We start from the raw sequence: 115,343 nt of genomic DNA, 5'->3' as shown, positions 1-115,343 counted from the left end.
GGCGGATCCTTACAGCACGAACCGGGTCAATATCGAAGGGACTTTAAATGTCTTTCTGGCAGCCCGGGATAAGGGTGTAAAAAGGGTGATTTACGCCTCGTCTTCTTCCGTTTACGGCAGTAATGAAAACCTGCCTAAAGAAGAAAAAATGCTGTTAAAGCCGATGTCTCCGTATGCGGCCTCGAAAATGGCCAACGAAGTTTACGGGAGTCTGTTTTATGAGCTGTACGGTTTGGAAACAGTGGGGTTAAGATATTTTAACGTTTTCGGCCCGCGGCAAAACCCCAATTCCCAGTATGCCGCTGTGATCCCCAAATTTATTATGGCCTTGCTGCAAGGTGATCCTCCTGTGATATATGGGGATGGAAAACAGTCACGCGATTTTACTTTTATTTCTGATGTGGTTAAAGGCAATATTTTGGCTGCCAAAGCTGAGGGAGCGGCCGGCGAAGTATTTAATATAGCTCGTGGTCAAATGATTAACCTAAATGAGTTGCTGGGCTTGCTTAAAAAGATTACGGGCAAAAGCGTTGAGGCATTATATACCGATTCCCGCCCCGGTGACGTAAAACACTCCCTGGCGTCAATTAAAAAGGCCGAAGCGCTGCTCCAATATTGCCCACGGGTAAATCTGGAAACCGGCCTTCAACAAACCGTGGCCTGGTTTTCGAATAACGCGCAGGTTGTTTAGGCGCCATGGGGCCGAGCGTGGCCGGGGCTATCGGTACGGCATGGCTGCCGGTACTTTTATGGCGGCAATACTTTGAATTTTTTTCGGTGCGGGGAGCCGGGCAAGCCCCCGCGCCGGTTTTTTATTAGTATCTGGGAAGAATTTCAGCAAACGATCGAAAACATTGTAGACAGCAACAAATCGGTATAAAAGACCACATCCAAAATCCTTGGGATAGGGTCTTTTTTGCGACTAAGAATTGTTTGTTTCAATGGGTATTTGCGGTTTGTTTAGGTTATAAAACTACCTCTCAAATTCCTCATCTTCTTCATCGTCCAAAACATTGATTTCCTTAACTTCGTGATATAAAACACTATTAATTTGCTTGGCAAGTTCCGGTAAACTTTTGGTAACAGTTCCCTAAAGCACTGCTAAATCAATGTTTTCATAATCGTGGACAATTTTGTTTCTCATGCCCCGAATGCTTTTCCAAGGTATATAGTAATGTTTCTCCTGCGTATCCCCGCTGATTTCCTTTGCCAGTTCACCAATTTGGGAAACTGAAAAGGCACAGGCTGAAAGAGTCTTTTTATCCGCCATAAAATCCTCGAAAGAAAACCCGTCAACATACAGCGTCACATCGTCTATATAAGTGCTTATCTTTTGCAAAATAATCCTATCTTTGCCGGTCATATAAAACAATTCCCTCCTGTTCCACTACGGATCGCATGGCCGCATTGTTTTTTAGCTCCGTAATCTCAAAAAGATCAACACGCTTACCCAGCCGGGTTGTAATGTCCTCAAGTACTCCGTAAAAATCCATGTTTAAAAGCTTGCCTTTGCTGTCTATGACAATATCTATATCGCTTTTGTCGGTTGGGCTGCCTTTGGCATACGAACCAAACAGTATGGCGCGATAGACAGGGGCAGTTTCAAATACCGGAAATAGTATTGTTTTTATTTCATTTATACTGAAAATTGATTTATCCATATCTTCACCACTTTGGATTTCTTTTCTTAATTATAACAGTAAAATGGGAAATTTTACAAGGAAAACATTAATCTTTCAGGGATCCTATGGTACCTTTCTATTCGATTTTGCACCCTATCCCGAAAACGGTCCTGATGAGGGGGCCTCCCTTACTTTCATCAAGTTTTTTTCTTAATCTCTGCACATGAATATCAGCGGTCCGTGTATCTCAAATATATTCAAATCCCCAGACTTTGTCGAGCAGATCTCCCCGAGAAAAGACTCTGCTTTTATTTTCGGCAAGAAACAGGTTATTTAATATTCAAGAAATTTAATGCCAGAAATGGTGAAAGACGATTGGAAAGTCCGAGCCTGCCGGGAAGAAATCCCACGGGGTTCGGGTTTTTTCTTTTTCCCGGGGAGAGCGGCCTAGTAACATTATCCGGCAGCAAGCCATATGATAACGTAATGAACGGCGGTAGGGGGATAGCTAATGAAGCTGCTTTCCATGGAAGAACAACCTGTGGGTATTGATTTTACAGAAAAAATTGCCGGTGTTCCCCGGGTAATTCATGTAACCACTATCGGTATTACCTCATATAGGGCTTTATTGGCTCAATGCCGTTTTTTCCGGCAAAAGGGTATGGAGGTGGGGTTTGTTTTCAGTCCTTCTGCAGAAAGAAAATTGCTGCTGGGCCTGGGGTTTCCCGTAAAAGAGATTTACATCGACAGAAAAATTAACCCCCTGGCCGATTCCGCGGCTATTTTCAAGCTGTGGCATTATTTTAGGGCTATAAAACCCGATATTGTACACACCCATACTTCCAAAGCCGGTGTGGTGGGCAGGATAGCAGCCAGATTGGCCGGGATTGCCAATGTTGTGCATACTGTGCACGGATTTCCGTTCCACTCCGGAATGCCCAAGATAAAATACCTCCTTTATCAGGAGATTGAAAAAAAGCTGGCCGGGATAACAGATATGATGCTGTCCCAGAGCCGGGAAGACATAATGACTGCGCAAAGGCTTGGCATTAAACCCCGCCGGGGCAATTTAACGCACATCGGAAATGGCGTTGATCTTGATGAGTTTAATCCCGATCAATATTCCATTAACCGGCAGCGGCAGATCAGGGAAAGTCTGGCCATCAAGGGAACGGAACCGGTGATCACCATGATCGGTCGTGTAAACCGGGAAAAAGGGTATCACAATTTGGTGGAGGCGTTGCATCAGATTGATGATATGCCCTGGCAGGCTCTGCTGATAGGCCCGGATGAGGGGTTTTTAACCGAGCTTAAGCAGCAAATAAACAGTTATAGGCTGCAAAACCGGATTCATTTTCTTGGCCAGCGCAGTGATATTAATGACTTGCTGGCAATTACAGATGTTTATGCCCTTCCTTCCTACCGGGAAGGGTTGCCCCGCTCCCTGATCGAGGCCCAGTCGATGGGCTTACCTTGTGTGGCCACTGACATCAGGGGCTGCCGGGAAGTCGTTGTGGAAGGCAGCACGGGATTCCTCGTGCCGCCGGGAGACAGCAGGGCTCTGGGCGAGGCGCTGCGCCAATTGCTGATGGATTCCCAACTGCGCTTGAATATGGGGAATGCGGGCAGACAACAGATGCAGCTGTATTTTAATGAAGCAGAAGTAGCCCGAAAAGTTATGGCTGTTTATGAGCAGATTTTAGAACCGCTAGATCAACGTTTGAAGAGGTGATCCACATTAATATAAAAGTTTGGTGTATTGCCATTTTATTGGGTTTCCTTCTTGGTGTAATTATTCCCCTAATATATTCGCCCTGGCCTTTATTGGCCAGATCACTGGTCGTTCAGGACCGGCTTACTAAGGTTGATGTTCTGGTAACCCTGGGAGGGGATTTAGATAGGGAACTTTATGCGGCGGAGCTTTACAGGCAAGGCTTGGCGCCCAAAATTATTATGTCCGGCTGCGGCTCATCAGCTGCCAAAATGGCTAAAAAGGCAACCAAGGCAGGGGTTAGGGCCAGGGACATTATTTTAGAGGAACACGCCGTAAGTACTTATGAGAATGCCATTTATTCCAAGGGAATTATGTTGGCCCAAAATTTTAAATCCGCCATTATAGTTTCTTCACCTTATCATATGCGGCGCACCAAGCTGGTATTTGAAAGGGTGTTTAAAAATACCGGCGTGAAATTGCTTTACAGTCCGACCAATAATTCGGATTTTAATGTGGATGGTCAATGCAGCAGCGAGAGAGACAAAGAGATAGTAAGGAGGGAGTATATCAAGCTGATCTATTATTGGTTCAGGTATTGGTAGATATAAAACACTAGGCGGTGTATTGATGTGGATTATGATGTGTTGGGTTTGCGGGATCGGGAACAGTGGCTGCGGGAACTTGATAAATTAAAGGATATCAAGCCCGATTTGCATTACCGGCCTGAATACCTGGGATTGTTTGGCGACATGGGCGAGGCACGGTTATTTATTTATCACGAAGGAACGGAAACAGTAATTTACCCTTTTTTTTTAAGAAAGGTCAATTTAATTCCCGGACTTGCGGATAAGCTGTCGCTGGATCTGTATGACATAACCGGTCCTTACGGCTACGGAGGGCCGTTGGCCACCCCGGCTGCCGGCGATAATGTATTAAGCAGCTTTTACCGGTGTTTTGCCAACTATTGCAACAGTAAAAACATCATCACGGAGTTCATCAGATTTCATCCTATATTGGGCAACCACAGATTAATGCAAAATCATGTAGAAGTTGCCAGAGTATCCTCGGTAGTATGTGTCGATCTCAGGGGTTCGGTTGAGAAAATTTGGTCGGGATATAAGCGCAACAACCGCAAAAACATTAACAAAGCTTATCGGGAAGGGCTAAAAGTGGTTTTGGAAGAAGCGCCGGCGCATCTTGCCGATTTTTTAGGTATCTATCACCAGACCCTGGCCAGGCGCCAAGCTGGAAATTTTTATTACTTCAATACCGAATTTTATAAATACCTGCACAGGGAGTTAAGAGGTAATTTTTTATATGCTCACACACTAATTAACGGGCGGGTAATTTCCACGGAGCTGTTGCTATACAACGAATCTTATATCCATTCTTTTCTGGGGGGGACTTTAGAACAATTTTATGAGTATCGCCCCAATAATATTTTGAAACATGAAGTAATTAAGTGGGCCAAAAACAAAGGAATTAATTATTTTTTACTTGGTGGCGGCTATCGGGATGAAGATGGCATCTTCCGTTATAAATTATCGTTTGCCAGTAACGGGGTATTGGATTTTTACGTAGGGAAAAAGGTACACAACCAGGAGGCTGTAAGCAGGTTGGAACAAATCATGGCTTCGCAAAAACCCCGGGAAAGTGAAAGTTATTTCCCTAGCTACCGGAGGTATTAAATATGGCGGTAACAAAAATTAATCAGACCGTTAAAAGAGCGTTTGACCTGATAGGTACATTGCTGATACTGTTGCTTCTCAGCCCTTTATTGATAATAATTGCGCTGGCTATAAAAATTACTTCGCCGGGCGCCGTCCTTTTTAAGCAACTGCGTTTAGGTTTAAACGGCGAAATTTTTTGGATGTATAAGTTCCGGAGCATGGTTCCCAATGCTGTAAATATGGGGTCAGGCATGTTCGTTGAAAAAGATGACCCGCGGATCACAGCCGTTGGCAAGCTTCTCAGAAAAACCAGCCTTGATGAACTTCCTCAGTTATTAAACATCCTGCGCGGCGAGATGAGTCTGGTTGGCCCCCGGCCCGCTCCATTGCACCACCTTAAAATATACGATGAAAGGCAGATAAAAAGGTTAACTGTTAAACCGGGCATTACCGGATGGGCCCAGGTAAAGGGACGTTTGGCCTTATACTGGCCGCAGCGTATTGAATTGGATCTATGGTATATCGATAATTATTCATTTTGGCTGGATATAAAAATACTGGTAATGACGGTTACAGTGGTGCTGTTTCGCCGTGGTGACACCGCCAAAGCGGATCGAAAAGAGAACGATCCATTTATGAAATTATAATAAGGAGGAGTCAGGAGTCAATTCTGACTCCTGACTCCTTAATTAGTTGAGGGATATAAAATGAGATTAAAAGGACGCAAAGTTCTGGTAACCGGGGCGGCCGGTTTTCTTGGCTCTCACCTGTGCGAGAAATTGCTGATAGAGGGTTCCGGGGTTCGGGGATTCGATATTTTTAATTCCGGCAAAAAAGCCAATCTAAGCGGGGTTTTAAAAAAGATTGATCTGGTGTGTGGTGACGTATCCTCCGAAGATGTTGTGGCCAGGGCCGCAATGGATGTCGATGCAATTGTCCATCTGGCTTTTCCCATGGAATTACGCCGCCGGTCAATGGATAACCGGGCCGTAATAGCTGCTTTGGCCGGGCTGATGAACTTAATTCAAGCCGCCCTGCGCCGTAAAGCCGTGCTGGTCTATATTTCATCCATTGCCGTTTACGGCAATGGCCAATATAATCCCATTGATGAAAGCCATCCCCTGGAACCGGTGCTTATTCATGGTGCGGTTAAACTGGCCGGCGAAAACCTGTGCGCCACGCTGTCAAGAAGTCACGGGCTTAGAGTTGTTATTTTAAGGGTGGCTGATATCTACGGGCCAAGGAATACCAGGGTAAGCGTACCGATCAAGTTTTTACTGCAGGCTTTACGGGATGAACCCATAACCGTCTATGGAGACGGATCTGACAGCCGAACCTATACATTTATTGATGATTTTTCGGAAGCAGTGGTTATGAGTTTGCTTTGTCCCGGAGCTATAGGTGAGATTTTTAATATAGGCGGCGATGAATGTGTCACCATGCACCAATTGGCCCTGGAGGTAAAAAAAGTTACCGGCAGCGGCAGCCCGGTTTGGTTTAAGGATGCTCCGGCGGCAGGCCGCCGGCTTGTTATTAATAATTTAAAATCAAAAAAAATTCTAGGCCTAAAACACTCAGTTAGTTTAACCCGGGGCCTGTCGGAAACGTATAAATGGCTTTTGGATAATCCGGGATACTATTAATGGACGGGACTGCGGCGGGGTTGACGATGTGCACGGGGTCAGATCCCACCCGGTTACCTGGGCGCGATTCCTTGCGGTTGTGTACGGGGCCGCCGCCCCTATACAGTCCCAAGTTTTTACTATATTCCGGGTTAAATACATGGATTCAGCATAAAAGTTTAATAAAATGTTGGCTAATATAAACATATTAAGTATGGTTGCAAGAATAAAGTATATTAAATGAAATTATAATGATCCGGGAGGATGGTGTTTGTTTGAAGATATTGATTATTATTATGGGAATTGCGTTTCTCCTGGGCTGGTTAGTAATATATGTTAAATTTTTTAAAGACCAAGAGGAAAGACAGGAACATGGGACGCCAAAACCGGATAACGGAGAAGATAGAGTATTATCGGTAGCTTCCTGGGGCGATGATAGTAATGACGGCTCCCACACAAGTCCCTGGAAAACATTGCAACATGGTATTGAAAATTTACAACCAGGTGACAGGTTATTGGTGCGTGAGGGCGTATATAGCGAATATATATCATTTGATAAATCCGGCAGCAGTGCAAACCCCATTGTTGTTTGTGTATCACCGGGTGAGGAAGTGGTGCTGGATGGAGGAGGAGTAGGCTGGAAGTACGGCTTTAATTTTGCATATGGCGTTTCTTTTATTAATTTTTCAGGTTTTAGAGTAAAAAATTTCCAGGGGGCGGGAGTTGCTCTGTGGGGTGATAATGAAAGCATTGAGTTGCAAGACCTGGAAATATTGGGCTGCGGTACCGGTGTGCACATTATATCAGCTGTTAATTTATTAATTGAAGACTGTTACTTTCATAATAATAACGGCCCCGGCCTGGTGGTTTCACCGGGTCCTTTAAAAACAGCCAGGATTATCCGCACGCGCTCATCCAATAATGATAACCTTGAGCTGCCGGATGGTTTCTCTTTGGACAGCGGAGAGGATATTGTTATGGAAAAGTGCATGGCTGAATATAATACCGGAAGTGGTTTTAACTGTTCAACTTCCAATACTGCGATTACCTCTTGTATAACCCGGGACAACGGAAGTTATGGGATTAAATGCGCGGGCAATGGATACAGTTTGGTTAACTGTATCATTGACACTAATGGCATGGCCGGCTTGGCTTTAGAAGGCGGAGAAGTATATAAGCTATATAACAACCTTATTGTTAATTGCGGTATCAAGGGCGATTATGGCATGGCGGCTGCTTCCGCAGCGGGCTCTTTGCCTGTCAGAGTAGCGTTAATAAATAATATTTTTGCTTTTAACTACGGCGGCATTCATTTTGGCAGCGCCGCGGCGGTGGAAAAAGAGGACTACAATATTTACTGGAGCCGTCTGGATGCTGAAATTTCCACGACTAACCGCAAATATTCCAGAGAAGAAATAAATGGGCAAGTTTGGTTTAAAGAAACCGGCCAGGGGAAGCATAGTTTCTGCCGGGACCCATTATTTGTCGACTCGGCTTGCCGGGATTTCCGGCCGGCCAAAAACAGCCCGGCTATTGACCGCGGCACCAAAGAGGGTGCGCCTGATACCGACATCAACGGCAGCGCGCGCCCGCAGGGCCAAAATTATGACATCGGTCCGTATGAAGCGATGGAAGGGAGTATTATTCCGCCAACCGCCAAAGTAATTTACAGCCCAACCTATTCCACCGATAATGCCGATTCTTTGCATTTCGCCGTTAAATGGGCCGGATATAATGCAGGCGGCCAGGTTGGGGGATTTAATGTGCAGGTGAAAGAAGGGGCTTGGGGGACCTGGCAAAACTGGCTTACCGAGACCAAAGAAACCGAAAGTAACTTCCTGGGTGTTAACGGTCATACATATTACTTCCGGGTGCGGGCTAAAGACGACCTGGAGAACTGGGGCAAATGGTCCGATACCATGTGTACAATTGTTCCCCAGGACAACCGCAGCCCGTTAATTAAATATGAAGGCAGCTGGGATCTCACAGAGTTCGAAGGAGCTTTTTTGAATACTGTACATTATTCTATAAACCCCGGGGCGGTGGTTTCATTCCGTTTTACAAGCCGGGAAATAGCCTGGATTTCCACCAAAGGGCCGGACCGGGGGCAGGCTTTGGTTTATATCGATGATCATATTTGGGCTACGGTAGATCTTTACCATCAGGAGTATCAGTGCCGCCGGCCGGTGTTCACCGCTTCTCTCGACGCTAACCCGCATACCATACGAATTGAAGTGGCCCAAACCAAGAACGAGCATTCAAAGGGTTACCGGGTGGATATTGACGGACTCGCTGTAAAATTATAAAAACCCGGGGTTTTAATAGCCCCGGGTTTTTATAATTTTCCTTGAAGGCGTAAAATAATTTCATTAGTTGCTATTCAGCATTTATTAGATATGGATTTATATGAACCAGCCCTTCAATAAATCTGAAGTGCCTTGTATTTAAAGTAAATAATACTGCTTCGTTAACATAGGCTGTTGCTGCAATAAGGGCATCCATCGGGTCAAGACCATGTGAAGCGCGATACATTGATAAGAATTTACCCGCGGTAACTGCTATTTTTTTGTTAACAGATACATGTTCAAATATTTCAAGTAGATTTCTAATTGCCTCATAACGTTTTTCGGAAATTTTCGGTGCTGAAAGCAGTTCCATTATTGTAATTGTGGAAACTAATCCTTCAAATACCCCATTTTCAATGTTTTTCAGTTGCTCTCGCGCCTCGGGCAAACCTTTTAAATGATCTATAACTATATTAGTGTCAACAACCACTTTCATGGGTATCCAACCTTCTTCCGGAATCCTTGCGCAGTTCATTGACATACTTTTTTAAATCATAATCCAAATCAGATAGTAAACCGAAAGTCTGATCTACTATTCCTTTTGTAATCCGTGCTTGCTTGGTCTTCAGCACAATTTTTTCGTCTTCGATATAGGCAGACAGTGTATCTCCTTCTTTTAGATTAAGACTATTTCTTGCTTCCGCCGGAATTACTATCTGTCCCCTGGAGGAGATTTTTATAACGTACATTGCTTACACCTTCTTACCTTATCTTATTTATCATAATATAACTTAACTATATGCTTCTGTCAAATATTTCACACAAGATAATCGAAATATGAAGCGTTTTTAGAATGGGCAGAGCAGCTGCAATATCCCTATTGGTCGTTGTCATTGATGATTTGGAGTAGTTTTAGGGCCAGCTTGGGTATGCTGAAATGTTCGAGTGCCAACCTCCGCTCCCGCGCACTCATCAGCGCGCGTTGCTCGGCAGTGAGCGCCGCCAGTGTGCGCACCTGTTCCGCCAGTGCCTTGCCGTTTTCAGGAGGCGAGATTAAACCGCACCCATACCGCTTTACCATTTGGGCCACGTCACCGGGCGCAGTGCATAGAACCGGCAAACCGGCCGCCAGGTAATCAAAAAGTTTATTCGGGCTTACCGCTTCATAAAAAGCCGGGGCATCCTTCAGAGTTATAATTCCCGCATCCGCCGCGTGCAGTAAGTCCGGAATTTTACTCTTGGGAACGGGGTCTAAAAATCTCAGGTTTTTTAGCTCTAATTTACGGGCTTGCGCCTGGAGATCAGGTTTTACGGGTCCATCCCCGATTAAAATGAATTCGCAATCCGGTTCTCCATTTAACTCGCCGGCGGCTTCCATGATTACATTTAGCGCGTTGGCCGGGCCGTGCGCACCGGTATAAACGATGGTAAACCGGTTAAAATTGAATAAATTCCTGGTTTGTTCGCGTGTTGTCCGGGGGGCGCAATGCCCTGGATACACACCATTGGGAATATGAGTGATGCGTTGTTCGGCAACGCCTTTTTCTTTTAGGTAGGGAATAGAGCCCCGGGCCAGTACGATAACCTGATCGGCATGAAGATAGAGCTGCTGCTCCACCCGCCGCATCAGCCATACCAGCGGGTGTTTATCGGCAAGTCCCCGCATATCGATCAGTGCCTGGGGCCACAGATCGCGCACTTCCAGTATAAACCGGCAGCCCAGCCGGCGGGCTAAATAGCACCCTGCCAGCGCGGCAAACGGATGCGGCGACGAGCCAATAATTACATCCGGTGCAACCCCTTGTTTTAACCCGGCCCGGTAAACATTCCAGCTGAAATTGAACATACCCAGGACCCGGCGCCAGTCATTGCGCCGGTGAAGGCTTGTTTTGACCCACTCAAAAAATATACCTTCCACTGGCTGTTCCAACCATAGCCTGTCTGCTAAATCACGCTCATATTTGCGTGTGGCCAAATTAACATTACTGGCGAAAATACGTACGGCCAGCCCGCTTTTAACTAATTCCACGGCAAAATCATAATGACGCGTTCCTCCAGGCAGATCCGGGGTAACGGCATACTGGTTGATAAACCATATTTCTTTCACCAAAACTACCCCCTGTAAGGGCACGGTATGCCGTGCCCCTACCGTTTATCCGTCAATTGATCTCGTTAACCGCCGCTAAGACTCCCACCTCGCATAAGGAAAGGGGACACACCTGCTGAAGCTTGGGTATTTCTCTGGGGACAGGAATGTCCCCAACTAATGGAGTTAAGCGGCGATAAACTCGAAATAAGTGCGACTAAGGTTTATCGGTCAGGGGACACACCTCTGCTTATGGGTCAAACTTTTAGGTCGAGGAATGTCCCCAACGTATGGGTCAAAACCCCACCTGAACCAAGTCTTCTTTATTGGCGCCATGTGCCCCTTGTGTCGATTACAACTTTATTTTTTAACAGCTTATGATCAATGTTTTGGAAGGCGTTATGATTAACCAGCAGAATTACTAAATCTGCCTGCGGCAAAGCTTCTTGTAAGTTAACCAATTGAACGCTGTTTAATTGGGTCAGGCATTCCGGCAGCGTCTTAAGATGCGGCTCGACAATCAAAAATTGCCCCACTGTTTCTTGAATCAATTGTTGAACAATTCTTAGTGCCGGGCTTTCGCGCAAGTCGCCTGTGTTGGCTTTATAGCTGAGCCCCAGGCAGGCAATTACCGGATTTTTAAAACAAGCTGCCTTTTCTTTAACTCTGGCTGCGACGTAATTGGTCCTATTGTCATTTATCTCACGGGCGGCGCGGATAATTTTTGACTCGTCCGGCGCTGCATCAATAATGAACCAGGGATCTTTGGTGATACAGTGTCCGCCTACGCCGGGACCGGGTTGGTGGATGTTTACCCGGGGATGGCGGTTGGCTAATTTTATCAGTTCCCAAACGTTAATGCCAAATTTATCACAAATATAAGACAGCTCGTTGGCCAGGGCGATATTGACATCGCGGAAGGAATTTTCGGCTAATTTGGTTAACTCCGCCGTGCGCGCATCGGTCAACAATAAACCGCCACTGACAAATTTTTGATAAAATGCCCGGGCTTTTTCCCCGGAAAGCTGATTAATACCTCCGATAATACGGTCATTTTCCATTAATTCTTTTAATATTTGGCCCGGCAAAACGCGTTCCGGGCAATGTGCCAGAAAAATTTGCTTTTCGGTGGCACCGGGCAGCGGAGCAGCGGGCGCAGGCAGTTGTGAAAGATAAAGGTCGCGGCGTAATTCACTGATCCAGCCGGCAATTTTTTCGGTTGTGCCGACGGGAACCGTTGTTTCCAGAATAATCAGGTTGCCCGGAGTCAGGTGAGGTGCGATGGAGTGGATAGCCTCCTGAATATGTTTTAGATCAGGTAAATGTTTTTCTGTGATTAAACTGGGCACGGCAATAATAAAGACATCAGCGGGCACAGGCTGCAAAGCGGCCACCAGATGGCCATTTTGAATTGCTGTTTTAACAAGGATATCCAGCCCGGATTCTTGAATATGAGGACCGCCGTTGTTGATGGTTGCTACAATTTTTACGTTATTATCCACACCATGGACATTAAAGCCGTTATTAGCTAAAAGGCCGGCCAGGGGTAATCCTATATAACCCAATCCGATAACACAAATCTTTTCCATAGTATAAATTTATGAAAAGTAAATTAAAGTGCTACAAAATCTACAAAATAATTAAGTCAAAGATAGGCATCTAATGGTAAAAATTGCTGCGCCGGTATCCTGAGCTATGGGCAGTTCCTTAATTAGCGTTTTGGTATTCAGGTCATATTCGGCAACTCTGCTGTAAAGGGGTTTTTTTCCGTGCTTTATCCATAGTCCATATTCCCGGTAGATAGATGATCTTAAGGCGGAAAAACCAACATAGGCTCTACTGCCGATCACTTCTATGCCCCGGCACCATCCCAGCAGCACTTTATAATTGCTGATTTTATTTAAATCTACAACCTCTTCCACTTTATAATTGTGTTTATTAACTATTACGATGTAACCGTCGGTCAGAGTAAAGTAGATAAAATCACCTCGCACCAACCCGTCATGCGGGCCGCCACTGCCTATCTTCAAATCGATTTTGGGGTGAGTAGCAGTTAGACAAACAGCATCCCCTGGGAGAAAACGGGTGCACCATAATTCTTCCTCTAAAAAAAATATAAAATTGGCATGAATTTCGTGGGGCTTGGTGGTGGGGACCAGCCGGTAATCAATATGCCTGCTGAAACGTTCCCAGGTGTTGCTTATCCCCACATTATGTTCTGCCAGCAAATCCTCTTGTAAATTCATTATTTGGATTATCTCCAGCCCGGTATTGCAAATATAAATTAAATCGTTTCGTACAGTGACGTGATGTATGTCGTTAAAAGTGGGATGGCTATAAATTTTTTGCCTATTAAGCTCAGGGAGGCTGTAAACAAGTATCTCGGTGCGGGAAGGTACATAAAAATTTTGTTGATATAGCGAACCGGCCCCGAATTGGATACTGCCGTTGGGAGCTATTCTATCGTCGGGTGATCTATAGGCAGCTTCTTTTACCGTTGCCCCCGTTTCCCAATTAATTATCTGCAGCCCGCACCTATTATATTTATTCCAAGTATGCTGCTTTAAATGATCTCTTTTAGGGTAACCCAGTGTAACAATCAGCAACATCTTTATACCCTTTCCCTTTCGGTAACGAAGTAATTTTGTTTAAAATATGCCGGAACTGCTTATTAGTTGCCGTTGCACAGGGGGTTTTGTTCTCCGGCAGGCGGAAAATAATGTAACTTGCCGGGGTTATGGCAGTGACCGTTTGATTGCAAAGAGCGTAATATAGTGTGAAATAACGTGGATCGCCAGAGACCGTCAGGAGTTGTGGGCATGAAGAGAAGCGTGTATGAATATTGGTTGGGCTTGCTGGCTTTATTGGCACTTTTAGCCGTTCTATGCACGGCTTTAAACTCTACCTTACCTTTAATTGTTGTCGCCGTTTTTTTGCTGGCGGTGTTGATTATCTGGCAGCCTTTACTTGGCCTGTGCATGATGGCCTTTTATATGCCCCTGGAAAACTTAACCATGCTTTCCCCTTCATTTACATTAATTAAACTAATCGGTGGATTGACATTTTTGGGGTGCTTAACTCACTTACTGATCGGCAAAAAAGTATTTAAAATGAACAGATTTTTTATCCTTTTAATGCTTTACCTGGTATGGTGCTTACTGTCAGTTGCCTGGGCCATGCAGCCCGATCAAAGCTGGCCAAGGGTGATTTCTTTAGGCCAGATGCTGCTGATGTTAATTGTCGGCTATAATCTGGTGGATAGCAGGAAGGAATTACAGCTGCTTTTGGGCAGTTACCTCCTGGGGGCGCTTTTTGCTTCAGTCCTGGGTATATACAACGGTTACCTGCATGAATTTATGGTTAGAATAGATTCCGGCAGACTTCTAGACCCCAATTTTTATGCCAGAATAATTGGCCTGGGCGTGTTGTTTGGCGCTTATTTTGTAATTTCCTGCAAAAATGCGGCAATCCGTTGGTTAAGTTTTAGTTGCTGTGTCATTATAACCTTTGCTGTGCTTTTATCAGGGTCAAGAGGCACCTGGCTGGCTTTATTGGCGGCGCTTATAGCCGGTATGGCAGTCATGGGGCCCAGGATTGTCAGGCATTTGAGATTAAAGAGGCACCTTTTAATAAGCTTATTGGTAATTATATTATCCGTTGCTCTGTTCAGCCCCTGGATTTTTAATCATCTTCCCCAGGTTATCGTTCAACGAGCAGAAACTTTAACTCAAATCTCAGATCAAACCAATAGAGCCGCCGGAAGATTTGATATTTGGCTGGTGGGTCTGGAAATTGCCAAAGATAACCTGGTTAAAGGGGTAGGTATTAATAATTTCCCTTACGCTTTTACGGAATATTTCCCCGCTGCCGAGGGAATTGTCCGGCCGGTTGGTTTAAACAGGGACCCGCACAATATTTACCTGGCTAATCTAACCGAGTTGGGCATCCCCGGATTAATTTTGTTTGTGCTTATTTTGGGGGGGTTATGGCGGTTGGGAGATCGTACCGAAACCCGGGCCGATGCTGTTTTATGCAAGCTATTGATTGTTTTTTTAGTTTTTGCCGGGCTGACCAGTACGGATCATTACAGAAAATTTTTTTGGTTAGGTATGCTGATCCCCTGTATTTTAGCCCAATTTGGCATTTTAAAAGGAATGCCCGGGGAAATGAATAAAAAAAAGTTCTGTTCCTGGCGCCCACCTTTCCCAACCGCTACGACCAGAATTATGGAATTTTTGCCTTCCGGTTGGTTCAAAACCTAAAAGCGTTGGGTATAGACATACATGTAGTGGCACCTGTTCCCTATGCTCCTGCGTTATTATGGTTCAAAAAAAAATGGAGAAGGCAGGGGCAGGTTCCGTGGATGGATTGTATTGAAGGAATAAAAATAACCTACCCCCGTTATTTATGTATACCCGGGCAACGATTTATGGTCTGGAATATACTTTTGATGTACTGGGGTGCTTATCCGGTTATAAAAATTTTGCACGGCAGGGCCGGGTTTAATCTGATCCACTCCTACGGTGTGCTGCCGGCGGGTTTTGCCGGGCAATTAACCGCCGGCAGATTAAATCTGCGCTCAACATGCACCGCCATAGGTTTGGATATCAACGTTTTCGCCCAAAAATCAGCTGCAATGAAGGCGATGGCCAAATATGTTCTGGCCAATACCGGGCAAATAATAACGGTGGGCAGGGAACTGGCCTTGGAAATTAATAAACTGCAATTAACTGATTTAAAGATTAAGGTTATCTATAACGGCGTTGACGATAAAACATTCGACACGGCCGGTATAAGCCATACGCAGGCAAAAATGAAATTAGGTTTTAGTCAAGACCAGCGTATGGTTCTTTTCGTGGGCAGAGTCGTTCGGGAAAAGGGTGTATATGAATTAATTGAAGCATTTGCCCGGGTTGCCCGGAAATTTTCCCGGGTAGTTCTGGCTATTGTGGGAGAAGGCAACGAGCAAGCATCTTTAAAGGACCTGTCCATTAAAAGAGGAATATGGAACAAGGTCATATTCGCGGGTAATCTGCCTCAAAAGGAGCTTGCCCGGTGGTATGCGGCCAGCGAGGTGGTTGTTTTATTAAGCTATTATGAAGGCCTCCCCAATGTAATAAAAGAAGCGATGAGTTGCGGCAAAGCAGTTGTAGCTGCCAAAGCGGTGGGAATTTCGGAATTGGTTGTGGACGGTCAAACCGGGTTTTTAGTAGAACCGGGCCAGGTTGACGGGGCTGCGTCGGCACTGGAAAAGCTGCTGGCCGATTCTGAACTGGGGCGGAAAATGGGCAGGCGGGCCAGAAGCTTGATCAAGGCAAAAGATTTTAACTGGAGGCAAACTGCGCAAGCATACCGGGAGGTATACCGGCAATTAACCGAGAAGTCGAAAGTGTAAAACGCGCGCTAAGGTAGATAAGAAGTCTGTGGTACTCACCGGTTATGATCCCTCCTGTGCCGGTTAATTATTTCAATATCATAAGGCGATAGGGTGAAATCCGATATTGTTTGAACAGCTTTCCTCAAATCATTTTCCCCCGGCTGTGTATACCTCCTGGTAGTCTCTAGACTTTCGTGACCTGCCAGGTATGCAATATGTTCTAGCCGGATTCCCTGATCCGCCAGGCCTTTGCAAAACGTGTGCCTTAGCGTATGGGGAGAAACATCCGCAAGTCCCGCCTCCTTGGCATATTTATTAACCATATGCCTAATAGCCCTATCCGACAACCGGGAATTTCGTTCACTTAAAAATAGAGGCTCATTATTAGGATATTCCCGATATTTAAACCAAGCATTAAGGCTTTCAACAGTGTCACTATTCAAAGGCACGATCCTAAATTTACCGTCTTTGCCGCCCCTTACAATAACATTTTCTCTACGTTTTTCAATGCAGACATCAGAGCTATTAAGGTTAGATACTTCCTGGACTCTTAAACCAGCCCCGGTCATCAGTCTGCATATTGCCATATCTCTGCTTTTTCTTTTAATGTTTTTTTCTTGTTCAATAGCATGAAAAAATTTAGCAGCTTCCTGTTGGGTCAGCCATTTAGGAGCCGCATACTGTTTCATCGTTCTTTTCATTTTAATTTTTTGCATAGGGTTATATATAACTAACCCGGTTTCCACGGCAAATTTGTAAAAAGTTTTAAGTGAAGCCAGTATTTTATTTATATAGGCCGGCTCATAATGTTTAACCTGAGCTAAAAAAGAAATGAACTCATGTATGTGGAGAGTAGTAACCAGGTTGGGTTCGAACTTATTACCTTCGGTTTCTTCAAACCATTTTATAAGCTTTTTGAGTATCACAGGATATTCATTTATTGTTTTCTCGCTTTTACCTTCATTTTTAAGCCATGTGATATAATCATCATTCATAATCTATCCCTCATTGTCTTTCCCCAAAGCCTTGATAAAAATGTCCAAGGAATTTTCCACTTCTTCAGCCACCAAAGTAATAATATCGTTGTAATCCTTATCAACACTGGCTTTCTCTAAAGCTTTATAATATTCGTGTCTGGTTGCATTTTTAATTACTGTTGCCGGGTAGCCATTCTGCATTAAAAGCAAGTTCATCAGTAATCTGCCGGTTCTTCCATTACCATCAACAAAGGGGTGAATATTAACAAAATCGTGATGAAATCTAGCTGCTCTTTCGATGGGATGGAGATCACCGGCCTCATCCGAATATAACCAATCAACAAGTTCCCTCATGCGCGGCGGCACCAGGCTATTCATTGGCGGGACATGTTTACTCCCGGTAATAAATACATTAACTTCACGGTATTTCCCAGCATCCCTATCTCTAATATTCTTCAATATCAGGTAATGCAGTTGCTTAATGATATGTTCCGTTAAAGGTTCTTGGTTTGATATTAGTTCCTCCACATATAAAATGGCTTCCTTATGGTTTACAACTTCAAAGTGTTCACGTAAGGATTTACCACCAACAGTAATGCCTTCAAGTACAACTTTAGTCTCAAGCAGCGTTAAGGTATTGCCCTCGATGGCGTTGCTGTTATAAGTCCAGTCTACCAGAAAAAATTCTCTCAGGTTTTCAACCACTTCAGGCGGTAGGGGCCTGTTAGCATTTAAAGTTTTTTTCTTTTGATCAATCCTTATAAATAGCTTTTGCAATTCAATATCCAACTCCATTTCCTCCGGCCAATCGATATAAATACCATCTCTGCATATCGGGCAAGTAAACTCATCATGCCAAATCTGATTTTGGGGTTTGCTTGGAAATAGTAAAGTATCAAGCAATACCAATTCAGCACCGCATTTGGGGCAGTTTGGCTCTATGTAGAACGGTTTATTTTCTGGACGTGGATCTACCGCACTTTCCGGTATTCTTTTTTTATCACCCATAATAAGCACCTTTAATTTAAAGTTAAGCTGGTTAATGCGCTAAACGTATTCTTGGCAATTAATTTAGAGGTAATTTTAACGTATTCTCGGCATAATATCAATGGAAAAACAAAAAAATATTTCCGAGAATAGTATTTCTAGGAAATATTTAAGCGCTACAAATTTTCGTAATGATGCACTTTAAACTTATGTTACTGCGTAGTAGCTAAAAAATGTGCAACAAAGGCATTTGGCAAGAGAAGATAAGCCTCTTTTTAAATATCACAAGCCATTAAGTAAATTCCATTTCTATGATTAATTTTCGCTGCATCTTTAAAGTCTATTTCTTTTATGATTTTAAAGCCGTTGGAATGATATACTTTTTGGGCAGTTACGTTGTCTGATAAAACAAACAGGCTAAGTTTATCGAAATCAAGTGATTTAGCTTTTTTCCTAGCCAGCGAGATAAATGTGTTGCCGATACCTTTACGGCGGAATTTTTGATCAACAAACATTGCGTTGATTAAGAGGCTGTTATCAACCCTGGAATTATAAAACTCTTTTAATTTTTCCAACCTTTCCCCGGGGAGAAAGGATTTCATTTCATCATCTATTCTGTGATGTATGGAAGAGTACGACTGTATCATCCCAACAATTTTCTGGTTATACTCTGCAACGGTAATATCTTTGTATGAGTTATACCTTTTCTCATCCTGCAAACCATGGGTTAACAGTTGCGTGACCGTCATACCGGGTAAAATGCCTTTAAACAGATACTCAAGTACACCGTCAGAGGCATAATAGATGTATTCAGCCAACAGCGGACAATTATTTTTTTGGGCATCCCGGTAATGAATATTCATAGAAACCCTCCTCGTGTTAATGATTTTCATAAATTTTAACAGCAAGAGGATTACCTATCAAGAGAGATACTGTCGCATTTTAACCATTATGTAGCGGAAACAAAAGTTAGAGGAGATATAATAACCTTAAAGGAAATCGGTACATTTATTTGGGTATGGTAATAACTGTCTTAGAGTAAAGAAACCAGCCATGTGGCTGGTAATATATGTCTGTTAGCGTATATTTTCGTTAAAATGTTGGCGATACCCTATATAATAAAGCAAAGGGGGTGGCCACAATGGCGAAACTAACCAAACAAGAGCAAAAAGCATTGGATAAGGTTATCAATCACCTTACCAAGGTTTGCTATGATCAACTGGTTTCTGTGATTTTATATGGCTCAAAGGCGCGAGGCAATATTACCAAGGATTCGGATATTGATCTGCTGGTTTTAGTGCGTGACCGTAATGAGATTGACCGAGATCGGCTTTATGATTTCTTGCTGGATGATGGTATTGATTATAGCCTGAATTTTTCATTAAACATTTATGATGTTAGGGAATTTCAGCGGCTGTCAGCTGTAAAGGCCCCCTTCGCCATGAACGTTATGGAAGAGGGTGAAACTTTGTGGACCAACTAACTTCTAAGGATTTAGCCCTTTATCGGCTAAAGTCGGCCCAGGACCGGCTGTTAGTTGCCCAGCAATTATTTGATTTAGGACATTATATGGACGCAGCCTCCAAATCTTATTATGCCATATTTCAAGCCGCGCGGGCCGTTTTAGCCACTATAGAGCTTGATTCAAGGAAGCACTCGGGGGTAATTAGCCTTTTTAACCTGCACTTTGTTAAAACAGGTATCTTGCCGAAGGAATTTCGCAAGATCATTATCAGCGCCCAAGACTTGCGTTTAGCAAGTGATTATGATGATTTTTATATCGTTAGCAGGAAAGATGCTGAACAGTCTCTGCAAAATGCTAGAACCTTTATTGCCGGGATAGAACAATATTTAAATAGTCAGTATGGCAGCCAAGCCTAACGGGTGAAACCACTTGGCACATTTCCCGGGGCAGAGACTGCATCTGCGTATTGGTACAATAATAAGGAAGCCACAGGCCTTGCTTGCGCAACGCCAGTGGCTTTTTTTTTGTCGCTTCCACCAATATCCTCGGGTGGTTTTATTTACATACATAAATTACCAGGAAGATATGAGAAAAATGTCGAAATTCAGTAGGTCATGCATAATAAAGGAGGTCACATCAATATGCCCAAAAAGTTAAAGAATTGCATTTTCCTGGTTTTTGTTTTGTCTATGTTTTTTAGCTCGGTTCCGCTTGCCTGGGCCGGCACTGTGGATGCAGCCGGTTTAAAGCAAATGTTTGATAAATATGGCGCTCCGTCCAGGTGGAGCTCTTTGAAAAGCGCGGTAGACAGCCCTACCCTGGCCTGGTCGGAAACATACATAATGAGATCGTACCTGGTAATGTATCAGGCTACCAAGGATAAACAATATATTAATAATTTTATTGACCATGCCGACAGCGCTCTGGCGCGCAGGGACAGTGTACGGGGAGTGATCGATTACCGCGGTCTTAGCCTGCCGGTTTGGCGGGATGGGAAATATACGGATTATAAAACTTACTATATTTATGCCGATGAAACGGGATTGATAGCGACACCGCTGGCCCAGTTTGCGGCCCTCGTCAACAAAGATCCCAATCTGGCGTCGTATCGGGCTAAAGCAAATGAGTATGTAAAGGCGGCCAAGGATGCTGTAAATGTGCTTTTCATGAGCCAACTTCGCAATTCCGACGTTAATTTCACCTGGATTGAGGATGGCAATACTCTGCATTTGGACAGGCCCATCAATAAAAATTTAGCTGTAGGCAGCGCTTTGCTGGCTATTTATGAAGCGACGGGGGACAGCTCCTATCTTGATAAGGGTAAAAAGATGGCTAATTTTTTCAAACAAAATTTACTCACCAACAGTTCCTCCGGCGGCTATTATTGGAAGTACTACCCAAGTGATCCCAGGTTCACCAATACTATAGAAGATACCAATCATGCCAACGTTGCACTCCAGTTTATCAACATGGCTTATGATAACGGCATTTTTAGTGCGGCTGATATGCGGAAGTTTGCCAACACGGCTGCCAAAGTGCTGGTTAAAAGCGATGGCACTATTGCCAATTACCTTAACGGCAGCGGCACCATTGAGCAGCAAGGTCAAATCGGCAACTGGCTGGTTTTCGCGCCATGGTCGCCTTCCTTATTCGATGCTGCTTATAATGTGATTAAGAATAAATCGTCTTTAAATCCGCCTGAAATTCAGGGGCTGGCGTATATGAATTATGTGTTGGCGCAAAATGAGGAGACTGATCAACCACCTGGTGAAGTTCCCGACCCCGATCCCAATCCCACTCCCGAACCGGGTGCCGGAGACAATTTAATTAACAACGGCGACTTTGGTGCAGGCAGCACGGGTTGGGTGAATATAAACAATGCCGCGCAAATAAAGACGGAAAGCAATGGCAACAAATACTTGACCAATAGCTATAACTTTTACTTTTACCAGGACCTGCAGTTGAAGCCCGGCACCTATCAAATCAATGCCAGGACCCGCAAAGGGACGGCGGTGAAAGGGGCCCGGGTAGTGGTAAGATTCTACTATCAGGACGGCAGCGACAATTTTAAAACCTTTACCTATGTCAATAAGGGCAGCGGTTGGGAGGATATGCCCGGGATGACCCTGTCGGTGCCTGCCACGGCAGTGACCACCAGGATTTACCTCTCGGGCATGCCCGGCGATAACGGTACCCAGGACTTTGACGATCTGACCCTGGTGGCGGCAGGAGATACTTCCGCGCCGGACGACACTACACCTCCAGCGGAATCGGATACCGAGGCGCCTGCGGTGAGTATCAGCGCGCCGGCAAGCGGCAGTTCCGTAACAGCTGCAACGGCCCTGAAAGCCACGGCGGGTGACAATGAGGGTGTAGTAAAATTAACCTTTGCTTATGCCACCAATCCGCAGGGCAGTTGGACCACCATTGGAGATGCCACCTTAAGCAGCGGTTCGGTAGCACAGGGTGTTTGGAATTTAACCTGGAATGTTGCCGGTCTGGCCAATGCTACTTACTACGTGCGGGCTATGGCCGTTGATGCGGCGGGGAACAATGCCACCTCGGACCCGGTTGCTATTCAAATCAATAACGTTACAAACTTAATTAATAACGGCGACTTTGGTGCAGGCAGCACGGGTTGGGTGAATATAAACAATACCGCGCAAATAAAGACGGAAAGCAATGGCAACAAATATTTGACCAATACCTATAACTTTTACTTTTACCAGGACCTGCAGCTGAAGCCCGGCACCTATCAAATCAATGCCAGGACCCGCAAAGGGACGGCGGTAAAAGGGGCCCGGGTAGTGGTAAGATTCTACTATCAGGACGGCAGCGACAATTTTAAAACCTTTACCTATATTAATAAGGACAGCGGTTGGGAGGACATGCCCGGGATGACCCTTGCGGTGCCTGCCACGGCAGTGACCACCAGGATTTACCTCTCGGGTATGCCCGGCGATAACGGTACCCAGGACTTTGATGATCTGGTTATTACACAGCTTAAATAATCACGGAAAGCAACAAGCAAGGGAGCCGGCTTGAAAATACTTCCCAGCCGGGCAACGGTATTGGCTCAACTGGAGAATAACGTAGGTACCCGGTACCTACGTTATTCCCGGCTGGTTTTTAAAGTCCCAGCGCTGCTAATGTTTTCGGGCCGGCAATACCGTCGACAGCTAAATTTCGGCTGGCCTGGAACAGCATCACTGCGTTCCTTGTTTTAGGACCATAAATCCCGTCAATGCCGCCGGTGTCATAACCGAGACCGACAAGCTTTTGTTGGATATTGATAATCGTAGCTTTTTCACTGCTGGGAGCTACAACCGGCCCGGTGATGGAGTAGGTGTTATATAGGCTTGGAGCGGGGGAGAGGACGGGCTCGGTTATTCTTGTTTCCAGGTTGGCGGCAAGTGCCGTATACGGTCCTGCGAACAGTGCCATCATAAAGATCAACGCTAAAATAAGACTAATCTTTTGTCGTTTAAGGGTTTTAAAATAATTCATTAATAATCCTCCTCTTAATTATTTACTATTAATATATGGGTGGAAATTATTTCCGGTGACAATATTATGGTATATTTTTACATAAAAAGGCTCCTTTATTTATACCAATCATAAAGGAGCCTTTAAAAGCTGTTTTTTGCATGTTGGCGTTTTACCATTCTACCAATTGGTTAATCATGGTGTATTCTCTCTCTGCTTCAGGGCTGGCCCGGCAGGCGCTTTTCTGTAACTCTGCTCCCGTTAAATCACCGGACTTTTGCAGGGCTACTCCCAGCCACAGCTGGGCGACAGCTTTGGCATTCGGATCTTCTGCCTGACAGGCGCGCGTCAGGAAATATCCGGCCCCGGTATAATCCCCCAAGAGCACTGCGGACTGACCCGCGGTAAGGGCCAGAGCCGGAGTAAGCGTCAGATCCGAGTTCCTATCCCACAAGCTTTTTAGCCGGGGCGGTAACCTGTCTTTTTGGGTAACGGCCTCCCGGGTAACCACCAGCACCCGGCGGAGATTATCGCCGGCAGCTTCCGGCTGGCCGCGCAGGAGCTGTTGCACGGCCACATTTATGTAGATACTGTTAAGTTCTTCATAGGTTTTGATAAACCAGGGCTTCAGTTCCCTGGCCCGCTCGGCTTCTGTCAGGGCTTTTTCCAGCTGGCCGTTGGCCAATAACAGCCGGGCGTAGAAAAAGCGATTGTCCGAATTGTATCTGTCCAGTTCCACAGCCCGGGAAGCCAGGTTAAGGCTTTCATTAGCCAAAGCTTCCTTGGCCTGTAAATCCTGGGTATATTCGATGCCGGCCATTAAGAACCGGGCCTGCGCCATTGGGTATTGGGCCGACCAACGATCTAAATAACCGGCTGTTTGAATATATTCCAACGCCCTGTTATTATCGCCTTTTTGAGCGGCCGAGGTACACGCTTGCGCTTTGGCTGCCGCGGCCCGCAGGGTGATAGTAGCGGCTGCCAGGTGCATTGAAGCCAGGCTTAGAAACAGGATTAACAATACGGCTGGCCTGATGGTACCGCTTCCGTTTGTACTACGGTTGTACCGGGATGTTTGAGTAAGCTGTTGGCGTTGAGCTTCCCAGTAGGCAAACAGCGCCAGTAAAAACCAAAGGAGCAAGGCGATACTGCTAAAGGAGAGGTCAAAATCAATCACCGAGTGCATGCCAATGGCTAAAGCAGCCGTGCCAACGGTCCAGGTTTCCGGAGCCGGGGCCCGGGTGGTACGGGCACGGTAGAGATATAAAAGGCCGCGGGATAAAGCCAGGAAAGGTACTATGAACATAATCAAGCCCAACGTACCTGTTTCTACCCAAACCTGTAAAAAGTGGTTGTGTACTGTTGTGGAAATGTAATTATAAGATTGGTAGGCAGGATATCCGCTGTTCCAGCCGCCTCCCCCCCAGCCTAACAGGGGACGGTCCTTGACCATCTTGAGGGCGTCGGCATAATACACCATGCGGGCCTGGAGGTTGCTATCCGCGGCGTTGATATGCATAAGCCTGTTCAGCAGGGGGTTGCCGGATATGACTGCTTCACGGGCACTGCCCGGATGACTATAAATCAAGGCTGCCCCGGCAAAAAGAATTAAACTGGCGCAAATCATAACAGTGACAAGTCCTCGCCGGCATCCGCCCGCTTTCAAAAGGGTAGGTTTAACAACTCCATTGATGGCGGGTATCTTTTGTAGGAGTGGTTTTTTCCCGGCGTTGCTGGCGCCTTTTAACTGAGAAGTTTTTTGAAACCATATGGCACAGCCGCCCCAGACAATACCGGTGGTCAAACAACCTGCCAGGGTATAAAGGAAAGCAACCCAGTTGGGTTGTATCTGCTGCACTTGCGGTGTCACAGTGAGGTTCCCCAGGATTATAGCTAGGCTAAAAATGACTGTGGTAAATAAAACAACCTTTTTCCTGGCCGTTTGCCCCAAAATGAATATAGCCAGGATGAGCGGCAGCATTACCCACACCCCCCGGCTCTGGCTGCCTAAGATGGCCAGGAAGGTTATAAAGCCCATCCCGGCAAAGGCTCCCGCTGTTAAAGGCCGAGCGTTTTGCACCGCCAGGTGGATAACCATTAGCAACGTTGCCATGAGGTAGGCCGCCATGGAGTTGGGATAAAGGAAAGTGGAGGCCAGGCGGTTAAAGATCAGCCCGCCATCAATCAACATAATACCCTGACCTGTCAGAATGCCCCCGGCAGCCACGGCTGTTCCTGTAATCGCAAAAATAGTAAAAGACCAGCGAACAAAACTCACCTGTGGCCGGTCCTTTTCCCATATCCCCGCTGCCAGAAAAACGAGCACAAAAGATAACAGGTAATCAAGATGCCTCAGCCAGGTGAAAAAGCCCTCCCGTAAGTTGATGGCTTGAAAAAAGGATAGTCCGTATAAGGCTGTAAGCGCAGCCAGCGACCAAAAATACGGTGATGCTGCCAGCTGCCGCACCGGCAAATGCTGCCCCTCATTGGCTTTACCACCGTTGCTGCCCGGCTTTTGGCAGCTGCCGTGCGCTGCGCCGGCACCCGCATTGAAGGACTCGAAAATGAGCAGGATCAGCGCCAGTAAAGAAACCATAGCGACCAGATAATGATGGATACTCATTTCCCGCTCAAAAATCAAGCCTCGAAAAAAGGGGGCTAAACCAACAAGGCCGAGAGGAAATACGCTCAAGACCGGTTTGATTATTTTTACCATACAATTTTTAACGTTCATAGTTGTTACCCCGTATTCCTCAGGTCAAATTCAGCTTTATTTTACCATCCAATATATTGCCATTAACCATAGTTGGCGCATTGACTTCGGGCGGTGCAAATATACTGATCACACAAATATCCTTATCTGTGGAACAGTTTACTTGTACTGAGGTTACGGCTTGACGCCTGCCGTAATAACGTGATTCCCAGCCCCGGGGGGAGGGCTCTGCTTCCCCTTTAACAATAGTGCCGTTATCATCTGCGACAGGCTTAAATTCTTTGTCCAGTACAACGATGTTTAAAGTATGGCCGCCGGCCGGAGTAGCTTGATCCACCCGCCACCAGGAATGATATTTGACCATGTTGCAGGGCCACGGTCCCAAAAGCCAATGGATGGCGTAGTCATGTTTTGTTGCTCCGGTTTGCGTTAAATAATCAATAATAACATAGATACCATCTGTCAGTATAACCCTCCGGCGATGAACGACCTTGCCGGGCAGACGGCAATAGCCGTAATGCTCACCGGCCGCTTCCAGTTGGTGCGCTGTTTTATTTAGGCCGACCTTGCCTGCCTTGACCAATTCCAGCCACTTAAAGCGCCTGATCAGCAGCATTTGATTTTGCCCGTCCACTGTTATGGTATTGTGGGAAGCAGTGCCCATAAAATATCGGTGATAGGACAATTCATCATTATATAAATAAGATCCGCCGTCCCGGGCCACGTTCAGACCCCGCCACCAGATGTCCAAATGCAGCTGGTCCGCCTGGCCGAAACGCTCGTGCAGCGACCCGCAGCGCAAAACGGCAAAATCGCCGGGACCTTGCCGGATACAATACAAGCCGCTTTCAGGGAAACAAGCGATATTTTGGTACTGATACTCTCCAACCGGTTGCATTAAGGCCTTTATCCCCCAAAACCAGAGCAATTCTTCGTTCCAGGGGCCGTCGATAAAACACCGCCCGGCGGTGGTTAAATAAGACAGAGCATTTAACACGGGCCGGAAATCGCTGTAGTCACAGGAGGTCCAGGGGCATAATAAGGCTCCGTCATTACAACCCCAATTGGGCAGCCGGCCGTCTTGCTCATTCAGCATGGAGCGTAAATAATTTAGAGATCTATGCAGCGTCCGGTAAATTTCCTCATCGAACGGTTCCCCCAGGCATTCGCCAACTCTGCACGCCCACAGGTAATAATGTAATGCCAAGCGATGATAATTATGTGAGGATTGGCAGTAGCCGCCGTCGCTGTAAAATTGGCGGAGGCAATCTTGTTCTAAAAGTTCCCTGCCTTTTCTTTTCCATTTGTTTGCACCCCGCATCCAGGGGAATAAGGCTCCCAACGCATATAATAACAGCGCTTCACCGATAAGGTGATTATTATGGACGGCCAGCCGGGCATAATTGATATTAGTGTAAATGTGCTCACCATGCAGGTATAACAACCTTAACAAGCGGGTAAAATCTTCTTCCTGCAAGCTTTTATCTTCCATGAAAACATAGAGACCTGCTATCCAGCCCAGGCTTCTCATAGCCAGCTCCTGTCCGCTGTGCCAATTCAGCCCCGACCGGTATGGATTATCCTGTTCCCATGCTTTTAGCTGGCTTACCCAGGCTTTTAACCAGCGGGAGTCGCCTGTACAAGCGTAAGCCCTGATCCAGGTGTAAAGATGAGGAAAGCGATTGATTTCCCAGGTTAACTTACAATCACCGCACTGCTTTTCATAAGTTAATACCTTTGACCAGTGTACATTTAACGGCCAGCTTACCCCCCGGACAGGATTTAAATGCCAGTTGACCGGGTTGCCATAGTCGGCGCGCCAGCGGGAAAAACATTTAATTTGTCCATTCTCGGCCCGGATGGCTTCCTGCAGAATTTTCTCCCGGGAAAGCAACGGTATCCTTTTTAAGCCTGCAGCCAATTCCTCCCGTGGTGGCATAAAAAATGGTTTTTTTTCTCTGCGAAACTGTTGTATGTCCATAGCCGTTTTTCCAAGGTAAGCCGCCCTGGCAACATTATGGCAGGGTTTTATCGGCTGCAGGTAACACCTTGCTCCGGAGCGGTTTAAAATTTCGTAGCCGATTCTAAAGCATGATTTTTTTAAACCCAAGTTGAACAACTCTTTGCCCAAGTTAATGAGTTTAATCATCCAGTTCATTTGGGGCTCCCTGAATATGACCGGAAAACTCCCGGGTCAGCATCTCCCAAAGCCGGGTGTGTTCATTAGTCATAATGTAGATTTTCTGATTCAGATGGCTGATATTGCCCTGCCACCGGTCAAGCTCTTGACTGGTAATACTTAAAATGCGCTCAACTGCTGCTTGATCATCAGCAAGATCAAGGCACAGGCCCAACCCCAAAGCTTCTATAATCCTGCCGTCTTCCGTACCCTCCTGCGCCAACATGGGCTTTTTAAAATAACAGGACTCGTAAAAACGATTTGTTCGCGCCCAGCAATGATTCCCGGTCACATTGCCCAGGTAAGGATAACAAGCCCAAACCAGATCTACCTGACCGTAAAGGTCCGGTAGATCATCGGGGGCTACGTATGCTCCACCGTATGTAACAGCGGGGGATTGCACCACTTTTTCCAGGCTCCCCACTCCCAGCGGGAAGCCCCGTAAATATACCTGCACCCGGCCGCTGCTTTGCAGCGCCGCCTGCTTAAGTATATCTAAGGAGCGCCGGCAGCGGATGACGCCAAAATAGCCGATCTTCAAAATGCTCCCGTTTTGTCGTCGGGGGATCGCCGGTGCTTTTACAGTGGTGGCTGGGTCAATTTTATTTTCAACCACCAAATAACGAAGATCTGTTAGTCCCTGTATCTCTTGATAATAGCCGGAGATATACCTTTCCGAGGTGACAACGATAAATTTGGCGCGCCGCAGTAAAAAACGCTCCAACCGGCGCAGGCAGCGGGACAGCAGTCCCTTTTCCAGGAGCACCTCCCGAATGTCCGCAACCTCGTAAACTGCTGTAAAAGGCCTGGCCGGACCCAGGCACGCCAGCCATCCCAATAAAAGCATATCTAAACCGAAGGCGTAAATTACATCTGTTTTCTTGACCGCGGCGCGTACCTTAAGCAGAGCTTTTAAAAAAGGTATCAGGCGTTTATGGTACCGGGAGTGCTCGATTTGGCCCAAAGTGATATATCCCCCGGGAAGGTCCTTGCCTTTGTAGTACTTTCGCTCAAAAGCAAGGACAGCAGGCTGAGCTCCGAGGGTTTTTAAGCCTGAAATTCGCTTGTGTGCTCTCGCATCCGAAACCACCGGAAGCAGAAAGGCTATTTTCATATATAAACTCCTCGATCCTCCGGATAGCTGCCGCTCTTTCTCAATTTGCCGGGGCAGCTGCGCCGGCTAGCCTGATATTGTCAAAGCAATAATAGCCTTTCTTATCTTTGCATAATAGATAAATTCTTGCCTTGGAAGTGTTTTCGGGTACTGTTATCAACTGGTTTGGAATTTCCTCCCAGCCTGCGCCCTGATTAGTGTAATTTATATCATAATATTTGTTCAATCGTTTGCCATTGACATCGAGAAACGTTATAACGATTCTAGCCGGCCCTGTTGCTGTGCCCCTTTTGATAGAAGCACTGATTTCATAAGTTTTATTAACGAGCAAATTCAGATCCTGTTTAATTAACCAGTTATAATTGTTAATAATGTAGTGATTGCCGTTTGCTTCTTTTTGGATCGCTTTGGGATTACTCCAACCAAGCGCACCCTGTTCAAAATTGCCGTTTACAATCAAAGATGTCAGCAAATCATCACTGGTTGAACTGTCATTGGCCGGAGATTGCGGAGCGGCTGTTGAGGCATTTGATGGAGATTGCTGTTTAATGCTAAAATTGGCATATAGCAGGAAGAGGATGGCAATTCCAAATACAACATTGACCATAATTAATAATGCATACCGGTTGTCTTTAATTTTTTTCACCCCTGTCTTTTAAAAAATTTGACACCGGAGCGCCAGGTATACGTACCGTGAGAATTTTTCTGGGTAATCTATAGTATGCGCGTTTATTAGTTTTTGCTCTAAATTTGTATCCTCCGATAAAAAAAGCCGGCTGATTTCCGGCAGTTTACAGCACTTTAATTTTTTTAAGCAATTTTTATTGATCAAATATTATTTTCTCGGTTATGTCCAGATGGACATCGACATCTGCAGGAATCTCGTACATAATCCGGTTGTTTTCCGAACGAATTAATTCAGGAGATTGATTTAAAGAATTGCCGCTCAACGTGAGATCAATTACTTTATGTTTGGCAGGGGCTTTCGTTACCTGCATTTCCACATCTCCTAATTTAATAATGTCACCTACTTTGGCTCCGGAAATAAACATTTGCTCCAGCGGATCAGGTTGAGGTGACGGCTGTGGGCTGGCGGAATAGTAGGGGGTTGCCGGAGCTGCGGCAGTTTTTTGCGGTTCCGCCACCTCTGCAGCGGATTCGTTGGCAGCAATGCTTTCTTCGCCGTATCCGGTCTCTCCTTTCCATATAAAAGTCCCGCATAAAATCAATACTCCCAAGCAGGCTATGGAAACCATGAAAAAAATGTCCCGTCTGGTCAGTTTAATTGTCTTTCGCCTCCTTTCATATCTCCCGAAGGTAATAGCAGCTATTAATCACATTGTATTCAGGGGTTAAAAAAGTGTGAGTGGGATTATAAAAAAACAGATTCCTTGTCGACCTTCATGCCATTTTTCTGTAGTAGTTCGGGATAACGAAACCAGATTATTCTACATATATTAAAATCAGGAATCAGAAGTCAGGAGTCAGGAGCCGGAATAATTTTTTTCTGTTCTTAGCGGAGGTATGAATGATGAAAAAGGAAGTTCCCTTGTCCAGGCCCGATATTGGCGACCGGGAAAGGAATGCGGTAATGGCTGTGCTCAATAGTCGATGGCTCAGCTTGGGACCGGTGGTGCTTAACTTTGAAAAAAAAATAGCTGAATATGTTGGGATTAAATATGCTGTGGCTGTCAACAGCGGTACATCCGGGTTGCATTTGGTGGTGCGAAGCCTGGGTTTGCCCCCCGGAGATGAAGTAATCACTACGCCGTTCAGCTTTGTGGCTTCAGCGAATTGTCTGTTGTTTGAGCGGGTGCGTCCTGTATTTGTAGATATTGACCCGCTGACATTAAACATGGACTGCAGCAATTTGGAAAACAAAATTAACGGCAAAACAAGGGGTATTTTACCCGTCCATGTTTTTGGCCACCCTGCGGATATGGCTTCTATTATGAAAATTGCTTCAGAGCATGGGCTTACGGTTATAGAAGATGCGTGTGAGGCTTTCGGTTCGGAATATAATGGGAAAAAGGCAGGCAGTGAAAGCGACGTGGCTGTGTTTGCTTTTTACCCCAATAAACAGATCACCACGGGGGAAGGCGGGGTCATACTGACGAACCGCCAAGACCTGGCCGGTTTATGCCGGAGCATGAGGAATCAGGGGCGGGATGCAGGATCAGGGTGGTACGACCATGAACGTTTGGGTTATAACTACCGCTTGGATGAAATGAGCGCGGCGCTGGGCTGCGCGCAGCTTTCCAGAATAACGGAAATACTAGCCAAGCGGGCTGCCATTGCCGCAAAGTATAATTACAAATTAAAACATATAGATGGTGTTATCGTTCCTTATGTGGCACCGGGAATTAAAATGAGCTGGTTTGTATACGTGGTGCGGCTTGCTCCCGGGATCGACCGGGATGTGGTAATGCAGCAGCTTACAGAGAAGGGTATTGGCTGCCGGGCTTATTTCCAACCCATCCACCTGCAGCCGTTTTATCGCCAAATGTTCGGTTACAAACCGGGAGATTTCCCGGTGACGGAATCCGTTGCAGCAACTACGCTTGCTTTGCCATTTCATAATAATTTAAGCGAAGAGGATATTGACTATGTTGTTGATACCCTTGGCCATATTCTTGGTAAGTATTAAGCATTTAAACTGTTTCTTCAGCCGGCTTACCCTGCGATGGGAGCAAGTTAATCTCTATGCTGTTGGCTATATAACCTGATTACGAAAAAATACCCCTGTGCTTTAAACCGGCACGGGGGTTTTAAATTAAGGGTTTAAAGGATTAAATGGAACAATTAATCAATTTTGATTCTGTCGGTGATAAATAATTTAAAAACCATTGGCAAAGATGTCATAAAATAGTAGCAAATGGATAATTATGTCATATCTTATAACGAGAGATGAATTCTCAATAAGATATTTTAAGGAGGGCTTTTTTGTGGAGTACCATGTTGAGGATCTGTTGAAGTGCAAGGAATTTGGGAAACCCATTGTAGTGTTCCCCGACAACATAGCGGGAGGGTCGTATGTGCCTGGAACACTGGTCAAAGTTTTTGACGGAGTGCTGATTCAGGTATCTGTGGGTACGGTAACTATTCAGGACGGGGCCTGGAAACCGGTAAGGCCTTTTGTTGCGGGGGACCAGGTATTTATACCCATCAGATCCATTAAAGCGTTTGTTTAAACACGGGAGGAGGAAATATAATGAAAGATCACTTAACCCGTGGAGTGGATGAAACAAGAAGCGAACAAATCTCGCGGGGGGAACTGGCCCAACGGGGGGGAACCGTTGAGCGCGGAGCAAAAATACATTTCGCTAGGCCGTCATTAACACGCGGTTATAGTGATGATTCTTTTAATGGTAAAAAGGAGGCCGGCCATATGGAAAAGTATCCGTTTATCAATATTTTGATCCTTGCAGGTAAGCGTGTCGGATCACCCGTTGTAGTGTTCCCTGATACTATAGCGGGCGGATCTTTTATCCCTGGCACCATCATCAGATTTATTGGTGACGCCATTGTGCAGATAAGTGTCGGTACCGTAGTTATCCAGGATGGCGCCTGGAAGCCCATAGAACCCTTCGTGGCCGGTGACCAGGTATTTGTGCCAATTAATGCCATTGACACTTTTGTCTAATGGTATAACTAAATATGGTATAAATGATGGTTTAAGTATAATTGAGCAATAACGTGGAAGATAAAAGACCAGTCCATAGAGGCTGGTCTTTTTGAAGATAGCATTGCTATAAAATCCAAGCAGTACAAATTAATTCCATGTATTTCGACTTAGCTTGCTAAATAAATATAAAGAGGTAGCTATAAAAACTGTCTGCATGTTTGACACACAATTTTGTGCCTGGGAATATCTTATACTAGTGGCTGAATTTCCTTGTTAAAAGGAAAAAAAATAAAAGGGAGGAATCAAGTGTGGCCATTCAAAAGAGTGTCAGCGCCTCAAGTTTGGCAGAAGTTGTAGACAGGATTTTAGAAAAAGGCATCGTTATTGATGCTTATGTCAGAGTAGCCCTGGTTGGAATCGAATTGCTTGCTGTAGAGGCCAGAGTAGTTATTGCCAGCGTTGAAACCTGGTTGAAGTACGCTGAAGCAGTTGGTCTGACAGTGCATCACCATCATCATGAACGTGTGCCGCTTACTGCATAAGCCCTAATATGTTGTGGAGTATTTGGGGCATACTCATTTAGTATGCCCCAAAAAAACAGCTTTTAATTTTACTAACTGGGGGTATTAAATCATGGCAGCTGTCAACTATCTCCAATCCGTTGCTGAAAAAATGGTTAGCTCTTGCGAAGCGAGACAAAAGGATATGTATGAAAGAAAAAGATACGTGGCTGGTCTCCTGGGGCAAATATCCAAAGACCGGGCGGAAATGGCGCAGGATATGTGGAAAAGTTTATATGAAACCCGTCATAATCGCCAGGTCAAAGTGAATAAAATGTTAAAAGAATTAACTCAAATCAGAATGGAGTCATGGGAAAGCTGGGCGAAAGCCGTGCACACCATGAACATGATCCGCGCAGGAAAAATTTAAGCCGATGGGGTGAAGTCTGTTTGAATATTATTGAAGTGGTGGCCACTGTAGAAAATTTTTTTAATGATGTCATTAAAAAACCCGGGGTCGTTATTGGTGTCCTGAGGGATACGGATATCTACAAGGTGCAGATAGAAGTTCCCGAAGAAGTTGAATACATGCGCAGGCGGGCTAAAGATGACCTTTTAGCCATATACGAGGTTGTTGTAGATAGTGATTTGGAAATTTTATCCTTTGAGAGAAAGCACCTGCGGGAAAGGACTTCTATCAACATCGGTGACGTTTAAGCAAAGTTGGTCATCATAACTCAGTATGGATCATGCTGAGCATTTTTTTGGAAGAATACTGGCTTCTATGAGGTGCATTTATGAATATAGAACAATTTTTACCGATGGAATTTGGGGAACAGGATTTTGTAAATACACCGTATCTTAATGATCTAACCATGCGCGCGCTGACATACATTAAGGCGGGTTTCCCCGTTAATTTAAGCGGGCCCGCGGGGACAGGAAAAACAACCATGGCCTTATACCTGGCATTAAAAGTCGGTCGCCCGGTAGCACTGCTGCATGGTAGTGATTGGATTTCGTCAACTAATTTGGTCGGGGGCAATTTCGGTTATAAAAAGAAAATGAGAATAGATAACTATATCCACTCAGTACAAGAATTTGAAGAGTCATTACAATATCAGTGGGTGGAGGGGATGCTTGGCATTGCCTGCCGTAATGGTATGACCCTTATTTATGATGAATTCACCAGGTCGAGGCCGGAAATAAACAACCTGCTGCTATCTATCGTGGAAGAAAAAATATTAAGTCTGCCGGGCTGGCAGAAAGAAAAAAACTACATTAAAGTACACCCGGACTTCAGACTTGTTTTTACCAGCAATCCCGAGGAATATGCCGGTGTCCACCGTGCTCAGGTCGCTTTGATTGACCGTATGATTAACCTGGAAATGGACCGGTTTGACCGGGAAACCGAGATTGCTATTGCTTCCCAAAAGTCCGGCTTGCCGGAGGATGAAGCCGCTTCCATAGTTGACTTGGTCCGTAGTTTTAGGGAGCAATGCGGATTTAATAACAACGTTTCGGTACGCAGCTCCATTCGCATTGCTCAAATTTTCCGCTTTACGCGGGAGGATGCTTCTTATGACGAGGAGTTTTTTGGAAAAATTGTAAATGATGTGCTCATGTCCGAAATCAGGTACAGTGAATCCAAGTCATACCTGAAGGCCCGGGAAATAATTAAAAACTTACTTGTAAGCAGAGGATCTAAAGATGAGCAAGAAATTTAATTCAGGCGGTTTGGGCTTTGGCGATATATTCAGAGGCCTGGGTGATTTGCTGGAAGTATTGCAGAAGATGGATGCCCAGGGTGTTAATGAAATTAACAAAACCGGCGAATTTGGCTCGTCTCAACCCAAGGGGTTAAAGGGAGCCTATGGTTTGCGGGTCAGGATTGGTGAACCGGGCAAATCCACCATCCAAACCTTTGGTAATCTGCGAGCGGCTAAAGATTCAGTTGAATTCAAGGAAGTCTGGGAGCCCATACTGGACGTTTTTGATGAAGAAGACCATGTGTTGGTGGTTGCTGAACTGCCGGGCATTGAAGAAAAACAATTGCAGCTGGAAATTGTAGATAACTGTTTGCACCTTGTGGCCTCCGGTATCCGAAATTATAAAAAAAGTGTACCTTTGCCCTGTGCTGTTGAAGACCAAAATATAGTTACAGTCTTTAAAAACGGTATCGTGGAAATTACGCTAAGGAAAAAACAATAGCAACTTGGAACGCATCCAGTGCTTCGCTTACTCCGGGAAACCACCGGATCGCCTTGCCTACGGTATCTATTTTTCATACTCTGCTTGCTGCATGGCGGTTTATTAAGCATCTGTAACTACTCGGAAGACAGGATTCAAAACAGTATAACCGTGGAAAATATTCTGAATTCTGACTACTGAATTCTGAATACTTAGTAATAACTGGCGTTATAAGGCGGTGAAACAGGGGGTAATGGAAAACGGGATCTTATTAAAGGTTACAGAATCATTAACTAAAGATATGGGTAGAGGTATTGCCAGAATCGACCCGGCTGATATGGCAGCGCTTGCTGTTAACGTTGGGGATGTCGTTATAATACGCGGCAAAAGAGAGTCGGCGGCCAGGATACTGCCCATCCATGCGGATCGAAGGGGTGGGCAGTTAATCCAGATTGACGGCATTATCAGGGAAAATGCGGGCGTCGGATTGGGCGAGAGGGTAGTTGTCGCTAAGACTGATGTCCAAACGGCCAGACAGGTTGTTTTACGCCCTCTTTTCAGCCATAGTTTGGTCAATAAGGAACATATTTTATATAGCATACAGGACCTGCCTGTTAAAAAGGGAGACAAGATCAGAATTTCCCTGCTGGGCCTGAAAAGTCAGGAATTGGTGGTTGTCAATACCGTACCGGATGGCATTGTCCTTTCGGGGAAAGATACCGGTGTGACCATTAAGGCCGCCGGAGATAACACGCAGGACAGCAACATTGCGATCCGCTATGAAGATATTGGTGGCTTGCCCAAAGAACTGCAGCGGGTCAGGGAAATGATTGAACTCCCTTTAAAATACCCGGTGCTATTTGACCACCTGGGGATAGACCCCCCGCGGGGGGTACTGCTATGCGGGCCTCCGGGGACCGGTAAAACTTTAATTGCCAGGGCCGTGGCCAATGAAGCCAATGCTTATTTTGTACATGTCAACGGCCCTGAAATTATCAACAAATATTACGGGGAAAGCGAAGCCAAACTGCGTGAGATTTTTGAAAATGCCTCCAAGCATACGCCCAGCATTATTTTTTTGGATGAACTGGATGCCATTGCCCCTAAGCGGCAAAATGTAACCGGTGAGGTTGAAAAACGCGTAGTAGCTCAGTTGTTGGCTTTAATGGACGGGTTGCAGGACCGGGGGCGGATTATTATCATCGGGGCCACCAACATACCGGATGCGCTGGACAGTGCTCTGCGCAGGCCCGGCCGTTTTGACCGGGAAATAACCATAGGCGTTCCCGACCGGGCCGGCCGGCTGGAAATATTACAAATTCATTCACGCGGCATGCCTCTGACCAGGGATATAAACCTGCATAAAATCACGGAGCTCACTAACGGTTTTGTCGGTGCTGATTTAAGAGCCCTCTGCCGGGAGGCGGCAATGCAGTCTTTGCGCAGGGTAATACCTGAATTGGATTACCAGTCAACGAATTTGTCAACTGACATAATAAATAAGATCTACGTAACTATGGAGGATTTTGAGTCAGCTTTAAAGGAAGTTGAACCGTCTGTTACCAGGGAGCTGACTGTTGAAGTCCCCCCCGTTAAGTGGCATGACGTAGGTGGGCTGAAAAAAACCAAGCAGCAGCTGCAGGAAGCGGTTGAAGGACCCATTAAGTTTGAAAAGATCTTTAAGCTGGCCAAAATTGATCTTCCGAGAGGAATACTGCTCCACGGTCCCCCTGGAACAGGGAAAACACTTTTGGCCAAAGCTATGGCCAATGAAATTAACGCTAATTTCATTTCCGTCAAAGGCCCGGCGTTGCTGTCAAAATGGGTTGGTGAATCAGAAAAAGCCCTGCGCGATATTTTCCGAAAGGCCAGGCAGGTTGCTCCCTGTATCATTTTTATCGACGAAATAGACGCACTGGTGCCTCATCGTGGTCAGGGCGACCAGGTAACGGAAAGAATGTTAAGCCAGTTGCTTACGGAAATGGATGGGTTGGAGGAACTGCATCACGTTGTGCTGTTGGCGGCTACCAACCGGATAGATATGATTGATCCTGCCTTACTGCGTCCGGGCAGGTTTGATCTGATATTGCGCATGGATTTGCCCGGTGCGGAGGAAAGATGCGAAATTTTAATCATACACTTGCAAGGACTGCCCCTGGCCAAAGATATTGATAACCATGTTCTGATGAGGGAAACAGAAGGTTTTTCCGGCGCGGAACTGCGGAATTTGTGCCAGCGGGCGGCGATGCAGGCCATTCGGGAATATCTGGGGCGTTCGGAAAAAGGAGCTGCCGATGAAGCTGAGTTTAAAATCGACAGCGGCCACTTCAACCAGGCTTTATTTGAGCTTAAACAACAAAGAGGCGAAATCAGGGGAGGAGGAAGCTAACTATTGACAGTCAAAAAAGGTTATTACCTGTATGCTATTTTTGCCGAAAAAGAGCCGCAGGAGTTTGACTGTACAGGGATAGGGGGACAGGGGAATAAAGTTTATACTCTGCATTATCAAGACCTGGCAGTGGCAGTAAGCCGGGTTCCGGTTAAAGTATACGACCCCGTGCGGAAAAATGCCATGGCCCATCAAAAAGTTATCTCAACAATTTTCCAGAATTATGATGTGCTGCCGGTTAGCTTTGGTACATGCGTAGATAGTTACGAAGAAGTTATGAAATTGCTTGCACTACTGTATGACCAAGCGTTAGCTGCCATGGATAAAATCAAAAATAAAATTGAAGTAGGGTTAAAGATTTTTTGGCAAAAAGATGCATTGGTGAATGAATTGGAGGCATTAGATCCCGGTATAAAAGCGTTTAGGGAAAAAGTTGCCAAAGAAGGCGGCGGAGAGGTGGCGTACAGGCAGTTGCTTGAATTAGGCGAGAAGCTGGAGCTCCTGGCCAACAATAGGCGTAATCATTATAAAAAGCTGCTCATCGATCCGTTGCAAAAGATTGCTGCCGATGTATTGATCAGCGATAACATTAATAACGAAAAAATAGTTGTTAATGCTTCATTCCTGGTGGATAAAGCCAGGGAGGAGGAGTTTGACCGGGCGGTAAATGATATTTATAATCGCTATTCCGATGGCCTGGAGTTTAAATATACCGGACCGTGGCCGCCGTATAGCTTTATAGATATGAAATTCTCTTTGGAAGAGTGATTGTCATGCTGATCATAGATGATCTGCTATTAGCTCCTTTTAGAGGCCTGTTTTTTATCTTTAAAGAAATTCACAAGCGGGTAGAGGAAGAATTTTACGATGAGCAGCATATAATTAATCAAATGCGTTCTTTACAAACGTCGCTGCAACTTGGTGATATTACAGAGGAAGAATATGACCTGGCAGAAGAAGATTTAGTTGAGCGGCTCCAAATAGCCAGGGAGAGGAATATAGAACGGTCCGAGGAGGAATAGCGTGAAACAATTAAACCGGGAAGAAAAAGAGCTATTAAAAACAATATTCTTTGACCGGCTGAACAAAGAAGTCGCGCAAATTGAAAATTCCGCCTGGGAGCGGGCCGCTGCACAGTGCCAGGATTTTTTAACCAATGTGTTTACTGAGCTGTTGCTGGAGCATATTTTTGCAGCCAATAATAAAACTATTAATAAATTAGTTCCTGAAAACAATCAGGATAGCCCGGCGACAGACCAGGAAAAAAAAACTGAGACAGATCACCGGTTAATGGAGTCTAGGCCTGAAAAAGACCGGCAGGCCAAAAGTTTTATCTACCTGTACTGCATTGCACCCTTGGAAGCGGCTCTAATGTTAAAGAATGAAATAGTTCCGGGGCTGCCCGACGGTGGAAGCGTTAGAAGTGTTGAATACGGCAACATTGCAGCAATAGTTAGTTCCGTACCGGTGGAGACATATTCCGAAGATGTCTTGGAAGAGCTGGTAAAAAACCTTGACTGGTTGGAAAGCCGGGTTACCAGGCACGAAGAAATTATCCAGTACGTTGCCGAGCATTTTCCAGTTATTCCTATGAAATTTTGTACCATTTTCCATACCCATGAGCGAGTAAGGCAACTGCTGTCACACAAGGAAAGTGATTTTAACAATATGCTGGCCAGCCTTAAAGGCAAAGAAGAGTGGGGGTTGAAAATTTATTACCAACCAGCGCAGCTTAGCCGGTACGTGGCAAGAAACAGTGCCCTAATACAGGAGACCAAAGGGATGGCCGAAGCTAAAGGGGCCGGGGCTGCATATTTTATCAGAAAGAAAATGGATGATTTGTTGGCTGAAGAAATGGAAAACACTGCCACCCAAATTGCAGGGTATGTAAATACTGAACTTGCGCCATACGTTGCGGAAGGAAAGATAAACCGTCTTTTGGGCAGTGAAATAACGGGCCGGTTGGAGACAATGGCCTTAAATGCCGTATATCTTGTTGGACAGAGCGAAATAAATGATTTTAAACAGAGGGTAGTTGATCTTAGCGAGAAATACCAAAACCTGGGGTTTGATTTTGCCCTCACCGGGCCCTGGCCTCCTTATAATTTTAGTTCTTTTAGCGATCTGGAAGGTGGCGGGGAAAATGAGCAGCTTAACTGAAAAAAATGTAACCTTGCTGGATATTTTAGATCACATTTTAGATAAAGGCGTGGTAATCAAGGGGGAAGTAATCATTTCAATCGCAGATGTGGACCTGATCTACCTTGGATTACAGCTTGTGCTGGCATCGGTGGATAAGGTAATGCCGGTGATACAGGATGATTAATATGTTGTACTTGTACGGTATTATAGATTCAGATCAGCCGTATTCTTTTATCGAGACCACCAGCGGCAGGCAGGTTTATAACCTGCCGGTGAACGGGTTGGGCATGATCGTTTCAGCAGCGGATAGTAAAGATGCGGAGAAACGCACGGGTAATATCCTGGCCCATAACACTGTTATGGAACGCATTTTAGAACATTTTACAGTTCTGCCCGTCAGCTTCGGCACATTAATTAACGGTGCAAGTGGCGTACAGGAGTTGTTTAACCGGTATGACGGTGAGTTTAGGCGGCAATTGCAAAGATTGCGCGGTAAGGTGGAAATGGGGGTTAATGTTATATGGAATGTGCAACAGGCCCGGGTCGAACTCCCGGACTCAGAGACATTGGAGGCATTATTGCGCCAAAAACTACACACCGGTTCCCCCGGTCACAAATACTTGCTCCGCAAGTACCGGGAAAGGGCGCCGGAGATGTACCTGCAGCGGATGGCAGCACAGAATGCGAAACAAATACACAGCCCGCTGTCGGCAATAGCCGAAGAAGCACACAGCTCTATCCTGCGTACGCCCTCCCTTATGTTGTCCGGGGCGTACCTGCTGCTCCGGAGCAACGTAAGCGGGTTCCGGGAAGAATACGTACGCTTAAAGAAAAATTATCCGAATTATAAATTGCTGCTGAGCGGTCCGTGGCCGCCCTATAATTTTGTAAAAATCAACTGCACGGTGGGAAGTGATGATCGTGGTGACGGATTTTGATTACGAACAGGACATGGTTGAAGAATTAGCCGGTGAACTGGAAAAAACGATAAAGAAATACCCCCAAAAAATTAAAGCGGATCCGGAAAATGTAGAGCAGGGATTAGCCAAGCTGGTATTAACTGTTGTGGAGTTACTCAGGCAACTGATGGAAAAACAGGCTTTACGCCGCGTTGAGCGAGGCACCTTAACTGATGAAGAGATTGAAAAAGTGGGGCTAACCTTGATGAAATTGGAAGAAAAATTGGAAGAATTAAAAATTGTATTTGGTTTGGAAGGTGAGGAACTGAATATAGACTTGGGCCCCCTCGGCAATTTAATGTAGACCGGAGGGATAAATTTGGAACATTCAACAAGGAGCACTAACCTGGCGGAAATACTTGAAAGGGTATTGGATAAAGGACTTGTCATAGCAGGCGACATCAAAATATCACTGGCCGACGTTGAATTGCTGAGCATTAAAATCAGGTTGCTGGTGGCTTCTGTGGATAAGGCCAGGGAAATCGGCATCAACTGGTGGGAAGATGACCCGGAATTAAACACCAAAGCCAAGCGCCGGCATGAAAAACAAAAACTGTTGGAGGAACAAACGGTTAAGTAAACGCCCGCAAATTTTACAGGTTATAATTGGAGAAAAGGCTAACTTGACTTTTAATTATAAAATGCTATAATAATTTATGCTTCTTAACATAAGCGGGTGTAGCTCAATGGTAGAGCATCAGCTTCCCAAGCTGAGGGTTGCGAGTTCGATCCTCGTCACCCGCTCCAGTTATAACAAGATTCCGGGGCTTTAATAAGCCCCGGAATCTTTTTTATCCATAATTTTTCATAATTTTACAAGCATGGCTAAAAAGCTGTGAAACTATTGGCAATACTGGTTTGACAGCTTTTTTATTTTGCTGCTGTGGAATGATTTTGGGAGAATTTCGGGAGAATTTTTTGATATATAATAATCAGGCTTTTAAGCAATATTACCCGGTAAGTTTTAGTTTTATATATTTAATTCATTAAAGGATGTGTGTTTATGAAGGTATACATACTGGATGCCGAAGGTGCAACTCTGGATAAAATGCTGCTCTGGTTGTTTGATAATTCTATGGTTAAAGTAATCGCGGTTTTTGAAAAGCCTGACGAATTTTTGGAAGGGATTAAAAAGGAACCCCCCGATCTTGTTTTTGTCCGTCTCGGAAATGATGAAATACCATGGCTTAAAACCGTCAGGATAATGGTTGCTTTAAATCAAAACATCAGAGTTGTTTTTATTTCGGATGAGCCGGATTATGTGCTGGATGCTTGTGAAATAGGTTCTTATGGGTATCTGCTTTGCCCCGTTACAAAAGACAAATTCGACAAGCTGCTATACATGCTATCCAGATAACTCAGACCGGCTTTGGTTTTGAAATATTTTTGTTTGATTGAGTTTACTTGTTCTTTGCCCAGGTCATCTTCAAAGATGTTGACCAGAAAATCAGCCTCTACCAGAATCTGAAAATCTATGTCGTCTATTCTGGTATAGGTATGATGGTTTCCGATCAAATAGCAAACCCGGTCGATAAAATGTTGACCTATATTAAACTCCTGCAATAAATCCCGTGCTACAGGAGGACCTTCGATTTGCTGGTACTTTCCGGCAGATGATGAGTATTTCTTCTCACTCTCTTTGATTCCGATATCATGTAAAATTGAAGCCAATTCAAGGATTTGTAGTTTTTCACCGGAAACGTCCTCTAACTCCCCTATGCTTTTGGCAAACGCATACACCTTAAGGGCATGGTTGATACGCTTAATGTCACCATCAAAATAAAGGATCATTTTTTTTATTACACTGCTTGCCATAGTTGCCACCGACATCACCTCAATAAATCTTTTCTCCTATAAGTTTATTATAAAAAAACTTCAATTAAAATAATTAACTGTTTCAGTTTTTAAAGCTTGCTTGCTCTTTGTTAAAATTTGCCTTTTATTTTAACAAATTTAGGTAATCGGCATAGTTTATATAAAAGATTGGATACGGGGGTTGTTAATAATGATGCTTCACGAGGTGAGTTGGATCCGTTCCAGCAGCAAGCTTTGCCCGGCTTTAAAAAAGGCCGCTTTAGGATGGTACAGTCCGTTAAAATATGTACCTTGCTTTATTCAAAAACCATTAAAATTTATCAAACAGCACTGGCGGAAGGTACCTGTTATTGTCCAAATAGATGAAAAAAAAGTCAGTTTATTATCGGCTGAAGAAATAACAGCTTTTGCCGGGTGCAGCATCCAAAAGCAGCTAAAGGTGATTAATGCTTTTTCAACAAGGGTCAATGCTAAGAGCCTCAGCCTTCTGGAAAACAATCATAATGTTAAAAGGATTTGGCTTGACCGGGAGATTAAAGCTGTTTTAGATGTTGCTTCTCCAACAATTCAGGCACCTCCGGTTTGGGAGCAGCACCTGACTGGCAAGGGTGTTACCGTGGCGGTTTTGGATAGCGGTATATATAATCATCCTGACTTGGCAGGCAGGATAAAAGGGTTTGTTGATTTGGTCAAACAGAAAACCAGTCCGTATGATGATAACGGTCACGGCACACATGTGGCAGGTGATATAGCCTCAAACGGCAGCCAATCCGACTATCTTTACCGGGGGCCGGCTCCTGAGGCGGACCTGGTAGGGGTAAAGGTGCTGAATAAGATGGGGTCGGGATCGTTTTCAACGGTTATTGAAGGCATTCAGTGGTGCATTGATAACAGAGATTATTTCAATATAAAGGTTCTTAATATATCTTTGGGGGCCGCCGCCCACGACTCATACCGTAATGACCCGGTATGCCAGGTGGTGGAAAAAGCCTGGGAGGCGGGAATAGTTGTTTGTGCCGCAGCCGGAAACGAGGGACCGCAGTCTAAAACAATTAATACGCCGGGTATAGATCCTTTGATAATAACAGTCGGAGCGCTGGATGATAAAAATACCCTGATTTTGGAAGATGACTTGGTGAACGATTTTTCCAGCAGGGGCCCGACAATCGACAACCTTACAAAGCCCGATATAGTGTCTCCCGGTACCAATATCATTTCCCTGCGCTCCCCTGGCTCAATGTTGGATAAACAGAATAGAGAAGCCAGGGTTGGGAACTGGTATATTTCGTTTTCCGGGACTTCCATGGCTACTCCGGTTTGTTGCGGGGTTGTGGCGCAAATGCTCCAGGCCGACAATTATTTAACGCCGGAGCAAGTTAAAACCCGATTGATGCAATCTGCTAGAAAGCTTGACGGGTACGACCCCAATGTCCAGGGAATGGGAGTTATCGATGCTCGCAGAGCAGTGGGTTTTACCGCAGCGCTTGAAAATAAATTAGACCGGTATTTTGTTTAAATCATAAAGGAAGAACCATGTTAAGCGGCAAAATAAGTATTGCTATGGAAAAAGCCAAAAACTGCTTTAAATGCAAACACTATTACATAACCTGGGATGCAAGATTTCCCAACGGCTGTAGGATTTATGGCATTAAGACCAAATATAACCTCTCTACGGAAGTTATCAAGGCTACAGGCAAGGAATGCCTTTGTTTTGAAGAGAAACCGGTTAAAAGGAAGCCCCGATAAAAAAATCAGCATTAATTGAAATTGGCTTGCGTATTATTCCTATAATGGCATATAATTTATTAGATATTCAATTAAGGAGGAAGACGATGGGCAAACACATAAAAACATTACGCGGGCGGACGCTGCAGGAAAGTGTGCGCAAGGGCGGCTGCGGCGAATGCCGGACCTCATGCCAGTCAGCTTGCAAAACTTCCTGTACAGTAGGCAATCAGGCTTGCGAAAACAGAAACAAAAAGTAAAGAACCTGATCCCTAACGGGATGAGGTCTTTTTTTTGAAGGGGATGAATGGTATGATCCATGCCTATACATTTGACGGCGCCAATATTGTTTTTGATGTTAACAGCAATCAGGTTCATATTGTGGACGAACCGTCTTTTAATTTAATTAAAGACTATGAAACAATGGGGATAGATGAACTCAAGTCAAAGTACTGCCCGGTTTACGGAACTGCGGTGGTGGAGGAAATATTGGAGGAAATAGCGGAATTAATAGATAAAGGTCTGCTTTTTTCCGCTGACCCGCTGGCGGGGGGATTCAATCTGCCGGAACGTGAACCTGTGGTTAAGGCGCTTTGCCTTCATCTGGCCCATGACTGTAATTTGCGCTGCCGCTACTGCTTTGCCGGGCAGGGTGACTTTGGGGGCGAGCGCGGGCTCATGTCTGCCAGTGTGGGGCGTAAAGCAATAGATTTTTTGCTTACGGCATCCGGCAGCCGCAGACATGTTGAGGTGGATTTTTTTGGCGGAGAGCCGCTCCTCAACCGGCCGGTGATGCTGGAATTGGTTGATTACGGGCAGGTTAAGGCCAGGGAAGCCGGCAAAGAAATAAAATTTACGCTTACTACCAATACTTTGTTGTTTGACCTTGATTTGCAGCGGTTTGCCGGAGAAAATAATCTGGCGGTGGTGCTTTCCATTGACGGCCGCCCAGATGTCCACGACCGCATGCGTCCTACTCCCGCCGGTAAAGGCAGTTATGCCCGGGTGGCGGAAAGGATCGTACAATTTATTAATTCACCGTATTGTGGGGAGCATTACGTCAGGGGAACATTCACCAGGCATAATTTGGATTTCTCCGAGGACGTCCGGCACCTGGCCGAGTTGGGCTGCCGTCAAATTTCGGTGGAGCCGGTTGTGGCGGGAGCAGATACTGACTATGCATTGCGCGAAGAAGATGTTCCCACAATAATGCTGGAATATGATAAGCTGACCCGGTATATTTTAGAATTACACCGCACAGGGAATCCGATTGACTTTTTTCACTATAACGTTGAACTTGAAGAAGGGCCTTGCCTGGCCAAGCGCTTGACCGGCTGCAGTGCTGGTATCGAGTATCTGGCGGTGGCCCCCGGGGGGAACCTGTATCCCTGCCACCAGTTTGTGGGACGAGAGGATTACAATCTGGGGACGGTTTTTGACGACGCTATTAACAAAAATTCGGCATATTCATTCTCAAAGGCACATATCTATAATAAAAGCGCCTGTAAGAATTGCTGGGCTAAATTTAACTGCAGCGGTGGTTGCCATGCCAATGCCCTGGCCTTTAACGGCAGTCTGTTCGAGCCTTACCGGCTTGGCTGCATTCTGGCCCGTAAGCGGCTTGAATGCGCGTTATATCTAAAGGCAAAGTTGTATAACAGCTATATTGAAGAATAGTAAGTCCTAACAGCAGATAAACATGGAAAATGGTAACAGGGGGCGCTTTAGGCCCTCTTTTATCATTTACGGGGGAAAAATTGCGATATATGCGTAACTATGGTACAATTAAACAGTTGTGCTATAAAAATAATGCCAACTTAACACGATGCAAGGAGTGGTCACTATTTCTAAAAGCAATGAACTAAAAAATAGATTAGTTGATTATTTAAAAAAACTATCGACCGGGATGTCTCAGGTAACAGGTTCACGACCGGTTTTAAAAATAACGCTATTGGTGTGTATCCCGGTAATTGCCGTGTTGGTTTTTTTTAGCTCCGCCAGGTGCGCCGTTGTAATGGGAGACGAAGTTATTGCAGTTGCATCAACCCGGGAAGCTGCAGAAACAGCGGTAGAGGAATATTTTAATCACCTGGAGCAGGTAACCGGAATGCCTGTTAAAATAGATAAGGATATTAAATACCGGCCCAGTTGGCGGTTTTCCTCCGTGGTTGACAAGGGAGAAATGCAAAAACTGCTGTCCAGTAAAATAAATGTTCAATACGGTGCCACCGGGATTTTCGCAGACGGTAAAATGGTCGTTGCCGTTAAAGATCAGCAAACCGGCCAAAAGGTGTTTGATCGGCTGTTGGATACCTATAAAGGCAATAGTGATACTACAGTAGCTTTTAAACAGAAAGTTGAACTAAAACATGTTGAAACCAACCCGACGGAGTTGGCAGATGTCGACAAGGCTGTGGAGTATATCAGGTTTGGCGGCAGCGAAGCAAGAAAGTATAAAATCAAAGAGGGGGATACCCTCTGGGATATCGCCTCAGCGGCCCATATGGATGTGGAAGAACTGACGCGCTCCAACCCCGACTTGAAGCCGGAAACCATGCAGATTGACCAGGAAATCGTCATTTCACAGACCTCTCCGCTTATTGATGTTATCGCCACCTGCACCGAAACCCGTCAGGAAGAGATGGCCTTTCGGGTGCAGGAAAAGGTTGACAACAGTTTATATTTGGGTGAAAAAAAATTGGTTCAGCAGGGTAAACCCGGTCAGAGGGAAGTTGTTTATAATGTGACCTCGAAAAATGGCGTAGAGATAAGCAAGAAAGTTGTTCAGGCAAAAGTGCTGCAAGAGCCCGTACCACAAATCGTAGCCAAGGGCGAAAAGAAATTGCTGGCTTTTCGTGGCGGAAATAGCCGTCTGGCCTACCCCACCGTAGGTGCAATTGTTTCTCCCTTCGGCAAACGTTGGGGCAGGATGCATGAGGGTGTTGATATAGCGGCAAGCTACGGAAGCCCTGTGGTGGCGGCCGAGGCCGGTACCGTAATGAGGGTGGGCACTCTTGGCGGTTACGGCCTGCGCATTGATATCAGTCATGGTGGCGGAGTTGTTACCAGGTACGCGCATCTTTCTTCCACAGCCGTAAAGGCGGGGCAGCGGGTTGAACGCGGGCAATTTGTCGGACGATCCGGCTCTTCCGGCAACTCGACAGGGCCACACCTGCATTTTGAAGTAATAGTTAATGGGGTGCATAAAAACCCGTCACTGTTTATTTAATTTTAGTTGGTTAGTAGTTAGTGGTTAGTGGTTTAAAGAGACGGGGCGGGAGCCATGGGGGTGGTTCGAGCGGCCCGAAGTGCAATGAAGGACCGATGGAACCGTCCCCATGGTGTAGCAAAGTAGTTTCAATTTTACTAACCAACTAGCCAGGTGCATCCGCAACTTCCAAGTAAAAACTGTTTTCCTTGTAAGTCGTTTAAGGTATAATTGTTTTATGTGTGTATGGATATAGCAAGGGGGCGGACACATTTGGCGAATAAAAAAACAAGTAACCCGTTTTCTTTTGTTAACATAGCTAAGCGTAAAAAACAGCAAAAAATTGTTTTTGTCATACTTACAATTGTTCTGGGTGTCGGTCTGGTAGGGTCTTCAATGTTCTGGGCCTTTGGCAGCCGGAGTAACATGCCCCAGAATTCCGATACGGCAACCGCCCAGCAGCAACAGCAATCAGAGGAAAGTATAGATAAACAAATAACCGACCTCGAAAAACAAGTTAAGGAAAAGCCTGAAGATTTAGAGCTGCTGGCCCGGCTGGCAGGGTTATACTGGCAAAACGGCAAGGGGCAGCAGGCGGTTGAAACCTACCAAAAAGCTTTGGAAATTAAACCGGGGGATGTAAAATTAGGCAAAGACCTTGCGTCTACGTATTACCTGATGGGACAGTATGATCATGCTATCAGCCAAGCGGAACAAGTAATCAAGCAAGCACCTTCTGACGCCGAGGCGCACTACCTGCTGGGGCAGTTTTACGCTTATCGTGGCGATGACAAGAGAGATGTGCAAAAAGGGCTAACAGAGCTGGAAGAGTTCATTAAGCTGCAAAAGGAAGGCCTTGATGTGGATAAAGCACAGCAAATGATCCAATCATTAAAAGCTGAAAATAAGTAGTTAATTTGAGGGCCAGGGTTTCTCTGGCCTTATTTTTGTCAGATTTTACCTCGACAGTGCGGGACTTTTTAATTATATAATTAGATTATTAATCATTGAAAAGGTGGCATTAATGAATTCTAATCCAACACCCAATGAACAGACTTTGTATCAATCCAATTTTAGAACTGCAAAGCTGGCTTCGGCACTGTTGGCAGTTCTTTTTATCGTTAGCGTCTTTTTATTGATTCGGGTGCCGGATGGAATAAGAGGTTATATCTATTCTATTTTTAGAGATGTGGCCAGAGGACAAATGCTGTTTAAAACCACCGGCTGGCATCAACTTGATGACAGCCAGTTTATTATTCGCTATCGTGGCAATGAACAGGCGGCCCGTTTGGTTCAGGAGAGCTCACGTCTTTTTTATCATCGTATTTGCAGTGATTTTTCCTATACGCCGGAACAAAAAATACCTATTGTTGTTTATTCCTCCAAGGAAGAATTAAATGCCAGTTTCAATTGGCCGGCCAGTGAAAATGCCATGGGCGTTTACTGGGGTGGTGTAATCAGGGTGCTGGCGCCGGAAGTTTGGATTGATGAAAGCGATCCGGGAACCGTAAAGCAAATTTTTCAGCAAGCAGGTCCGATGGCCCATGAAATGACCCACCTGGTTTTAGATTATGTGGCGCGTGGAAATTACCCCCGCTGGTTTACCGAAGGTGTAGCACAGTATGAAGAATTTAAAATTACTGGATTTATCTTAGACGATCAAGCAGGATTTTGGGAACAAGAGTTGTATCCATTAAAAAAGATGGACCGAAATTTCGACTCGTTACCTGATCAATCATTGGCTTACCGGCAATCATTAAATGCAATTGAATTTATTGTTGCGGTCTATGGTGAAGACGGTTTGCATAGGATTATAAATAGTCTGGCCCAGGGCAACAGTTTTAATGGTTCGCTTAAACAAGCCCTGGAACTGGATCAGGAACAGTTTGAAAAAGAATGGCATTACTGGCTGAAATCGGGTAAACAAGCAGCACAATAGCAGCAAGCGGGAGGATATGTCTTAAATGGAGAAGCTCGTTATCTACGGGGGCAAGCCATTAAACGGGAGAATTCGCATTAGTGGGGCCAAAAACGCGGCTCTGGCTATTTTGTGTGCCTCAATAATGGCTGGTGAAGAGGTACTATTGGAAAACATTCCGGACATCAGTGATGTGCGGGTTATGGTGGATATAATCAGATTTATAGGTGCTGAGGCTGCCTGGGTGGATGACTCCTCTTTGAGGATAATTTCCCCGGTTAAAATAGTGGCAGATCCGCCTTGTGAGTTGGTAAAAAAATTAAGGGCCTCTAATTTATTACTGGGGCCGCTGCTGGCAAGGTTTGGGTATGCCAGGGTTTCTCTTCCCGGTGGGTGCAATATCGGTGTCAGGCCAATGGATCTGCATTTTAAGGGGTTATCTTTCCTTGGGGCGGATATTAGTTTTGACGGTGGATTTGCCCTGGGCAAAACCAACGGCCGTCTAAAGGGAGCACGTGTTTACCTTGATTTTCCCAGCGTTGGGGCGACAGAAAATATTATGATGGCAGCCTGCCTGGCTGAAGGACAAACAGTGCTGGAAAACGTGGCCAAAGAACCGGAAATAGTAGACCTGGCCAACTTCCTTAACTGTCTGGGCGCCAAGGTTCGCGGCGCCGGTACAGATATTATTAAAATTGAAGGGGTAAAAGAACTTGGTGGATGTGTCCGTTACGCTGTAATTCCCGACCGGATAGAAGCCGGCACACTCATGGTAGCTGCCGCAGCCACCCGGGGCCATTTGGTGCTGGAAAACATCATCCCGCCCCACGTTGAACCTATCTGTGCCAAGCTGCGTGAAGCCGGAATTTATGTAGCGGAGGAAGGGGACAACCTTGTAGTAAAAGGCAACGGTCAGCTGCATCCCGTTGACATAAAAACATTACCTTATCCCGGTTTTCCCACGGACATGCAGTCGCAAATGATGGCATTCCTTTCAATTGTCGGGGGAACCAGTGTGATTATTGAGAACATTTTTGAAAACCGTTTTCAGATCGCCGATGAACTTAAAAGGATGGGGGCCCGGATAAAGGTAGAGGGCCGCATGGCTGTAATTGAAGGTGTAAAAGGCTTGCAGGGAACCAATGTAAGGGCTACCGACCTGCGGGCCGGTGCATCACTGGTGATAGCGGGCTTAATAGCCCAGGGTAAAACGGTTATATCTAATGCTTGTTTTATTGACCGTGGCTATGATCGTTTGGAAGAAAAGCTAACCAGATTGGGAATCCGGGTTGAAAGAGCATAAACGACGTTGTTAGGTTGTCTAACACCTGTGGAATTGATTAATCTACTCCATGGGTGTTATTTTATTTAGAGGGACAAACACAATTTTTCAGGATAGGTGAAAAATGCTGAAGATAACCGTGCTGGCTGTTGGGAAATTAAAAGAAAAATACTGGCGGGATGCCATCGGGGAATACGCCAAACGCCTGAGGTCATACTGTAACCTGGAATTGAAAGAATCGCCCGACGAGAGCTTTGCGGAGGGTATATCAACAGCGGAGGAGGATAAAGTCAAAGCCAGGGAATGGCAGCGGCTAATCAGGCAGATTCGTGACGGCTCATATGTCATAGCCTTGGATGTGCAGGGCGAACAGATATCTTCCCCAGGGTTGGCTGCCCGAATCGAAAAACTGGCCCTTGACGGGCAAAGCGATATTACATTTCTCATCGGAGGCACCCTGGGTCTGCCGGGTGAGGCGTTACAGCGGGCGGACTGGCGGTTGTCATTCTCCAAAATGACCTTTCCGCACCAGCTTATGCGGGTAATTTTGCTTGAACAGATTTACCGTGCTTTCAAAATATCAAAGAATGAACCGTACCACCGCTAACATGTCTGCCTTAAACTGCATACATATGAAATAACAGTGTTAAGCATTTTGGGGTGTGGGGGTTGCCAAATGAATTTTGGTAAAGAATGGATTGAACAGATGATAGAATTGCAGAGAAAGTCTCAACAAATGCAGCCGGATTGGGTTAACCAGTTTTCTGATATGCTAAAAAATTTTACAGGAGCTTGGACATCCTCAGACAAAACGCCCAAAGCCGAGCTGGAGAACTTGGGAGCCTGGCAGGATTTCTGGAACACCAGGGAGATTGAAAAGGAAAGAGACTCCGGACCATTGCTAACAATAATGGAAGGGCACAGGGACATAACGGTTTCGGGTATTCTACCCGGGGTTGAGCAGGGTAATTTAAATATTAAATTGCGGGGCCATACCCTTCTTATATCAGGGGAAAGCAAAAGAATAAGCATTGCCCAGGGAACGCCCGGAATATTCAGCCGGGTTATCAAGCTGCCGGTTGAAGTTGAGGCTCAGAGCGCCAAGGCGACCTACCGCAATAGTTATCTGGAAATAAGATTTAGAAAGAAGCAACAGAATGACCATATCATTCATGTGGAATTTTTATAATGATAATAGAATAGAAAGGGATGAAAGGCGGGCCATGTTTTTCCAAGGAAATATTGTTTTGCATTGATTCCTCCTGTAGAATAAAGTAGTGAACTCCCAATTGGACAAAATTTAATGGGCCCGGGATTGCCAGTTACAAGTAGCGTGGGAATTTTTCAGGATAGGATAGATTGTGTAAATAAATATTTTACATAGTTTTGGGCAATATATGGAAATATGATCTAATCTTATCGGTCAGGGGACAGACCTTGTCTTTTGGGGAAATAGGGAAGGGGACACACCTCCACTTAGGGTCGAAGCTTTAGGGGTGGAGGAATGTCCTTAATAGAGTTTTGGGTTAAAGGAATGTCCCCAATTATAGATGTGAGAGGGAGCATTGAGTAATGATGACTACAAAATCCAGCAATTTTATCCATAATATTATCGAAGAACATATGCGCAATAATAAATATGAACGGGTTCACACCAGGTTCCCACCTGAGCCGAACGGGTATTTACATATTGGACATGCCAAATCCATCTGCTTAAACTTTGGAACCGCTTTACTTTACGCCGGCCTTTGCAACCTGAGATTCGACGATACAAACCCGAGCAAAGAGGAAGTGGAATACGTAGATTCCATTAAGGAAGACGTAAGATGGCTGGGTTTTGATTGGGGGGACCGGCTGTTTTACGCATCCGATTATTTTGAGCGTCTTTATGAATATGCCATCCAGCTGATTAAAGCCGGCAAAGCTTACGTCTGTGATTTAAGCCCGGAAGAAATCAGGCTGCACCGGGGCACTTTGACTCAGCCCGGGCAAGAAAGCCCGTATCGCAGCCGTTCGGTGGAAGAAAACCTGGACCTGTTTGAAAGAATGCGGGCAGGTGAGTTTGCAGACGGCAGCAAAGTTTTGCGGGCTAAAATTGATATGGCATCGCCCAATTTAAATTTGCGCGATCCGGTTATCTATCGTATCATGCGCGCAGAACATCATCGCACAGGCGACAAGTGGTGCATCTATCCAATGTATGACTACGCCCACCCGCTTTCCGATGCAATTGAGGGAATTACCCATTCCATTTGTACCTGTGAATTTGAGGATCACCGGCCTCTTTATGACTGGGTGCTGGAGGCGGTGGATATAGAGAACCCGCCGCAGCAAATTGAATTTGCCCGGTTAAATTTAAGCCATACCGTCATGAGTAAAAGAAAGTTAAGGCAGCTGGTCGAGAAAGGTTTTGTCAATGGCTGGGACGACCCCAGGATGCCGACCATATCCGGCCTGCGTCGGCGCGGCTATACGCCCGAGGCTATGCGTGATTTTTGCGAGCGCATTGGTGTGGCTAAAGCAAACAGCGTCGTGGATATAGCTTATCTGGAGCATTGCATCAGGGAGGATTTAAACCGGCGGGCCCCGCGGGTTATGGCAGTATTGCGCCCACTTAAACTGGTTATTGACAATTACCCGGAGGACCGGGTGGAAATGCTGGATGCCCAAAATAATCCCGAAAGCCCGGATATGGGGTCGCGCCGGATTCCTTTCTCCCGGGTAATCTATATTGAACGGGATGATTTTATGGAAGATCCCCCGAAAAAGTTTTTCCGCCTTTCTCCCGGCAAGGAAGTCCGCTTAAAACATGCGTATATCATTAAATGCGAGCGGGTGGTCAAGGATGAGCAAACTGGTGAAATTGTTGAACTGCACTGCACTTATGACCCCGAAACACGCAGTGGTGCTTCCTCTGACGCACGCAAAGTAAAGGGGACGCTGCACTGGGTTTCGGCGGAACATGCCATTAAGGCGGAAGTTCGTTTGTACGATCATTTATTCTTGAAGGACAACCCAGAAGAGGATGAGGACTTTACAAGCAATTTAAACCCCAACTCGCTGGAAATTCTAAGTGACTGTTATGTCGAGCCCGCGCTGGCCGGGGTAAATCCCGGAACCCGCTTCCAGTTTCTTAGACAGGGTTATTTCTGTGTTGACAAGGATACTTTGGAAAGTGGGCTGGTTTTTAACCGGGTTGTATCGCTAAAAGATTCATGGGCCAAAATTTCAGCTAAGAAGGGTTCATGATAAACAAATATGCTGGTTTAAACAGTCTGGCCTTTTCGTTGCGAAAGGGCCTTTTTTATATTCACAAACGCTATATTTGCTGTACTGGTATGAAAAGCTTGCATCATGGAGATATATACTTAAAATCGAATCAAACGGTGGTGCTGATAATGGAAAAACTCTTACGGGTTAATATGTCAAATTTAACAGTTAAGGAAGAGAAAGTCCCGGAGGCATATAAAGACCTTGGTGGGCGCGGGCTGACCTCGCGCATTTTGTTGGATGAGATTGATGCAACCTGCCATCCCCTGGGTGAAGGCAGCAAGCTTATTGTCGCTCCCGGAATTCTGTCCGGCACAAAATGTCCCAATTCCGGCAGGCTTTCATTCGGCGGCAAAAGTCCGCTGACCGGTGGCATTAAGGAAGCAAACGCAGGCACACCCCTGGCCCATAAACTGGCCAGTCTGGGCTACAAGGCTATAATTGTGGAAGGACTCCCACAGGGCGAAGGGTATCACCTGCTGCATATTTCCGATGCGGGCGCCAGGTTGGAGCCGGCAGGGGAATTGGCCGGCCTGGGCACATATGAATTTAACAGCAGGGTACGGGGCCGCTATCATGAAAAGATTTATTGTATTTGTGTCGGCCCGGCCGGTGAACGCAAAATGGCAAACGCGGGTATTTCCTGCAACGACCCCGAAGGAGGTCCGGGCAGGTTCGCCGGGCGCGGTGGCCTGGGGGCCGTTATGGGCTCTAAAAAGCTTAAAGCGATCGTGGTTGACACGGGTAAAACCTTTGATGCACCGGTTGTCGATAAAGAAAAATATAGTGAGGCATCCAAAAAGTTTGCTAGAATTCTTCGGGAAAACCCTGTCAGCGGTGAAGGGCTGCCGTTATATGGTACCAACGTACTGATGAATATTATTAACGAGGCCGGTGCCCTGCCTACCAGGAACTTTAGGTATGGGCGTTTTGAAGGCGCCAGCAAGATCAGCGGCGAGGAATTGTCGGCCCGGGCCAAGGCCAGGGGGGGCGTGGGGGCGCCAACCCATAACTGTCACCCCGGCTGCGTCATACGCTGCTCCAATATTTATCCTGATGAAAACGGTGAGGCTCTTTGCTCACCCATTGAGTACGAAACAGCCTGGGCTCTGGGGGCAAACCTGGAAATTGACGACCTTGACGTGGTAGCCAGGCTAAACCGGATCTGCAACGACCTCGGTCTTGACACCATTGACGCGGGGGGCGCGCTGGGAGTCGCCATGGAGGCGGGGATTATTCCCTTCGGTGACGGCCAGGCAGCAATCAATCTGTTGGAGGAAGTGGGCAAAGATACGCCGCTGGGCCATATTATCGGTCAGGGCGCAGATACTGTTGGCAAAACGTACGGCGTGACCAGGGTGGCTACTGTAAAAGGCCAGCACCTCCCGGCATACGACCCCCGTGCGGTTAAAGGTATAGGCGCCACATACGCTATGACCACCATGGGCGCCGATCATACCGCCGGATATGCCGTTACCATGAATGTATTAAAATCAGGCGGCTACGTGGACCCGCTCAAAGCTGAAGGCCAGGTGGCGCTTTCAGTTAACCTGCAGGTTGCCACTGCGGCGCTGGATGCCATGGGCCTCTGCATATTTGTAGCTTTTGCCCTGCTGGACAATCCCGATGGGTGGCCGACGGTGCTTGATATCTGGAATGCCAAAAACGGTGACAATCATTCCATTGATGACATAATGGAGATGGGGCGCCAGGTGCTGCGTGTTGAGAGAGAATTCAACCGGCGCGCCGGCTTTACTCCCGCCCACGACAGGCTGCCTGAATTTTTCCGCAGGGAACCGCTGCCGCCGCATAACACAGTTTTTGATATTCCACCGGAGGAAATGGATCAAATGAACGAACAATTTAATATGATCAAATAGCCAGGGGGTCCGTTGGGGCCCCTTTTAATAATATCGGGGAAATCATAATAATTTTTAGCACAGCTAAAAAGCATGACCAGCTTCTAAGAACCGGATTTGAAGGAATTGGGATAGATGCCGAGAATATTAAAGGGTGTTTTATATGCATGTTAATTTATGGGATATAAGGAAAGGGAATTAGTTAACTCTTCGGGAAAAAAGCTTGGCTTAAAAATATAAACGCAAAGGGAGAGGTAGTATATGGCAGAAGACAAATGCAGTTCATGCAATCAAAAGTCGGAAGATTGCGCCCCTGATAAATGCGGGGTTGAAACACTGTCGGCAAATACCAAAAGCAAAATTAAAAAAGTGATAGCAATTATGAGCGGCAAAGGCGGTGTGGGCAAATCAGCCGTCACCGGCCTTGTGGCGGTTGGTTTAAGCCGTGCAGGCTATAAAGTTGGGATTATGGATGCTGATATAACCGGCCCCAGCATTCCCAAAATGTTTGGCATCAGCGGCAAGCGCCCGGACCAGGATGCGGAAATGCTATACCCCGTTGCCACAGGTGGCGGAATCAAGGTTATGTCAATAAACCTGCTGCTGGAAAGTGAGGATCAGCCCGTTATCTGGCGGGGGCCGATTATTGCCGGTGTGGTGAAACAATTCTGGACCGAAGTTGCCTGGGGTGAACTTGATTATCTGCTGGTGGACATGCCACCCGGGACGGGTGACGTTCCGCTTACTGTGATGCAGTCGCTGCCGTTAAATGGCGTGATAATTGTCACGTCTCCTCAGGAATTGGCCAATATGGTGGTTAGAAAAGCTGTTAACATGGCCGGTAAAATGAATGTGCCAATTTACGGGTTTGTTGAAAATATGAGTTATTTGCGATGTCCTGACTGCGGTAAAGAGATCAATATTTTCGGTGAGAGTCATGCCGGTGCGCTGGCTGCCGACATGGGCCTGCGCCTGTTGGAAAAACTGCCGGTCGACCCCGTGCTGGCCGAATTATGCGATGCCGGGCGGGTGGAGCAATACGAGCTCCCTGTTTTTAAGGGCCTTGATCAATTATTAACACCCGACAGCAAAAGGAATTAAAGCCGCCCTTGGCTGTAATGATTAAGGTAGACATCCATGCCGCTAACGTTAATTAGTCTGTCATCGTAAGGAGCAAAAAACGAAGCAATCTCATTAAGAAGCAAGAGGACACATCTCCTTTTAGGATGTGTCCCCTTGCTTCTTACTTTTAAAATCGTTCACTTTTCACGTCTCTATTTCCCGTTTAGCTCTAATAAAGGCAATAAATAACTTTATTTCTTCATCTGTAAGGGATTGTCCATCTACCTTCAGTTTTTCACTTGTAAACTCTGCTAATTCAAATTTATCATTTAAGGTTGTTTTCTCTTCTGTGGTAGGATGATCAACCCTGCCTACTAAATAATCGACCGAGGTCCCAAAAAGATTGGCCAGCTTTTTCATTGCTTCCAATGACGGTTCCCGGTACCCTGATTCGTACCCCGCATAGGTGCTTTTGGCAATGCCCAGTTGATCGGCAATATATTGTAAAGACCACTTCTTGCTTTTTCTTAACTCTGACAGCCTTTTTAACATATCCCCGTAACCTCCCCACCCCTCTCTATTATAACATCAATCATTAACTAATGAAGACGACCAAGAACGTTCGCGTATTGAATAATAAAGGAGACTTGGTTCAGGTGGGGTGGTTTTGACCCCACCTGAACCTTAGTCGCACTTATTTCGAGTTAACCGCCGCTAAGGCTCCCGCCTGTAGAGGCGGGAGCCTTAGCGGCGGTTAACGAGATAAATCTTGTGTTAAATTGTCGAAATGACTATAATAAACATGTAAGTACGCAATATGCGTATTACGGTTGGATTCATGATTTATAATTTTCTGAATATTATAATTATAACCGGTGCAGTGTATACGCCTAAACCAAGAGGTGGGTAGTATGAAAAAAATACTTTTACTTGCTACTGGAGGAACAATAGCTTCAATACCGGCGGAAGAGGGACTAATTCCTCGAATGACGGCTGAAGAGCTGATAAGTTTCTTGCCGAAAGAGCACCTGCGGAATCAGATTGACAGTAAAGTTTTAATGACTATTGATAGTATCAATATGCAGCCTGAATTTTGGGTGAAAATAGCGCAAGCTGTTTATGAACATTACGACAATTATGATGGGTTTATTATTACTCATGGGACCGATACTATGGCCTATACCTCGGCGGCACTTAGCTATATGCTGCAAAATATAGCTAAACCAGTTGTGCTAACAGGCTCCCAGGTTCCAATTATTCGTAAAAGAACTGATGGCATAAGAAATTTTCTTGATGCTATTTGCTTTGCTTCTGAAGACATCGGCGGGGTCTTCGTTGTTTTTGACGGCAAGGTAATAATTGGAACAAGGGCTATGAAATTAAGGACTAAAAGCTATGATGCTTTTGAAAGCATCAATTTTCCCTATATTGCTTATATCAATGGGCTTGATGTCAAGTATAACAAGCCTGTTCGTCCGGTTAAGCATGGGGGGCTAAAACTAGATATTTCACTTTGTCCCGATGTTTTTTTGTTGAAACTTCATCCCGGTACAAAACCGGAGCTCTTTGACTGTTTTAAGCATCTTTACAAAGGTGTGATTTTTGAAAGTTTCGGAACCGGCGGAGTACCTTTCCAGGAGAGGAATCTTCTTCCTAAAATACATGAGTTGATAGATTCAGGGGTTTCCGTCGTAACCACTACGCAATGTCTTCAAGAAGGAGAAGATCTGGGTCTGTATGAAGCGGGATGGAAAGTGGCTCAAAAGATGATTATTTCTTCCAGGGATATGAACACGGAAGCGATTGTGCCCAAGTTAATGTGGGCATTAGGTCAGACGGATAATCCCAAAGAGGTTAAAAAAATCATGGAAACACCGGTCGCCTATGATATTGCAAATCCAAAAGAAAAAATGAAATAGCGTCCACCATCCTCCATCTTCATTCTTGATGGAGATGGTTATTGCCTCTGTGTTGCCTGGAGTTTACGAAATAATTTTAACTTGCCAAATAATTTAATAATCTATTTCGCTATGTTTATGAAAGGAAGAAACTGCAGGGGGTGGTTTATTGGTGCAGCCCATTTGATGAAAAAAGAAATAGCGTTTAAACAAAAAAGATTGACGCAAGGGGGAATTATTTTGGATGCATTTGTTAACTGGTTGAATGGGGTTATTTGGAGTCCGGCGCTGGTTTATCTTTGCCTGGGAACAGGATTGTTTTATACCGTTGCTACCCGCTTACTCCAGGTCAGACACTTAAAGGAAATGGTAAAGTTAATGTTTCAAGGCAGAAGCTCCGCAGCCGGGGTATCTTCTTTCCAGGCATTAACCATAGCTTTATCCGGCAGGGTGGGGACAGGTAACATTGCCGGTGTGGCTACTGCGATTGCGTTTGGAGGACCGGGAGCTGTCTTCTGGATGTGGCTTATCGCATTCTTGGGAGCCGGCTCTGCATTTGTTGAAGCGGCTCTTGGGCAAGTGTATAAAGTCAAACTGGACGGTCAGTTTCGTGGCGGTCCGGCCTATTACATTGAAAAAGGTTTAAAATTAAAGTGGTATGCCGTATTATTTTCGATTGTTACCGTGCTGGCAACAGGTGTGTTTTTACCGGGCGTGCAGGCGAACAGTATTGCTGCCGGAATCGATAATGCATTTGGGGTAAACCCTGTTGTTACCGGGATTGTACTGGTTGTTTTTCTTGGAGCTATTATTTTCGGTGGGGTAAAGAGAATTGCCGGCGTTGCCCAGATTGTTGTGCCGTTTATGGCCCTGGGTTATATTTTAGTTGCCTTATATATTGTACTTTCCAATATCTCTCAATTGCCCGGTGTGCTTTCCCTGATCTTTTCCAGCGCATTTGGTACCAATGCCGCCTTTGGCGGGATTCTTGGTTCGGCAATCTCTTGGGGCGTTAAGCGGGGCATTTATTCAAACGAAGCTGGGCAAGGCACCGCGCCTCATGCCGCTTCGGCCGCAGAAGTATCGCACCCCGCTAAACAAGGTCTGGTTCAGGCCTTTTCCGTCTATATCGATACCTTATTTGTTTGTTCCGCAACTGCATTTATGATCTTGATCACAGGTATGTATAATGTAACACCGGAGGGAGCAGCACCTATTGTCACCAACCTGGCTAATGTCGATCCCGGTCCGGTTTATACGCAGCAAGCGGTTGAATCGGTGATACCGGGCTTCGGCGCCCCCTTTGTGGCCATTGCTCTCCTATTTTTCGCTTTTACCACAATTATGGCCTACTACTATATGGCTGAAACAAATCTTGCCTATATCAACCAAAAAACAAGACGGGTTTGGTCGGAGTATGCCTTAAAAATTGCGATATTGGGCGTTGTCTACTACGGCACAGTGAAAACAGCGGGATTTGCCTGGACCTTGGGCGACATTGGGGTAGGAAGCATGGCCTGGTTGAACATTATCGCCATTTTGCTGCTCACCAAACCAGCCTTAAAAGTATTAAAAGATTATGAGACTCAGAAAAAAGAAGGAAAAGATCCCGTATTCGACCCGGTGAAGCTGGGCATTGCCGATGCTGATTTCTGGGAGAAAGAATATCAATACCATGAAACTGCCGGACCGGGCCAATCAAAAACTATAACGGGCTAACAAGGAATAAGAGTTATTGGATTATTTCATTTCAAGATCCATGATTAATTTAAGGATCTTCTTTTTTTGTACATTATTGGTTAATAAAGAAGACTTGGTTCAGGTGGGGTTTTGACCCCACCTGAACCTTAGTCGCACTTATTTCGAGTTTATCGCCGCTTAACTTCCGCATATAGAGGCGGGAGTCTTAGCGGCGGTTAACGAGATTAACAATAAAAAAAGTTCACGAATTATGCCATCTATCACCTGTAGACTGTTTCGAACTAATTGGTTAAAATAAATAAGACAGGCTTTGCATTAGTCCTAATTTTTTTGTGCCAAATCCCACAAAAAATAATAATACGGGAAGGAATAATGCGAATTGTAACGAATAGCATACGTATACGGCAAATAGGAAAGGGGAAACATCTCTCCTTGGGGTTATAACCATAGGTCCGGAAACATGCCCCCAACAGGAGAGCGCGATGGTTCTTGGCCCGGGACGTCTCAAAGGCGAGTAACGGCGCTGAGTTTTTCGTGTCCATGTGGTTGGTGCCCTACAGTAGGTATTCACTTAATTAAAATGTAATCTAATTAACTCATAGGTTGGTTACATGATCACTCATGGTATAGCTGTGGGTGCGGAATTACAACGGGGTTAATTGACAATTGACTAACTCCGGTTGTATCAATATGAGTTTTTAAGAACTATTAAATTTCGGAAGGGGGTGGAGTTAGGTAAACTACCCGTTAACGGAAATCTTTGGTCTATAACTTGTACTTAACCAAAGGAGGTATTGCAGTTGGCTTTTGAACCTAAAGACGAACAAAAGGAAATAAAATACGCCGAGATGCGTATTTACTCCGACGCAGAACTAAACAATTATACAGAAGAAGAACTGAAAAACTTTAAAATTAAACATGATATTCCCGATTTGGAAGAACTAGAAAAAGGCCCGTGGCCCAGCTTTGTTTCTGACGCCAAACAAGGTGCCCTGCATAGGCGGAAACTTGCCGATGACAGGATGTTAATTGACCGTGACGGTATTGAAGATATGCTTGGCCAGCTCCAGGTATCTTTTGACGAAGGTGAAACCCACTGGAAACACGGCGGTATCGTAGGTGTGTTTGGTTATGGCGGCGGCGTTATCGGACGTTATTCCGACCTGCCGGAAAAATATCCTTCTATTGCTCACTTCCATACCATTCGTGTTAACCAGCCAGCCAGTAAATTTTATGATTCAAATTTCCTGAGGTCCGTATGCGATATGTGGGAATACAGGGGCAGCGGCATGATGAACCTGCACGGCTCCACCGGTGACCTGGTTCTGCTGGGAACAACCACCGAACAATTAGAGCCGGTCTTCTTCGAGCTGACTCACGAGATGGGTGTGGATATCGGCGGTTCCGGCTCCAACCTGCGTACACCCTCCTGCTGTATCGGCAAGGCTCGTTGCGAATTCGCCTGCTTTGATACTCAGGCTCTGAGCTATGAATTGACCCAATACTATCAGGATGAACTGCACCGCCCGGCTTTCCCCTACAAGTTCAAGTTTAAATTCGATGGTTGCCCTAACGGCTGCGTTGCTTCCATCGCCCGTTCCGATATGTCCTTCATCGGCACCTGGAAAGACGATATCCGTATCGACCAGGATGCGGTAAAAGGTTACATTGCCGGAGACTTTATCCCCAACGCCGGCGCTCATGCCGGAAGAGACTGGGGTAAATTTGACATTCAAAAAGAAGTTATCGATCTGTGCCCTTCCAAATGCATGAAGTATGAAGACGATGTACTGACAATCGATAACGCCGAGTGTGTTCGCTGCATGCACTGCATCAACACCATGCCCAGGGCTTTAAAGCCGGGTACAGACACCGGCGTAAGCATTCTGTTGGGAGCAAAAGCACCCATTCTGGATGGCGCCCAAATGGCTACTTTGATGATACCTTTTATGAAAACCGAAGCCCCGTACGACAACATTAAAGAATTCATTGAAAAAGTATGGGAATTCTGGATGGAAGAAGGCAGAAACCGCGAGCGTCTGGGCGAACTGATGCAGCGCGTTGGCATGCCTAAGTTCTTGGAAGCAGTCGAACTGCCGGCTGCACCGTATATGGTCAAGGCCCCGCGTGAAAACCCGTACGTATTATGGAAGGAAGAAGACGTACCCGGCGGTTGGCAGCGTGATATTAAAGAATATCGGACCAGACATAAGAGATAAGGGATAGGAGGTTTGTGTAATGGCTTTATCTTTAGAAAGACTCGGTAAATACGATCCCAAGGACCCGCAAAAAAACAGGCTCACAGACCTGGGCCCCAGACATTTCTGGCAGTATTTCCCTCCTGTCATCCAAAATAACTATGGCAAATGGGCTTATCATGATGTCTTGGAGCCGGGTGTATTAGCACACGTTTCTGAAACAGGAGAAAAAGTATTTACAGTAAGGTGCGGCGCTGCCCGTTTCATGACCGTGCAGCACGTTCGTGAAATTTGTGATATCGCCGACAAGTACTGTGACGGCTTTGTTCGATTCACCACCCGGAACAACATTGAGTTTCTGGTTGACAGTGAAGCCAAACTGGATGCCCTGAAAAAAGACCTGCAAGGCCGTACTTTCGCCGGCGGCAGCTATAAGTTCCCCATCGGCGGGACAGGCGCTGGTTTAACCAATATCGTGCACACCCAGGGTTATATCCACTGCCATACTCCGGCAACCGACGCCTCTTCAATGGTTAAGGCCGTTTCGGACGCGCTGTTTGAAGAATTCCAGGGCATGAACCTGCCCGCCAAGGTTAGAATTTCCATGGCTTGCTGCCTGAACATGTGCGGTGCCGTGCACTGCTCGGACATCGCCCTGCTGGGCTACCACCGCAAGCCCCCCATTATTGACCACGAGGTTATTGACAAGGTCTGTGAAATTCCGCTGGCTATCGCTGCCTGCCCGCTGGGCGCCATTTCTCCGGACAAGACACCGGAAGGCGGAAAGACGGTTAAGATCAAGCAGGAACGCTGCATGTTCTGCGGTAACTGCTACACCATGTGCCAGGCGCTGCCTCTTTCCGATAAAGAGGGTGACGGCGTAACCATCCTGGCCGGTGGTAAGATTTCCAACCGGATCAGTATGCCCAAGTTCTCCAAAGTTGTTGTGCCCTGGCTGCCGAACAACTTCCCGAGGTTCCCGGAAGTGGTCGAAAACGTTAAGAAGATCTTCAACGCTTACGCGCAGGATGCCAATAAATACGAACGTCTGGGCGACTGGGCCGAGCGTATCGGCTGGGAAAAATTCTTCGAAAAAACCGGCCTGGAATTCACTGAGCACCTTATTGACGACTACCGCCTGGCCTACGACACCTGGCGCACCAGCACTCAGTTTAAATATACCGATGCAGCGTGGAATGTATCAAAATTAGTTGGCGGGATAGAATAATCTTATCTGAGAATTAAAATATGGGGACAGACCTGCCAGTAATTACCGCAGGGCTGTCCCTGTATTTAAAAGGAGATGCTAATATGGACGAAATGAAAAAGATTATCGTTGAATTTGCCGAGTCCAGCAAAAAAACCAAGTTTTACTTTAAAGATATAGAAAAAGCCGTCCAAAAAGTTATGCCCGACGCCAAAATGAGAGAAATTAAAAAAGCCTGCACAGCTTTAATCAACGACGGAACAATGATCTACTTCTCCACCGGCAGCAGCACGATGTACGGATTAAAGGGAAGAGGCATGACCGAAGATCCGGAATAAACCGTGTGACTATGGAGAGGTTGCTGCCCTAAGGACGGCAGCCTCTCTTTGTTTAGGAGTCAGTAGTCAGGAGAAAAGATAAGAGATTGGGTTGTTGTCTTTTAATATTCTGAATTCTGACTCCTGACTCCTGAATACTACAATACGAAAGGCAGATGCTATGAAAACCCCGCAGGAATCCACTAAATTTATCAAGGAACAAATAGACATGCTCAATGAGAACCCCGAGTGCGCCAATGCCCAATACAACCTGGGAGTGGCTTTGATGCAGCAGGGTAAATTTAATGAGGCCATCGGGCTTTTTGAAGAGGCGATCAACAACAGCGGCAGAATGTTTGAAGCCTGCGTAAACTTGGGCTATATTTACTTTAAGCTGGGGGATATGGAAAAAGTAATCGAGGCCAATCAAAAAGCGGTGGAAATAGAACCAAGATATGCCCGAGGCTACGCCAACCTGGGGTTTGCTTATCTGCAGCTGGCCAAAACAGACGAGGCGATTACAGCGCTGGAAAAATCCATCGAATTAAACCCCGAAATTGCCCAGGCCTGGAGCAATCTGTTAAACGCCTACTTGCAAAAGGGCGACCTGGACAAAGCCATAGCAACCGGACATAAGCTGGTTGAATTAGCGCCCGATTTCGCGTTGGCGTATAATAATCTTGCTTATGCCTATTATCTAAAAGAAGATTTGTCAAAGGCTCTGACACATCTCGACAAGGCTGTTGAATTGGGTTTTAAACCTCATCCCGAATTTATCAAAGAACTGGAGCAATATCGTAAAAATGGATAAACTAAAAGATATTTTCGAGAAATACGAACAGCTGGCGGCTCAGGCGGAACAATCTTTTAATGAAATGCAGCAGAGCTACGGTGACTGCGTGAAATGTGCAGTTCAGTGCTCCGACTGCTGTAATGCGGTTTTCGGGCTGTTTCCCATTGAATCTGCCTACCTGAACTACCGGTTCCATGAGCTCGATGAACCTGCTCAAAAGGAAATAACCGCAAGGTTGGCGGACTTTGAAAAATCACTGACGGCAATGCAGGAAAAAATCCGTGATTGCGGTGACGATACGGAAAAAATAAATGAAATCATGGCTACGCAGCGGATTAAATGTCCATTGCTGAATGATCACCACAAGTGTTCTATTTATGCCCACCGGCCTGTTACCTGCCGGGTATACGGCATCCCGACAATTATTAACGGCAAGATTCACGCTTGCTGGAAGGCCGGCTTTGAAAAAGGTAAATCCTACCCGGCTTTTGATTTGGATAAAATTTACAAAGAGCTGTTTGAGCTGTCCAAAGAGCTTCTGGAAAGGGCGGGAGAGTCGGATTTGGATAAGGCCGGGCTATTGGTTAGCATGGCCAGGTCCATTGCAACTCCCCGGAAGGAAATTTTAAAATAGATAAAGGCACTCTTATTTTCCCGTTTTGCTTTCAGGAGAAAAAAGAGTGCCTTGGTTATTGTGTAGGAGTCAGGAGTCAGAATTCAGGAGTCAGAATAAGATGAGCCGATTAGTTTTTTCTTATGCTAAATTCTGTGTAGTAGTTACTTTTCTGAATATTGTTCAAGTGCTACTGTTGCCAGCTCACCGATAGTTCTTACATGGGTATTTCCATCCTGGTAAATGAGTACTGGATTATCATCTTCAGTCATACGCTTTAGTGCCTCTCTTGCTTCTTTTGTTCCAGGCACTGATTTTGATGTCAGCAATTTACCCGTCAGCCAGGCGGCGTAACCTCTTGTTTCAGGTTCGGCTGCCTGAAGGAAACCGGTAAAATAACCCAGGGATTTTTGAATCAGGTCCGGTTTTGCTTCTGCAATTCTAGCCATGGACCACAGTACCCTTGGCCGCAGTTCCGGGTCATTCATAAACTGGTACAGGGTGGGGACATACCCGGCAAATAATTCAGGTGAATTACCAATTATCTCACCGATAGCATCAATAGCCCCCCAGTTGGAGGAGCCATAATCGGCACCCGAAACAGAAGTAAAAATTTTTTGCAGCAGGTCGGATACAGCTCCCGGGTCTTTTTCGACAACCACTCTTGATGCCTTGCCTAGAGCGCTGGCTGCCTTGAGCCTGGTTAATTCGTCCACCGAGTAAAGCAAACGCTGCAAATCCCGCAGAATTCGTTTATCCCGGTTCGCTATCTCAATAATGGTTTCCAGCTGGTAATCTGCCACCCACTTTTCAACATCCTTCTTGGTAAAACTTTTTTTAGTATAACCCCTGGCGACAGGCTCCGGCTTGGCCTCCACCTGCCTGGCTTTGTCCACTCTTCTTTGTACCGCTTCACCTGTTGCTTCCCTGATATCGTTATGAAGTCTGATAAAATAAAGCGCCCCGGAAATGCGTCTGCCTTCGAACGAGCCTACGGGAATAATGTAGTTGCTTTCAAGATCATAATTTTCTACCAGGGCTTCCAGGTAATCCTCTTCGGGCAGCAGGTTCCAGGCCAGATCCCAGTCCATGTTGCAAGCGAAAACAAGTGCTTCGGAGAAGGCCGCCCCCAGGTTATGGCCCGTGGCGTCATAGGCATATACCGCGCCGCAGGAGCAGGAGCCTATCGGCATTTCAACCGGTCTGTGCACCTCCTGCTCCTGCGGCCTGTCAATGGGGAGTCCGCAGAAAGGACAACGGGGCTTAACCCTGCTATCCCTGCCAACAAATTGCTGTCCTGTGCTGGAATTAAAAATTTGCATTGGTTTTACGCGCCCTTCAAATTAGGATAGCTCTTCTTTATTCCGGTTTATTCCGGGCCCGGAATTTCAAATGAGGTGCAGCTGTTGCCGGAACCGCAGGATTTGGTGGTTACCTTGGGCTTGCCGCCGCCCCCCTGCCCCATAGCGTAATTGGTTTTGCTGAGTACGCGTTCAGAAGATTCCGAGCCGCACTCGGGACACTTAATATCAACCTCTTCACGGGACCCAATAATAAAGAGTTTTTCGTAAATCTTACCGCATTTAAGACAACGGAATTCAAAAATAGGCATGTCCTTCACTTCCTCATGTATTTATATAGACATTGGGAACATTCATACGTTGGAGACATTTCTCTAAGGGAGTGTATTCCCTTTCATACGCAGGGGACATACCTCCGACCCCAAAGCATTACCCTAAAGAGGAGGTGTGTCCCCTTTCCTTATTATATCAGTACGCCAACAGGTGCGTCAAACCGTACTGAAGTAATTTAAAGGTGTGTCCCCGTTTCACTTTGGCATATTGTGATCGTTGACAGGTTAATAAATGACATGCTAATCTACAAATAACGGCCCCATTTCCGGACTACCGGAACGGTGGTCTTTTTGTCTAGAATATTAAAAATTGCTTTAAAAACAACGACTTTTAGCGTAATTCTGAAAAAAAACAGTGTTTGTTATGCTTTTCCTGAAGGAATAATTTCGCAGATAACGAATATGGTATAGGGGATTTATACGGTTTAACCGTATTTTATCAGCCGTGCAATCCTGTCCGGGGAGGAGATATCTTGTGCGACGGGTTGCCTGCTGGAAGAAGTAAAGCCAATTGTATTAAGGAGGTGAACATAATGTACGTGGTGACCATTAACCAGGACACCTGTGAAGGTTGCGGCGAATGCGCCGACAACTGTCCGGCTTCCATTTTAGAAATGGTGGACGGCAAGGCTCAGGTGACCGGCGAACTGGATGACTGCCTGGGTTGCGAAACTTGCATGTCCGTATGCCCCAGCGGCGCAGTGAAAGTTGAAGAGTCTTAATAGTTAACTAACTTGTTGGCTCAGGGCTTATGCTCCGAGGGAGGTGTGCGAGTGAAATTATTAATTGGACAAATACTTCCGTACATTACCGTTACGCTGTTTACCCTGGGAATACTTTACCGTTTAGGCCGCTGGGCCGGGGCGCGCATAATCCATAATATCACCCTGTCGCCCTGGTTGCAGAACAATGGTCAAGTTGCCGTTAGAATAGGTTCGGAAGCTTTCTTATTCCGTAACCTGTTCCGGTTTGACAAGGCCTTGTGGGTCGGAGCCATCTTGATGCACTTGGCCCTGCTGAATATTCTTGGCGGGCACATTGTTGGTTTCGGTTTTTTAGGTGAACAGTTTGCACTGATCCCGGGCCTGGGTATTAGCCCGGAATTGAGTAGAGAAATGTCGGACCTGCTTGGTACCGTCTTTGGCATTTTACTTTTTGTTGCTTTACTTTACTTGCTTTACAGGCGTTACGCTATTCAGGCGGTCAGACTGGTAACCAAACCCAGCGACAACTTGTGGCTGATTTACCTGCTGGTCTTGGTGGGCGTGGGTAATATCATGCGCTTGTTTCATGAATTCCATGTTGAATACGAAGTGGTGCGCGATTATATCGTGGCGCTGGCGCTGTTCCAGCCCGTGGTAAACATGGAGATCATGGAAAGTACGTTTTTCCTGATCCACTTCCTGCTGGTGCAGATTTTGTTGATTGTGTTCCCGTTCAGCAAGCTGATGCACCTGTTCGGCATGTTTGCCGAACGGTATATTGTCAACCGGGTCTACAAAGATCCCGCCCCCGGTTTACCCAACATCGACGTGGCGGCGGCCCGTACGGCCGGTCTTGGAGTGCCTTCGGATGCCGCAGAAGAGGGGGTGTAAGTTATGCCAGAATATAATGGTATGGTGCAGCCTGTCCGGGCATCGGTGGAAGAAATGCGGAAAATCCACATTGAGCCCGTGGCGGATGAACTTAAACCGGAAAAAGCGATTGAATTTTTGGATCAGATCCGGAAAAAATTCCGTTCCTTTGTGATGGCGATGGAGTCCTGTACCAAGTGCGGGCAGTGTGCAGAAAACTGCCACACCTATCTTGGCACCAGGGACCCCAACAACATACCAACCAACAGGGCTGAACTGATCCGTAAAATCTACAAGCGGTATTTTACCCTTGAGGGACGCTGGTTCGGCAAACTAGTGGGAGCCGAGGATATCAGCCTTGATATTATCGAACAGTGGTATTCATACTTTTACCAGTGCAGCCAGTGCCGCCGGTGCGCACACGTCTGTCCGTTCGGTATCGATACCTGTGAGGTAACCTTTATCGGCCGCCAGCTATTGCACTGGCTGGGTATTACACCCAAGCTGCATGCCAGTGTGGGCGCCGCCATGGAGAGGGTTGGCAACCACACCAATCTGCCCAAACCCGGTATTGTGGACACCCTGGAATTCATGTCCGAGGAAATTATGGACGAATTCGGCGTGGAAGTGGAGTTCCCCGTTGACAAGCCCGATTCCGACATTATGTATATTCCCTCCTCGGCCGACTTCCTGCTGAACCCGTATACCCTGATGGGCGCGGGAATGTACTTTACCTATATCGGAGCGAACTGGACCATTCCCAGTACCGTTACCGAGGCCGGCAACTTCGGACTGCTGTTTGACCAGTACTGGACTCAGCGCGGCAACGTAATGCGCTTGCTCAATGCGGCCCAGGACCTGGGCATCAAAAAGATTGTATGGGGCGAGTGCGGTCACGGCTGGCGGGCGGCCAAGATGTATATACCGTCTCTGGCTGACAGGCCGATTCGCTGGCCCATTACCCATATTCATGATGAAGTTGCGGACATGATTCGTAAGAACGAACTGAAACTCGATCCCTCTAAAAACTCCAAGCCGGTTACACTGCATGATCCCTGTAACTACGTTCGGGCCTGCGGCTTGAACGAAAATATGCGCGTTTTGATGCGTGCGTCGGTATCAGATTTCAGGGAAATGTACCCCAACGGCATGGATAACTTCTGCTGCGGCGGCGGCTCGGCAATTCTGTTCGACGATCCGGAAATGTACCAGCGCCGTATTCAGCTCAGCCAGAAGAAGGCGGATCAGGTACGCGCCACCGGAGTGGGCAAAAACGGTGACGGCATCCTTTGCGCTCCGTGCTCCATCTGCAAGGCCCAGCTGTACCCGATGGTGGAAGAGCATGAGCTGGGTGTGGAAGTTAAAGGCTTGATCGACCTGGTCGGCAAGGCGCTGGTTTGGAAGTAATGGTTTTTTGTTAGCCGGTGGATGGAGGTGGAGTTAAGCATGCCCGGTATAATTATCAATGGCGTAGAAATAGAATTTGATGAAGACGGCTTCATGATCGTTCCCGACCTTTGGAACGAGGATGTTGCCAGGGCGCTTGCAGCCTCCGAAGGCATTATCGAACTAACTGACGACCACTGGAAGATAATTAACTACCTGCGGGATTATTTCAAGCAGTATCACATTGCGCCTATGGTTCGTAAATTGTGCAAGGAAACGGGCTGTAGTTTGAAATATATCTATGATCTTTTCCCTTCCGGGCCGGCCAAGGGAGCTTGTAAACTTGCCGGTTTGCCCAAGCCTACCGGTTGTGTGTAACGCTGCCGGTAACTGATTCCTTACTGGATGAGGGATGAGTTGCAAGTAGTTGAATAAATCTGTTAAAATTCAGGCACAGGGAATGCCCGGCGCTTGCAATGCGCCGGGACCACCGTGCCTGTTATTTTTATGGCATACAAGTAACGAAAAGAAAGGCGGTGAATGAAGATGCATATATGCAATATACCCCGGCTGGTGGTGGCGGCCCCGCACGGGCGGTCGGGCAAGACAACCGCTACGATAGGGCTGCTGTCAGCTTTGAAAGCAGCCGGCTACTGCGTACAACCATATAAAAAAGGTCCTGACTTTATTGACCCCAGCTGGATGACCAGGATTACCGGACGCCCCTGCCGGAACCTGGACAGTTTTCTGATGGATCGCCAAGCCATCCGCGCCTCCTTCGCCCGCAGCGCCCTGGATGCCGATATAGCTGTAGTGGAGGGAGCTATGGGCCTTTACGACGGCGTAGATCTTGAAGGCAGTGGCAGCACGGCGGAAATCGCCAAGGCTATCGGAGCGCCGGTGCTGCTGGTGGTTGACACCACCAGAATGACCCGCAGCGTGGCGGCCATGGTTTCCGGCTACATGCATTTTGACCCTGAAATTAACGTTGCAGGAGTCATTTTAAACAAAGTAGCCCGCCGCCCGCGCCATGAGCAAATGCTTCGCGCGGCCATAGAACGATACTGTGGGATACCCGTGCTGGGGGTTATCCCCAAGGGTAAACAGTTTAACATTCCCGATCGTCACCTGGGCCTGATTCCAGCCGCAGAGAGTGATGATCTGGCAGCTGCTGTGGAAGACGCCGGGGGAACAGCGGGGGAATACCTGGATCTGCATTCCATCATCAATATTGCCCGAAAAGCCGAATCATTTGAGGTAAACCAACCACTGCTTAGCGCCCCCGTATTGAACAGACAGGGATTGGCTGCATTAAAGCCGGAACGTCCCAGTGCCAGGGTGGCGGTTTTTTTAGACCGGGCGTTTACCTTTTATTATCCGGAAAACCTTGAAGCTTTGGCTGCCGCGGGGGCGGAGCTTGTGCCGGTAAACGCTATCCGGGACGAATGCATGCCCGAGGTTGACGCGGCTTACATCGGAGGTGGTTTCCCCGAAATGTTTGCTTCAGATTTGGCTGCCAACGTAAGTTTAAAAAAGGATTTGCGGGAGATGGTCGAAAACGGTCTGCCTGTCTATGCAGAGTGCGGCGGGCTGATGTACCTGGGCAGGAAATTGAAATGGAACGGTAAAGAGCACGAAATGACAGGAATACTACCCTTTGACGTCAGCGTGACGGACAAGCCTCAGGGACACGGGTATATTTCCCTGGATGTGGAAAACAGCAATCTATATTTTAATGAAGGGGAGCATTTAAGGGGACACGAATTTCACCATTCAAAGGTGGAAAACCTGGAACGGGACAAGGTGCAATTTGCCTTTAAGGTTACCAGAGGTTTTGGCTTGGACGGAAAACACGATGGTCTGATATATAAAAATGTACTTGCCTGTTATACCCACCTGCATTCGATTGCCACTCCGGGGTGGGCGGAAAAACTGGTGGCAGCCGGAGCGGAGCGCAACTCCGGATGGGTTTAGCAATTGCCGGTGCGGAGATTACCGGCGATTTTTTTTGCGGTACTCGTAAAAGGCCCCGTACATAAAGGCTGCCGCTCCACCAACCGCTAGAAATGCCAAAAATGCCAAGGTTTTGATATTCACCCAATTCACTCCTATTTAATGGCCTACCCTGTTGTTGCCAGTGCCGGCCTGCTTAAAATCAATCATTTCCGCCACAAGGCGCAGTGTGGATACAGTATTAGTTACAAGCACCTCGTAAAGCAGTAACGGAAGCACATCCTGAATTGTCGCTTCCACCTCGCCGGAAGAAACTTTTTCTTTGACGATATCACCGGCCCGGTTTAAAGCCGAATTAACAAGCTGCATGATTTCATCCTGTCTCTCTCTGACAAAGCCATCCACGTCAATATTGTTGATCAAAGGAATACAAGCCTCCCTTAAAGAAGTAGTCAGAATTCAGGAGTCAGAAGTCAGGAGAAAAAATCTAAAATACTACGAGGCGATAAACCGTCTCCTATTCTGACTTTTGAATCAGTCAGGTTGCCAGAATTCAGTAATAGGTATTCAGTAGTAAGCTCACCAATACCCCAAGTTTAATAGGCTTTTTGCCGTTCTCTTATTCTGACTCCTGACTACTGTCTCCTGAATATATTCTTGCTCCACGTTGTAAATCCTTGCCTCTATACAAAATGTTTTCCTTGGCACATAGGTTTTGTTTTTTTATGAGAAACTATTAAAAAAAATTCTGGGGGTGCCGATGCTTGTATAAACGGAAAATCATCACCAGGATGTTGCCTTTGCTATTAATGGCGCTACTGGTTCTAACAACATTCATGGTCACGCTTAACGATGGTAAGGCTTACGCCCAAAAGAAAACGCTCTTTTGGGGCAGCAGCGGCAATGACGTCTACGCGCTGCAGCAAAAACTAAGGCAATGGGGCTACTATAAGGGCTTGGCAGATGGAACCTACGGCTCTTCAACCTACAAGGCCGTTACTGATTTCCAAAGGAAAAACGGCCTACGGGCCGACGGGGTGGTTGGCCCCTCAACATGGTCGGCATTGGGTTATAGTGATACCGCCGACAAACTTGCCACTAAGTCTGACAGCACAGTTGCCGACAGGGGGTTTGTTGAAGAATCGCGGGATATAGCGCTTTTAGCCAGGGTAATTGAAGGCGAAGCGTCAGATGAAGCTTATTTCGGTAAAGTTGCAGTAGGAGCGGTAATCCTAAACAGGGTGAGAAGCTCCGCCTTTCCTGATACCATTGCCGGAGTAATCTTTCAGCCCAGGGCTTTTGAGTCGGTTGCCAACGGCCAGGTAAACCGTCCATTAACTAAGGATTCTCTTAGGGCGGCCAGAGAGGCTATGGCGGGGTCGGACCCCTCCGGAGGGGCTACGTTTTTCTGGAATCCTTCAAAGGATGTGAGTCCATGGATCTGGAGCCGGCGGGTTATTACCACAATTGGCCGGCATGTCTTTGCCAGATAAATGGATGATAACTTTTTATGGTACTTTTACGGTATAGTTTAAGGGGGCGGCTTCGGGATGATTAAAAAGTGGACGGCAATACTTGGTATTGCAGCTATTGCAGCGTTTGGTCTGGGATACTGGGGCTTCCAGCAAAACCAATCCAGAAAAATACTGCAAACTGCGCTGGCTAACAATTACCAAAGGGCTTTTTACAATGCGGCCTACCATGTCCAAAATACAGAAGTTCTGCTGGGCAAAAGCCTTGTTTCGGCCGGGGTGGGCAATAACCAGCAATTGTTTGACCAAATCTGGGCGGAAAGCAATCAGGCTATGGATAATCTGACCCAGCTACCCGTTGGTGATGAACTTCTGGGGCGTACGGTAAAATTTATTACCCAGCTTGGTGATTACTCCCACATGCTTTCTCAGCAAGTGGCCGGGGGTAAGTCCGTCACCGCCGACCAAATAGGAACGCTGAATAACCTGTATAACCAGGCATCCAGCCTAAACAAAGAACTAGGGACAATTCACGCCGGCATCATGGACGGCAAATATACCTTTAGTGAACTGGCTATTAACGGTTCCCGCAGCCTGGCCCGGGAAGGAGCCAAGCTTGCCGGCCCTAACTTTCAAACCATTGACCAACAAATGTATGGATATCCGACTCTAATTTATGACGGGCCTTTTTCAGACCATATGGAACTGGCCGGCGCCAGGGGAGTTACAGGGCAAGAGGTCAAGCAGGAGCGGGCCAGGTCAATAGCTCTTAATCATTATGACAATAAAGGCGGCGCAAATCTTGTTGCCCAGGTCACAGGGACCGTGGAGAGTAATATACCCGCGTATCGAGTGGAAATAGCACGGCGCAATAATGGTAAGGTTGTCGGCGAACCGGTGGTCGCGGATGTCTCCAAAAAGGGAGGCCATCTGATCTGGATGCTAAACCCGCGAAACATTAATAATTCCACCTGGACTATCGACAAGGCCAGATCAAGGGCTCTGGCTTATCTGCAAAGCCACGGCTATAACAACCTTAAACCTAGCTATTACCAGATTAATGATAATACGGCAACCTTTAATTTTGCACTAAACCAGGAGGGAGTTATTATCTATCCCGACCTGATAAAAGTAACCGTGGCCCTTGATAACGGCCAAATTGTGGGCATGGATGCAAGAGGGTATCTCATGTCGCACCATAAACGGCAGCTGCCCCGGTCCAAGTTAACCGAAGCCCAGGCGCGAAAACTTGTCAGTGACAGTCTAAAAGTGCAGGGCAGCGGGCGTCTGGCGCTGATCCCACTGGATGTAGACAAGGAAAAGCTTACCTGGGAGTTTAAAGGCACACTCGGGGAAGATACCTACCTGGTATATATCAATGCCGTTGACGGCCAAGAAGAAAAGGTGTTACGGCTTCTCGATACAAATAACGGCATACTGACAATGTAGGGGTGGATAACCGGGGTCAGACCGTCCAATCTTACAAAGTCCATTGGGGACATACTTCCGGGGAGGTGTGTCCCCTTGCCTGTAAGGGAACTGATTGAGCGTGCTTTTTTTATTAGCAAAGGGGTGTTAAATGACGTATAATTAAAAAAAGTCAAAAAACAATTAAGGGAAATAGTCATGCTCAGTTTATCTTTTGCTTATTACGCAGGATTGGTTGTAACATTAATTATAGTCAGCATAGTCGGGGTACTATCTTTTGCCAAAGTTAAAACATCGGAAGATTTCAACCTTGGCGGCAGGAGGCTTATATTGCCCGGAATTACCGGGGCTATCGTAGGCTCGTTTGCCGGTGGAACGGTTACCATCGGAACTGCGCAAATGGCGTACCAGTACGGAATTGGCGCCATCTGGTTTACTTTCGGGGCAGGTATTTCCTGTTTGGTTTTATCGCTGTTTCTGGCGCGCCCGCTTCGAGAGAAAGAGGTATCCACCGTAACTGAATATTTAGTTGGTGAATTTGGCACACCGGTGCGTGCCTGGGTTGCCCTGTTTAGCGTTGTTGGAATGTTGATTCAGGTAGCGGTTCAGGTTATGGCGGCTGTGCCTGTTTTAAGAGGTATAATTCCGGTAGCCCCTTCAATGGCAGCTTTGTTGACGGTGCTATTAATCACTCTTTACATAATCGGCGGGGGAGTATGGAGTACCAGTATGGTTGGCCTGGTCAAGCTGATGCTGCTTTCTGCTTCTTTATTTACGGGAGGGTTTGTCAGTTTTCTTGCGCTGGGCGGTCTTCCCGGGGTTTCCCAGTTGGTATCGGCTTCTCCGGAATATTTTTCACTTTTTCCACGGGGGGCGGCAGTGGATCTGGGAGGCTTTTTTTCAGTAATTGTCGGCTTTATCTCCACCCAGGCATTCTTGCAGCCGCTGTTTTCAAGCCGGGATGTCCGGTCCGCCAGGCTTGGCGCGCTGGGTGCTTCCGCAATCATTCCATTATACGGGCTGGCCGGAGTCGCCATAGGGCTGATGATGAAGAAGGTTCATCCAGGCATTAACTCCTCTGACGCGCTGCCTTATTTTTTCAGTACGCACCTGAATCCATGGTTGGGCGGCATGGCCAATGCCACCCTGCTGATCTCCCTGGTTCTTACGGGTGGCGCGCTAACATTGGGGATAAGTACTGTTTTAACCAGAGATATTTATTTAACCTGTAAAAAGGATGCACCCGACCGGACCCTGCTCTGGCTCAACAGGATCTGTGTGGCGGGAGTCGGCGTGGTTGTGCTGGCTTTAGTGTTTTTATCAAAAGATTCTCTAATTCTGGACTGGTCTTATATGTCCAACGCCCTTAGGGGGGCGTCCGTTTTTTTGCCATTACTGGGTGCCGTGTTGTTAACGGGCAGGATCAACCGGGTCTGGGTGAGCAGGGCGGTTTGCCTGGCACCGCTGGCAACATTGCTCTGGGCGTTTTTAATGCCGTCACGAGTGCACCCGCTGTTTGCCGGCCTGCCGGTGGCGCTGTTTTGTATGATTATGGGAAAAAGCAGCCGGGCTCGAAATAGCGGAACAAATTTAAAAGTCTAAACGTCTATATTGCAACTCCATAAAGGGGTATTGAAGCCGGCCGGCTGAATCCTTTAAAGCTTATATGTCAAAGGAGGATGATTAATGAAAAGAATAAAGAGTTTGCTGGTTGTATTTTTGACCGCACTGACCCTTCTTTCCTTTAGTGCTGCCGCTTACGCAGAGGATAATGGCGTATCAGATAACGTAATTACCGTTAATGGAAGCGGCACGGTAAAAGTTGCCCCCAATACCGCTGAAGTGGGTTTCGCCGTTATCACCGAGGCGGCTGAGGCCGGTGCGGCGCAAACCAAGAACTCCGACCTGGTCAATAAAGTTATAGGTGCTTTAAAAACCGGCGGAATCAGTCAAAATGACATAATCACCTCGGGTTATAACCTTGGCCCCAAATATGTTTACGAGAATAACAAAGCGCCGCGCATAAGCGGTTATGAGGTTCGCAATGAAATAGCAGTGACGGTCAGGGATATCAATTCCGTAGGGAAAGTTATAGACCTGGCAGTTGATAACGGTATCAATCAGGTCCAGAACATTCAGTTTTATTACGAGGGCGGAATGGAATATAAAGATCAGGCGCTTCGCCAGGCCATTGAAGACGCCAGGTCCAAGGCTGAAGTCATTGCCACTGCGCTGGGTAAAAAGATTGTGGGTATAAAATCAGCTACCGGCAACTGGGACAATAATGCCCCCCCGCCGGTTATTTACGAAAAAAGAATGGCCAGCTACGATGAAGCCGCCGCGTCTACCCCGGTAACCCCCGGTTTGGCCGAAATCAATGCCAGCGCTGATATAACGTATTTGTTCCAGTAAAATAGACCGCTATGCCCCTAACGCGGCACCAGCGGCAGGATACCGTTTGCAAGGTGATCCGGTGGATTCCCGGAGTAAGCGGAGCACTGGATGCGGTCAGTAGCCCGTCAAATCCCCAAAGATTGGCTCCGAAAGGGCGTAAAGTAACGTTAGGCTGTTTGTTGCAAGCGTTATGCTACAGGTAACTACATTAAATACAAGGGAAATTGCGCAGCGCACGGAGGGAACCACCGGAGCGCCAGATACAAGTAACTTAAAAAGTTTTTCAGATAGAAAAGGGGATAATAGTGTAATAAATACCACTGTCAATTTGCCGGTTAATTGTTGACACCCCTTGTGCCCCATGCTACAATAACCGTATTCGTTTATAAGCAAACATAAGCAAAAGCCAAGATGGGGAAGAAGGGTCCTGTTAAATCAGCCAGCGAGCCGGGGATGGTGTAAGCCCGGCAGATTTGATGCTCCCGTGCCGCCCCGGAGCTGCCGGTTGAAATCCTGAACTGGAAAGTATGCCGTGCCGGTTTGTCGCCGTTAAAGAATCCGAGAGGCCCGTGCCGTATTTGGCCGGTCAAGTAGGGTGGTACCGCGAGAAAATATCTACCTCGTCCCTTTTTAAGGACGGGGTTTTTTATTTGTAAAACTGGATTTCCCCGGTGGCGCCCAAGTGCTGACATTTGATTAATTCTAAAACAAATATTGCTAAGTTGTGTTCTGAAAGGGGTGATTATATGGACAATATAGCGAAGGAAATACTGGAGCTGCTTGAGAATAACGCCAAGCTAACAGCTGAAGAAATAGCAGTTATGCTTAATGTTGATACCTCAGAAGTTAAAAGTATCATCAGGGAACTGGAAGGCAGAAAAGCTATACTAAGGTATATTACGCTTGTCAACTGGGAGAAAGTCGGGGAAGAAAAGGTCAGCGCCCTGATCGAGGTTCGCATCACCCCTCAGCGGGATGTTGGCTTCGATGCAGTGGCGGAACGCATTTACCGGTTCCCTGAGGTTCGCAGCATGCGTCTGATGAGCGGCACTTATGACCTGGCTGTTTTTCTGGAAGGGCGCAGCATGAGGGAAGTTTCCAATTTCGTTTCGACCAAGTTGGCCACCATAGAAGGAGTGGTCAGCACAACCACTCATTTTGTGCTTAAAGCCTATAAACAGGATGGGGTAATCCTGGAAGATGGTGAAGAAGACAGGAGGCTGGTGATATCACCATGACGATGAGTAAATGGGCGCAAAGAGTTAATCCGGTGGTGCAAAACATTCCGCCCTCGGGTATCAGAAAATTCTTCGACCTGGTATCTGAAATGAAAGGAGTAATCTCACTGGGTGTAGGTGAGCCTGATTTCGTCACGCCCTGGCATATTCGGGAGGCATGTATTTATTCCCTGGAAAAAGGCTATACCATGTATACCTCCAACTGGGGCCTGCTGGAACTGCGGGAGGCTGTTGCCGCGGAACTGCACAACACCTACAACGTGCAATACAACCCCCGTAATGAAATTCTAATTACCGTGGGTGTAAGCGAGGCGCTGGATCTGGCTATGCGCACCCTTTTGCAGCCCGGGGACGAAGTATTGATTCCCGAGCCTTCATATGTATCTTACGCGCCCTGTACCACGCTGGCCGGTGGCAGGCCGGTGTTTTTGCCTACCAGCCTGGAAAACGGTTTCCAAATTTCCGCCGACCAGGTCCGGCAAGCCATAACCTCCAATACCAGGGCGCTGCTGCTTTGTTATCCCAATAATCCCACCGGCGCTGTAATGGAACGGGAGGAACTGGCCAGGATTGCTGAAGTTGCGATGGAGCACGATCTGGTGGTTATTTCCGATGAGATTTACGACCGGCTTACTTATGTCGGTCAGCATACCTGCATGTCTTCATTTCCGGGTATGAGGGAGCGCACCATACTGCTGAACGGTTTCAGCAAAGCCTACGCTATGACGGGCTGGCGGGTTGGCTATGCCGCCGGCAACCCCGATTTTATTGGTGCCATGACCAAAATTCACCAGTATTCCATGCTGTGCACACCGATCACCGGGCAAATGGCAGCACTGGAGGCCCTTAAAAACGGTAAAGCCGGCATGCGCCGCATGGTCGAACATTATAACCGCAGGCGGCACCTGGTGGTTCAGGCCTTTAAGGATATGGGCGTGCCGTGTTTTGAACCCGGCGGGGCTTTTTATGCCTTTCCCCAGATATCGGTTACCGGCTTAAATTCAGAGCAATTTGCCGAAGAATTGCTTAAAGAGGAACAAGTGGCCCTTGTCCCGGGCAACGCGTTTGGAAATTCCGGTGAGGGGTTTGCAAGGGTTTCTTATGCCGCTTCCATTGACGATTTGAGTGAAGCATTCCGCCGGATGGCCAGGTTTGTTCGCCGCTGCGGGGTGCGTCCGCGGGTAATATCCGCCCCGGCTCAAATATCAGCCATACAACAAGAAGGAATTTGTCAAACTTTATAAAATATAAAAGGAGTCAGGAGTTAGTAGTCAGGAGTCAGTAGAAAAGATAAGAGATTGGGTTGTTGTCTTTTAATATTCTGACTTCTGGCTCCTGAATTCTGAATACCTAAGGTTTACAAGAGCAAGGAAGTGGAAAACTTATGATTTGGGATCCTCAACATGAATGCATGGACAGGGAGGAACTGCGCTCCCTGCAATTAAAGAGATTAAAAGAGACGGTGACCCGGGTTTACGAGCGGGTCCCGTTTTACCGTCAGGCCATGGACAAGGCCGGAGTCCTGCCGGGGGACGTTCAGTCGCTGGCTGATGTAACCAGGCTGCCCTTTACCGATAAAACCGCCCTGCGTGACAACTACCCCTACGGGCTGTTTGCCTTGCCCAAAAAGCAGATAGTCAGGCTGCACGCCTCCTCCGGCACTACCGGCAAGCCAACCGTGGTGGGTTACTCCCGCCAGGACCTGGAGAACTGGTCCGACCTGGTGGCCCGGGTGGTGACTATGGCCGGGGTTACCGATGAGGATGTGGTGCAGATTACCTTTGGCTACGGCCTTTTTACCGGCGCTTTCGGCCTGCACTACGGGCTGGAAAAAGTAGGCGTAACGCTGGTGCCTGCTTCTGTGGGCAATACTTCCCGGCAGATTATGCTGATGCAGGATTTCGGGGCTACCGCCCTGGTCGGCACCCCTTCGTATGCCCTGCACCTGGCCGATACTGCCCGCGGGCTGGGACTAAACCCGGCATCCCTGGGCATTCGCACCGGCCTGTTCGGTGCCGAGGCCTGGACCGAAAGCATGCGGGCTGAGTTGGAGCGCACCTGGAACATGAAGGCAACTGACAACTACGGGCTCAGTGAAGTTATGGGGCCCGGCGTGGCCGGTGAATGCCTGCATTTGGCCGGACAGCACATTAACGAGGATCATTTCCTGGTGGAAGTTATCGACCCTGTTACGGGTGAGCAGCTGCCGCCAGGGCAGGAGGGCGAGCTGGTTATAACCACGTTGACCAAGGAGGCTCTCCCCATACTGCGCTACCGTACCAGAGATATAACTGTAATCACCGAGAAAAGATGCGACTGCGGCCGGACCCTGGCCCGGATGCGTAAAATACGCGGCCGGACCGATGATATGCTGATCATATCCGGGGTTAACGTATTCCCGTCCCAGATTGAAACTGTACTAATGAATATAGACGGCCTGTCACCGCACTATCAAATCTTAGTAAACAAAAAAGGCTACCTTGATTTCATGGAGGTTCAGGTGGAACTTACCGATGAGATGTTTACCGGTCACTTCCGGGACCTGGAAGCCCTGGAAGGTAAAATCCGGCAGAAAATATTCAATGTTTTATCGATCAACTGTAAAGTGAGATTGTTGGAACCGCGTTCACTTACCCGCAGCGAGGGCAAGATCAAACGGGTTATCGACAACCGCCCAAAAGAATGAAATCAGGAGTCAGTAGTCAGGAGACAGGAGTCAGGAGAAGATAACGGCATTGCCACGCCGCATTGCACATTGCAACGAAAGGCAAGCCATATTTTCATCTTTGTTGATGCCGCGTTAGCGGCATGGATGTTTTAATTCTGACTCCTGACTCCTGAATTCTGACTCTTTAAGAATTGGAGGGAAGAGTCTTGAAGGAATTGCTTTCCGGCAATGCCGCCATCGCCAGGGGCGCTTATGAATACGGCGTTACCCTTGCCGCCGGTTATCCCGGCACCCCCAGCACCGAAATCCTGGAGAACCTCTCCCGTTACGATGAGGTTTACAGTGAATGGGCCCCCAACGAAAAGGTGGCCCTGGAAGTGGGCATCGGCGCCGCCATGGCCGGAGCCAGGTCACTGGTTACCATGAAACACGTTGGCGTTAACGTAGCTGCCGACCCACTGTTCACAGCGGCCTACACCGGCGTAAACGGAGGGCTGGTGCTGGTGTCGGCGGACGATCCCGGTATGCACAGCTCCCAGAACGAACAGGACAACCGCTATTATGCCAGGTTTGCCAAAATAGCCATGTTGGAGCCTGCTGACAGCCAGGAGGCCAAGGACATGGTGGGGCTGGCTTTGGAAATCAGCGAAAAATTTGATATTCCGGTCATGCTGCGCACAACCACCCGGGTGGCCCACTCCCAGAGCATGGTTGAACTGGGCGAACCGGGAGCCAGGGAAATCAAACAGTATGCCAGGGATGTCAAAAAGAACCTGATGGTGCCCGCTTTCGGACGCTTGCGCAGGGTCAGCCTGGCGGAAAGACTGGCCAAACTAACCGCATACAGTGAAAGTGCCCCTGTAAACTTTATCGTCAGGGGCAGTAACAAAATTGGCATTATTACCAGCGGCATCAGCTACCAGTTTGTCCGGGAAGTGCTGCCGGACGCCTCGGTGCTGAAACTGGGCCTGACCAATCCGCTGCCGGCGGAACTGATCAAACAATTTGCCTCCGGTGTTGAGACTTTGTATGTGGTTGAAGAACTTGAGCCCTTCCTGGAAGAACAAATTCGCATGCTGGGCATTAAGGCTACCGGCAAAGAACTCTTCCCCGATACCGGTGAATTCAGCCAGGGTTTGGTAAGGCGCAAATTTATCGAAGCAGGCGTATTGCCCGCGCAGCCGGCGGCGGAAAACCCGGTTGAGGGGCTGCCCGCCGCTTCCCCCCGTCCGCCGGTATTGTGTCCCGGCTGCCCGCATCGCGGCGTATTCTACACCTTGCGCCAACTTAAGCTGACCGTAACCGGCGATATCGGCTGCTATACCCTGGGCGGTCTCCCCCCCCTGGAAGGCATCGACAGCTGCGTATGCATGGGCGCCAGTATTGGCATGTCTCACGGCATCGACAGGGCTATCCCCGGCCTTAAGGGTAAAACCGTGGCAGTGATCGGAGATTCCACCTTTTTGCATTCCGGGATTACAGGACTTTTAAACACAGTTTACAATGGCAGCGATACTACGGTGATTATTTTGGATAACCGCACCACTGCTATGACCGGCCACCAGGACCACCCCGCCACCGGGCGTACCCTTAAAGGCCGGGAAGCTCCACAGGTGGACCTGACCATGCTCTGCAAGTCCCTGGGTGTGCCAAGGGTGGAAGTGGTTGACCCTCTGGATATGTCTAAATTAAAAGAAGTCGTTCAAGCCGAAGTGGCCGCTTCCGGCCCGTCGGTTATTATCGCCAGGCGGCCCTGTGCGCTGCTGAAGCGGGAGACCAAGCCCGCCGTTACAGTGGACCGGGAAAAATGCAACGGCTGTAAAACCTGCCTGAGACTGAGCTGCCCGGCCATTTCAGTTACCGACAAAAAGTCTGCGGTGGACCCCAACCTGTGCGTCGGGTGCAACCTGTGCGTCCAGGTATGCAAAACCGGGGCGATGAAAGGTGGGAATGCCGATGCTTAAACCGGTTGATATATTTATGGTTGGAGTTGGCGGACAGGGAACCATCCTGGCCAGCAAGGTGCTGGCTGCGGCAGCCCGTGCCGTCGGCTATGATGTTAAAATGTCTGAAATTCATGGTATGGCCCAGCGGGGCGGCAGTGTGGTCACCCAGGTCCGCCTGGGGGAAAAAGTCCATTCACCGTTGATTTCGGAGGGTGAAGCTGATGTAATCCTGGCCTTTGAGCAGCTGGAAGCGTTGCGCTGGCTTTCCTACCTGAAGCCGGGCGGAATAGTAATTATCAACAACCAGAAGATTTACCCCGTGCCGGTTCTGGCAGGGGCGGCGGAATATCCCGCCGATATCATCGAACAAATCAAAGGCAAAGTAAATGACGTTTTGGTTTTGGATGCGCTGCAGCAGGCTATTCAGTGCGGAAACGCCAAAGCAGCCAATGTGGTCCTGCTGGGAGCAATGGCCAGGGAATTGCCGATTAAAGAAGAAATCTGGAGGGAAGCCCTGGCTGCCACAGTCCCGCCCAAATTTCTGGAAATTAACAACGCCGCCTTCACCGCCGGGTATAACTCGCGGTCCTAAAATTAACTAAAACTGCCTTAGGGCAGTTTTTCTTTTTATTATTTTTTCATGACTAAAAAGGGATATAATATGTAGGTGCGGAAGTTAAAACCATTTAGGGTCGTCCGCCCTTACATCTTTTTATCCTTTGTTGGTGCCGCGTAGCGGCATGGATTCCTGAATTCTGAATACCTATAATAACCAATACTTTATAAGTACTCAGAAGCCGGGAGTCAGAATGAGAGAACGGTTTATCATCTTTATTCTGACTACTGACTCCTGAACACTAAGATAAGATACTGGGAGGACCGTTATCATGATCGGCGTAGTAGACAAAATGCGCAATAGTTTAAGACAAGCACTGGCCGGTGCTGCTGCGGCTGCTGTCGAGGCAGGCCAACTGCCACCGGTGGAATTGCCGGAATACGTGGTCGAGGTGCCCCGGGAGAGGGATCACGGAGATTTTGCCAGCAATCTGGCCATGCTGCTGCCCAAGCAGGCCCGGATGTCACCGCGAAAAATTGCTGAAATCCTGTTGGAAAACCTGCCCCGCTCGGTGCAGTGGCTGGAGCGGACAGAAGTGGCCGGCCCCGGATTTATTAATTTTCACCTGGACCCGCGCTGGGTGCTGGAGGCGCTGCCGGAGGCGGTGGCCAGGCAGTCTGCTTATGGCCGGGTGGAGGCGGGAAAAGGCCGCAAGGTGCAGGTTGAGTTTGTCAGCGCCAACCCCACCGGCCTGCTGCACATGGGCAACGCCAGGGGCGCGGCCCTGGGCGACAGCATCGCTTCCATTCTGGATACTGCCGGATGGCAGGTTACCAGAGAATATTATATTAATGATGCCGGCAACCAGATTGAGAATTTCGCCCTTACCCTGGAAGCCCGTTTCTTCCAATTGCTGGGCAGGGAAGCCGAAGTCCCGGAAAGCGGTTACCACGGGCAGGATATCATTGACACGGTGCGACGTTTTATTGAAGAACACGGTGACGGTTTGCTCGACGCAGATTGTGCCAAAAGACTGGATACCCTGGTCGAATATGCTCTTAAAGAAAAAATCAGTGCCATTAAAAAAGGCCTGGCCGATTTTGGGGTGCATTACGATGTCTGGTTTTCCGAACAATCATTGCACAGCAGCGGCAAGGTGGAAGAAGCGGTAAACCGCCTCAGGGAGAGAGGCCATATTTATGAAAAAGACGGCGCCCTGTGGTTTAAGGCCAGCGCCTTTGGCGTGGAAAAAGATGAGGTGCTGGTCCGGAAGAACGGGATTCCCACTTATTTTGCCGCCGACATAGCCTATCACATGAATAAATTTGAACGAGGGTTCGACTGGGTGATCAATATCTGGGGCGCGGACCATCACGGCCATGTGCCCAGAATGAAGGGGGCCATGGAGGCGCTGGGCTATAACCCGGAGGCCCTGCACGTAATTCTGATGCAATTGGTCAGACTGTTCAGCGGCGGAGAGATTGTGCGCATGTCCAAGCGCACCGGTCAGTTCGTAACCCTGGAAGAACTGGTGGATGAGGTTGGCTTGGACGCGGCGCGGTACTTTTTTATTATGCGCAGCGCGGACAGTCACCTGGATTTCGATCTGGACCTGGCCAGATCCCAGTCCAATGACAACCCGGTTTATTATGTTCAATACGCCCATGCACGTATATGCAGCATTTTCAGGCAGCTGGCGGAACAGGGCAGGAGTATTCCCCCGGCCGACGGGGTGGACCTGAAGCTGCTGCAAGAGGAAGCCGAACTGGCGCTGGCCCGGCGGCTGGCGGATTATCCGGAAGAGGTGGCCATGGCGGCGCGGCAGCTGGCCCCACACCGTATTGCCCGGTACGTTCACGAAATGGCGGGGCTGTTGCACAGCTTTTATAACGTGCACAGGGTGATAACCGATGATGTTGATTTGAGCAATGCCCGCCTGCTGTTGGTGGAAGCCACCCGGGTGGTGTTGAAGAACGGACTGGGGCTGCTGGGTGTAAGCGCACCCGAGAAAATGTAAGGAGAGGTTTCATGCGTGAAATAATTGTAACCACCCTGGCCGGATTTTTAATCGGCGCAGTATTTGCCAAGTTCAAACTCCCGATCCCAGCCCCCCCCACTTTGGCCGGTGTCATGGGCATTGTCGGGCTGTTTCTGGGCTATGTTGCAGTTAACAAATATTTTGGATAGACCACCATAATGTAACCGCCAAAAAGCGGCCTGTTCCATGATCAAATCGACCAACTGTTGTTGACAAGCCGTTAGGTCGTGATAGAATATTTAAGGTGATTATAGAACAAGACAACAGGAGGAGCACCATGGCCAAATTTATTTTTGTTACCGGGGGGGTTGTATCCTCTTTGGGTAAAGGGATAACAGCAGCTTCCCTGGGCCGGTTGCTAAAAAGCCGTGGACTTAAAGTAGCCGTTCAAAAACTTGATCCCTATATTAATATAGATCCCGGCACCATGAGCCCATACCAGCACGGAGAGGTTTTTGTCACCGAGGATGGCGCCGAAACAGACCTTGATTTAGGTCATTATGAACGGTTTATAGACGTTGACCTGGGCCGAAGCAGCAATGTTACCACCGGTACCGTGTACTGGTCGGTCCTCAACAAGGAACGCCGGGGAGACTACCTTGGGGCCACCGTACAGGTGATTCCCCATATTACCAATGAGATTAAGGACCGGGTACTCCGGATCGCCCGGGAACTGGAACCGGATGTGGTTCTCTGCGAGATCGGCGGCACCGTGGGTGATATAGAGTCCCTGCCGTTCCTGGAAGCTATTCGTCAGTTAAAAAGTGACCTCGGCCGGGATAATGTCATGTACATACACGTGACCCTGGTCCCCTACCTCAGGGTGGCCAATGAGCTTAAAACCAAGCCCACCCAGCACAGCGTTAAAGAGCTGCGCAGCATTGGCATTCAGCCCGACGTGCTGGTATGTCGTACAGAAAAACCCCTTTCCAGGGAAATGGTTGAAAAACTGGCCCTATTTTGTGATACCGACCGTGACGCCGTGGTCCAGGCGGTGGATGCCTCCCACATTTATGAAGTGCCGTTGATGATGGAACAAGAGGGCCTGGGCGATCTGGCTGTGCGAAGGCTGGGCCTTAAATGTTTAACTGCGCCTGACCTTTCCGAATGGCGGGTTATGGTGGATAATATGAAAAATCTGTACCGCCGCACAACCATAGCGCTGGTGGGAAAATACGTGGCCCTTCACGATGCCTATATCAGCGTGGCCGAGGCTTTACGCCATGCAGGCCTTTTCCACGGCGCCGGGGTGGAAATCCGCTGGATCAATTCCGAGGAGTTGGAAAACCGGCCCGTGGAAGAGCTGCTCTCCAATGTTGATGGCATAGTAGTGCCGGGCGGTTTCGGCGACAGGGGCATTGAGGGCAAAATAAACGCTATCAAGTTTGCCCGTGAGAGAAAAATTCCCCTGCTGGGATTATGTCTGGGCATGCAGCTGGCTGTTGTAGAATACGCCAGGAACGTGCTTGGCTGGACTTCCGCCAACAGCACCGAATTTAACGCCAACACCGTCTATCCGGTGATAGATTTGCTCCCTGAACAAAAAGAATTGGACAAGATGGGCGGTACCATGCGTTTAGGCAGGTATCCCTGCAGTTTGGTACCGGGTACATTGGCCCGGCAAGCCTACGGTGAGGAAATTATTTACGAGAGGCACCGCCACAGGTATGAGTTTAACAATAAATACAGAGACGCGCTGGTTGAGGCCGGTCTTATAGTGAGCGGCACTCTCCCCGACCGCTATCTGGTGGAAATAATTGAACTTAAGGATCACCCGTGGTTTGTAGCAACCCAGTTCCACCCTGAATTCAAATCCCGTCCATATAAACCACACCCGTTATTCAGGGACTTTATCGGCGCTACGATAAAATAATATAAGATTACAAAAATTTTTAGCAGCTTTGGTCAGACCAAGGCTTTTTCTTTAACTAATTCTCCATAAAAAAATTCCCTTAAAGGTTGTGAATAGCTTGAAGCGAAAAGTTATCGCCGGGACAATAATAGGACTTGTGCTTATTTCTTTAGTCGTTGCTGCCCTTTATCAAGGCGGCGGGACAAGTACATACGGTAAAAATACCGCCGGGGGCGCCGTGGGAGTGATCCGCGTCAACGGCACTATCGCCGGAGGGGTGGATGCCGCGGGGCTTTTTGAATCTGCAGTGGGGTCGGAAACAATAATGGAACAACTGCGCAGGGCTGCCGCCGATCCGGCCATTAAAGTGGTCCTGTTGAGACTTAACACCCCCGGTGGCACCACGGGCGCCTCGCAGGAAATTGCGCTGGAAGTGGACAGGCTGCGCCAGTCAGGCAAAAAGGTTGTAGCATCAATGGGAGACGTCGCTGCTTCGGGGGGATACTGGATAGCTTCCCGGTGCGATAAAATAGTGGCCAACCCGGGCACTATCACCGGCAGCATCGGTGTGATTATGACCACCAACGACCTGCAGGGGCTATATCAGAAGCTGGGCGTGGAAAATAGGGTATTTAAAAGCGGCAAGCATAAAGATATGGGCTCGCCAAATCGTGATATCACCGGTGAAGAGCAAGATATATTTCAAGGCATGGTTGACGAAATGTATGAACAGTTCATCGCCACTGTATCTGAAGGACGGCACATGGACCCTGACGAAGTCAGGAAATTGGCGGACGGGCGGGTTTTCACCGGTAAGCAGGCGCTGGATAATGGTTTGATTGATGTGCTGGGCAACTATTACGACGCCATTGGTCTGGCAGCTGAGCTGGCTGGAATCAAGGGTACGCCCGAGGTAATTGAGCTGGCCCCCCAGCGTACCTGGTGGGAAACCCTGGCCAGAGTCAAACTTGGCTTGCCTCCGCTGCAATCTGGCGCCTGGTTCTTATACGACCCCGGCGCACCGGGAGAGAATTAAAGGAGGTATACCATGGAAAACCAGGACGGGACTTACGGCACTGAGCGGGAAGAACAAATTAAACATGTATATCCAGAACAAGAAAGGGATATTATCCTAAATAATGATGAATTAAGTCAAAATAAAATAGCGAATCAAGGTAGTGAATTTAACTTAAACAGCGAGCCGGAGTCCAAAAATGAACCTGTGCAAGCTGGAATTCTGGATATAATCTACGGAACGCTGTTTGACCCTGCCCGGACCTTTGCCGGTTTTGCCCGTAATCCCCGGATTGGTGCCGCCGTTTTAATAGTTATCTCTATAAACCTATTGGAAGCATTAATGGGTTATTATACTACGCCTCGTTTTATGCAAAGCCTGCGCGTACCGGGAATGCTGGAACATGATTATATAAAATTAACTTCGATGTTGTTCGCTATGGGCGGGTTTGTATTTAGTCTGGGCAAATGGTTTTTTATGTCGGGGCTGCTGAACCTGCTGTCGGAATTATTCGGCGGCAAGGGCAATGCCCGGAATGTTTTTGCCGTTTACGGTATTGCCGGATTGCCTGTTGTATTTATGCTGCCGGTTCAGGTGATGCTGATGATTTTCCCCGAGGGTTTTCTCCAGACACTGGCAGCAGCCTTGTTTGGGACCGCGATATTTATATGGAGCACTGTGCTGCTTGTCATTGGACTGCGTGAGGTACACCAATTTAGCACCGGTAAAGCGGCCCTGGTTGTTATCATTCCGGGAGGTGTGCTTATTGTTCTGGCAATAGTGTTCATGGTAATTATTGGAGCAACAATGGCCAACCCACCGGTTGGACGGTTTATCTAGTGTTTTAAAGCCCTTAGTTTTTGTTTCAGGACTTTTGTGTCGCTGCACTAGTTGCAAAAAAATAGAAATGTTTAGTAATTTAGTGCAGGGATTTTATTTCCCCCGTCGAAGTGAATTTCAACAGGTTTGATGGGGGGGTGGAAAGGTGACACAAAACACCGAAACATTATTAGTGGTAGATGACCAATCCGGTGTTCGAAGGTTAATCTGTGAGGCTTTATTAGATGATGGCCATCTGGTGGAACAGGCACCGAACGGTTTGGAAGCACTAAAAAAACTGGCCCAAAAAAAATATCAACTTATTTTATTGGATATAAAAATGCCAGGAATGAACGGCTTGGAAACATTGACGGAAATTAGGAAAATTGATCCCGGCATTCCGGTGATTATGATGACAGCCTACGGTGAACTGGACATTCTGGAAAAGATAAACGGAAAAGGTGTTGATCACATCAGTAAGCCTTTCGACCTGAATGAGTTGCGTTCACTGGTTAAAGCTATTATTTCCAGGGGGGTAGCCTCCCAAACAGGTATTAAGACAGGGTAGACGATTATGTCGTAAAAAAGGATTTGCAGTGGTTTGTGTCGAATGAAATTATTTGCACAAGCATTATCTGCAGGGGGAAAATAATGATTATTCAAACCGAAACTCTACTGGGAATGCGCTGCCCGGAATGTGGAAAACTTGATTACTACAATCTTTCCCGCTTTGAGTTTAGCGGCCAAAATAGAATGGAAATTAAGTGCACATGTGGTTATACCAAACTAATTATTACCACCAGGAACAGAAAGGAATATCTGTTTCAGGTGTCATGTGTGGTTTGCGAAAATAGACATGCTCACACCATTAGCTCAGGCAGGCTTTGGTCCGAAGCGGTGAATTATTTGTTTTGTCATGAAACCGGATTGGAGCTTGGTTATCTGGGGCCCGAAGAAGAAGTAAGGGTGCTGGCTGCTGCACAAGAAGAGAGTATGGAAGCGCTCGTTGAAGAATTTGAAAATGAGGACGAATACTTTCATAATGCTCAGATAATGTATGAAGTGCTAAACTGTTTGCATGACATAGCCGAACAGGGGGCTGTTTACTGCCAGTGCGGCAACCACGATGTTGAGGTGGATATTTTCCCAGACCGTCTTGAACTGCACTGCAAAGGCTGTGATAGTGTAAACATCATCTACGCGGAAACCGAAGATGATCTAAATGTAATTCGGAAAGTAGATACAATTGAGTTGACACGTAACGGGTTTAACTGCCTGGACAGTCTGGCTAACTCGGGTAAGCCGGGTAAAAAGAACAAGCGCAGGAGAAAATAAAGAGGTTATCTGATAAGCACCCCCCCAGGGGGTGTATACTAGTTTTAGGAGACAGGAGTCGGAATTCAGAATAATTTTGGGTATAATTTAATAGGAAAAAATATAATTTCACTATAAAAAGTCTAAATTTCGGCAATGTTGACTATATATAGCTATCGTTGAGCTTTTAATGGGTTGTATATTGAAGTTAATTTATAGAATAGAGTTTTTGCAGCAAAATCAAAGCGTAATTAAATCCTACTGACTTCTCTGGCTACTGAATTCTTCTAAAATGCTTGAATAATAACGAAAAAGTAACGAAAATTAAATTTGGATGTGAGGAGGATATTGATTCATGGGTTTGGTTCCAGTTAGTGATTTGCTTAAAGCGGCAGAAGCGGGTGGTTACGCCGTAGGTGCATTTAACTGCAATAACATGGAAATAGTCCAGGCCATTGCTCAGGCGGCGGAGGCGGAAAAAGCGCCGGTGATTATGCAGGCCAGCCAGGGTGCCATCAAGTATGCGGGTATAGAATATATAACGGCAATGGCTAACACGGCAGCAGCTATGGTTAGCGTGCCGGTGGCGCTGCACCTTGACCACGGGACAAGTTTCGAACAGGTAATGCGCTGCATTCGTTCCGGTTTTTCTTCGGTGATGATTGACGGCTCCAAACATCCCCTGGATGAAAACATCGCCCTGACCAGGCAGGTTATTGCGGCCGCCCGCCCGGTGGGAGTATCCGTAGAGGCTGAATTAGGTAAAATCGGCGGTACTGAAGATGATATATCAGTTAGTAATGCTGACGCATTTTTTACCGATCCTGAAGAAGCCCGCCGCTTCGTGCAGGAAACAGCGGTTGATTCCCTGGCCATAGCCATCGGCACCGCCCACGGACGCTATAAAGGTGTGCCAAAGCTGGATTTTGCCCGGTTGGAAAAAATAAGGTCACTGGTGCAGATCCCTATTGTTCTGCATGGTTCCTCCGGTGTGCCCGGTGAGGCTATCCAGGAGGCTATCCGCCTGGGTGTGCGCAAAGTCAATATTGATACCAATATCCGCGAAGCTTTTGTTGACCGGTGCAGAGAAGTAATCGCCGCTAATCCGGATGAAATTGATCCCCGTAAGATTTTAGGCCCGGCCCGGGAGGCGGCGGTAGAATTAATCAGGGAAAAAATAAGACTATTCGGCAGTTCCGGCAAAGCAAGTGCTTGAATTCACTCGACATTTTCCAGAACTTGTAATATAATTATTGGGGTTAACTGCTCAGGAGCCAGAAGCCAGAATATTTTTGGGGTACAATATAAATGGAATGCTTAAATTCCTACTGAATTCTGACTACTGACTACTGACTACTGAAATTGGGGGGTGTTACCCATTAAGCTGTTCATCGATACTGCCAACGTGGAAGAAATTAAGGCCGCCAGTGAACTAGGTGTGATCAGCGGAGTTACCACCAACCCCTCCCTGATAGCCCGGGAGGGCAGAGATTTTGTTGACGTGGTACGGGAAATCACGGCAATTGTTGACGGCCCGATCAGTGCAGAAGCGGTAAGTATCCAGGCCGGGCCAATGATAACCGAAGCCGAGGAGCTTGCTGCCATTCATCCGAATATTGTCGTAAAAATACCGATGAATGCGGAAGGTCTTAAAGCTGTAAGTGTGTTATCTAAAAAAGGAATTAAAACCAATGTAACTCTGGTATTTTCTGCGAACCAGGCTCTGCTGGCGGCGCTTGCCGGGGCTACGTACGTAAGCCCGTTTGTGGGCCGCCTGGATGATATCGGCCAGGACGGCATGGTTTTAATTGATGAAATTGTTCAGATTTTTGACCTTTACGGCCTGGAAACTGAAATTATTTCCGCCAGTATCAGACATCCCATGCATGTGACAAGGTCTGCGCTGGCCGGTGCCGATATCGCTACCGTACCGTATAAAGTACTGCTGCAGATGATCAAGCATCCGCTTACGGACCTGGGAATTGATAAATTCCTGGCTGATTGGGAAAAAGTACCTAAAAGACAAGGAGGATAAATCATTGAGCATCAAGGGGCGCCTCAAAAAATATTACACCAGGGTCATGGACATACCGGATGCGCCCGTAAAAGTTGCCCGGGGTGCGGCAATCGGTCTTGCCATAGATTTTATGCCCGTTCCGATTATCGGGATTCCCATCGCCTATGTAATAGCGCGGGTAGTAGGCGGCAACGGCCTGGCCGCAGCCCTGACAGCGACATTTTTTAAGTGGACCGTACCATTTTTGTATATGCTTAACATAGCCACCGGAAGTTTGGTAATGGGCATTGAAGAGTATGACCACGCTATGCCGGTAATGAAATCAGCCACTTTAACACCGGCAGATTGGATTAACTACCTGTCTCAATTTGGTTATCCATTTATGGTTGGCGCAGTAATTAATTCGATTCTGGCCTGGCTGTTGCTTTATTACGGAGTTCGTAAATTAATGATGACCAGGCAAAAACGAAAAGGCATAATAGCTAAGTAATTGGGGCGTTGTATTATAATGATAATTATTTTTGCTGAGGGGGGATGCCGTTGAACAACGCTGAGTTAGAAAGCAAGACACTGGCCGAGTTATATGCCATGGCCAAAGATCTTGAGCTCACAGGTTATTCCCGGCTGCGCAAGAAGGAACTGGCAGCCGAAATAATCAGAGCCCAAATGGAAAAAAGCGGATTGCAGATTTCCAGCGGCGTACTGGAAATACTACCGGACGGCTACGGTTTTTTAAGGCCGTCACATTTTCTGCCGAGCTATGATGATATTTATGTATCATCTTCGCAAATCAGGCGGTTTGATTTACGAACAGGAGACCTGGTAGGCGGGCAGGTCAGAGGCCCCAAGGATAACGAGCGGTATTCCGCGCTGCTCCGCGTGGAGCAGGTAAACGGAGCAAACCCCGAGGAAGCTTCCAAAAGGTTGCACTTTGCAGGATATACCCCCCTATTTCCCCAAGAGCGGATTGTTCTGGAAACAGAAAAGGACAAACTCTCCACCCGGATAATTGATCTTATATCTCCCATAGGTAAAGGACAGAGGGGATTAATTGTTTCCCCGCCCAAGGCGGGCAAAACTGTGCTGCTTAAAGCCATAGCCAACAGCGTAACGGCAAACCATCCGGAAATAAACCTGATTGTATTGCTTATAGATGAACGTCCTGAAGAAGTCACCGACATGGAACGGTCGGTGCATGGTGACGTCATTAGTTCTACGTTTGATGAGCCGCCGGAAAACCATGTGCGGGTGGCCGATTTGGTGTTGGAACGGGCCAAGCGTTTGGTGGAACACGGGCGTGACGTAGTGATTCTTTTAGACAGCATCACCCGTCTGGCTAGGGCGCACAATTTAATTGTACCCCCCAGCGGGCGGACCCTCAGCGGTGGTGTGGACCCATCTTCTTTGCACAGGCCCAAGCGGTTCTTTGGTGCGGCCCGTAATCTGGAGGAGGGAGGTTCCCTTACCATTTTGGCTACGGCGCTAGTGGAAACCGGCAGCCGGATGGATGATGTTATCTTTGAAGAATTCAAGGGGACCGGTAATATGGAACTGATTCTGGACCGCAGGCTGGCGGAAAGGAGAATTTTCCCCGCTATTGATGTGCTGCGTTCAGGAACCAGGCGGGAGGACTTACTGCTGACCAGGGACGAGCTTGAATTGAACTGGTACTTTAGAAGAGCCACTTCGGGGCTGTCCCCTGCCGAGGCACTTGATTACATGACCGAACGCCTGAAAAAAACCAAGTCTAATGGGGATATGCTAAGGGCTTTCCGAAATGCGCGCAAGAACAGCAATGGCAACCAGGCTGCGTTAGACCTGCCATAACAGATTATCATAAAAGGTTATATAGATAGCAAAAGACGGGTTATACCCGTCTTTTGCTATCTATATAACCTTTCCTCTTTAGTATAAAAATAGCAAAAACCGGTAATAATTTAATAAAGAAGACTTGGTTCGGGTGGGGTTTTTGACCCATAAGCAGAGGTGTGTCCCCTGACCGCTAAACCTTAGTCGCACTTATTTCGAGCTTACAGCCTGTTAATCCCCAACCTAAGAGGGCGGGGTTTTACAGGCTGTGCGAAGATAAAATATGTCTTTGGATAAAACTTCTAGGAGAGACAAAAATGTTTAAAGATTTAAAAACAAAGTTATTTACAATGTTTGTGACAACGTTAACCAAAATTAATAAGATCAGGTTTACTGCTAAAGTAATGATTAGCGGTTTGACTGTAATTATGGCTGTCGCTATGGTTATGTCGCCGCAAGCGGCACAGGCCCGGCTTGACGAATTGCTGCGGTCTGATGCCCCATATCTGGCGGCGCCGGTGGAAGAACAACCACAACAAACAGCAGTCGGGACAGCCGCGCCCAGGGTTTATATAGTGCGTGAAGGCGATACCATGGGAGAAATCGCCTGCAAAAATAACGTGGATATGAGTAAACTTGTGTCAATGAATAACCTTAAAGACAGCGATCATATTATCAAAGGACAGGTGTTAATGCTGCCAGGGACTTCTTTCCCTTACCAGGTAAAAAAAGGCGAAAGTCTTAGTCTGATTGCTTCCCGTTTTGGCGTTGGAGAAAGAGAACTGACAGCAATGAATGGATTGCGCAATCCCGACAGGGTTATGGCGGGACAGGTTTTAACCATTCCGGCAGGCCAGGGAGGCGGGGAGACCGTAGTATCCCGGTCCCTGCCGCTTAATCAGCTGGAATGGCCGGTGGTTGGCTGGATAAGCTCACCTTATGGGATGAGAGACGGCGCCATGCATGAGGGACTTGACATTGCTGCTGATAACGGACAAATTGTAAGAGCTGTCAAGGCCGGTACGGTGGTCTTTTCCGGACCCAGGGGGACTTATGGCAACACTGTGATTATCGACCACGGCAACGGCTTGCGCACCCTGTATGCCCATAACTCCAAGCTGTTGGTAAACTCCGGGCAGAAGGTGCTGGCCAGCCAGCCCATCGCCAGGATTGGCAGCACCGGCCGTTCCACCGGACCCCATTTGCACCTGGAGGTACTGCTAAACGGCGTTCCCTTCGACCCCCTCCTCTGCCTCAAACGCACCTATGCCTAACAGGGGGGCAATTATAAAGGCTTAATATCATAATAAATAAAAAACAGGGGTATATATCCCTGTTTTTTATTTATTTGCGCTATCCAAACACTAACATCCGACTTCTAACTTCTAATGAAGGCCATGGTAATGGTAAAATATACTCATGCTACTCAGAAATGTTCTGAATTCTGAATACCTAACAGTAATGCTTGGCAAAGGAGCTTGTATGTATAAGTTATTATATGCTGACGAAAAGGGTAGGATGTTTGATCATGATTTAGCTGCAGTGGGCCGAACGGGAAACAGGTTGGTGGAAATTATCGATGAAGACATGATTGAATTGCCGGAAGGAGCCTCATTAATGCTCTTACCGGACAGCGCGCCGGTTGGGATGAATAACCAGGGCGAATTTAAGCTGCTGGAGTTTACGCCGGGCGACAGAAGTAAGGCCAGGGCAGTAGGGGCATTGTTGCCTCAGGGATATACTCGTACTCTCCTGCCGGGTTACCGGCGTAAGGCAGACCGGCCACTGCCGCTTTATGGCTATACCGCCGTGGCCTTTCGGGATGACAAAGTATTTGTGGCTGCAATGCCAACTGACGATCCTGACCGTTGGGATCCCAAACACTATAACTCAAAAGATTTGCCCGGTTTGGTCCAAAGGAGGCTAAACCAAAACCCGGAGAACCGGGTGCTGGCACAACTGGCCCGGTGCGCGTTAGATTACGGTTGCTTTACCGCCCAAAATATTTTTTATACCCGTTGGGAAGGCGGGTTGCCTATGTCTCCTGTTTGCAACGCCCGCTGCCTGGGGTGTATCTCCCTGCAACCGGCGGAATGCTGCCCCTCACCACAGTCTCGGCTGACCTTTCGCCCCACAGTGGAAGAAGCAACCCAAATAGCGCTGCACCATTTGTACAACGCTCCGGATGCCATCATCAGCTTCGGACAGGGCTGCGAAGGTGAACCTGCCCTGGCAGCAGATGATATCGCACGCGTTGTTGGTAAAGTTCGACAGAAAATCAATAGCGGCACCATCAATATAAACAGCAACGCCGGCTATACCCGGGGGATTGAACAAATCTGCAACGCCGGGTTGAATTCCATCCGGGTAAGTCTGATTAGTGCTCGGGATGAAGTATATAACGCTTATTACCGCCCGCGGGACTACAGTCTGGCCGATGTAGCCAGATCAATCAGGATAGCCCGGTCCATGGGTGTTTATGTTTCTTTAAATCTATTAGTTCTGCCAGGTTTGAACGATACTGTGGAGGAAACTAATGCCATCGTGAAATTTATTGAAAGTAACGATATCAATAAGGTGCAATTAAGAAACCTTAACATCGATCCAGATTTATTGGGGTGCGTAGTTCCTACCCAAGGTGAAATAATAGGAATACCTCAATTTGTCGGAAGGCTGCGTTCTATTACCAGTCTTGAAATTGGGAATTATTCAAGGCCTGTAATGTAAGAATGTGTTTTCATACTTATAAGTACAATATTTCTTGCCTGAATAAGGTCGTTATGCTATAATTGTTAAGTGTCCGTATCAGGGAAAACACGGTTTAACCGGCTGTTTTGCCAATATATATCTTGATCGGAAAGAGGTGAACTCTTTTGAAGGAGAAAATTCATCCTAAGTACCATGAAACTAAAGTAACCTGTGTTTGTGGTGAAACATTTACCACCGGGTCTACCCAAAAAGAGATCAAAGTTGAGATTTGTTCTAAATGCCATCCGTTTTACACCGGTTCCCAGCGAACTGTAGAAACAGGCGGCCGGGCGGAAAAATTCCGCAAAAAATACGGCTTAAAATAAGCTGTTTTAAGCAGGGCGGATGCTCTGCTTTTTTGTTAAGGAAGTGATAATAAATGCGTCCTGAATTTAATTACGGGGGTCAGGCCGTTATTGAAGGTGTAATGATGCGCGGTCCGGAATCCCTTGCCGTAGCCGTTCGCCGGCCGGACAGTACCATCGTTATTGACCATAAGCCTGTTTCATCAATAACTTCGCGGATCAAACCGCTTAAATGGCCTATGCTTCGAGGTGTTGTAGTGCTTTTTGAATCATTGATAGTAGGGCTGCAGGCGTTGTCCTTTTCAGCCAACCAGGCCATGGAAGGCGAAGAAGAGGAACTAACAACGCGTGATATCGCCATCACCATGGCCCTGGCTTTTGGTTTGGCTATTTTGCTTTTTGTGGTGGTACCCACCGGGGCGGCCCACCTGCTCAATCGCTGGGTGCAAGGCAGTATTCTGCAAAACCTGGTGGAAGGCCTGATCAGGATTACGGTATTTCTGGCTTATGTAATTGCCATTGCCCAGATGAATGATATAAAACGGGTTTTTCGTTATCATGGCGCCGAGCACAAAACCATCAACGCTTACGAAGCAGGTGAAGAATTAACTGCCGGGAATGTGCAGCGCTATGCTACCTACCATCCCCGCTGCGGCACCAGTTTCTTAATCATCGTGCTGGTGGTTAGTATTATTGTTTTTGCCATGCTGGGGGAACAGGTATTATGGTGGCGTATTTTGTCCCGCATTTTGCTGTTACCGGTAGTGGCGGGGATATCGTATGAGCTGTTAAAAGCTTCAGCCCGGTATCAAAACAACTTGATTTTCTGCATACTGGCCGCACCCGGCAAGTGGGTACAACAATTGACCACAGGGGAACCCGACGATAATATGGTTGAGGTGGCCATAGCCGCCTTAAAGGCTGTGCTCAAGGAAGATAGGGGTGAGGTCAGTGTTCGATAAACTTGACAGTTTGGAAAAAAAATATGAAGAATTGGGCGAACTTATTGCTGATCCTGCTGTTATAGGGGATCAGGCACGCTGGCAGCAATATGTTAAAGCACATTCCGAACTCAGCGAAGTAGCTGCTGTTTACCATGAATATAAACAGGCATCTGCCGAACTGGATGATATTATGCAGATGCTTCAGGATAAGCTGGACACCGAGATGCGGGAACTGGCCGAGCTGGAACAAGTTGAATTAGAGGAAAAGAAAGAGACCCTGGAACAAAAATTAAAAATTCTGTTGCTCCCCAAGGACCCTAACGATGAAAAGAATGTAATCATGGAAATTCGCGCCGGAACCGGCGGAGAAGAGGCTGCGCTGTTTGCCGCCGACCTGTTCCGCATGTATACCCGGTTTGCTGAACTCAAGGGCTGGCGTACCGAGATTATCGATGCCCACCATACGGACTTGAACGGAATTAAAGAAATTACGTTTGTCATCGAAGGTAAGGGCGCCTACAGCCAGTTGAAATTCGAAAGCGGTGTGCACCGGGTGCAGCGGGTGCCCACCACTGAATCAGGCGGTCGCATTCATACCTCCGCCGCAACGGTGGCCGTGCTGCCGGAAGCAGAGGAAGTGGATGTGGAGATTAACCCGAACGAGCTGCGGATTGATGTGTTTTGCTCTACCGGGCCCGGTGGCCAGTCGGTCAACACAACCCAGTCCGCGGTGCGAATAACCCATATACCATCAGGTATAGTAGTCTCCTGCCAGGACGAAAAATCCCAGCATAAAAACAAAGACAAAGCTATGCGGGTACTGCGGGCCAGGATGCTTGACAAGGCACAGCAGGACCAGCAGCAGCAGCTCGCCAGCACCAGGAAATCCCAGGTGGGATCGGGTGACCGCAGCGAACGAATACGCACCTATAATTTTCCGCAGAACCGTGTTACCGACCACCGTATTGGGCTGACCCTGCATCGCCTGCAGGATGTGCTAATGGGTAATGTACAGGAAATAGTAGACGCACTGGTGACAACCGACCAGGCGGAGCAGCTGCAGCAGGTGGATTAAAAGGATGAAGAGTGTAACCATTGGTGAAGCGCTGATTCGCGCTACAAATTATTTAAAAAAAACCATTAATGAAAACGGTGCGGCGGCACCCAGAATTGATGCCGAGGTTCTGCTGGCTCACGTGCTTGGCCGGGACCGGGTTTACCTGTACCGGGAGACAAACCGGGAGTTATCTTTAGCTGAAGCCGGGCTTTACAGGGACCTGGTTGAACGGCGCGCGGGGGGAGAACCGGTGGCTTACCTTACCGGCAGCAAGGAATTTATGGGGCTTGACTTTTTAGTCGGGCCCCATGTTTTAATTCCCCGGCCGGAAACAGAATTAATGGTGGAATACGCTCTGGCCGTTCTGGCCGGTTGGCCGGCAGGGAATCGCCTGGCGGTGGATGTGGGAACCGGCAGCGGGGCCATAGCTGTCAGCCTGGGCTGTTTGGCGCCGGGTACGGCTGTTTACGCCATCGACTTATCGCCCGATGCCCTGAAAATAGCCCAAAAAAATGCCGTGCGGCACGACGTGCAAGTTAAGTTTTATTTAGGTGATCTGCTTAGTCCGCTCTCAGGGGTGCTTCTGCCTGGCTCAGTCGCCCTAATTGCCGCTAATTTGCCATATATACCCGGTAAAGAAATTAGCGGGCTGCCCCGGGATGTTCGGGATTACGAACCATTACCGGCATTGGACGGGGGGGGTGACGGATTGGACCATTATCGCCGCCTGGTGCCCCAGTCCGAAGTGCTGTTGGCTGTCAATGGGTATCTATTAATGGAAATAACGCCCGGACAGGAAGAAGCAGCCGTGGCGCTGGTACCTGCGCCACGTTGGGATTCCAGGATACTGGCCGACCTGGCAGGCCGTCCCCGGCTTGTTGTGGCCCGTTTAGCTCAAGCTGCCGGATCTACGGGCGGTGGAAACTTAATATAGAAGGTGCTACCCTGGGAAGGACCGCTGGTTACATCGATCATGGCATTGTGATCATTAACAATTTTATTGGTTATGGCCAGTCCAAGTCCTGTTCCTTCGTCCCGGGTAGTGAAGAATGGATCAAAAATTCTGGCCAAAACTGACTCGTCCATCCCCGGGCCGCTGTCATGTACTGAAAGCAGTATAGTGCCATTATTCCCCATGGATGTGGCAACCCGCACTTGTCCCCCCGGACCTACGGCCTGGAAGGCGTTGGTAACCAGGTTGATGATGACTTGTTTTAGCATATCCTTATTGCCCATAATTGGGTTTACTGCTTGATCAAGTGACAGTTCCAGTTTAATCTCTTTCAGTATCGCCTCGTTTTTCAGCAATTCCCAAATTGATAAAACAACATCGTTTAAATTAACCTGGTATAGCTTTATCTTTTCCGGTTTGGCCAGCTTTAAAAATTCGGTAATAATAGCATTAATGCGGTCAACTTCAGTTAACATAACCTCAAAATAGCTTTCAAATTTACTTATTTTGGCATCTTTTTTCTCAAGTAAAAGCTGGAGAAAGCCTCTAATTGAGGTAAGGGGGTTTCTGATCTCGTGCGCCGTCCCGGCAGCCAGCTCCCCTATGGCTGAAAGCATCGCCGACCTATGGATTTTTCTTTCCATTTCTTTTTGATCCGTAATATCATTAATAATGCAAGCGCTGCCGATTATTTTATCGCCGCTGTGCAGGTCGGCCCAGTTAAAAAGCAATGTTTTACCTTCCAGCTGTGCTTCATATCCGGATTTTTTCAGCGATAACGGGTCCGCTGTTTCCCCCGTAGCATATGTTAACAAAGCTGTCATGTTTTTGTTGATAGCAACCGCTTTAGGCTGGTTAAGCAATACTTCGGCTTCCCGGTTAATTTCAATTATTTTGCCTGTGGCGTCAGCCAGTATTAGGCCCGATTTTAAGAAATCAATAAAAAAATTAGTTCTTATTTTCTCTTCTTCCAGCTTTTTAGACAGAGATATGTCGTTGATGCATAATACTAAACCTTTCTTTTCTCCAAAGTCGGCATTGGCCGGATAAGCCGCGCACTGTACCGGGATCATATTGCCATGGCTGTCACAGGCTTGTCCGAATACCGGAATTCCCTCAATGGCGTGTCCGGAATTGCCTTCCAGGTAGTCTTTCATAAATGGCAGGTGTTTGCCGATCACTTCTTCCGAACTCAAACTGTGATATTTTTTAATCCCGAAAAGATCCCTGAAACACTGGTTTTCTTCAATTAACTGATGCGAGCCGTCCAGGTAAAGGGTGGCTATGTCCAGTTGATTCAGGATGTCCCGGTGATTTCTTTCGCTTTCCAATAACTGGTGTAGTAGGTTTTTTATGTAATCAAATGCCTGGCCGATAAACCAGGAGGTGGTGGCCAGCACCGCCAGAGCCAGGATATGATTGGTTATAAGTTCCGGAGTAAACCCGCTTCCGGTATTGCTGACAAAAGCCATAGCCGCGGCAACGACCAGGGAAGTGGCCAAGCCGTAAATGGTGCCGCAAATGATTGAATTTAGAACCACCGGCACAATAATTAAAACACCGAGATTGCCTGCAGCAAATATTCCGGTAACAATGGGTATATAAAGAATACAGATTGCTGCGGCGTAGGCAATTTTATATAAAATCAAATATTTGGTGTCTTGAAAAAAGGTTTTGGTGATAATAACATGCTGGGCTGGAATCAAAGCCAGGATAATAATCAAGCAGGTGATCCATAAAAGAATATAATCATTGCTTAGATATATATGCTTTGATTTGAGCCATTCCAAAAAGCAGGTAACGAATAGGACAGAATAAGTCAGGTGGGCGAATAAATAGCATTCTTTTAAACGGGACAAACCCGTTTCCAGTTTTATCAATGCGACAGCCTCCTAATTGTCAGGTCAAAGGCACGGTTGTTACCGTGCCCCGCTATGATTAAAAGGCGTATATTTAAGTAATCCTTTTTGGTACCATTTGGTTTTGGTTACCAGTATAACAATAAAACTTATCGTAACTACGTGTGACCAGCCGCAAAGAGCCCAGTACAGCTTGGATTGCACAATTTTATCCAAGTTTACGGTAAACAATAACTCAAATAGATTATAATATAAAAATTCAAGTAAAATTAGGACAATCATAACCATTATGCTGCAAGTTAGCGCTTTTACCCTGGAGGCCTGCCAAAAGAAACTAACTAAAAGGCCCAAAGTTATTACAGCGGCGGCTGTATGAAGTCCCGGCAGTTCTAAACTGTTGGCAAACAACCGGAAGATTATCACTGTTATAGCTTGGATAATCCCCACGCTAATAATTTTTTTCCAGATCAGCGGCAGTTGTAAAAAAGCCAGCATCAGCATTGTTAAGACAATACATTCTGGTATTCCGATGATAACTACGCTAATTAAAGTATCAATTAATTCTTTATTCACTTAAACTCCTTGGTAATTCCGGCTCATAATACATACAACCACAAGCTGATGCAGCGCTGATCTGAGCAATCCAGAATAAAGCAGTGGCGGTTAAAAGTATTAGTATTCTTTTCATTTTATCCCTCCTTTCTTGATTATATTGTAATATTTTGGGGAAATCCAGCCTTAACATTGGGTTTTTTGATGCTGGCTTAATTTTTTGTTCTCCCCTCAGCTAAATTGTTTCTTTTGGCAAAAGACAAAGGTATGATGGAGAAAGACTGTGCCACCAGGCCGGCGGTTATGGCCAGGGGCCAAATGGGATCAAGCCCGGCCACTATGGCCGTCGGGTTAAAAACGATGCTGCCCCAAAGAATAATCACAACAATGGCGGAGGTCTTCAACAGGTTCTTTTTCCGTGGCTTGAATTTTTTGCTGGCTATAGTAACCGGCGCGTAGACAATAACCGCGTACAGGGCAAAAATGAAACCACTGGCTTCAATTAAAGAAGCAAATTGGATGATATACGGGGCTGCGTATGAAACGATATAGCCAAGCGCGGTAAAAACTACAACGGTTAACACCCAGCACGCCACCGGACCGGTTTGGTGGCGCCCCCCGGATAAAATGCGGAGGGGATAAAAGGCCAGCCAGATCAGTAAAGTTGCTTTTAAAGTGCCAAGCAGCCAGGAAAATAGGATAAATCCCCCAATGGCGGTGATATTGAGCAAAATTATAGTTAAGGCGTAGGCAAAAACCTCACTGTTCAGGTTTGGGTTTTTATTATAACCGGTTGTTTCTCTTGTCAAATAATTGGAAATGCGGCTGATAATTGATGTCAAACCCTCATCTCCCTCACTGATTGACCGATTAACTCATAAATGTCTGGTTATTGTAGAATTTAAAAGATTACTTATGTATGGATTTGCCATTTTCCTGCAAAAAAATGTATAAAATTTATTACAAATATCGCCATCTTTCGCATGAGTTCGACTAATGAGAATTGAAAAAAGCGGTTTCTTTTACCATAATCCTCTTTGTGGTATACTACTTCAGAGAGCGGGAGCGTGGTAAAACATGGAACATTGTCAGCGTCCCACGCGGTTGTTGGCGGTTGATCCAAACAATCCGGAAGCCGGGTTGGTTCAAGCGGCCGCAGAGGTGCTGCGGGAGGGCGGCCTGGTTGCTTTCCCCACGGAAACTGTTTATGGCCTGGGGGCCAACGCCCTTGATTCCCGGGCGGTAAAAGAGATTTTTACCGCTAAGGGCAGGCCGGCGGATAACCCTTTAATAGTACATATCAGTAAACCGGAAGCTATTGCCAATTACATTAAAGTAATACCCCCTGTAACAAAACAGCTGGCGGAACGTTTCTGGCCGGGACCGCTGACATTGGTGCTTAAAGGCGCGAACAGCTTTCCCCGGGAGGTGACGGGTGGTCTGGCCACGGTTGCGTTTCGGGTGCCCGCCCACCCGGTGGCGCTGGCTTTAATTGAAGCGGCCGGAGTTCCTGTGGCTGCGCCCAGCGCCAATGCTTCCGGACGGCCCAGTCCCACCACGGCCCGGCATGTAATTGAAGACTTGTCCGGCCGGATTGACCTTGTGCTGGATGCCGGTCCGGCGGGTGTGGGTGTGGAATCCACTGTGCTGGACCTGACAGGCGGACTTCCGGTTATTTTGCGGCCCGGCGGGGTGACTCTGCGGGAACTGGAAGAAGTGCTGGGTCCGGTGGCAATTGACCCTGCGGTGCATGGCGGCAGGGTGGAAAAACCCCGTTCCCCCGGTATGAAGTACATGCATTACGCGCCGCGCGCGCCATTACTGTTGTTCGAGGGTGCTAATATGAAAGATTTGGCGGGCTGTATCCTGGCCGAGGCCGAGCGGCTTAAAGCGCGGGGGCTAAGGGTGGGAATTTTAACCTATGAGGACACTGCTCGCATCTATGCAGGCCGGGGTTATGATATCGTATTGGCCGGCAGCAGTTCGAATCCGGGAACAGTTGCAGCAGCACTGTATGATTCCCTGAGGCGGTTTGACCGGCTGGGTGTTGACAGAATCCTGGCCCAGGGGATTGCCCGGGAAGGTGTCGGCCTGGCGGTTATGAATAGATTAATCAGGGCTGCGGGGGGAAAGGTTGTTACAGTATAAAAAACAGGAGTCAGTAGTCAGGAGACAGGAGTCAGAATAAAAAACCTGGTCTTCAGGACTTCTCCAGGGGGCTGACCCCGGAACCATTGGGACATGGAGAATCGAGATAAGAATTGGAATGCGTCGACCGACCCTCGGGTTATCTCCAGGGGGTGATACACGGAACTATCGGATTCAAGGAATTAGATGGGTTTATCATTTTGTTTTATTCTGAATTCTGACTCCTGAATACCTGATTATGAAACTGGTTGTTTTGGCATAAACATTTAACAGCATAGGTTTTTTGGAGGAATTGAGATTGAGCCTTTATACCGTTTTTGCCCTTGCAGTAGCACTTGGTACAGACGCTTTCTCCATGTGCCTTGGTTTGGGTATGGCCGGGGTAACCCGCCGGCAAATTCTAATCGTCAGCCTGACGGTTTTAATTTTCCACATCGTTATGCCGCTGGTGGGCTGGTATGCCGGTGAATTTGTGGGCACTTTTGCGGGACGAGCGGCCAGCATTGCCGGTGCCCTGCTTTTAGTCTACCTGGGAGTTAAAATGATTCGCTCAGTTTTTAAAGGCGGTGACGCAATGGACCCCAAAGTTGTTCTGGTTAATACCTGGGGTTTGCTGCTGCTGGCCGCCAGTGTCAGCATGGATGCCCTGAGTGTGGGCTTTTCCCTTGGTACCAGACAGGTCAACCTGCCCCTAACCGCCATGATAATCGGCGTCACAGCGGGGGTAATGACTGCAGCAGGTCTTATATTGGGCCGTTTTGTGGGAATCAAAGTAGGTGAGCGGGCCGTAGCCGGGGGCGGGCTGCTTTTGGTGGGGATCGGCATTCGCATGATGCTGCCGTAAATATACAGGAGTCAGGAGTCAGAATGGAAAAACGGTTTAGCATTAATATTTTATTCTGACTCCTGACTCCTGAATTCTGACTCCTGAATTTTAAATACAGTTGGTGTTATCCTATGAAGAAAAAAAAGATACTGTTTATTTGCACCGGGAATACCTGCCGCAGTGCCATGGCTGAGGCGCTGGCCCGCAGGGCGCTGGCTGAGCTATACCCGGGGCGGCAAGATATTGAATTTAAATCCGCCGGAATTGCCGCCCTGCCCGGTGACGGTGCATCGCACCGGGCTATCGTCGTGCTGGAGGAACGGGGCATAGACTTAACCGGGCACCGGGCCTCTCTGGTTTCTTCCGGTGATATCGAAGAAGCTGATTTAATTTTAACAATGACTGCCGCGCACAGGGACATGCTATTGCGCCTGGCCCCCGACGCTGCGGGGAAAATATTTACCCTGGCGGAATACGCCGGCGCGGGCGGAGACATTCCCGACCCCTTTGGTCTGGGTGAAGAAATCTACCGCATCGCAGCGGGCGAACTCAATGCCCTCATCCGCGATGCTCTCCGCAAATTTCTGGGACAGGCTTAATCAATATAATGGACGCCCATGCCGTGCTTGTTTATTTTTGGTCAATTCGTTTAGAGGAAACCTTGCGAATAATGTAGAATAAATTAAGGTTGAGGTCCGGGCGGACAAATGACCCGGCCAATTTAACTGGCATTCGTATAATTTGTAAATTAAGAAACAAATATCATTAAAAAGGAAGTGTTATATATTGCGGGTGGCTATTGGCAGCGATCATGGCGGTTTTAATCTAAAAGCGGAAATTATCGGCTACCTTAAGGAAAAACAAATTGACTATCATGATTTCGGCACTTATTCACTTGATTCGGTCGATTACCCGGACTTTGCCCGGATTGTTGCGGACGCTGTCGCCGGTGGGGACTGTGACCGTGGAATTTTATGCTGCGGCACCGGTATTGGTGTTTGCATAGCTGCCAACAAAGTGGCCGGCATCAGGGCTGCATTGTGCCACGATACCTTCTCGGCCCGTATGGCCTCGGAGCATAATAACGCCAACATCATAACGCTTGGCGAGCGTGTTATAGGACCTGGCCTGGCCTGTGACATAGTGGATGCCTGGCTGAATTCGGAATTTGCCGGAGGCAGGCACGCCCGCAGGATTGAAAAAATAAGCGAAATAGAGAAGAAAAACAGGTAATTTGGGAGGAAAAGTTAAATGAGCTTTTACAGCCCCCTTGCTGATATTGACCCTGAAGTGTCCGGCGCGCTTGCGCGGGAGCTTGACAGGCAGCGCAACACGCTGGAACTAATTGCATCAGAAAATATCGTTAGCCGGGCAGTTATGGAAGCCCAGGGATCGGTATTAACCAACAAATATGCCGAAGGACTGCCGGGGCATCGTTATTATGGCGGGTGCTCCTGTGTGGATGTGGCCGAATCTCTGGCCATTGAGCGGGCCAAAAAGCTTTTTGGCGCAGAGCATGTAAACGTCCAACCTCATTCCGGCTCCCAGGCCAACCAGGCTGCTTATTTCACACTGCTAAACCCCGGGGACAGCATCCTGGGGATGAACCTGGCCCACGGGGGACACCTGACGCATGGCAGTCCTCTTAATATGTCAGGCCGCTATTTTAAAGTTGCTTTTTACGGAGTGGAAGAGGATACGGGGCGGATAGATTACGACAAGGTCTATGAAATTGCCGTTCAGAGCAAGCCCAAAGTAATTGTCGCCGGGGCGAGCGCTTATCCCCGGGAAATTTTATTTGATCAAATGAGTGAAATAGCCGCTCAGGTTGGCGCATACTTAGTGGTTGATATGGCGCACATTGCCGGCCTGGTCGCCGCCGGGTTGCATATTAGCCCCGTCCCCTACGCCGACATTGTTACCACCACCACTCATAAAACACTGCGCGGGCCCCGGGGCGGGATGATCCTGTGCCGGGAAAAACACGGTGCCGCTGTGGATAAAGCCGTCTTTCCGGGCATACAGGGCGGGCCGTTGATGCACGTAATCGCCGCCAAAGCTGTTGCCTTTGGTGAGGCCCTCCGGCCAGGCTTTAAGGAATACCAGCAGCAGATAGTCAAAAACGCGCTTGCCTTAGCCAATGCGTTGCTGGAGCGCGGGTTTGAGCTGGTCTCGGGCGGAACGGATAATCACATGATGCTGGTGGACCTGCGCAATAAAAATATTACCGGGCGCGACGCCGAAAAAGTTTTAGACGAAGTCGGAGTTACTGTTAATAAAAACGCTATTCCCAACGATCCACAGCCGCCTGTGATCACCAGCGGCGTGCGCGTTGGCACGCCGGCCGTAACCACCAGGGGCCTTAAAGAGCCGGAAATGGCCGAGGTTGCTGAAATAATCCATTTGGCCCTGAGTTATGGTGACGATACGGCGCGCCTTAAAAAAGCCGCGGAAATGGCCGCCGGTTTATGCCGTCGTTTCCCCATTTACGAAGAGGGTGGTGTTTATGCAGCGCCCCTCATGGGATAGCTACTTCATGGAAATAACCACAGTGGTGGCGAGCCGGTCAACCTGCCTGCGACGAAAGGTCGGCGCGATCATCGTGCGGGACAACCGCATTTTAACCACCGGCTATAACGGCGCGCCCGCCGGCCTGCGGCACTGCCTGGAGATAGGCTGCCTGCGGGAAAGCCAGGGCATCCCTTCCGGAGAAAGGCATGAGTTGTGCCGGGGGCTGCACGCCGAACAAAACGCCCTGATTCAGGCCGCCCTGCACGGCATATCAATTGCGGGCGGGACTTTTTACGTGACTCATCAGCCCTGTGTGCTTTGTGCAAAAATGATAGCCAACGCCGGGATTAAAACAATCGTTTATCAGGGGGATTACCCCGATAAACTGGCGCTGGAGATGCTGGCTGAAGCAGGTGTTGAATTAAAGAAAATGGACTTTAATGGTTAGCGGTGGTGATGAAAGGTGCAGAAAAAAATAGTAGCCCTGCCAAAATTAAATAACCTGACCCCCTCCATGGAATCCACCGCGTTAAAGCTGATGGAAGAGGCAGGGGAATTGGCCCAGGCTATTGGCAAGCTCAGGGGTATGAGTGGAGAAAAATGTACCATTGACGAACGTGAAGTACTGGCGCTGATAACCAGAGAGCTGCTGGATGTGGCCCAGACAGCAGTTTCTATGATGTTCGTGCTGGAAGAGCATTACCATGTAAGTATAGAAAAAGCGCTGGATGAACATATTAATAAATTGATCCGCAAAGGCTACCTTGTTCCTGAGTCTGAGTAATTGTACAGTAGGCAGGGCGATCCGGTAGTTACGTGAAAAATCTTATACCTGATCCCGGGGGTGATAATGATGAAGGTTTTGGTGGTGTTTGGCACCAGGCCGGAGGCGATTAAAATGGCGCCGCTGGTGCAGCTGCTGCAAAGGGATGAACAATTGGATTGCCGGGTGGCTGTTACGGCGCAGCACAGAGAAATGTTGGATCAGGTGCTGCGCCTTTTTAATATAGTGCCCGATCACGACTTAAACATTATGCGGTCGGGTCAGACCCTGTTCGATATAACGGGAAGGGCCCTGGCGGGACTGCAAAAAGTATTGGAGTTGGAAAAACCGGATTTAGTGCTGGTGCATGGTGACACCACCACCACTTTTGTGGCGGCGCTGGCTGCTTATTACATGCAAATTCCGGTTGGTCATGTTGAGGCCGGGCTGCGCACCGGCAATAAATACTCTCCGTATCCGGAGGAAATGAACCGGCGGCTGACCGGGGCACTGGCCGAGCTGAATTTCGCGCCCACTGTGAAGGCCAGGGCCAACCTGCTCCGGGAAGGGGTCAACCCCGATAGTATTTTCGTCACCGGCAACACGGTGATCGACGCGCTGATGGCCACGGTGAGGCCGGACTACCGTTTTAACGATCCGCTGCTGAACCGGCTGCTAGCTGAAGAAGGGCGGATTATACTGATGACCACCCACCGCAGGGAAAACCTCGGCGCGCCCATGCGGGACATCTATTTGGCGCTGCGGGACACGCTGGACAATTACCCTGATATCCGGGTGATCTTTCCGGTACACAAAAACCCGGCCGTGCGCCAGGTGGTACAGGAGGTACTCGGGGGCAATGACCGGGTGCACCTGGTGGAACCCCTTGATTACGAACCCCATATCAATTTGATGTCCCGCTGCTATCTGGTGCTTACGGATTCCGGCGGCATGCAGGAAGAAGCTCCGGCACTGGGCAAGCCCGTGCTGGTGCTGCGCAATACCACCGAGCGCCCCGAGGCGGTGGACGCGGGGACAGTGATACTGGTGGGGACGGATCGCCAAACGGTGCGTGAGGAAACGGGACGGCTGCTATCCGATGCCGGCCACTATCGCTCTATGTCCGAGGCCATTAACCCCTACGGGGACGGACGGGCCTGCGGCAGAATTGCGCAGGCGATCAAATTTTCCTATCGCCTTGCTGCGGAAAAACCAGTGGAGTTTTCTCCCCTTGCATAAATGCATCAGTGGCAAGTTGGGGTGGACGACTCTGCCCGCCGGGTCTAAAGAAGGGGGCGACTCCACGGCTCCTTTTGCAAAAATGCATCAATAATGTAAAAATGCATCACGGTCCCTCCCTGGAAGGGCCGTTTTTTATTTCAATAGTACAGGATAAATCGCCATGCTGCTAAAGCGGCATCAACAGAGGATGAAAAATAGCTAGCGTTGGTAAGGTGATCTGGTGGCTTCCCGGAGTAAGCGGAGCACTGGGTGCGGTCCATAGCACGTCAAATCCCCAAAGCATGACCCCGTACCCCGCGACCGGCTTGTGGCACGTCCATTGCATAAATAACTTCTTTGAAACAAAGATGTGTTTTGGAGGATATTTGGGCTGCGTTTGGGGCGGGCCGGCGGGATCATCCAGCCCTGCATGTCGGCCAATGGGCTAAAAGAATTACCATTTACGCCATTTGTAACAACATTATTTAAATTAGGAGGGTATAAACAATGGATTTTGGGTTAACAGAAGAACAACAAATGGTACAGGATATGGCTCGCAATTTTGCAGAAAAGGAAATTGCTCCTTTTGTTGAAGAGGATGAAAAAAACCATTATTATCGCAGAGAAATATTGAAAAAAATGGGTGAATTGGACCTGCTGGGCTGGAGTCTTCCGGAGGAATACGGCGGAAATGGCATGGGCTGGATGGAAGGTTGTATAGCACTGTATGAAATATCCAAGGTTCATACTTCCTGGAGACTTTCCATCAGCGGCAACAACTGGGGTCCGGCAATGACCATCAATGAATATGGCACTGAAGAACAAAAACAGAAATACATCCCCGGACTGTTAGATGGGTCAGCGGTGGGAAGCTTTGCTATGACCGAGCCCAATACAGGTTCCGATGTAGCCAGCATGAAGACGTTTGCAGAAGATAAGGGTGACCACTGGCTGATAAATGGCACCAAGACGTGGATATCCGGCGGGCATACTTCCGATACCGGATTACTCTATGCCGTCACGGAAAAAGGCGCAGGCGCTAAGGGGATATCCTGTTTCATAATTGACTACAACAATACCCCCGGCGTTACCAGAATTCCAATTAACGAAAAAGTCGGTATGTGGTCTGCTCCGACTTCGGAATTAATTTTCGAAAATGCAGTGGTTCCTAAAGAAAATCTTTTAGGCCCATTAAACAAAGGCTTCTATATTTGTATGTGGCAGTTGAACAATACCCGCATGGGTTGTGCCACCGGTGCCGCAGCTCTTTCCAGGGCATGCCTGGATGGTGCTGTTCAATATGCGCAAGAGCGTATCCAGTTTGGCAAACCAATCGGCAAATATCAAATGATTCAAGCTCAGATTGCTGAAATGATATTGGAAGATGAGGCAGCCAAAAATCTCGTTTATCGCGCTGCATGGCTAAAAGATAATAAATTACCCAGCCAGCAGGCAACTTCCATTGCCAAACTGGCAGGTTGTAACGCGGCTGTTCATGCTGCCAACCTGGCAATGAAAATTTACGGTTCATATGGCTATTCCAATGAATATCCCTGTGGCAGGTGGCTGCGCGATTGTAAGCAGTTTGAAACCCTGGAGGGAACCTCCAACATGCACCAGATGATCATTGCCAACATTGAACTTGGTTACGCGCCCAACCGTTAGGATCATAGTATCAAGCCCTGCCAAATAGTTGAGGGCGCCAGCGGCATTCAGGAAATGATTATTGCCGCCAATGCCCTGGTGGGATACCGTAAAGGCAACAAATAATCAATACCGAGGAGGTTTATTATGAGCCAGAAATACGACGACTTTAATTGTAGAAGAGAAACAATCATGCAAATGGGCGGCGAGAAGGCCGTCGCCAAACAGCACAAGGAAGGCAAATTAACTGCGCGGGAAAGAGTGGAATATTTCTTTGATCCCGGTACATTTACTGAAATCGGCACATTTTTGAAACACCGGATAACAAACTTTGGCATGGACAAAAAAAATATTCCAGCTGAAGGAGTTGTGTGCGGTTACGGTAAAGTTAACGGCAGAATGGTTATGGTTGGCGCTGAAGACTATACCGCTATGGCCGGTACCTTTGGTGAATACCACGGCAAAAAATTTGCCGCTGCCATCGACATGGCCAAGGATATGGGCATTCCCTTTATTGGTATGAACGATTCCGGCGGCGCCAGGCTGCAGGAAGGCATTGATACCCTACAGGCCTACGCCTGGCTGTTTAAAGCACAAAACCTGGCTTCCGGGGTTATCCCCCAGGTTGCGCTGCTGTTGGGCCCCTGCCTGGGTGGCCAGGCTTATCACCCGGTGATGCAGGATTTTGTAATTCAAAGTCGAAATCATGGTTATATGGGAATCGCCGGTCCAGCTTTTGTTAAAACCCAGCTGGGCGTAGACATTGATCTGCAAACCCTCTGCGGCGTAGAGGCACATGCTGTTAAATCGGGTTGCACCCATATCGTGGCTGGCGACGACAAGGACTGCATGGATAGAGCCAGGCAGCTGCTGGAGTACCTGCCCCAGAACAACAAGGAAAAACCGGCGCGGATTGATACCGGTGACGAGGCTATGCGTCTGGTGCCGGAAATGGACGGCATGATCCCCGAGCAAACCATGATTCCTTATGACATGCACGAAGTCATCTTCAAGCTGGTGGACAACGGAGTCTTCATGGAGATTATGCCTGATTTTGCCAAGAACGTAATCATTGGCTTTGCCCGTTTCAACGGTCGCAGCACAGGTATCGTGGCCAGCCAGCCCAACTGGATGGGCGGCGTAATTGACTGCAACGCAGCCGATAAGGTTGCCAGGTTCGTCAGATTCTGCGATTTGTTTAATATTCCGCTGGTCAACCTGCATGACACTCCGGCCTACATGATCGGTCCCGAGCAGGAATGGAAGGGCATTCTCAGACACGGCGCCAAAATGCTGTATGCCTACATCGATGCCACAGTGCCCAAAATTACCGTTATCATGCGTAAATCCTTTGCCGGTGCGTACCTGGGCATGTGCTGCAAAGACACCGGCGCCGACATCGTTTATGCCTGGCCGGAAGCCACCATCACCATTGTGGGCGCGGAAACGGCAGCCAGTGTAATTTTTGCCAAAGAAATTAAAAACGCGGAAAATCCGGCGGAAGTTAGGGCGGAAAGGATCCAGCAGTACCGGGATCTGTATGAGAATCCGTTCCACGCAGCGGAGCGTGGCTATGTTGACGACATTATCCTGCCTTCCGAAACCAGGAAGAAAATTTGTGCCTCTTTGGATCTGCTCGAGAATAAGTCTGTGGCCCGGCCCTGGAGGAAATTCTCCAACATTAATATGTAAAACGTGGCGGGGAGGTAAAAAAATGGTTGATTGGGAAGCGGCCACCTCAGTGGCCCTGTCAGGTGTCCTGTCTGTTTTTGCAGTGCTGGCTGTGCTTATGATTACTGTTCAGGTTTCCGGTAGAATAATTAGCAGCCAGGCTCAAAAAAAGCAGCAAAAGCAAAAAGCGTAGCTTTTTATTTTAGAGGAGGTATTTTGGTATGGTGCAGATCAATGCTCCCATGGTGGGTAAAGTAGTATCGGTTGATGTTAAAGCGGGCGACCAGGTTAAGAAAAACGACGTTGTGGTGACCTTGGAAGCTATGAAGATGCAGATTAAGGTGTACGCTCCTTCCGACGGGGAAGTAGTTGAAGTTAACATTAGCGCCGGTGATGTGGTTAACACCGACACTGTGCTGGTAGCACTGAAATAATTGTAAGTACTCAGGAGTCAGGAGTCAGAATAAAAAACAATTTATTATCTCGTAATATTCTGACTCCTGGTGCTGACTATTAAGTAAATAATTGTAAGTGTTCAGGGGACAGAAGCCAGGAATCAGGATGAGAGGCTAATTTATTATCTTGCAGTATTCTTAATTCTGACTACTGAATTCTGAATTCTTAAATAAAACTAACCAAGGAGGAAAGGGCATTGGGTCAGCTGGTAGATATTTTTAGCGGAATTGGGGTTATGAGTTTAACCCTGGGCAACATTGCGATGTGGCTGATTGCCTTTGTCCTCTTTTACCTGGCCATTGCCAAGGGGGTTGAGCCGCTGCTTTTGATTCCCATCGGGTTCGGCATATTTGCGGCCAATTTCCCTCTTACCGGCCTTTTAGAAGAGGGTGGCCTATTTTATATCTTTTATCACTATGGTATTGAAACCGAGTTAATACCGCCGTTGATTTTCCTTGGGTTGGGCGCCATGACGGATTTCGCCCCGGTGATTGGCAATCCCAAGACACTGCTGCTGGGGGCGGCGGCCCAGTTGGGCGTATATTCGGCATTTTTCGGGGCGCTGCTGCTGGGTTTCACTGTCAACGAGGCGGCCTGTATCGGTATTAT

119 protein-coding genes, 1 tRNA gene and 1 pseudogene (1 of these 121 running past the window's edge) are annotated in these 115,343 nt (G+C 47.5%); 94 read left to right on the top strand and 27 right to left on the bottom strand.

Going from position 1 to position 115,343, the window contains the following annotated elements; translation table 11 throughout:
- Window positions 1-691, top strand: partial view of an SDR family oxidoreductase gene (locus BM056_RS15010; protein WP_092472241.1) — the 3' portion only. Its footprint begins 251 nt before the window's first position; only the last 691 of its 942 coding nucleotides appear in the window; its start codon lies off the left edge, out of view; it ends in the stop codon at window positions 689-691.
- A gap of 399 nt (window positions 692-1,090) precedes the next feature.
- On the opposite strand, the gene BM056_RS15005 is transcribed toward BM056_RS15010, so the two are convergent.
- From BM056_RS15005 to BM056_RS27510, 3 genes and pseudogenes are all read right to left on the bottom strand, one after another.
- Window positions 1,091-1,363, bottom strand: coding sequence for a HepT-like ribonuclease domain-containing protein (locus tag BM056_RS15005; protein WP_092472240.1), 273 nt, complete (start codon window positions 1,361-1,363; stop codon window positions 1,091-1,093).
- Entirely contained in the window at window positions 1,347-1,661 is a 315-nt protein-coding gene (locus tag BM056_RS15000) for a nucleotidyltransferase family protein (protein ID WP_092472239.1), read from the bottom strand. Before BM056_RS15000 ends, BM056_RS15005 begins: the two co-directional genes overlap by 17 nt.
- A gap of 97 nt (window positions 1,662-1,758) precedes the next feature.
- A pseudogene (locus BM056_RS27510) lies at window positions 1,759-1,857 on the bottom strand (DNA-binding response regulator); the annotation flags it as partial.
- A gap of 276 nt (window positions 1,858-2,133) precedes the next feature.
- Between BM056_RS27510 and BM056_RS14990 the strand changes: the two are divergent.
- From BM056_RS14990 to BM056_RS14965, 6 genes are all read left to right on the top strand, one after another.
- Window positions 2,134-3,354, top strand: coding sequence for a glycosyltransferase family 4 protein (locus BM056_RS14990; protein WP_238456476.1), 1,221 nt, complete (start codon window positions 2,134-2,136; stop codon window positions 3,352-3,354).
- A 92-nt stretch (window positions 3,355-3,446) separates the two neighbouring features.
- Window positions 3,447-3,938 carry a YdcF family protein gene (locus tag BM056_RS14985; RefSeq protein WP_165613546.1) on the top strand — a complete coding sequence of 164 codons (492 nt, stop codon included), beginning with the start codon at window positions 3,447-3,449 and terminating at the stop codon, window positions 3,936-3,938.
- Window positions 3,939-3,965: 27 nt separating this feature from the next.
- Complete coding sequence (locus BM056_RS14980) at window positions 3,966-5,024, top strand: GNAT family N-acetyltransferase (protein ID WP_092472237.1); 1,059 nt, start codon at window positions 3,966-3,968, stop codon at window positions 5,022-5,024.
- A gap of 2 nt (window positions 5,025-5,026) precedes the next feature.
- A complete protein-coding gene (locus BM056_RS14975; RefSeq protein WP_092472236.1) occupies window positions 5,027-5,653 on the top strand; it encodes a sugar transferase in 627 nt (208 codons plus the stop codon).
- Between the two features lie 60 nt (window positions 5,654-5,713).
- The gene (locus tag BM056_RS14970; RefSeq protein WP_092472235.1) at window positions 5,714-6,649 is read left to right on the top strand and encodes an NAD-dependent epimerase/dehydratase family protein; all 936 of its coding nucleotides are present in this window, start codon (window positions 5,714-5,716) and stop codon (window positions 6,647-6,649) included.
- 254 nt (window positions 6,650-6,903) lie between these two features.
- Entirely contained in the window at window positions 6,904-8,934 is a 2,031-nt protein-coding gene (locus BM056_RS14965; protein WP_165613545.1) for a right-handed parallel beta-helix repeat-containing protein, read from the top strand.
- A 70-nt stretch (window positions 8,935-9,004) separates the two neighbouring features.
- On the opposite strand, the gene BM056_RS14960 is transcribed toward BM056_RS14965, so the two are convergent.
- The 5 genes from BM056_RS14960 to BM056_RS14940 form a co-directional block, all read right to left on the bottom strand.
- Window positions 9,005-9,409 carry a type II toxin-antitoxin system VapC family toxin gene (locus BM056_RS14960; RefSeq protein WP_092472233.1) on the bottom strand — a complete coding sequence of 135 codons (405 nt, stop codon included), beginning with the start codon at window positions 9,407-9,409 and terminating at the stop codon, window positions 9,005-9,007.
- On the bottom strand, window positions 9,393-9,662 hold the full coding sequence (locus tag BM056_RS14955) for an AbrB/MazE/SpoVT family DNA-binding domain-containing protein (RefSeq protein ID WP_092472232.1): 270 nt from the start codon (window positions 9,660-9,662) through the stop codon (window positions 9,393-9,395). Before BM056_RS14955 ends, BM056_RS14960 begins: the two co-directional genes overlap by 17 nt.
- Before the next feature lie 128 nt (window positions 9,663-9,790).
- A complete protein-coding gene (locus BM056_RS14950) occupies window positions 9,791-11,020 on the bottom strand; it encodes a glycosyltransferase family 4 protein (protein ID WP_165613544.1) in 1,230 nt (409 codons plus the stop codon).
- A gap of 302 nt (window positions 11,021-11,322) precedes the next feature.
- Window positions 11,323-12,588, bottom strand: coding sequence for a UDP-N-acetyl-D-mannosamine dehydrogenase (gene wecC / locus BM056_RS14945; protein ID WP_092472230.1), 1,266 nt, complete (start codon window positions 12,586-12,588; stop codon window positions 11,323-11,325).
- 51 nt (window positions 12,589-12,639) lie between these two features.
- Complete coding sequence (locus BM056_RS14940; RefSeq protein ID WP_092472229.1) at window positions 12,640-13,608, bottom strand: hypothetical protein; 969 nt, start codon at window positions 13,606-13,608, stop codon at window positions 12,640-12,642.
- Between the two features lie 210 nt (window positions 13,609-13,818).
- On the opposite strand from BM056_RS14940, the gene BM056_RS14935 reads away from it, so the two are divergent.
- Both BM056_RS14935 and BM056_RS14930 read left to right on the top strand, forming a co-directional pair.
- The gene (locus BM056_RS14935; RefSeq protein ID WP_092472228.1) at window positions 13,819-15,261 is read left to right on the top strand and encodes an O-antigen ligase family protein; all 1,443 of its coding nucleotides are present in this window, start codon (window positions 13,819-13,821) and stop codon (window positions 15,259-15,261) included.
- A 26-nt stretch (window positions 15,262-15,287) separates the two neighbouring features.
- Complete coding sequence (locus BM056_RS14930; RefSeq protein WP_238456480.1) at window positions 15,288-16,394, top strand: glycosyltransferase; 1,107 nt, start codon at window positions 15,288-15,290, stop codon at window positions 16,392-16,394.
- 35 nt (window positions 16,395-16,429) lie between these two features.
- Here the strand turns inward: BM056_RS14930 and BM056_RS14925 are convergent, their stop codons facing one another.
- The 3 genes from BM056_RS14925 to BM056_RS14915 all read right to left on the bottom strand — a co-directional run bounded on the left by BM056_RS14925 (window position 16,430) and on the right by BM056_RS14915 (window position 19,203).
- On the bottom strand, window positions 16,430-17,371 hold the full coding sequence (locus BM056_RS14925) for a tyrosine-type recombinase/integrase (protein ID WP_092472226.1): 942 nt from the start codon (window positions 17,369-17,371) through the stop codon (window positions 16,430-16,432).
- A gap of 3 nt (window positions 17,372-17,374) precedes the next feature.
- The gene (locus tag BM056_RS14920) at window positions 17,375-18,361 is read right to left on the bottom strand and encodes a Fic family protein (protein ID WP_238456475.1); all 987 of its coding nucleotides are present in this window, start codon (window positions 18,359-18,361) and stop codon (window positions 17,375-17,377) included.
- Window positions 18,362-18,615: 254 nt separating this feature from the next.
- Window positions 18,616-19,203 (bottom strand): GNAT family N-acetyltransferase, encoded by a 588-nt coding sequence (locus tag BM056_RS14915; protein ID WP_092472225.1) that lies wholly within the window; start codon window positions 19,201-19,203, stop codon window positions 18,616-18,618.
- A gap of 278 nt (window positions 19,204-19,481) precedes the next feature.
- Here BM056_RS14915 and BM056_RS14910 point away from each other — a divergent pair, with 278 nt between their 5' ends.
- The 3 genes from BM056_RS14910 (at window position 19,482) to BM056_RS14900 (ending at window position 22,816) form a co-directional block, all read left to right on the top strand.
- Entirely contained in the window at window positions 19,482-19,823 is a 342-nt protein-coding gene (locus tag BM056_RS14910) for a nucleotidyltransferase domain-containing protein (RefSeq protein WP_092472224.1), read from the top strand.
- On the top strand, window positions 19,811-20,221 hold the full coding sequence (locus tag BM056_RS14905) for a HEPN domain-containing protein (protein WP_092472223.1): 411 nt from the start codon (window positions 19,811-19,813) through the stop codon (window positions 20,219-20,221). Before BM056_RS14910 ends, BM056_RS14905 begins: the two co-directional genes overlap by 13 nt.
- A 225-nt stretch (window positions 20,222-20,446) precedes the next feature.
- A complete protein-coding gene (locus BM056_RS14900; RefSeq protein ID WP_092472222.1) occupies window positions 20,447-22,816 on the top strand; it encodes an Ig-like domain-containing protein in 2,370 nt (789 codons plus the stop codon).
- 118 nt (window positions 22,817-22,934) lie between these two features.
- Here the strand turns inward: BM056_RS14900 and BM056_RS27310 are convergent, their stop codons facing one another.
- From BM056_RS27310 to BM056_RS14870, 6 genes are all read right to left on the bottom strand, one after another.
- Window positions 22,935-23,312, bottom strand: coding sequence for a peptidoglycan-binding domain-containing protein (locus BM056_RS27310; RefSeq protein WP_092472221.1), 378 nt, complete (start codon window positions 23,310-23,312; stop codon window positions 22,935-22,937).
- A gap of 151 nt (window positions 23,313-23,463) precedes the next feature.
- Window positions 23,464-26,025 carry an O-antigen ligase family protein gene (locus BM056_RS14890; protein WP_092472220.1) on the bottom strand — a complete coding sequence of 854 codons (2,562 nt, stop codon included), beginning with the start codon at window positions 26,023-26,025 and terminating at the stop codon, window positions 23,464-23,466.
- A 19-nt stretch (window positions 26,026-26,044) separates the two neighbouring features.
- Complete coding sequence (locus BM056_RS14885) at window positions 26,045-28,162, bottom strand: alginate lyase family protein (RefSeq protein ID WP_092472219.1); 2,118 nt, start codon at window positions 28,160-28,162, stop codon at window positions 26,045-26,047.
- Window positions 28,146-29,297: a glycosyltransferase family protein gene (locus BM056_RS14880; protein ID WP_092472218.1), complete on the bottom strand. Its 1,152-nt coding sequence runs from the start codon at window positions 29,295-29,297 to the stop codon at window positions 28,146-28,148. The genes BM056_RS14885 and BM056_RS14880 overlap by 17 nt, the downstream gene beginning before the upstream one ends.
- Window positions 29,298-29,337: 40 nt before the next feature.
- A complete protein-coding gene (locus BM056_RS14875; protein WP_092472217.1) occupies window positions 29,338-29,943 on the bottom strand; it encodes a carbohydrate binding domain-containing protein in 606 nt (201 codons plus the stop codon).
- 175 nt (window positions 29,944-30,118) lie between these two features.
- Window positions 30,119-30,553 (bottom strand): hypothetical protein, encoded by a 435-nt coding sequence (locus BM056_RS14870; protein ID WP_092472216.1) that lies wholly within the window; start codon window positions 30,551-30,553, stop codon window positions 30,119-30,121.
- A gap of 275 nt (window positions 30,554-30,828) precedes the next feature.
- Between BM056_RS14870 and BM056_RS14865 the strand changes: the two genes are divergently transcribed.
- The 18 genes from BM056_RS14865 to BM056_RS14780 all read left to right on the top strand — a co-directional run bounded on the left by BM056_RS14865 (window position 30,829) and on the right by BM056_RS14780 (window position 42,456).
- The gene (locus BM056_RS14865) at window positions 30,829-31,944 is read left to right on the top strand and encodes a DegT/DnrJ/EryC1/StrS family aminotransferase (protein WP_092472215.1); all 1,116 of its coding nucleotides are present in this window, start codon (window positions 30,829-30,831) and stop codon (window positions 31,942-31,944) included.
- Between the two features lie 298 nt (window positions 31,945-32,242).
- On the top strand, window positions 32,243-32,488 hold the full coding sequence (locus BM056_RS14860) for a hypothetical protein (RefSeq protein ID WP_092472214.1): 246 nt from the start codon (window positions 32,243-32,245) through the stop codon (window positions 32,486-32,488).
- 20 nt (window positions 32,489-32,508) lie between these two features.
- Window positions 32,509-32,940: a hypothetical protein gene (locus BM056_RS14855; protein WP_092472213.1), complete on the top strand. Its 432-nt coding sequence runs from the start codon at window positions 32,509-32,511 to the stop codon at window positions 32,938-32,940.
- A gap of 296 nt (window positions 32,941-33,236) precedes the next feature.
- A complete protein-coding gene (gvpA, locus tag BM056_RS14850; protein WP_207648199.1) occupies window positions 33,237-33,464 on the top strand; it encodes a gas vesicle structural protein GvpA in 228 nt (75 codons plus the stop codon).
- A gap of 91 nt (window positions 33,465-33,555) precedes the next feature.
- Window positions 33,556-33,852 carry a hypothetical protein gene (locus tag BM056_RS14845; protein ID WP_092472211.1) on the top strand — a complete coding sequence of 99 codons (297 nt, stop codon included), beginning with the start codon at window positions 33,556-33,558 and terminating at the stop codon, window positions 33,850-33,852.
- Between the two features lie 20 nt (window positions 33,853-33,872).
- Window positions 33,873-34,139, top strand: a complete 267-nt coding sequence (locus BM056_RS14840; RefSeq protein WP_092472210.1) for a gas vesicle protein GvpO — start codon at window positions 33,873-33,875, stop codon at window positions 34,137-34,139.
- Between the two features lie 80 nt (window positions 34,140-34,219).
- Window positions 34,220-35,146, top strand: coding sequence for a gas vesicle protein GvpN (gvpN, locus tag BM056_RS14835; protein WP_092472209.1), 927 nt, complete (start codon window positions 34,220-34,222; stop codon window positions 35,144-35,146).
- Window positions 35,130-35,630 carry an Hsp20/alpha crystallin family protein gene (locus tag BM056_RS14830; protein WP_092472208.1) on the top strand — a complete coding sequence of 167 codons (501 nt, stop codon included), beginning with the start codon at window positions 35,130-35,132 and terminating at the stop codon, window positions 35,628-35,630. The genes gvpN and BM056_RS14830 overlap by 17 nt, the downstream gene beginning before the upstream one ends.
- 232 nt (window positions 35,631-35,862) lie before the next feature.
- On the top strand, window positions 35,863-37,998 hold the full coding sequence (locus BM056_RS14825) for a CDC48 family AAA ATPase (RefSeq protein ID WP_092472207.1): 2,136 nt from the start codon (window positions 35,863-35,865) through the stop codon (window positions 37,996-37,998).
- 3 nt (window positions 37,999-38,001) lie between these two features.
- Window positions 38,002-38,766, top strand: a complete 765-nt coding sequence (locus BM056_RS14820; RefSeq protein WP_092472206.1) for a GvpL/GvpF family gas vesicle protein — start codon at window positions 38,002-38,004, stop codon at window positions 38,764-38,766.
- Window positions 38,767-38,771: 5 nt separating this feature from the next.
- A complete protein-coding gene (locus BM056_RS14815) occupies window positions 38,772-39,020 on the top strand; it encodes a gas vesicle protein GvpG (protein WP_092472205.1) in 249 nt (82 codons plus the stop codon).
- Between the two features lies 1 nt (window position 39,021).
- Window positions 39,022-40,158 carry a GvpL/GvpF family gas vesicle protein gene (locus BM056_RS14810; RefSeq protein ID WP_092472204.1) on the top strand — a complete coding sequence of 379 codons (1,137 nt, stop codon included), beginning with the start codon at window positions 39,022-39,024 and terminating at the stop codon, window positions 40,156-40,158.
- Window positions 40,142-40,324, top strand: coding sequence for a gas vesicle protein (locus BM056_RS14805; protein WP_092472203.1), 183 nt, complete (start codon window positions 40,142-40,144; stop codon window positions 40,322-40,324). Before BM056_RS14810 ends, BM056_RS14805 begins: the two co-directional genes overlap by 17 nt.
- Window positions 40,317-41,078, top strand: a complete 762-nt coding sequence (locus BM056_RS14800; protein ID WP_092472202.1) for a GvpL/GvpF family gas vesicle protein — start codon at window positions 40,317-40,319, stop codon at window positions 41,076-41,078. Before BM056_RS14805 ends, BM056_RS14800 begins: the two co-directional genes overlap by 8 nt.
- Window positions 41,056-41,403 carry a gas vesicle protein K gene (locus BM056_RS14795; protein ID WP_238456474.1) on the top strand — a complete coding sequence of 116 codons (348 nt, stop codon included), beginning with the start codon at window positions 41,056-41,058 and terminating at the stop codon, window positions 41,401-41,403. The genes BM056_RS14800 and BM056_RS14795 overlap by 23 nt, the downstream gene beginning before the upstream one ends.
- A gap of 15 nt (window positions 41,404-41,418) precedes the next feature.
- The gene (locus tag BM056_RS14790; RefSeq protein ID WP_092472201.1) at window positions 41,419-41,679 is read left to right on the top strand and encodes a gas vesicle protein; all 261 of its coding nucleotides are present in this window, start codon (window positions 41,419-41,421) and stop codon (window positions 41,677-41,679) included.
- Between the two features lie 92 nt (window positions 41,680-41,771).
- A tRNA-Gly gene (locus BM056_RS14785) sits at window positions 41,772-41,846 on the top strand.
- A 256-nt stretch (window positions 41,847-42,102) separates the two neighbouring features.
- Window positions 42,103-42,456, top strand: coding sequence for a response regulator (locus tag BM056_RS14780; protein WP_092472200.1), 354 nt, complete (start codon window positions 42,103-42,105; stop codon window positions 42,454-42,456).
- On the opposite strand, the gene BM056_RS14775 is transcribed toward BM056_RS14780, so the two are convergent.
- Entirely contained in the window at window positions 42,387-42,923 is a 537-nt protein-coding gene (locus BM056_RS14775) for an HD domain-containing protein (RefSeq protein ID WP_092472312.1), read from the bottom strand. The two genes, BM056_RS14780 and BM056_RS14775, sit on opposite strands and share 70 nt — an antisense overlap.
- Before the next feature lie 181 nt (window positions 42,924-43,104).
- Here BM056_RS14775 and BM056_RS14770 point away from each other — a divergent pair, with 181 nt between their 5' ends.
- The 12 genes from BM056_RS14770 (at window position 43,105) to BM056_RS14710 (ending at window position 57,277) form a co-directional block, all read left to right on the top strand.
- A complete protein-coding gene (locus BM056_RS14770) occupies window positions 43,105-44,430 on the top strand; it encodes a S8 family peptidase (RefSeq protein WP_092472199.1) in 1,326 nt (441 codons plus the stop codon).
- A gap of 316 nt (window positions 44,431-44,746) precedes the next feature.
- Window positions 44,747-44,899 (top strand): six-cysteine ranthipeptide SCIFF, encoded by a 153-nt coding sequence (scfA, locus tag BM056_RS14760; protein WP_092472198.1) that lies wholly within the window; start codon window positions 44,747-44,749, stop codon window positions 44,897-44,899.
- Window positions 44,900-44,942: 43 nt separating this feature from the next.
- Window positions 44,943-46,316 carry a thioether cross-link-forming SCIFF peptide maturase gene (gene scfB, locus BM056_RS14755; protein ID WP_337833513.1) on the top strand — a complete coding sequence of 458 codons (1,374 nt, stop codon included), beginning with the start codon at window positions 44,943-44,945 and terminating at the stop codon, window positions 46,314-46,316.
- Window positions 46,317-46,464: 148 nt separating this feature from the next.
- Window positions 46,465-47,868, top strand: a complete 1,404-nt coding sequence (locus BM056_RS27305) for a peptidoglycan DD-metalloendopeptidase family protein (protein WP_092472196.1) — start codon at window positions 46,465-46,467, stop codon at window positions 47,866-47,868.
- Between the two features lie 252 nt (window positions 47,869-48,120).
- Window positions 48,121-48,759, top strand: a complete 639-nt coding sequence (locus tag BM056_RS14745; protein WP_165613542.1) for a tetratricopeptide repeat protein — start codon at window positions 48,121-48,123, stop codon at window positions 48,757-48,759.
- 112 nt (window positions 48,760-48,871) lie between these two features.
- Window positions 48,872-49,786, top strand: coding sequence for a peptidase MA family metallohydrolase (locus tag BM056_RS14740; RefSeq protein WP_092472194.1), 915 nt, complete (start codon window positions 48,872-48,874; stop codon window positions 49,784-49,786).
- Window positions 49,787-49,811: 25 nt separating this feature from the next.
- Entirely contained in the window at window positions 49,812-51,068 is a 1,257-nt protein-coding gene (murA, locus tag BM056_RS14735; RefSeq protein ID WP_092472193.1) for a UDP-N-acetylglucosamine 1-carboxyvinyltransferase, read from the top strand.
- A gap of 106 nt (window positions 51,069-51,174) precedes the next feature.
- Window positions 51,175-51,654 (top strand): 23S rRNA (pseudouridine(1915)-N(3))-methyltransferase RlmH, encoded by a 480-nt coding sequence (gene rlmH / locus BM056_RS14730; RefSeq protein WP_092472310.1) that lies wholly within the window; start codon window positions 51,175-51,177, stop codon window positions 51,652-51,654.
- Between the two features lie 69 nt (window positions 51,655-51,723).
- Window positions 51,724-52,236, top strand: a complete 513-nt coding sequence (locus BM056_RS14725; RefSeq protein WP_092472192.1) for an Hsp20/alpha crystallin family protein — start codon at window positions 51,724-51,726, stop codon at window positions 52,234-52,236.
- 383 nt (window positions 52,237-52,619) lie between these two features.
- Entirely contained in the window at window positions 52,620-54,296 is a 1,677-nt protein-coding gene (locus tag BM056_RS14720; RefSeq protein WP_092472191.1) for a glutamine--tRNA ligase/YqeY domain fusion protein, read from the top strand.
- Between the two features lie 149 nt (window positions 54,297-54,445).
- Window positions 54,446-56,197, top strand: coding sequence for an aldehyde ferredoxin oxidoreductase family protein (locus BM056_RS14715; protein WP_092472309.1), 1,752 nt, complete (start codon window positions 54,446-54,448; stop codon window positions 56,195-56,197).
- 240 nt (window positions 56,198-56,437) lie between these two features.
- Window positions 56,438-57,277: an Mrp/NBP35 family ATP-binding protein gene (locus tag BM056_RS14710; RefSeq protein ID WP_092472190.1), complete on the top strand. Its 840-nt coding sequence runs from the start codon at window positions 56,438-56,440 to the stop codon at window positions 57,275-57,277.
- Between the two features lie 165 nt (window positions 57,278-57,442).
- On the opposite strand, the gene BM056_RS14705 is transcribed toward BM056_RS14710, so the two are convergent.
- Complete coding sequence (locus BM056_RS14705; RefSeq protein WP_092472189.1) at window positions 57,443-57,790, bottom strand: helix-turn-helix domain-containing protein; 348 nt, start codon at window positions 57,788-57,790, stop codon at window positions 57,443-57,445.
- A 359-nt stretch (window positions 57,791-58,149) separates the two neighbouring features.
- Here BM056_RS14705 and BM056_RS14700 point away from each other — a divergent pair, with 359 nt between their 5' ends.
- The 7 genes from BM056_RS14700 to BM056_RS14670 all read left to right on the top strand — a co-directional run bounded on the left by BM056_RS14700 (window position 58,150) and on the right by BM056_RS14670 (window position 65,986).
- Window positions 58,150-59,157 (top strand): asparaginase, encoded by a 1,008-nt coding sequence (locus tag BM056_RS14700; RefSeq protein WP_092472188.1) that lies wholly within the window; start codon window positions 58,150-58,152, stop codon window positions 59,155-59,157.
- Window positions 59,158-59,376: 219 nt separating this feature from the next.
- Complete coding sequence (locus BM056_RS14695) at window positions 59,377-60,855, top strand: alanine/glycine:cation symporter family protein (protein WP_092472308.1); 1,479 nt, start codon at window positions 59,377-59,379, stop codon at window positions 60,853-60,855.
- A gap of 782 nt (window positions 60,856-61,637) precedes the next feature.
- The gene (gene dsrA, locus BM056_RS14690) at window positions 61,638-63,056 is read left to right on the top strand and encodes a dissimilatory-type sulfite reductase subunit alpha (protein WP_092472187.1); all 1,419 of its coding nucleotides are present in this window, start codon (window positions 61,638-61,640) and stop codon (window positions 63,054-63,056) included.
- Window positions 63,057-63,075: 19 nt separating this feature from the next.
- Window positions 63,076-64,263, top strand: a complete 1,188-nt coding sequence (dsrB, locus tag BM056_RS14685; protein ID WP_092472186.1) for a dissimilatory-type sulfite reductase subunit beta — start codon at window positions 63,076-63,078, stop codon at window positions 64,261-64,263.
- Window positions 64,264-64,283: 20 nt separating this feature from the next.
- Window positions 64,284-64,580: a dissimilatory sulfite reductase D family protein gene (locus BM056_RS14680; RefSeq protein ID WP_238456473.1), complete on the top strand. Its 297-nt coding sequence runs from the start codon at window positions 64,284-64,286 to the stop codon at window positions 64,578-64,580.
- Window positions 64,581-64,740: 160 nt separating this feature from the next.
- Window positions 64,741-65,370: a tetratricopeptide repeat protein gene (locus tag BM056_RS14675; RefSeq protein WP_092472185.1), complete on the top strand. Its 630-nt coding sequence runs from the start codon at window positions 64,741-64,743 to the stop codon at window positions 65,368-65,370.
- A complete protein-coding gene (locus BM056_RS14670; RefSeq protein ID WP_092472184.1) occupies window positions 65,363-65,986 on the top strand; it encodes a YkgJ family cysteine cluster protein in 624 nt (207 codons plus the stop codon). Before BM056_RS14675 ends, BM056_RS14670 begins: the two co-directional genes overlap by 8 nt.
- Before the next feature lie 143 nt (window positions 65,987-66,129).
- On the opposite strand, the gene BM056_RS14665 is transcribed toward BM056_RS14670, so the two are convergent.
- On the bottom strand, window positions 66,130-67,287 hold the full coding sequence (locus BM056_RS14665; RefSeq protein ID WP_092472183.1) for a DVU0298 family protein: 1,158 nt from the start codon (window positions 67,285-67,287) through the stop codon (window positions 66,130-66,132).
- A gap of 47 nt (window positions 67,288-67,334) precedes the next feature.
- Window positions 67,335-67,577, bottom strand: coding sequence for an FmdB family zinc ribbon protein (locus BM056_RS14660; RefSeq protein WP_092472182.1), 243 nt, complete (start codon window positions 67,575-67,577; stop codon window positions 67,335-67,337).
- A gap of 554 nt (window positions 67,578-68,131) precedes the next feature.
- On the opposite strand from BM056_RS14660, the gene BM056_RS14655 reads away from it, so the two are divergent.
- From BM056_RS14655 to BM056_RS14635, 5 genes are all read left to right on the top strand, one after another.
- Window positions 68,132-68,320, top strand: coding sequence for a ferredoxin family protein (locus BM056_RS14655; protein ID WP_092472181.1), 189 nt, complete (start codon window positions 68,132-68,134; stop codon window positions 68,318-68,320).
- A gap of 51 nt (window positions 68,321-68,371) precedes the next feature.
- The gene (locus BM056_RS14650) at window positions 68,372-69,193 is read left to right on the top strand and encodes a respiratory nitrate reductase subunit gamma (protein ID WP_092472180.1); all 822 of its coding nucleotides are present in this window, start codon (window positions 68,372-68,374) and stop codon (window positions 69,191-69,193) included.
- 3 nt (window positions 69,194-69,196) lie between these two features.
- Window positions 69,197-70,579, top strand: coding sequence for a (Fe-S)-binding protein (locus tag BM056_RS14645; RefSeq protein WP_092472179.1), 1,383 nt, complete (start codon window positions 69,197-69,199; stop codon window positions 70,577-70,579).
- Window positions 70,580-70,618: 39 nt separating this feature from the next.
- The gene (locus BM056_RS14640) at window positions 70,619-70,936 is read left to right on the top strand and encodes a TusE/DsrC/DsvC family sulfur relay protein (RefSeq protein ID WP_092472178.1); all 318 of its coding nucleotides are present in this window, start codon (window positions 70,619-70,621) and stop codon (window positions 70,934-70,936) included.
- A gap of 168 nt (window positions 70,937-71,104) precedes the next feature.
- Window positions 71,105-72,532: a cobyrinic acid a,c-diamide synthase CobB gene (locus tag BM056_RS14635; protein ID WP_092472177.1), complete on the top strand. Its 1,428-nt coding sequence runs from the start codon at window positions 71,105-71,107 to the stop codon at window positions 72,530-72,532.
- A gap of 138 nt (window positions 72,533-72,670) precedes the next feature.
- On the opposite strand, the gene BM056_RS14630 is transcribed toward BM056_RS14635, so the two are convergent.
- The gene (locus tag BM056_RS14630) at window positions 72,671-72,934 is read right to left on the bottom strand and encodes a hypothetical protein (RefSeq protein ID WP_238456472.1); all 264 of its coding nucleotides are present in this window, start codon (window positions 72,932-72,934) and stop codon (window positions 72,671-72,673) included.
- Between the two features lie 386 nt (window positions 72,935-73,320).
- On the opposite strand from BM056_RS14630, the gene sleB reads away from it, so the two are divergent.
- The 5 genes from sleB to BM056_RS26275 all read left to right on the top strand — a co-directional run bounded on the left by sleB (window position 73,321) and on the right by BM056_RS26275 (window position 78,008).
- On the top strand, window positions 73,321-74,004 hold the full coding sequence (gene sleB, locus BM056_RS14625) for a spore cortex-lytic enzyme (RefSeq protein WP_435050968.1): 684 nt from the start codon (window positions 73,321-73,323) through the stop codon (window positions 74,002-74,004).
- 57 nt (window positions 74,005-74,061) lie between these two features.
- Window positions 74,062-75,432, top strand: coding sequence for a germination protein YpeB (gene ypeB, locus BM056_RS14620; RefSeq protein ID WP_092472176.1), 1,371 nt, complete (start codon window positions 74,062-74,064; stop codon window positions 75,430-75,432).
- Window positions 75,433-75,609: 177 nt separating this feature from the next.
- Window positions 75,610-77,013 (top strand): sodium:solute symporter family protein, encoded by a 1,404-nt coding sequence (locus BM056_RS14615; protein ID WP_092472175.1) that lies wholly within the window; start codon window positions 75,610-75,612, stop codon window positions 77,011-77,013.
- A gap of 84 nt (window positions 77,014-77,097) precedes the next feature.
- Entirely contained in the window at window positions 77,098-77,823 is a 726-nt protein-coding gene (locus BM056_RS14610; protein WP_092472174.1) for an SIMPL domain-containing protein, read from the top strand.
- 11 nt (window positions 77,824-77,834) lie between these two features.
- Window positions 77,835-78,008: a hypothetical protein gene (locus BM056_RS26275; RefSeq protein ID WP_165613541.1), complete on the top strand. Its 174-nt coding sequence runs from the start codon at window positions 77,835-77,837 to the stop codon at window positions 78,006-78,008.
- A 180-nt stretch (window positions 78,009-78,188) separates the two neighbouring features.
- Here the strand turns inward: BM056_RS26275 and BM056_RS14605 are convergent, their stop codons facing one another.
- Window positions 78,189-78,395 (bottom strand): hypothetical protein, encoded by a 207-nt coding sequence (locus tag BM056_RS14605; RefSeq protein WP_092472173.1) that lies wholly within the window; start codon window positions 78,393-78,395, stop codon window positions 78,189-78,191.
- 156 nt (window positions 78,396-78,551) lie between these two features.
- On the opposite strand from BM056_RS14605, the gene BM056_RS14600 reads away from it, so the two are divergent.
- The 22 genes from BM056_RS14600 to prmC all read left to right on the top strand — a co-directional run bounded on the left by BM056_RS14600 (window position 78,552) and on the right by prmC (window position 101,065).
- Window positions 78,552-79,043 carry an Lrp/AsnC family transcriptional regulator gene (locus tag BM056_RS14600; protein ID WP_092472172.1) on the top strand — a complete coding sequence of 164 codons (492 nt, stop codon included), beginning with the start codon at window positions 78,552-78,554 and terminating at the stop codon, window positions 79,041-79,043.
- The gene (locus BM056_RS14595; RefSeq protein WP_092472171.1) at window positions 79,040-80,287 is read left to right on the top strand and encodes an aminotransferase class I/II-fold pyridoxal phosphate-dependent enzyme; all 1,248 of its coding nucleotides are present in this window, start codon (window positions 79,040-79,042) and stop codon (window positions 80,285-80,287) included. The genes BM056_RS14600 and BM056_RS14595 overlap by 4 nt, the downstream gene beginning before the upstream one ends.
- A 140-nt stretch (window positions 80,288-80,427) precedes the next feature.
- Window positions 80,428-81,729, top strand: a complete 1,302-nt coding sequence (locus BM056_RS14590; protein ID WP_092472170.1) for a phenylacetate--CoA ligase family protein — start codon at window positions 80,428-80,430, stop codon at window positions 81,727-81,729.
- Window positions 81,730-81,917: 188 nt separating this feature from the next.
- Window positions 81,918-83,675 carry an indolepyruvate ferredoxin oxidoreductase subunit alpha gene (gene iorA / locus BM056_RS14585; RefSeq protein WP_092472169.1) on the top strand — a complete coding sequence of 586 codons (1,758 nt, stop codon included), beginning with the start codon at window positions 81,918-81,920 and terminating at the stop codon, window positions 83,673-83,675.
- Window positions 83,668-84,249, top strand: a complete 582-nt coding sequence (locus tag BM056_RS14580; protein WP_092472168.1) for an indolepyruvate oxidoreductase subunit beta — start codon at window positions 83,668-83,670, stop codon at window positions 84,247-84,249. Before iorA ends, BM056_RS14580 begins: the two co-directional genes overlap by 8 nt.
- 295 nt (window positions 84,250-84,544) lie before the next feature.
- Window positions 84,545-86,230 (top strand): arginine--tRNA ligase, encoded by a 1,686-nt coding sequence (gene argS / locus BM056_RS14575; RefSeq protein ID WP_092472167.1) that lies wholly within the window; start codon window positions 84,545-84,547, stop codon window positions 86,228-86,230.
- Between the two features lie 11 nt (window positions 86,231-86,241).
- A complete protein-coding gene (locus tag BM056_RS14570; protein ID WP_092472166.1) occupies window positions 86,242-86,400 on the top strand; it encodes a XapX domain-containing protein in 159 nt (52 codons plus the stop codon).
- Window positions 86,401-86,528: 128 nt separating this feature from the next.
- Window positions 86,529-88,124: a CTP synthase gene (gene pyrG / locus BM056_RS14565; RefSeq protein ID WP_092472165.1), complete on the top strand. Its 1,596-nt coding sequence runs from the start codon at window positions 86,529-86,531 to the stop codon at window positions 88,122-88,124.
- A gap of 97 nt (window positions 88,125-88,221) precedes the next feature.
- Entirely contained in the window at window positions 88,222-89,139 is a 918-nt protein-coding gene (sppA, locus tag BM056_RS14560; protein WP_092472164.1) for a signal peptide peptidase SppA, read from the top strand.
- A 12-nt stretch (window positions 89,140-89,151) separates the two neighbouring features.
- Window positions 89,152-89,958 (top strand): Yip1 family protein, encoded by an 807-nt coding sequence (locus tag BM056_RS14555; RefSeq protein ID WP_092472163.1) that lies wholly within the window; start codon window positions 89,152-89,154, stop codon window positions 89,956-89,958.
- A gap of 145 nt (window positions 89,959-90,103) precedes the next feature.
- Window positions 90,104-90,505 carry a response regulator gene (locus tag BM056_RS14550; RefSeq protein ID WP_092472162.1) on the top strand — a complete coding sequence of 134 codons (402 nt, stop codon included), beginning with the start codon at window positions 90,104-90,106 and terminating at the stop codon, window positions 90,503-90,505.
- A gap of 83 nt (window positions 90,506-90,588) precedes the next feature.
- Window positions 90,589-91,272, top strand: a complete 684-nt coding sequence (locus BM056_RS14545) for a hypothetical protein (RefSeq protein ID WP_092472161.1) — start codon at window positions 90,589-90,591, stop codon at window positions 91,270-91,272.
- A 334-nt stretch (window positions 91,273-91,606) separates the two neighbouring features.
- Entirely contained in the window at window positions 91,607-92,467 is an 861-nt protein-coding gene (locus BM056_RS14540) for a class II fructose-1,6-bisphosphate aldolase (RefSeq protein ID WP_092472160.1), read from the top strand.
- Between the two features lie 162 nt (window positions 92,468-92,629).
- A complete protein-coding gene (gene fsa, locus BM056_RS14535; protein WP_092472304.1) occupies window positions 92,630-93,286 on the top strand; it encodes a fructose-6-phosphate aldolase in 657 nt (218 codons plus the stop codon).
- Window positions 93,287-93,290: 4 nt separating this feature from the next.
- Window positions 93,291-93,758, top strand: a complete 468-nt coding sequence (locus BM056_RS14530; RefSeq protein WP_092472159.1) for a DUF2062 domain-containing protein — start codon at window positions 93,291-93,293, stop codon at window positions 93,756-93,758.
- Between the two features lie 50 nt (window positions 93,759-93,808).
- On the top strand, window positions 93,809-95,095 hold the full coding sequence (gene rho / locus BM056_RS14525; RefSeq protein WP_174549963.1) for a transcription termination factor Rho: 1,287 nt from the start codon (window positions 93,809-93,811) through the stop codon (window positions 95,093-95,095).
- A 299-nt stretch (window positions 95,096-95,394) separates the two neighbouring features.
- Entirely contained in the window at window positions 95,395-96,351 is a 957-nt protein-coding gene (locus tag BM056_RS14520; RefSeq protein WP_092472157.1) for a peptidoglycan DD-metalloendopeptidase family protein, read from the top strand.
- A gap of 208 nt (window positions 96,352-96,559) precedes the next feature.
- Window positions 96,560-97,804 (top strand): radical SAM family protein, encoded by a 1,245-nt coding sequence (locus BM056_RS14515; protein WP_092472156.1) that lies wholly within the window; start codon window positions 96,560-96,562, stop codon window positions 97,802-97,804.
- Window positions 97,805-97,950: 146 nt separating this feature from the next.
- On the top strand, window positions 97,951-98,151 hold the full coding sequence (gene rpmE, locus BM056_RS14510) for a 50S ribosomal protein L31 (RefSeq protein ID WP_092472155.1): 201 nt from the start codon (window positions 97,951-97,953) through the stop codon (window positions 98,149-98,151).
- A 53-nt stretch (window positions 98,152-98,204) separates the two neighbouring features.
- Window positions 98,205-99,092, top strand: coding sequence for a DUF1385 domain-containing protein (locus tag BM056_RS14505; RefSeq protein WP_092472154.1), 888 nt, complete (start codon window positions 98,205-98,207; stop codon window positions 99,090-99,092).
- Window positions 99,082-100,149, top strand: coding sequence for a peptide chain release factor 1 (prfA, locus tag BM056_RS14500; protein ID WP_092472153.1), 1,068 nt, complete (start codon window positions 99,082-99,084; stop codon window positions 100,147-100,149). The genes BM056_RS14505 and prfA overlap by 11 nt, the downstream gene beginning before the upstream one ends.
- 4 nt (window positions 100,150-100,153) lie before the next feature.
- Complete coding sequence (gene prmC, locus BM056_RS14495) at window positions 100,154-101,065, top strand: peptide chain release factor N(5)-glutamine methyltransferase (protein ID WP_092472152.1); 912 nt, start codon at window positions 100,154-100,156, stop codon at window positions 101,063-101,065.
- On the opposite strand, the gene BM056_RS14490 is transcribed toward prmC, so the two are convergent.
- The 4 genes from BM056_RS14490 to BM056_RS14475 form a co-directional block, all read right to left on the bottom strand.
- Window positions 101,026-102,963, bottom strand: a complete 1,938-nt coding sequence (locus BM056_RS14490; RefSeq protein ID WP_092472151.1) for an ATP-binding protein — start codon at window positions 102,961-102,963, stop codon at window positions 101,026-101,028. The genes prmC and BM056_RS14490 overlap by 40 nt on opposite strands.
- 39 nt (window positions 102,964-103,002) lie before the next feature.
- On the bottom strand, window positions 103,003-103,515 hold the full coding sequence (locus tag BM056_RS14485) for a hypothetical protein (protein WP_092472150.1): 513 nt from the start codon (window positions 103,513-103,515) through the stop codon (window positions 103,003-103,005).
- Window positions 103,508-103,630, bottom strand: coding sequence for a cyclic lactone autoinducer peptide (locus BM056_RS14480; RefSeq protein WP_114319294.1), 123 nt, complete (start codon window positions 103,628-103,630; stop codon window positions 103,508-103,510). The genes BM056_RS14485 and BM056_RS14480 overlap by 8 nt, the downstream gene beginning before the upstream one ends.
- A 76-nt stretch (window positions 103,631-103,706) precedes the next feature.
- Window positions 103,707-104,336, bottom strand: coding sequence for an accessory gene regulator ArgB-like protein (locus tag BM056_RS14475; RefSeq protein ID WP_165613540.1), 630 nt, complete (start codon window positions 104,334-104,336; stop codon window positions 103,707-103,709).
- 235 nt (window positions 104,337-104,571) lie between these two features.
- Between BM056_RS14475 and BM056_RS14470 the strand changes: the two genes are divergently transcribed.
- The 13 genes from BM056_RS14470 to BM056_RS14415 all read left to right on the top strand — a co-directional run.
- On the top strand, window positions 104,572-105,642 hold the full coding sequence (locus BM056_RS14470) for an L-threonylcarbamoyladenylate synthase (protein ID WP_092472147.1): 1,071 nt from the start codon (window positions 104,572-104,574) through the stop codon (window positions 105,640-105,642).
- Window positions 105,643-105,940: 298 nt separating this feature from the next.
- Window positions 105,941-106,486 carry a manganese efflux pump MntP gene (locus BM056_RS14465; protein ID WP_092472146.1) on the top strand — a complete coding sequence of 182 codons (546 nt, stop codon included), beginning with the start codon at window positions 105,941-105,943 and terminating at the stop codon, window positions 106,484-106,486.
- A gap of 113 nt (window positions 106,487-106,599) precedes the next feature.
- Window positions 106,600-107,067 (top strand): low molecular weight protein arginine phosphatase, encoded by a 468-nt coding sequence (locus BM056_RS14460; protein WP_092472145.1) that lies wholly within the window; start codon window positions 106,600-106,602, stop codon window positions 107,065-107,067.
- A 187-nt stretch (window positions 107,068-107,254) separates the two neighbouring features.
- Window positions 107,255-107,701 (top strand): ribose 5-phosphate isomerase B, encoded by a 447-nt coding sequence (gene rpiB, locus BM056_RS14455; protein ID WP_092472144.1) that lies wholly within the window; start codon window positions 107,255-107,257, stop codon window positions 107,699-107,701.
- Between the two features lie 18 nt (window positions 107,702-107,719).
- Entirely contained in the window at window positions 107,720-108,997 is a 1,278-nt protein-coding gene (gene glyA / locus BM056_RS14450) for a serine hydroxymethyltransferase (protein WP_092472143.1), read from the top strand.
- Window positions 108,998-109,004: 7 nt separating this feature from the next.
- The gene (locus tag BM056_RS14445) at window positions 109,005-109,427 is read left to right on the top strand and encodes a deoxycytidylate deaminase (RefSeq protein WP_238456471.1); all 423 of its coding nucleotides are present in this window, start codon (window positions 109,005-109,007) and stop codon (window positions 109,425-109,427) included.
- Window positions 109,428-109,442: 15 nt separating this feature from the next.
- A complete protein-coding gene (locus BM056_RS14440; RefSeq protein WP_092472141.1) occupies window positions 109,443-109,763 on the top strand; it encodes a MazG-like family protein in 321 nt (106 codons plus the stop codon).
- Window positions 109,764-109,829: 66 nt separating this feature from the next.
- The gene (wecB, locus tag BM056_RS14435) at window positions 109,830-110,981 is read left to right on the top strand and encodes a non-hydrolyzing UDP-N-acetylglucosamine 2-epimerase (RefSeq protein WP_092472140.1); all 1,152 of its coding nucleotides are present in this window, start codon (window positions 109,830-109,832) and stop codon (window positions 110,979-110,981) included.
- 489 nt (window positions 110,982-111,470) lie between these two features.
- Window positions 111,471-112,628 carry an acyl-CoA dehydrogenase family protein gene (locus tag BM056_RS14430; protein ID WP_092472139.1) on the top strand — a complete coding sequence of 386 codons (1,158 nt, stop codon included), beginning with the start codon at window positions 111,471-111,473 and terminating at the stop codon, window positions 112,626-112,628.
- A gap of 126 nt (window positions 112,629-112,754) precedes the next feature.
- Window positions 112,755-114,299 (top strand): acyl-CoA carboxylase subunit beta, encoded by a 1,545-nt coding sequence (locus BM056_RS14425; protein ID WP_092472138.1) that lies wholly within the window; start codon window positions 112,755-112,757, stop codon window positions 114,297-114,299.
- A 22-nt stretch (window positions 114,300-114,321) separates the two neighbouring features.
- Window positions 114,322-114,471, top strand: coding sequence for an OadG family transporter subunit (locus BM056_RS26270; RefSeq protein WP_114319293.1), 150 nt, complete (start codon window positions 114,322-114,324; stop codon window positions 114,469-114,471).
- A 28-nt stretch (window positions 114,472-114,499) separates the two neighbouring features.
- The gene (locus BM056_RS14420) at window positions 114,500-114,712 is read left to right on the top strand and encodes a biotin/lipoyl-containing protein (RefSeq protein ID WP_092472137.1); all 213 of its coding nucleotides are present in this window, start codon (window positions 114,500-114,502) and stop codon (window positions 114,710-114,712) included.
- Window positions 114,713-114,930: 218 nt separating this feature from the next.
- Window positions 114,931-115,343, top strand: a 413-nt coding sequence (locus BM056_RS14415) for a sodium ion-translocating decarboxylase subunit beta (RefSeq protein WP_165613539.1), incomplete at its 3' end; no start/stop codon positions are given.

It is taken from the genome of Desulfotruncus arcticus DSM 17038, assembly GCF_900113335.1.
Lineage (GTDB): Bacteria > Bacillota > Desulfotomaculia > Desulfotomaculales > Desulfallaceae > Desulfotruncus > Desulfotruncus arcticus.
This window is presented reverse-complemented; position numbering and strand designations above follow the sequence as displayed.

What these genes read in the sequence shown, in the direction of transcription:
- BM056_RS15005 (WP_092472240.1), bottom strand. Translation starts at nt 1,363, where the DNA reads ATGACCGGCAAAGATAGGATTATTTTGCAAAAGATAAGCACTTATATA.
- BM056_RS15000 (WP_092472239.1), bottom strand. Translation starts at nt 1,661, where the DNA reads ATGGATAAATCAATTTTCAGTATAAATGAAATAAAAACAATACTATTT.
- BM056_RS14990 (WP_238456476.1), top strand. Translation starts at nt 2,134, where the DNA reads ATGAAGCTGCTTTCCATGGAAGAACAACCTGTGGGTATTGATTTTACA.
- BM056_RS14975 (WP_092472236.1), top strand. Translation starts at nt 5,027, where the DNA reads ATGGCGGTAACAAAAATTAATCAGACCGTTAAAAGAGCGTTTGACCTG.
- BM056_RS14970 (WP_092472235.1), top strand. Translation starts at nt 5,714, where the DNA reads ATGAGATTAAAAGGACGCAAAGTTCTGGTAACCGGGGCGGCCGGTTTT.
- BM056_RS14960 (WP_092472233.1), bottom strand. Translation starts at nt 9,409, where the DNA reads ATGAAAGTGGTTGTTGACACTAATATAGTTATAGATCATTTAAAAGGT.
- BM056_RS14955 (WP_092472232.1), bottom strand. Translation starts at nt 9,662, where the DNA reads ATGTACGTTATAAAAATCTCCTCCAGGGGACAGATAGTAATTCCGGCG.
- wecC (WP_092472230.1), bottom strand. Translation starts at nt 12,588, where the DNA reads ATGGAAAAGATTTGTGTTATCGGATTGGGTTATATAGGATTACCCCTG.
- BM056_RS14940 (WP_092472229.1), bottom strand. Translation starts at nt 13,608, where the DNA reads ATGTTGCTGATTGTTACACTGGGTTACCCTAAAAGAGATCATTTAAAG.
- BM056_RS14935 (WP_092472228.1), top strand. Translation starts at nt 13,819, where the DNA reads ATGAAGAGAAGCGTGTATGAATATTGGTTGGGCTTGCTGGCTTTATTG.
- BM056_RS14925 (WP_092472226.1), bottom strand. Translation starts at nt 17,371, where the DNA reads ATGAATGATGATTATATCACATGGCTTAAAAATGAAGGTAAAAGCGAG.
- BM056_RS14920 (WP_238456475.1), bottom strand. Translation starts at nt 18,361, where the DNA reads ATGGGTGATAAAAAAAGAATACCGGAAAGTGCGGTAGATCCACGTCCA.
- BM056_RS14915 (WP_092472225.1), bottom strand. Translation starts at nt 19,203, where the DNA reads ATGAATATTCATTACCGGGATGCCCAAAAAAATAATTGTCCGCTGTTG.
- BM056_RS14910 (WP_092472224.1), top strand. Translation starts at nt 19,482, where the DNA reads ATGGCGAAACTAACCAAACAAGAGCAAAAAGCATTGGATAAGGTTATC.
- BM056_RS14900 (WP_092472222.1), top strand. Translation starts at nt 20,447, where the DNA reads ATGCCCAAAAAGTTAAAGAATTGCATTTTCCTGGTTTTTGTTTTGTCT.
- BM056_RS27310 (WP_092472221.1), bottom strand. Translation starts at nt 23,312, where the DNA reads ATGAATTATTTTAAAACCCTTAAACGACAAAAGATTAGTCTTATTTTA.
- BM056_RS14890 (WP_092472220.1), bottom strand. Translation starts at nt 26,025, where the DNA reads ATGAACGTTAAAAATTGTATGGTAAAAATAATCAAACCGGTCTTGAGC.
- BM056_RS14885 (WP_092472219.1), bottom strand. Translation starts at nt 28,162, where the DNA reads ATGAACTGGATGATTAAACTCATTAACTTGGGCAAAGAGTTGTTCAAC.
- BM056_RS14880 (WP_092472218.1), bottom strand. Translation starts at nt 29,297, where the DNA reads ATGAAAATAGCCTTTCTGCTTCCGGTGGTTTCGGATGCGAGAGCACAC.
- BM056_RS14870 (WP_092472216.1), bottom strand. Translation starts at nt 30,553, where the DNA reads ATGGTTTCCATAGCCTGCTTGGGAGTATTGATTTTATGCGGGACTTTT.
- BM056_RS14865 (WP_092472215.1), top strand. Translation starts at nt 30,829, where the DNA reads ATGAAAAAGGAAGTTCCCTTGTCCAGGCCCGATATTGGCGACCGGGAA.
- BM056_RS14855 (WP_092472213.1), top strand. Translation starts at nt 32,509, where the DNA reads ATGAAAGATCACTTAACCCGTGGAGTGGATGAAACAAGAAGCGAACAA.
- BM056_RS14845 (WP_092472211.1), top strand. Translation starts at nt 33,556, where the DNA reads ATGGCAGCTGTCAACTATCTCCAATCCGTTGCTGAAAAAATGGTTAGC.
- gvpN (WP_092472209.1), top strand. Translation starts at nt 34,220, where the DNA reads ATGAATATAGAACAATTTTTACCGATGGAATTTGGGGAACAGGATTTT.
- BM056_RS14830 (WP_092472208.1), top strand. Translation starts at nt 35,130, where the DNA reads ATGAGCAAGAAATTTAATTCAGGCGGTTTGGGCTTTGGCGATATATTC.
- BM056_RS14825 (WP_092472207.1), top strand. Translation starts at nt 35,863, where the DNA reads ATGGAAAACGGGATCTTATTAAAGGTTACAGAATCATTAACTAAAGAT.
- BM056_RS14815 (WP_092472205.1), top strand. Translation starts at nt 38,772, where the DNA reads ATGCTGATCATAGATGATCTGCTATTAGCTCCTTTTAGAGGCCTGTTT.
- BM056_RS14805 (WP_092472203.1), top strand. Translation starts at nt 40,142, where the DNA reads ATGAGCAGCTTAACTGAAAAAAATGTAACCTTGCTGGATATTTTAGAT.
- BM056_RS14800 (WP_092472202.1), top strand. Translation starts at nt 40,317, where the DNA reads ATGATTAATATGTTGTACTTGTACGGTATTATAGATTCAGATCAGCCG.
- BM056_RS14795 (WP_238456474.1), top strand. Translation starts at nt 41,056, where the DNA reads ATGATCGTGGTGACGGATTTTGATTACGAACAGGACATGGTTGAAGAA.
- BM056_RS14780 (WP_092472200.1), top strand. Translation starts at nt 42,103, where the DNA reads ATGAAGGTATACATACTGGATGCCGAAGGTGCAACTCTGGATAAAATG.
- BM056_RS14770 (WP_092472199.1), top strand. Translation starts at nt 43,105, where the DNA reads ATGATGCTTCACGAGGTGAGTTGGATCCGTTCCAGCAGCAAGCTTTGC.
- scfA (WP_092472198.1), top strand. Translation starts at nt 44,747, where the DNA reads ATGGGCAAACACATAAAAACATTACGCGGGCGGACGCTGCAGGAAAGT.
- scfB (WP_337833513.1), top strand. Translation starts at nt 44,943, where the DNA reads ATGAATGGTATGATCCATGCCTATACATTTGACGGCGCCAATATTGTT.
- BM056_RS27305 (WP_092472196.1), top strand. Translation starts at nt 46,465, where the DNA reads ATGCAAGGAGTGGTCACTATTTCTAAAAGCAATGAACTAAAAAATAGA.
- BM056_RS14740 (WP_092472194.1), top strand. Translation starts at nt 48,872, where the DNA reads ATGAATTCTAATCCAACACCCAATGAACAGACTTTGTATCAATCCAAT.
- murA (WP_092472193.1), top strand. Translation starts at nt 49,812, where the DNA reads ATGGAGAAGCTCGTTATCTACGGGGGCAAGCCATTAAACGGGAGAATT.
- BM056_RS14725 (WP_092472192.1), top strand. Translation starts at nt 51,724, where the DNA reads ATGAATTTTGGTAAAGAATGGATTGAACAGATGATAGAATTGCAGAGA.
- BM056_RS14720 (WP_092472191.1), top strand. Translation starts at nt 52,620, where the DNA reads ATGATGACTACAAAATCCAGCAATTTTATCCATAATATTATCGAAGAA.
- BM056_RS14715 (WP_092472309.1), top strand. Translation starts at nt 54,446, where the DNA reads ATGGAAAAACTCTTACGGGTTAATATGTCAAATTTAACAGTTAAGGAA.
- BM056_RS14710 (WP_092472190.1), top strand. Translation starts at nt 56,438, where the DNA reads ATGGCAGAAGACAAATGCAGTTCATGCAATCAAAAGTCGGAAGATTGC.
- BM056_RS14705 (WP_092472189.1), bottom strand. Translation starts at nt 57,790, where the DNA reads ATGTTAAAAAGGCTGTCAGAGTTAAGAAAAAGCAAGAAGTGGTCTTTA.
- BM056_RS14700 (WP_092472188.1), top strand. Translation starts at nt 58,150, where the DNA reads ATGAAAAAAATACTTTTACTTGCTACTGGAGGAACAATAGCTTCAATA.
- dsrB (WP_092472186.1), top strand. Translation starts at nt 63,076, where the DNA reads ATGGCTTTATCTTTAGAAAGACTCGGTAAATACGATCCCAAGGACCCG.
- BM056_RS14680 (WP_238456473.1), top strand. Translation starts at nt 64,284, where the DNA reads ATGGGGACAGACCTGCCAGTAATTACCGCAGGGCTGTCCCTGTATTTA.
- BM056_RS14675 (WP_092472185.1), top strand. Translation starts at nt 64,741, where the DNA reads ATGAAAACCCCGCAGGAATCCACTAAATTTATCAAGGAACAAATAGAC.
- BM056_RS14670 (WP_092472184.1), top strand. Translation starts at nt 65,363, where the DNA reads ATGGATAAACTAAAAGATATTTTCGAGAAATACGAACAGCTGGCGGCT.
- BM056_RS14665 (WP_092472183.1), bottom strand. Translation starts at nt 67,287, where the DNA reads ATGCAAATTTTTAATTCCAGCACAGGACAGCAATTTGTTGGCAGGGAT.
- BM056_RS14660 (WP_092472182.1), bottom strand. Translation starts at nt 67,577, where the DNA reads ATGCCTATTTTTGAATTCCGTTGTCTTAAATGCGGTAAGATTTACGAA.
- BM056_RS14655 (WP_092472181.1), top strand. Translation starts at nt 68,132, where the DNA reads ATGTACGTGGTGACCATTAACCAGGACACCTGTGAAGGTTGCGGCGAA.
- BM056_RS14645 (WP_092472179.1), top strand. Translation starts at nt 69,197, where the DNA reads ATGCCAGAATATAATGGTATGGTGCAGCCTGTCCGGGCATCGGTGGAA.
- BM056_RS14640 (WP_092472178.1), top strand. Translation starts at nt 70,619, where the DNA reads ATGCCCGGTATAATTATCAATGGCGTAGAAATAGAATTTGATGAAGAC.
- BM056_RS14635 (WP_092472177.1), top strand. Translation starts at nt 71,105, where the DNA reads ATGCATATATGCAATATACCCCGGCTGGTGGTGGCGGCCCCGCACGGG.
- sleB (WP_435050968.1), top strand. Translation starts at nt 73,321, where the DNA reads ATGGCGCTACTGGTTCTAACAACATTCATGGTCACGCTTAACGATGGT.
- ypeB (WP_092472176.1), top strand. Translation starts at nt 74,062, where the DNA reads ATGATTAAAAAGTGGACGGCAATACTTGGTATTGCAGCTATTGCAGCG.
- BM056_RS14615 (WP_092472175.1), top strand. Translation starts at nt 75,610, where the DNA reads ATGCTCAGTTTATCTTTTGCTTATTACGCAGGATTGGTTGTAACATTA.
- BM056_RS14610 (WP_092472174.1), top strand. Translation starts at nt 77,098, where the DNA reads ATGAAAAGAATAAAGAGTTTGCTGGTTGTATTTTTGACCGCACTGACC.
- BM056_RS26275 (WP_165613541.1), top strand. Translation starts at nt 77,835, where the DNA reads ATGCCCCTAACGCGGCACCAGCGGCAGGATACCGTTTGCAAGGTGATC.
- BM056_RS14600 (WP_092472172.1), top strand. Translation starts at nt 78,552, where the DNA reads ATGGACAATATAGCGAAGGAAATACTGGAGCTGCTTGAGAATAACGCC.
- BM056_RS14595 (WP_092472171.1), top strand. Translation starts at nt 79,040, where the DNA reads ATGACGATGAGTAAATGGGCGCAAAGAGTTAATCCGGTGGTGCAAAAC.
- BM056_RS14590 (WP_092472170.1), top strand. Translation starts at nt 80,428, where the DNA reads ATGATTTGGGATCCTCAACATGAATGCATGGACAGGGAGGAACTGCGC.
- BM056_RS14580 (WP_092472168.1), top strand. Translation starts at nt 83,668, where the DNA reads ATGCTTAAACCGGTTGATATATTTATGGTTGGAGTTGGCGGACAGGGA.
- argS (WP_092472167.1), top strand. Translation starts at nt 84,545, where the DNA reads ATGATCGGCGTAGTAGACAAAATGCGCAATAGTTTAAGACAAGCACTG.
- BM056_RS14570 (WP_092472166.1), top strand. Translation starts at nt 86,242, where the DNA reads ATGCGTGAAATAATTGTAACCACCCTGGCCGGATTTTTAATCGGCGCA.
- pyrG (WP_092472165.1), top strand. Translation starts at nt 86,529, where the DNA reads ATGGCCAAATTTATTTTTGTTACCGGGGGGGTTGTATCCTCTTTGGGT.
- BM056_RS14555 (WP_092472163.1), top strand. Translation starts at nt 89,152, where the DNA reads ATGGAAAACCAGGACGGGACTTACGGCACTGAGCGGGAAGAACAAATT.
- BM056_RS14545 (WP_092472161.1), top strand. Translation starts at nt 90,589, where the DNA reads ATGATTATTCAAACCGAAACTCTACTGGGAATGCGCTGCCCGGAATGT.
- BM056_RS14540 (WP_092472160.1), top strand. Translation starts at nt 91,607, where the DNA reads ATGGGTTTGGTTCCAGTTAGTGATTTGCTTAAAGCGGCAGAAGCGGGT.
- BM056_RS14520 (WP_092472157.1), top strand. Translation starts at nt 95,395, where the DNA reads ATGTTTAAAGATTTAAAAACAAAGTTATTTACAATGTTTGTGACAACG.
- BM056_RS14515 (WP_092472156.1), top strand. Translation starts at nt 96,560, where the DNA reads ATGTATAAGTTATTATATGCTGACGAAAAGGGTAGGATGTTTGATCAT.
- BM056_RS14505 (WP_092472154.1), top strand. Translation starts at nt 98,205, where the DNA reads ATGCGTCCTGAATTTAATTACGGGGGTCAGGCCGTTATTGAAGGTGTA.
- prmC (WP_092472152.1), top strand. Translation starts at nt 100,154, where the DNA reads ATGAAGAGTGTAACCATTGGTGAAGCGCTGATTCGCGCTACAAATTAT.
- BM056_RS14480 (WP_114319294.1), bottom strand. Translation starts at nt 103,630, where the DNA reads ATGAAAAGAATACTAATACTTTTAACCGCCACTGCTTTATTCTGGATT.
- BM056_RS14470 (WP_092472147.1), top strand. Translation starts at nt 104,572, where the DNA reads ATGGAACATTGTCAGCGTCCCACGCGGTTGTTGGCGGTTGATCCAAAC.
- BM056_RS14460 (WP_092472145.1), top strand. Translation starts at nt 106,600, where the DNA reads ATGAAGAAAAAAAAGATACTGTTTATTTGCACCGGGAATACCTGCCGC.
- glyA (WP_092472143.1), top strand. Translation starts at nt 107,720, where the DNA reads ATGAGCTTTTACAGCCCCCTTGCTGATATTGACCCTGAAGTGTCCGGC.
- BM056_RS14445 (WP_238456471.1), top strand. Translation starts at nt 109,005, where the DNA reads ATGGAAATAACCACAGTGGTGGCGAGCCGGTCAACCTGCCTGCGACGA.
- wecB (WP_092472140.1), top strand. Translation starts at nt 109,830, where the DNA reads ATGATGAAGGTTTTGGTGGTGTTTGGCACCAGGCCGGAGGCGATTAAA.
- BM056_RS14430 (WP_092472139.1), top strand. Translation starts at nt 111,471, where the DNA reads ATGGATTTTGGGTTAACAGAAGAACAACAAATGGTACAGGATATGGCT.
- BM056_RS14425 (WP_092472138.1), top strand. Translation starts at nt 112,755, where the DNA reads ATGAGCCAGAAATACGACGACTTTAATTGTAGAAGAGAAACAATCATG.
- BM056_RS26270 (WP_114319293.1), top strand. Translation starts at nt 114,322, where the DNA reads ATGGTTGATTGGGAAGCGGCCACCTCAGTGGCCCTGTCAGGTGTCCTG.
- BM056_RS14420 (WP_092472137.1), top strand. Translation starts at nt 114,500, where the DNA reads ATGGTGCAGATCAATGCTCCCATGGTGGGTAAAGTAGTATCGGTTGAT.